Below are 112,773 nucleotides of genomic sequence, written 5' to 3'. Positions count from 1 at the left end.
TCGCTGCCGTTCACCGCCCGCCGGGACGGCGAGGCCCTGATCTCCTTCACCGCGTCCGCTCCCGGCGTCTCGTGGGTCCGCAAGGGCGCCGAGTCGGCCGTCGTGTCGATCGCCGTGGACGGACGCCACGTGACCGACCTCGTCGTCCCCTCGTCCGACCCGACGCCCCGCAGCCTCGGGCTCGGGCATGTCGGAAAGGGCCGCCACACGGTGACGCTGCGCTTCGCACAGGGCAGCGCGCCCGCCGCCCGCCGTGTCACCCTCCGGCGCCCCCAGGTCCGCATGCCGGCGGCGGACGCGCTCGCCCTGCGGCACGCGCCCGTCGTCGTGGGCCGGACCGGCTGGCCGTTCGGCGACCCGTACCAGAACGCCACGACCGACACCCCGCTGATCGCCTGGCACGAGACCCGTCCCGCCGCCACGCCCGGGCACCAGATCATCGAGTACTCGGTGGTGTGGAGCAACGAGGACGGCGGCACCGACACGCCCGCGCTGATGGCCCGCTGGGGCCGGACGACCGACATCGAATGGATCTACCGGGTCGAGGTCGACGCGGCCGGCCGACGTGTGGACGGCACCGCGGTCTACCAGGCGCCCATGCACCTGACCTTGAAGTTCACCGGCCGCTACGAGGGCGACCACCCGGTGCTGCAGACCTGCACCCAGAACAACAACATGTGCGACGTGATCTCGCCCGATCCTCCGCTGCGCTTCCTGCTCGACGCCTCCCGGACGCGTCCGGACGGGCGTGCCCGCGAGGTCGTCATGGACCGCGAGCCGTGGACGTACCGCATCGCGGCACAGGAGATGGTGCGCGAGGGGAAGATCGAGAACCCGTCCGATCCCGCGACGCGCGAGGTCGGCGACCAGCGCACGTACCTGTTCGTGGAGTTCGCCAAGACGACCGGCGCGGCGACCGGGACCGGGTCGGTACCGGGGGTGGCGCTCGGCGTCAGGCTCAAGTCCGCCCCGTCCACGCTGTACCGCTCCGACCACGACGAGCCGACCTGGTCGATCGATCGTGACGGCGCCGTCGCGACCACCGTCGAACTGCCCGAGGGGACGGCGGTCTCCGACATCGCGAGCATCGAGGCCATTCGCCGTCCGACCGGATCCGGTGACAACGGCGCGCCCGCCACGGTCACGTCCATCAACAGGGGCTTCTTCCTGGACGACTCGTACCTGCCGCAGGCTTCGTCCATCGGGTGGAACGGGTCGGTCACTCTCACCCAGGCCGCCCCATCCGCCGTCCTCTGGCACCCCTGAGCCGCCTGTAGGCCGGCCGTGGCCCGAAACGGTCACAGGCCGGTCTACAAAGGGAACCTGTGCGAACTCCGAGGGCGTCCAAGGAGTCATACACTTCGCCAATAGCTCGCACAGCGAACCCTGAGAGGACCTTCGCCATGGCCTACGGGCCTCCTCCGTCGCCCGGCCAGGGACAACAGCCCCCGTGGCAGCAGCAACCGTCACCCTGGCAGCAGCCTGGCAGCGCCTGGCAGCAGCAGCCACAGCAGCCCCAGCCCGGCCCGGGCTGGCAGCAGCAGTCTCAGGGCGGAGCCGGCGCCCCGATGCCTGAGCACTTCGGCCCCGTCACCGACGACGACAAGACGTGGTCGCTCATGGCGTACGTGGGTCAGTTCCTCGTCGGCGCCATCGCACCGGCCGTCGTCTACCTCGGCAAGGCCCGCTCGCCGTTCGTGCGCAGGCACGCCGCGCAGGGCCTCAACATGGGCATCGCCGCCATCGCCGTCTGGATCGTCTTCGGGGCGCTGTCGCTGGCCGTCGAGTTCTTCATCTGGGTGCCGCTGCTCTTCACGGCCGTGGTGATGTTCTTCCTCGTGTACGCGGGGAGGGCCGCCAACCGCGGCGAGTTCCGCCGCGTCCCGTCCGCGGTGGCCTGGCCCCTGCTGAAGTAGCGGCTACTTCTTGCCCTTGTCGGCGTCGCCGCCCCCGCCGGTGGAGAGGGCGGCGACGAACGCCTCCTGCGGGACGTCCACCCGGCCGATGGTCTTCATCCGCTTCTTGCCCTCCTTCTGCTTCTCCAGAAGCTTGCGCTTGCGGGAGATGTCGCCGCCGTAGCACTTGGCGAGGACGTCCTTGCGGATGGCGCGGATGTTCTCACGGGCGATGATGCGGGCCCCGATCGCGGCCTGGATGGGCACCTCGTACTGCTGCCGCGGGATGAGCTCCTTGAGCTTGGCCGTCATCATCAGGCCGTACTCGCGGGACTTGTCCTTGTGGACGATCTGGCTGAACGCGTCCACCGACTCGCCCTGCAGCAGGATGTCGACCTTCACCAGGTCGGCCTCCTGCTCGCCACTGGGCTCGTAGTCGAGCGAGGCGTACCCGCGGGTCCGGGACTTCAGCTGGTCGAAGAAGTCGAAGATGATCTCGGCGAGCGGCAGCGTGTAGCGGATCTCGACGCGGTCCTCCGACAGGTAGTCCATGCCGAGCAGCACGCCGCGGCGGCCCTGGCACAGCTCCATGATCGCGCCGATGTGCTCGGACGGGGACAGCAGGGTCGCCCGCACCACCGGCTCGTACACCGTGCCGATCTTGCCCTCGGGGAACTCGCTGGGGTTGGTGACGGTGTGCTCGGTACCGTCCTCCATGACCACCCGGTAGACGACGTTCGGCGCCGTCGAGATGAGCGACAGGCCGAACTCGCGCTCCAGCCGCTCACGGACGATCTCCATGTGCAGCAGGCCGAGGAACCCGCAGCGGAACCCGAAGCCGAGCGCCGCCGACGTCTCCGGCTCGTAGACCAGCGCGGCGTCGTTCAGCCGCAGCTTGTCGAGCGCGTCGCGCAGCTCGGGGTACTGGTCGCCGTCCACCGGGTACAGGCCTGAGAACACCATCGGCTTCGGGTCGCGGTAGCCGCCGAGCGCCTCGGGCGCCGGGCGGGACGCGATGGTCACGGTGTCGCCGACCCGCGCCTGCCGGACGTCCTTCACGCCGGTGATCAGGTAGCCGACCTCGCCGACGCCGAGGCCCTGCACGGGCTTCGGCTCCGGGGAGATCACGCCGACCTCCAGGGTCTCGTGCGCGGCCCCGGTCGACATCATCAGGCTCTTCTCGCGGCGCGACAGATGCCCGTCCATGATCCGGACGTAGGTGACGACGCCGCGGTAGGTGTCGTACACCGAGTCGAAGATCAGCGCCCGGGCGGGGCCGTCGGGGGCGCCGACCGGCGCCGGCACCTCCTCGACGATCTTGTCGAGCAGCTCGCGGACGCCCTCGCCCGTCTTGCCGGACACGCGCAGCACGTCCGACGGGTCGCAGCCGATGATCCCGGCGAGCTCCTCGGCGTACTTCTCCGGCTGCGCCGCCGGCAGGTCGATCTTGTTCAGGACGGGGATCAGGTGCAGGTCCGCCTCAAGGGCCAGGTACAGGTTCGCGAGCGTCTGCGCCTCGATGCCCTGCGCCGCGTCCACCAGCAGGACGGCGCCCTCGCACGCGGCGAGAGACCGCGACACCTCGTAGGAGAAGTCGACGTGCCCGGGGGTGTCGATCAGGTTGAGGACGTGGTCGGTTCCGCCGGAGTGCCACGGCAGCCGGACGGCCTGGCTCTTGATCGTGATGCCGCGCTCGCGCTCGATGTCCATGCGGTCGAGGTACTGGGCGCGCATCTGGCGCTCCTCGACCACTCCGGTCAGCTGCAGCATCCGGTCCGCGAGGGTCGACTTGCCATGGTCGATGTGCGCGATGATGCAGAAGTTGCGGATGATCGCGGGATCGGTCTTGTCGGGCTGAGGCGCTGGCACCGGGGTCCGTTCGCAAACTCACTGGTGGACATGGATGTGTGCATCCCATGGTCCCATGCCTGGCGCGATGCTCCGTTCACGGCCTGGTTTGGGACAGGGCCTGGTGATTGGTAAGCTGTGCGACTGCGTGTGGCGTAGCGTCGTGCCCCGGGGGCACCGTCCCGCCCCCGTTCAGACATTCGTCAGAGCCTGCGCGGAGCGCAGGCCCAGGATCGCGACCAAGCTGAGGCACTACGACGTGGCTAACATCAAGTCCCAGATCAAGCGCAACAAGCAGAACGAGAAGGCCCGCCTGCGCAACAAGGCCGTCAAGTCCGAGCTGAAGACGGCGATCCGCAAGTTCCGCGAGGCCGCCGACGCCGGCAACCTCGAGGACGCCGTCGCCGCGCAGCGCAACGCCGCGCGCAAGCTGGACAAGGCCGTCAGCAAGGGCGTCATCCACAAGAACCAGGCCGCCAACCGCAAGTCGGCGATCGCCAAGCGCGCCGCCGCCCTGCAGGCCGCCGAGTAGCAGCCGCACGCCCGGGGCCGGCTCTCGTGCGCCGGCCCCGACGCATGTCCGATGGACGAACGCCGGCTGGTCAAGATCTCCAAGTATCTCGCCAAGCATCTGCGGCACCGCCCGGAACGGATCGGCCTCACGCTCGATCCCGAAGGCTGGGCGGACGTCACCGAACTGCTCGCGGCCGCCGCGCGGCACGGTTTCGCGCTCACCCGTGCCGAACTCGAACACGTCGTGGCCGTGAACGACAAGAAGCGCTATGAATTGGACGGAAACCGGATCCGCGCCGTCCAGGGCCATTCGGTTTCCGTCGCACTGAATCTGCCGGTGACGCCCCCGCCGGAGCTGCTCTTCCACGGCACCGCGGCCCGATTCGTGGAGCCGATTCTGCGCGAGGGGCTGCTGCCCATGGGGCGGCATGCCGTCCATCTCTCACCCGACCGCGAGACGGCTCGGCGGGTCGGCGCCAGGCGCGGCGAGCCCGTCATCCTGGTGGTCCAGGCCGGGCGCATGGCCGCCGGCGGGCACGAGTTCCGGGTCAGCGCGAACGGCGTGTGGCTGGTCGACTCCGTCCCGCCGGAATATCTCGGCGAATGATCTCGGCGGCCTCCCAGTCGGGCACGTGCCGCACCCATTCCGGCCCTCCCTTCGGCCCGAACAGATACCGATAGGTGACGATCTCGCGAATGGCGCGGTGCACGTCCAGCCGGTCGTCGATCATGTGCGTGATCCCGAGTTCGGCGCAGTGCCGCGCCTTCTCCTCCCGCTTCCGGCAGAACCGGACGTTCGCTCTGGGCAGGCCCGTCCGTTCATAGAAGTCGTGGTGCTCCAGCCATGCCAGCGTCCTTTTCCTGATCCGGTCGCCGCATTTGGAGATGATCCAGGCCCGCCCTTCGAATGCCTCGATCAGCCCGGGCAGCACCTCGTAGACGCCTTCGGTCGCGGGCGAGGCGAGGGCCTCCTCGAAACTCCCGTCGAGGAACACGGTGTCGTCGTCTCCAGGAGCCAGCAGGCCGCCATGGATGACCCGGCCGAAATCGACGCCGAGTCGCTGTTCGTTGTCCATGCCCCCACTTTCGGGCCGATCACTCCTAAAGCAGAACTATTAACAGCACGTCAAGCTATAGTTTCTCCCTATGGATCTGAGCCGCCTCTCCACGGACGCGCTCGCCTCGTTCGCCGTCTTCGCCGACCACCTCAACTTCACCCGCGCCGCGGAGGAACTGCACATCTCCCAGCCGGCGCTCCACGTCAAGGTGCAGAAACTGGCCGAGAACCTGGGCCGTCCCCTCTACACGCGTCAGGGGCGCCGTCTGACCCTGACCTCCACCGGTGAGCAGGTCGCCCGTTTCGCCCGCGACCTCGACGCCCGCATGACGGCCTTCCTCGCCGACGTCCACGGCACGGCCTCCGATCGCGTGCCGACCCTGGCCGCCGGTGAAGGCGCCTACCTGTACCTGCTCGGCGACGCCGTCCACCCCGGCGTCCGGCTGATCAACGGCGGCCGTGCCCGCACCCTCGCCGCCGTCCGCACCGGCCGCGCCGACCTGGGCGTCGCCGTGCTGGACGTCCTGCCGCCCGACGTCGAAGCCGTCCCGCTGGCCTCCTACCCCCAGGTGCTGGTGATGCCGGACGACCATCCGCTCACCGCGCGGCCGCACCTCACGCTCGCGGACCTGGCGGGGGCCGCCCTCATCGTCCCGCCCCCTGCGGGCCCGCACCGCATCACCCTCGAACGCGCACTGCGCGCCGCCGACGTGCCCTGGTCACTCGCGGTGGAGGCCGAGGGCTGGCCGCTGATGCTGCACTTCGTGTCGCTCCACATCGGCCTCGCCGTCGTGAACGGCTGCGTCCCGCCGCCTCCCGGCCTCACCGGACGCGAGATCATCGACCTGCCCGCCGTCCCCTACTACGCTCTCCACCTGCCGGGCCGCGCCGACGACCCGCTCGTCACCGGCCTGCTGGCCGCCGTCCGCGCATCGTTGAGGAGCGCCCCGTGCACTTCGAGATCTCCGTCGACATCGACGCCGCACCCGAGACCGTCTGGAACCTCCTGACGGACGTCGAACGCTGGCCCGACATGACGGACTCGATCGACCGCGTCGAACTCCTCGACAAGCCCTTCGCCCTGTCCAGCCGGGCCCGCGTCCACCAGCCGAGACTCCGCCCCGCCGTCTGGACGGTCACGGCAATCGACGAGGACAGGGCCTTCACCTGGGAGTCCCGCCTCCCCGGCGTCACCACGACCGCCGTCCATGAGATCGCCCCCAACGCCGCCGGCACGGTCACCGCCCGCCTGACCCTCGACCAGACCGGCCCGCTGTCCCCCGTGATCGCCCTCCTGACCGGCCGCCTCACCCGCCGCTACGTGACCATGGAGGCCAACGGCCTGAAAACCAAGGCCGAAACCCCCTAACCGCCAGCCCACGGCGCACCAAGAGGTGCGCGGAGCCCCGCCAGGCCGGTCTCCCAGAGCACAGCGACGCCGGTGGGAGCGCCCGAAGAAACGTCGAGGGCGAGGTGCCCGTTGAAGGTCGTGCCGCCTTCAACGGCCCCTGGGGCACACGACAAAGGTGCGCGTCTCGCCAGGACGGCGACCGCCTGTGCAAACCGCCCAAGAAGACCGAAGGCGAGGGCTCAACCGACGTATTCGCGCCCGCCTTCGACCACCCGCGCGCCACGACAAACACGCAATGTCTCGCCAGGACGGTCTCCCAGAGCACCGCAACGCCGGTACGACGCGCGAGGAACATCAAGGGCGAGGCGCCCATTGACCGTCTTCGCGCCCGCGTTCGACCACCCGCGCAGACGCCCGCGCCACGACGAGATGCACCGAATCTCACCACGACACTCACCTGGGCACGGCAACGCCAGTGCATCCAGCCCGGACGGAGGCGGACGGCAAGGGCCCAACGGACGGGTGTGTGGCCGTCCTCGATCAGCAACGGGGGGTTGAGGTGACATGGGGACAAGGGTTCCCGGGTGTCAGCCGCGGGCGGCGACGATCTGGGCGACGGTCTTCTCCAGGGCGTAGGCGGGGTCGGCGGCGCCGCCCTTGACCTGCTCGTCGGCTTCGGCGACGGCGGTCAGCGCGCGGGCGACCCCGTCGCCCGACCAGCCGCGCAGCTGCTTCTGCACCCGGTCGATCTTCCACGGCGGCATGCCCAGCTCCTTCGCCAGCGCCGCGCCGCGCGCGCCCCGGGGCGCGCCGCCGACCTTCGCCAGCCCCCGCACGCCCTGGGCCAGCGCGCTGACGATCAGCACCGGCGCGACACCTGTCGCGAGCGCCCACCGCAGCTGCTCAAGGGCTTCGGCGAGCTGCCCCTCGATGGCCTTGTCCGCCACCATGAATCCGGTGATCTCCGCACGGCCCCGGTAGTACCGGGCGATGGCGGCGTCATCGATCTTCCCGCCGGTGTCGGCGACGAGCTGGCTGCACGCGGCGGCCAGCTCGCGCAGGTCGTTGCCGACCGCGTCGATCAGCCCGCGCGCCCCGTCCGCCGAGATCTTCCCGCCGGACCGGCGGATCTCGGCCCGGACGAAGTCGACGCGCTCCCCCATCCGGGTGACCTTCGGGCACGAGATCTTGCGCGCCTTGAGCTTGGTCAGCCCGTCGACCAGCGCCTTTCCCTTGGCACCGCCAGGGTGGACGGCGATGAGCACGACGTCCTCCGCGGGCGCCTTGGCGTAGGCGAGCACTTCGGCCGTCAGGTCCTTGCCGAGGTCCTGCGCCGCCCGGAGCACGATCACCTTCCCGCCCCCGAACAGCGACGGCGACGTCAGCTCGGAGATCCGTCCGGGCTCCAGCCCGCCCGGTGCGAGATCGATGACCTCCGCCTCCGGATCCCCCGCCCGCACGGAGGCGGCGACCTCTCCGATCGCCCTCTCCGCGAGCAGCTCTTCGTCCCCGACGACCAGAATGATGGGCTCGACCGACACCCCTGCAGCATGCCACGTCCTGCACCCGCCCCGTGCCGCCCCACGTCCTCACCGGCCCCGGTCACGACGATCCATGCCGCCGAGGGGCACCGTCCCCCCTCCGCCCGCCCCGCGTCCGAACGGCCCCAGTCACAACCCGCAGAAGACTCTCCGGGTGTCGTACCCGGGACACGTGGTGCACCGCGTGCTCGCCTCTGGCGGGCAGAAGGCTTCTTGGGGCCACGCCACGTCGACGCTTTCAGAGTGCTGGACGGCGTCCCAACCGGCAGGGTCCGCCAGAGACAACGTCAAGGCCACCGTGGCGATGGTCTGGCGGAGGAACTCCCGGACGTTGCCCGGTCGTCGGCGCGTTGGTCCGGACGTCTATCCAAGGAAATCCCGTAGCGAACACGGTTGGCGACCCAGAATGTCGGCCACGGTCGTGGTCGTGCTCGCCCAGCGCCCATCCCCGATCTGCGACATGAGTTCGGCCAGGTCACGGGCCGCGTTGGCGGGCATGCCGCGCTTTTCCAAGTGCACGGCGGCCTCCTCCACCGGCAGGTCCACGTAGCGCACGGGCCGGCCGAGTGCTCCGCTGAGCTCAGCGGTCACCTCGTCATGTGTGAGCGCCGCCGGCCCGGTGAGCTCGTAGGCGGCGTCGGCCCCGACGGGACGCGTGAGCAGCACGGCTGCGACCGCGGCGATGTCGCGTGCGTCGATGTAGCCGACCCTGCCCCTGCCGTATGAGCCGAAGATTCGCCCTTCCTCGTCGACGTCGCCCGCGAGATTCTGCATGAAGCCGACGGGCGCCAGGATCGACCACGGCACGCCGGAGGCTCGGAGATGCTCGTCGACTTGCCCGTGCATGCCGAATCCGAGCAGGCTGCTCGACATCATGCCGCGCACAGAGACGGTCACCACCTGTCCGGCGCCCGCGGCCACGGCATGATCGATGACCGCCTGGTGCGCTCGCACGAATCCCGGCCACAGCGCGCTGTTGAGGAAGAGCCTGTCACCCGGTTCCAACGGGATGGTCTCCGGCCGCTCCAGGTCGCCGACGACGTAGTCGCAACCCAGTTCCTCGCCCTGTTCCGCGCGCCGTACCACTGCCCCGGGCCGCACCGCCCAGTTCCTTGATCAGCGCACGCCCGATCGTGCCTGTCGCACCCGTCACAACGATCATCACGCAACCTCCTAGGCGGAATGTCGGCTTCCACTTCTATACTAAGCGGAAGACCGTCGTCCACTTTGGAGGATCCAATGCGCGCCGACGCCCGCCGCAATCGGGACAGAATCCTGGAGGCGGCACGCGATGCGATGGCCGAGCGCGGCACGGAAGCGCCGATGGAGCTGATCGCCCGCCGTGCCGGCGTCGGCGTCGGCACGCTCTACCGCCGATTCCCCGATCGCGGCGTGCTGCTCGCCGCCCTGGCCGAGCAGTACGTTCACGAGCTCATGGACGCCCTCGACCGCGCCGTGGCGGCCGAGCCCGACGCGTGGGCGGCCGTTCGCGCCTTCGTGTTCCACAGCGTGGAGAAGAGCCGCGGCGCCATCGCGGCCGCGCTGGCCGGGACCTCCGCGCCGCAGGCAAGGCAGGCGCTGGTGCAGCGCCTCGACGAACTGGTCCGGCAGGCGCAGGCGGACGGTGCGATGCGACCGGATGCGAGCACCGGCGACCTCATGGATCTGCTCAACGTCTTCGCCTGCCACCCGGGGGTCGTCCCGGAGCGTTTTCTCCCCCTCGTGCTCGACGGCCTGGATCGGCGCTCGTGAGGCCCGGTTCCGGCCGTGCCGCCGAGCAGCACGACCCCGGCGGCGGCCGCGGCCGGCGCCCGCGCGGCCCGGTACCGCCGGCAGCGGCAGCGCGGCAAGAAGACAGGCCATCGAAGTGATCCCGGCGCGCACCGCCAAGCTCCGTGCGACGCCGGAGACCCGGGGCGGCCGCCTGAGCCGTGCCGCGGTAGAGGCAGGGCCGACCGCGAACAGCCGAGCGTGCCGTGTGGGCACGGCATCGGGCCCTCCGGCGGCGGTCAATGGCGAGGGACGGCGGCTACGCCGGTTCTGGTGCGGACCACGGCTATGTCTCCTTCCTTGTCCGTGCGATGGATCTGGGTGCGAAGGCGGCGCAGGAGGCCGAGGGTGGTGGCGGACGGGTGGCCGTAGTCGTTGTGCTCACCGACCGAGATCAGCGCGATGGACGCGCGGGCGGCGGCCAGGAATCGGAGGTCCTGGCTACGTGAGCCGTGGTGCGGGACCTTCAGGACCTGCACGGACGGGACGCTCGACTCCAGGGCACGTTGCGCGTCCAGTTCGACGTCGCCCGCCAGGAGGGCGCTGAAGCCGGGTCTGCGGGCCACGACGACCACGCTCGCGTTGTTGATCGTGGTGCCGTCGTCCTTGGGCGAGAGGACGGAGGCGGTGGCCGGCGGAGCCAGGACGGAAAGGGTGAGGTCTCCGACCTGCCACTGCTGGCCGGGCTCGGCGCGGGCGGTGTGGAGGCCGGAGGTGAAGCGCGCCTCGCGGCCCGGCGACAGGGGCGTCGTCAGTACCCCGCGGACGGTACGGCCGTGGCGGACGCCGGACGTGCCGCTGATGTGGTCGGCGTGCGGGTGGGTCAGGACGAGCAGCGGGACGTCCCGCACGCCGAGGCGCCGCAGGCAGCGGTCGACCGGCGCCGGGTCGGGGCCCGTGTCCACGACGACCGCCTGGCCGGGGCCGGCGGACAGCGCCAGGGCGTCGCCCTGGCCGACGTCGCAGGCGACCATCTGCCAGCCGGGCGGCGGCCAGCCGGGGGCCGTCACGCGGACGGCGACGACCGCGATCAGGACACCGGTCATGGCGCCGGCCGCGACGACGCGCAGGCGGCGGCTGCGCAGGATAAGGAGGGCGACCGCACCGGCCAGCAGGAGCGTGACGGCGCCGAGTCCGCCTCTGGTCCACGGGATCGTCGCGTAGGGCAGCGCCGCGGCGGTGCGGGCGACCCAGATGATCCAGCCGACGGCGAGGCCGGCGGGCCCCACGACGGCACGGGCGAGCGGCAGCGAGACGGGAGCGGTAACCGCGGCGAGCGCGCCGAGGAGCGTGGCGGGGGCGACGGCCGGGGCCGCCAGCAGGTTCGCGAACACGGAGACGACACCGACCTCGCCGGACAGCATCACCAGGACGGGGGCGACGGCCACCTCGGCGGCGGCCGCGACGGCGAGGGCGTCGGCGAGGGGACCGGGCAGCCGGCGGGCGAGCCGTTCACGCCACGGCGGCGCCAGGACGATCAGCCCTGCGGTCGCGAGGACCGACAGCGCGAACCCGTACGAGCGCGCCAGTTCCGGGTCGATCAGGACCAGGAGGAGGACGGCCGCGGCCAGCGCGGGAAGCCCCTGCCGCTGCCGCCCGGTGAACAGCGCCAGCAGGCCGATCGAGCCCATGACGGCCGCCCGCAGGACGCTCGGCTCCGGGCGCGCGACGACGACGAACGCGAACACCGCGAGGACGGCGACGGGCGGGGCGCGCCGGCGTCCGAGTCCCGCGACGCGGCACAGCCCGAGCACGGCCCCGATGACGATCGCCAGGTTCGCACCGGAGACGACGAGCAGGTGGGTGAGCCCCGCGGTGCGGAAGTCGTCCGCGAGCGACGGGTCCAGGCGGGAGGTGTCACCGACGACCATGCCCGGCAGTACTCCGCGCCGGTCGGGCGGAAGCCGGTCCACCGCCGCCCGCAGCCGTGCCCGCACGTGCTCGGCGGCGCGCTGGATCCTGGACGGCCCGCTGAGGACCGCGGGCGGACCTCTCACGATCACGACCGCGGCGAGCAGGCCGGCGCCCTTGGGCGTCGCGAATCGCCCTCGAAGCCGCACCCGCTGGCTGGGCACCAGGCGGAGCCAGCGAGGGTCGCCCGCGATCAGCAGCACGGGCACGCGGACCCTGGACCGCGCCACCGCCTCCGCCCGCGCCCGGATGATGATCATCTGGCGGCCGTTGCCCGGTCTCGCCCGCGGGTCGCCGGTCAGCACCGCCTCGGCCGCCGCGAACCGTCCGGCGCGCGCGAGCCCCCGGACCGGGCCGCCGTCGACGGCCGTCGTCCGGAGCGCCACGCCGCCCGCCGAGGCCGCCGCGCATGCCAGCACGACCCCCACGACGACCCGCCGCCCCCGTCCCGCGTCGGGAGCGGCCTTCGGCGTATCCGCGGCGGGTGCGGGCTCGGCGGCCACGCCTCCCGGCGCGCCCCTTGACGCGGTCGCGCGCCCGGCACTCTCCCGTGGGCGCACGGGCCGGTCTCGGTGGGCGGTCAAAAGGTAGAGGGACGCGACGGCCGCGGTCGCCGCGACGGCATAGATGAGGGGCTGAGGCAGGCCGATCGTCGCGGCGGCGGTGAGCCAGGTGGCGAGGGCCGGGGCCAGGAGGCGGAGATCGTGGGTCATCTGGCACCTTCACTATGGGGACCTCCGCCCTCGGGCGGAGCAGGGAACCGTCAAACACGGACCATCGATCTCAGGTCGGCGAATCGGTGGGAGCCGATGCCGCTGACGTCCTGGAGTTGCTCGACGGAGCGGAAACCGCCGTGCTGGGTGCGGTAGGCGACGATGCGCTGGGCGAGGACGGGCCCTACACCGGGAAGGTCGTCCAGCTGGTCGGGTGTGGCCGCGTTGAGGTCCAGCGGCGTGCCCGGGCCGGCCGGTGACCCGCCGCCGGGCGGTGCCCCTCCACCGGGCGAGGCGGGCCCGGACGGTGCCGGGGCACGGATGCCGACCGGGATCTGCTCGCCGTCCACCAGCTTGCGGGCGAGGTTGAGGGCGCCGGTCTTCGCGCCCGGCCGCGCCCCGCCAGCGGCCTTGATCGCCTCGGCGACCCGCGAACCGGACGGCAGCGTGACCACGCCCGGGTGCCTGACCTTGCCGAGAACGTGCACGACCACCGAGGACGACACCGCCGCCGGGCTGACGGGCGGGGCCGGCCGGGGCTCGGCGAGCGAGGCGGTCGCGGTGGGCGCCGCGGACGGCTGCGGACGCGGGCGGGCAAGCCAGAGGTAGCCGCCGGCCACGAGCGCGGCGACCACGCCGACGAGGACGAGCATGCGGACATGCGATCTCTCGGGCGTCGCGCGTAACCGGGCCGCGGGTGGCGCGCCGGACGGCCTCAGCCGTCCTAGGAGGGTGTGCAGGCGATCCTCCGTGTCGGGTCTCATGACGCCTGACGCTAAGGAAGCCGGGAGAACGGCCGCGACGAGTTCCGAAACTGTGGATAACCCGGTCTCAGCACCCCCGGGCGGCAGCCGCGGCGGGCACGGGCAGAACCGCCGGAAACCCGGTCATCCCCGGCGCCGCCTCCCGCACGGGTGGCTCAAAGTTGCGGGGCGACCACGACGCCGAGCATGCCGGGACCGACGTGGGCGCCGATGACGGGGCCGACCTCGCCCACATAGACGTCCTGAACGTGCGGCACACGTTCGCGCAGCCGTGCGGCGAGAGCCTCCGCGCGGCCGGAGGCGGCGAGGTGCTGGACGCCCAGGTCGACGCGCCGGTCACCGGCCTCGGCGACGGCGAGCTCTTCCAGCCGGGCGAGCGCGCGCGAGGAGGTGCGGACCTTCTCCAGTGGCGCGATCCGCCCGTCCGCGATGTCGAGCAGAGGCTTCACCATCAGCGCGGAACCGAGGAGTGTCGCCGCGGCACCGATCCGGCCGCCCCGCCGCAGGTGCTCAAGGGTGTCGACATAGATGAGCGACCGTGTGAGCTCGGCCCGCCGGGTGGCGGCGGCCACGGCCTCCTCGGCGGAGCCGCCGGACATGGCGACGGCCGCCGCGGAGAGTGCGGCGAACCCGAGGCCCATGCCGATGGTTCCGCTGTCGACGACCCTCACGGGCACGGGTGCGCCATCGGCTGCGAGCCGAGCCGCCTCCACCGTCCCCGACATGGCCGACGACAGATGTACGGAGACCACGGAGCGGGCGCCGGAGGACGCCGCGGCTTCGTAGGCGTCCGCGAAGCGCCGGGGAGCCGGACGGGACGTGGTGATGGGGTGCCATTCCTTCAGCGCCTGGGCGGCCTCGGCGGTGCTGATGTCGCCTTCGTCCCGTGTGGTGCCGCCGACGGCGATCTGGAGGGGGACGACGGTCAGCCCGTGCCGTTCGGCTAGGCCCGGCGGAAGATAGGCCGTGGAATCGGTGACGACGGCGACCGCACTGCCCATGGGGCGACATTACCCATCACCGGCGGGTTCGGCGATGGCCTCACTCCCGGAATCGGCCGTGCGGAGGCGCGCGGCGCGGCCTCTGGGCGACGCGACGGGATCATCCGTGCCGCGGTGTGCCGGGTCAGGGCTGGACGGGGACGCCGCCGCGCCAGACGCGCAGGGCACGGAGCCCGAACGCCCAGGCGAAGGCACCCTCGTGGTCGGCGTCCCACAGGACGATGTCGGCGAGCATCCCCGGGGCGAGGGAGCCGCGGTCGCCGACGCGCAGCGCGGCGGCTCCGCCCAGCGTGGCGGCGCGCAGAGCCTCGGTCACGCTCAGCCCGAACATCGCGACGGACAGCCCGATGACGAGGGGCATGGACGTGATGCCGCACTGGCCCGGGTTGTGGTCGGTGCCGAGGGCGACGGTGACGCCGCGGTCGAGCATCTGCCGGACGGGTGCGGGGGCGCGGCTGCTGTTGAGGGCGCTGCCGGGGCAGACGGTAGCGGTGACGCCGGCGTGGGCCAGGGCCTTGATGTCGTCGTCGCTGGCCTGGGTGAGCAGATCGGCGGACGCGCAGCCGACCTCGGCGGCGACCTGCGCGGCGCCGATGCGCTCGTTGGCGCAGGCGTGCATGCGGGCCTTCAGACCGGCGCGCTTGCCGGTGAGCAGCAGGGCGCGTGCCTCTTCGGCGGTGAAGTGGCCCTCGTCGCAGTAGACGTCGATCGAGTCGGCGCCGGCGACCGCGGCGTCGCCGGCCCAGAGCCGGACGGCCTCGATGTAGTCGCGGCGCCGGCCGAAGAACTCCGGCGGCAGGATGTGCGCGGCGAGGAACGTGGCGTGGATGCGCGGCATGGAGGGCTCGCCCTCCAGCGACCGCAGCATCCGGATGTCGGCGAGTTCGCCGTCGCGGGTGAGGTGGTAGCCGGTCTTGGCCTCGACCGTGGTCGTCCCGGCGAGGATCCACTGGCGGAGCCGTTCGCGGACGCCGTTGCAGAGCGTCCAGGGGTCGGTGCCCCGGGTGACGGTCACCGTGGAGTTGACGCCGCCGCCCGCGGCGGTGATGGCCGAGTGGGACGAGCCGCTCGTGCGCATCGCCAGTTCGGCCCACCGGTTGCCCGCGTAGACGGGGTGGGAGTGCGCGTCGATGAGGCCCGGCGTGACGAGGCCGCCGCCGAGGTTCTCCACGTGGTCGACGTCGACGATGTCGTCGATGATGCCGGGGACGCTCTGCGGGAGGTCGGAGGCGGGCCCGGCCCAGACGACCCGGTCGTCGTGGATGAGCACCGCGGCGTTGCTGCAGACGTCGGTGCCCGTCCAGAGCCTGCCGATGTTCGTCAACAGCCGTACCGTCATAGGGTCACCGACCTGGGTGGGGCCATGCGCATGTCAGCGCGGTTCCGGGCGCCGTCCGGCGATGGGACGGGGCGCCCGCCCTCGTGCCGGCGTTCGGACCTGCCATGGTTGGGCCACCTGCTCTCGATCCGAAACGCCGACTGGATGCCGGCGACTCCACCGTTGGAGGGTCGGGTGACCGGAAGGCCACCACTGGCAACAAGACCGGAGATATCGGTTTCGTCACGGTAGTGCACTGAAGGTCCGTCGGACAACCTCTGATCACAGCACATCGACACCCATCACCCCGCCCCTGGCTCTTCGACGGTACGGATTTCAACCGTGCCGTCAAGCGGATTGGACAAGCTGTCACCGTTCGGCGACCAGGAAGCGCCTTCGGACGTTCCCGAACCCGATCCGCCGGCGGACCCAAACCCACCGGGATCCGTGAAAACCCCGGTGGGAGCGGGGTTCAGGCCGTTGGAGAGACGGTCTCGTACTGGGCCAGCTCACTCGCGAGAGCCGCCGGAACACGAGCGTGCAGGACGGTGCCCTCGGCGACGTGCTCCTGCTTGAGCACCTCGCCCCGCTCGTGCACCTGCGCGACGAGGTCGCCGCGCTCATACGGCACCAGGACGTGGAGTTCGCTCTCCAGTCCCGGCAGGTCCGCCTCGATCGCGTCGCGCAGCTCGTCGATGCCGAACCCGGTGCGGGCGGACACGACGACGCTGTGCGGCTCGCGCCGCTGCAGGCGCGCGATCGCCAGCTCGTCGGCGGCGTCCGCCTTGTTGATCACGATGATCTCGGGGATCCGGTCGGCCTCGATCTCGCGGAGCACCTCGCGGACGGCGTCGATCTGCGCCTCGGGGTCGGGATCGGAGCCGTCCACGACGTGCAGGACGAGCCCGGCGTCGGTGACCTCCTCCAGCGTCGAGCGGAACGCCTCGACGAGCTGGTGCGGAAGGTGCCGGACGAACCCGACCGTGTCGGCGAGGGTGTAGGCGCGGCCGCCGGGCGTCTCGGCGCGCCGGACGGTGGGGTCGAGGGTGGCGAACAGCGCGTTCTCGACCAGCACGCCGGCCCCGGTGAGCCGGTTGAGCAGGGACGACTTGCCGGCGTTGGTGTAGCCGGCGATGGCCACGGCCGGGACCGCGTGGCGGCGCCGCTCGCCGCGCTTGGTGTCGCGGGCCTTGGACATGTCGGCGATCTGCCGGCGCAGCTTGGCCATCCGGGTGCGGATCCGCCGCCGGTCCAGCTCGATCTTGGTCTCGCCGGGGCCGCGGCCGCCGATGCCGACGCCGCCCGCGGCGCGCCCGCCGACCTGCCGGGACAGGTTGCCGCCCCAGCCGCGCAGCCGCGGCAGCAGGTAGTTGAGCTGCGCGAGCTCCACCTGCGCCTTGCCTTCGCGGCTCTTGGCGTGCTGGGCGAAGATGTCGAGGATGAGCGCGGTCCGGTCGATCACCTTGACCTGGACGGTCTCCTCCAGGTGCCGCAGCTGGCTCGGGGCCAGCTCGCCGTCGCAGATGACGGTGTCGGCGCCGGTGGAGATCACGACGTCGCGCAGCTCGGCGGCCTTGCCGGAGCCGATGTAGGTCGCCGGGTCGGGGCGGGACCGCCGCTGGACGAGCCCTTCGAGCACCTGCGAGCCCGCGGTCTCGGCGAGCAGCGCCAGCTCGCGCAGGGAGTTCTCGGCCGCCTCGGCCGTCCCCTCCGTCCAGACGCCCACGAGGACGACCCGCTCCAGCCTCAGAGCGCGGTACTCGACCTCGGTGACGTCGGTCAGCTCGGTGGACAGGCCCGCGACGCGGCGCAGTGCCCGCCGGTCCTCAAGGTCGAGCTCGCCCGTCATGGGCTCGTACTCGATCTCTTCCGGATTCTGGGTCTGGTCTGCAGAGAAAGGTTGAGTCATATGTCCTCGGTAGAACGCCGCCTCGCGGCCATATCTTCCCGGCGATCGTCTCACGCACCGTCCCCAGAGGTCACCTGGTTATCACCCAGTTTCACCTTGGGTTGACGCAAGCGCGCGCGGGGAGGTCTGCGAGGGAACCCCGCTTTGACCGGGCTGAGTACCGGCGAGTACCGTTCTCCACGTAACAGAAGTTGAATTTCACTATACGAAAGGGCAGGGAGATGGCTGGACTGGAAGGCATCGAGGTCACCGGGCCCCTCGGCGAGCGGTACGAGGAGATCCTGACCCCCGAGGCGCTCGGCCTGCTCGCCGCCCTGCAGCGCGAGTTCGGCGCCCGGCGCAAGGAGCTGCTGGAGGCCCGCGCGGAACGTCAGCGCAGGCTCTCCGCCGGCGGGACACTGGACTTCCTGCCTGAGACCGCGGGCGTCCGGGACGACGACTCCTGGCGGGTCGCCGAGCCGGCTCCCGGCCTGGTGGACCGCCGCGTCGAGATCACCGGCCCGACCGACCGGAAGATGACGATCAACGCGCTGAACTCGGGCGCCAAGGTGTGGCTGGCCGACTTCGAGGACGCCAACACCCCGCTGTGGAACAACATGATCGAGGGGCAGCTCAACCTGCGGGACGCCCTCGACCGCACCATCGACTTCACCGACGGCAAGAGCGGCAAGTCCTACGCGCTCAAGGCCGACGAGGAGCTCGCGACCATCGTCGTCCGGCCGCGCGGCTGGCATATGGAGGAGAAGCACCTCCTGGTCGACGGCGAGCCCATGTCGGGGTCGCTGTTCGACTTCGGGCTCTACCTCTTCCACTCGGCCCGCCGGCAGCTGGCCAAGGGCAAGGGCCCGTACTTCTACCTGCCGAAGATGGAGAGCCACCTTGAGGCGCGGCTCTGGAACGACGCCTTCAACCTCGCCCAGGACGCCCTGGAGATCCCGCGCGGCACCGTCCGCGCGACCGTGCTGATCGAGACGATCCCGGCCGCGTTCGAGATGGAGGAGATCCTCTACGAGCTGCGCGACCACTCCGCCGGCCTGAACGCCGGCCGCTGGGACTACCTCTTCTCCGTGATCAAGAAGTTCCGGGACCGGGGCGCGGACTTCGTCCTGCCGGAGCGGAACGCGATCACGATGACCGCGCCGTTCATGCGGGCCTACACCGAGCTGCTCGTCCGGACGTGCCACAAGCGCGGCGCGCACGCGATCGGCGGCATGGCGGCGTTCATCCCGTCCCGCCGCGACGAGGAGGTCAACAAGGTCGCGCTGGAGAAGGTCCGGGCCGACAAGACCCGCGAGTCCGGCGACGGTTTCGACGGCTCCTGGGTCGCCCACCCCGACCTCGTCCCGGTCTGCCGGGAGGTCTTCGACGGCGTCCTCGGCGACCGGCCGAACCAGCTCGACCGGCTCCGCGAGGACGTCGGCGTCACCGCGGCCGACCTGCTCAACGTCAAGGCCACCCCCGGTGAGATCACCGAGACGGGCCTGCGCAACAACATCGACGTGGCGCTGCGCTACCTCGCCACCTGGCTGGACGGCGCCGGCGCGGTCGCGATCCACAACCTGATGGAGGACGCCGCCACCGCGGAGATCTCCCGCTCCCAGGTGTGGCAGTGGATCTACAACGGCGTCTCCACCGCCGAGGGCCGGAAGATCACCAGGGAGTGGGTCGAGGAGCTGCTGGACGAGGAGCTCGGCAAGATCCGTGCGGAGCTGGGGCAGGCGTACAACGAGCCCCGCTACGACCAGGCCGTGGCCCTCTTCAAGCAGGTCACCCTGGCCGGCGAGTACTCCGAGTTCCTCACCACGCCCGCGTACCAGCGGTTCCCGTAACCCGGAGGCCCCCGATCTTGCGGGGGGATCGGGGGCGGAGGATCGTGGAGGTGATGGACACCATGCTCGCGGCGCTCGGTTCCCGGCTGGCGGCGCTGCTCGGGACGGACCGGGTGATCACCGACCCGGTGCGGCTGCGCACCTACGAGTGCGACGGCCTCACCAACCACCGGTCGACGCCCGGGATCGTCGTGCTGCCCGACACGGCCGAGCAGATCGCGGCGATCGTCCGGGAGTGCGCGGCGGCCGGGATCCCGTACGTGGCCCGCGGGTCCGGGACCGGGCTGTCCGGCGGCGCGCTGCCCCGCACGGACGGCGTGCTGATCGTCACGTCCCGGATGCGGCGCATCCTGGAGATCGACATCCCCGGTCAGCGGGCCGTCGTGGAGCCCGGCGTGATCAACCTGGACGTGACGCGGGCCGTCCGGCCGTACGGGTACTACTTCGCGCCCGACCCGTCCAGCCAGCAGATCTGCTCCGTCGGCGGGAACGTCGCGGAGAACTCCGGCGGCGCGCACTGCCTGAAGTACGGGTTCACCGCGCACCACGTCCTGGCCTGCGAGGTCGTCACCCCGGACGGCGAACTGGCCGAGCTGTCGGCGGACGCGCCCGGCTACGACCTGCTGGGCGTGTTCGTCGGGGCGGAGGGCACGCTCGGCATCACCACCAAGATCACGGTGCGGCTGACGCGAGTGCCGGAGACCGTGCAGACGCTGCTCGCCGCGTTCGGCTCGATCGAGGCGGGCGGCGCCGCGGTGTCGGCGATCATCGGCGCGGGCGTCGTCCCGGCGGCGATCGAGATGATGGACGCGCTCGCGATCGAGGCGGCCGAGGCGGCCGTGCGCTGCGAGTACCCGGCGGGCGCCGGCGCGGTGCTGATCGTGGAGCTGGACGGCCCGGACGCCGAGGTCGCGGCCCAGTTCGCCGAGGTGGAACGGCTGTGCCGGGACTCCGGCGCGTTCGAGATCCGGATCGCCGCGGACGACGTCGAGCGGGCCCTGATCTGGAAGGGACGCAAGTCCGCGTTCGCCGCGGTGGGCCGGATCAGCCCGGCGTACCTCGTCCAGGACGGCGTCATCCCGCGGACGGTCCTCCCGGACGTCCTGGCCGGCATCGACGCCCTGTCGGCCGAGTCCGGCGTGCGGGTCGCGAACGTGTTCCACGCGGGGGACGGCAACCTGCATCCGCTGGTGCTGTTCGACGACTCCGAGCCGGGCGCCGAGGAGCGCGCCGAGAAGGTGTCGGGCGCGATCCTGGACCTGTGCATCGAGCACGGGGGCTCCATCACCGGTGAGCACGGCGTCGGCGTGGACAAGGCCCGCTACATGCCGCGCATGTTCACCGACACCGACCTGGACACGATGCAGATGGTCCGCTGCGGCTTCGATCCCGCGGGGCTGTGCAACCCGGGCAAGATCTTCCCCACTCCGCGCCTGTGCGGCGAGGTGCCCGGCAAACGCAAGGGCCCGCACCCGTTCGAGGGAAAGGCGGACATCTTCTGATGCGGCCTCTGGACGCCCTGGCGAAGGTGTGCGGCGATGTACGGCCCGGTGAGCCCGCGGAAGGCGTGCTCGGCGTGGAGCCGGTGTTCGTCGCGGCACCCGCGAGCCTCGCGGAGGCCGCCGACGTGATGCGCGTCGCCGCCGAGAAGGGGCTGGCCGTCGTCCCACGTGGCGCCGAGACCCGCCTCGACTGGGGGACGCCTCCGGAACGCTGCGATCTACTGGTCGACACCCACCGGCTGGACAAGCTCGTCGAACACACCGCCGGCGACCTGGTCGCCAAGGCGGAGGCCGGGCTGCCCATGGACCGGCTCAACGAGAAGCTGGCGGAACGGGGGCAGCGGCTCGCGCTGGACCTCCCCCTGCCGGGTTCCACGGTCGGCGGGACGATCGCCACGGGCGCGGCCGGCCCGCTCCGTTCGCTGTACGGGACGCCCAGGAGCCTGGTCATCGGGCTCACGGTCGTCAGAGCGGACGGCCAGATCGCGCGGTCGGGCGGCAAAGTCGTCAAGAACGTCGCCGGGTACGACCTGGGGCGGCTCCTCTCCGGCTCCTACGGGACACTCGGCCTGATCGTGGAGGCGACGTTCCGGCTGCACCCGATCCCCACGGCGTCCGCATATGTGACATGTGCCGTGGACGGCCCTGAGGACACGCATGACGCCGTCCAGACCGTCCTCCACTCTCCTGTCGCGCCCAGCGCGATCGAGTACATCACCCCCGGAACGGTCGCGGTCCTCCTGGAAGGTGTCCCGGACGGTGTCGCCGCGCGCGCTCGGCAGATCGCAGAACTACTCGGCGAGAAATCCGAGATCACCGAGAGCGCACCGGACGGCTGGGGCGCCTACCCGGAAGGCACCGCCCTCATCGACATCAGCGCCCCGCCCCCCGCACTTCCCGACGTCCTAACCACGCTCGGCCCGGACGTCGCCGCGACATGGAGCGGCAGCGGACACGGGTACGTGGGCCTCCCGGCCGAACTGGGACCGGACGAGGTGGCCGACGTCCTCGGTCGTCTGCGTGACGTCCTCACCCGGCACCGCGGCAACGCCGTCGTCCGCTACGCGCCGGAAGAGGTGCGCGCCGCGATCGACGTGTGGGGCCCGATTCCGGCGCTCACGCTGATGCGGAGGGTGAAGGACCAGTTCGACCCGGACAACCGCCTGTCCCCTGGCCGTTTCGTAGGAGGGATCTGATGAGCGCCCAGGATGACCTCCCGAATCTACTCAATGACTGCGTGCACTGCGGTTTCTGCTTGCCCACGTGCCCGACGTATGTGTTGTGGGGCGAGGAGATGGACTCCCCCAGAGGTCGCATCCACCTCATGCAGCAGCACGTGGAGGGCGAGCCGCTGAGTGGGCCGATGGTCGAGCACTTCGACCGCTGCCTGGGATGCATGGCGTGCGTGACGTCCTGCCCCTCAGGCGTGCAGTACGACCGCCTCATCGAGATGACTCGTGCGGACGTCGAGCGCGAACACCCGCGCTCGCTGAAGGAGCGGGCCATACGGGAACTGGTCTTCCAGTTGTTCCCGTACAAGCGGAGGCTTCGCGCCCTGCGCGGTCCCCTCCGCGCGTACCAGAGATCGGGTCTGGAGTGGCTCGTACGGCGCAGCGGCGTCCTGGAGCGTATCTCGCCGTCCATCGCCGCGATGGAACGGCTCGCACCACCTCTGGGCAAGGCGCCGAGGCTCCCCGAGCGTGTCGCCGCGCGCGGTGAACGCCGCGCCACGGTCGGGATGCTGACCGGCTGCGTCCAGAGCGAGTTCTTCCCCGGCGTCAACGCCGCCACCGCCCGTGTGCTGGCCCTGGAGGGCTGCGACGTCGTCATCCCCAGGAACCAGGGCTGCTGCGGTGCGCTGTCCATGCATTCCGGACGTGAGGAGGAGGCCCGCGCCTTCGCCCGCCGGACGGTCGAGACGTTCGAGGCCGTCGACGTCATCGTGGTCAACTCGGCCGGCTGCGGCTCCGCGATGAAGGAGTACCGTGCGTTGCTCGCGGACGACCCCGACTGGTCGGAGCGGGCGCGGGCGCTGTCGGCCAAGACCCGGGACCTCGCCGAGTACCTTGTGGAACTCGGGCCGCGCGCGGAACGGAGTCCACTTCCGGTCACCGTCGCCTATCACGACGCCTGCCACCTCGCCCATGCCCAGGGTGTGCGCCTCCAGCCCCGCGCGCTGCTCGCCGGGATACCCGAGCTCACCGTGCGCGAGATCGCCGAACCGGACATCTGCTGCGGTTCCGCCGGAACATATAACCTGTTCCAGCCGGAGGCCGCCGGCGAACTCGGCGACCGCAAGGCGGTGAACGTGGACGCCACCGGAGCCGAGCTACTGGTCGCCGCCAATCCCGGCTGCTCGATGCAGATCGCCACCGCGCTGCGCCGGCGCGGCGCCGGCATCGCGGTCGCGCACACCGCGCAGGTGCTGGACGCCTCCCTGCGGGGGCTCGGCCGCGAGGCCCTCGTCACGCACCGTTCGTAGTCCCTGACCCGGACCGCCGACGATCCGGGCGTCGGGTATCGTTTCCTGCCGCCGAAGACAGGACGCGCTGACCGAGTCTGGAGAGGGCCCGAGGGAGCACGCACGACCATGTCCAACAGCCACCAGCCGTACCGCTCGCACCGCCGGAGGAAGAAGAGCCACGCCGGGAGGCTCGGCCTCGCCGGGGCGCTCACCGGGGCCGTCGGGATCGCCGCGGTGGCCGGCGCGATCGTGTACCTGCGGCCCGGCACGGGCGGCGGCGGGGCCTCCGCCCGGCCGACGCTCGCGAGCCAGGGCGACGGGCAGGGCTCGTCCGTCCCCGCCCCGAAGGCCGGGCCGCCGGTCAACTTCACGACCCCGGAGGGCTACGGTTACAGCCTCGCCGCGGTCATGGCCGGGACGAACCGGCAGCCGCTCGGCGCCACGCAGGCCCCGCCGTCCGGGACGACGTACGCCTACGCCGACTACATCCTCACCAACAGCCAGCGGCGGCCCGTCCTGCTGGACTTCCCCGGCGACCTGTTCATGCCGAAGGCGCAGGTCCCGGCGGACGCGCGGGAGCGGTGCATGCCGCAGGCCGGAATCCCGGACGACATGTGCACCCTGCCCAACCACAGCAAGATCACCAACCGGGTGGACGGGTCGAAGGCGCCGATCGAGGAGAACGGCAGCGCGATGATGCCGGCGGGCGCCTCCTACATCGTCCGCATCGTCTCCGACCTCCCGGTCAAGGAGGACCTGTCGGCCGACGACCTCCGGCTGTACGTGTGGAACGCCCGCTTCACCAGCGACCGCAAGGGCGTCCGGCTCGCCTTCCCGTGACGCTCACCGTTTCGTGAACCCGATGTCCTGGTAGGAGGGCTCCAGGAAGCCGCAAGCGCCCAGGTTGGCCAGGTCCGCTCGGACGGCGACGAGCTGCGGACGCTGGTACAGCGGCAGGACCGACGCCTGGCGCCAGATGAGCCGGTCGGTCCTGTTGACGAGACTGTGGACTCTCACGGGGTCGACCTCTGCGATGGCCCGGTCCATACCCGCGTCAATGGCGGCGCTCCCGATCCGGGAGTAGTTCTGCTGGACGCGGTGACCGTGCGGCCGCGCGAACACCGCTTTCATCGGCGACACCGGGAATGCCGTGCCGAGCCAAGAGAACGGGACGATGTCGAAGTTCCCAGGTGTGACGTAGCGTTCGAAGACATCGTCGGCAGGGACGACCTGGATGTCCACCCGCACTCCTATGCGTTCGAGAAGCGCGCGCGTCAGTTCCCCTTCTCGCTTGCCGATCGGGACACCGGACGGCACGACGAAGCGGAGGGAGAGCGTCCGTCCGGCCTTGGTGCGGTACCTGCCGTGCGCCTTCCAGCCCGCCTCGTCCAGAAGCCGCCCGGCGCGCGCCGGATCGTAGGCGCCAAGTGATCCGGAATTGTCCCGGTAGCCGTCCTGGGTGTTGACATAGAAATGATTTCCCAGCGTCCTGACCGGCACGCCGAGCCCGGACAGGTCGGCTCTCGCGATGACGCGCCGGTCGATGCCGAACACGACCGCCTGCCGTACGCGTGGATCGGACAGGACGGGTCCTGCCGCGTTGAACGTGAAGTTCCGCCAGTCAGGCCCGCCCGCCCTCTGGACGACACCGCCGCGGACCCGGCCGACGCGCTGTAACGCACCGGCGTCGAGGCCGACGTCCATCAGGTCGATCTCATGGTTGGCGAATGCGCCGGGCATGGCACTGGTGTCCATGACGCGGAAGACGATGCGGTCGAGTTTCGCCGGCGCGCCCCACCACCCGGGATCGCGCACCAAGGTGACCGTTTTGGCCGTCCGGTCGATCCGCTGCTGTTTGAACGGCCCCGCGGTGACGGGCAGGCCGCTCATCCAGCCGGTGTTGAACGTGCGCGGGCTGGAGTAGGCGGCGGCCGGATAGAGCGGGCTGAACAGGCTGCGCCATTCCGCGTACGTCTGGTCGAACGTCACTTCGACCACGTGATCGGTGGCGCCGCGTTCGATGCGCTTGATCTGCCGGTAGCCGGTAACGGTGGAGACCTCGTACCTCGTGTCGCGTCCTGAGAGCGCATGGGCCTGGGCGACGAAGTCGGCGTATCCGATCGGCCGGCCGTCCGACCACTTGGCGCGCGGGTTGAGCCGGTAGGTGACGGTCTGGCCGTGCTCGGAGCGCTTGACGGTGGCCGATTCCAGATACTCCGGAACCGGATGCGGGACGGCCTTCTCGTCGGCGCGCATCAGATACGGCAGGACGCCCTGGATGACGCGCGCGACCGCGCCCTTGGCACCGTTGACGTGGTTGAAGTTCCACTGGGACGGAAACTCCGGCAGCGGCCAGCGCAACGTTCCGCCATTCACCACACGGCCCCTCGGAGCCGGGTTCACGTCCGACGCGGGAAGCCGATCCGACGAGTCGGCCGTGGACGCCTGAGTGCCGCTGCATCCGGCCCCGGCCATCAGGGCGAAACCCACGAGGACGAGAGCGAGTGTCAGTCTCAACGTTCGACCTCTGCCTTGAGGAGCGGATGATGGCAGGCGGCTGCCTGGTCTGCGTTCTTTTCGGATTCCACAGGGCGCTGCTCCGGATCGTTTTCTTCGCATTGGCGTTTGGCGGCGGGGCTCAGCGTCACGTAGTCCGGGCACCGGACACGGAACCGGCACCCTGAAGGCGAGACGTCCGATGGGTCGCCCCGCAGAAGGATGTGGCGGCGCCGGTTCGGCCGAAGATCTGGCGTCGGCAACGCGTCCAGCAGCGCGCGCGTGTACGGATGGGCGGGTGCGCGATACACCTTGGCCGTCGAGCCGATCTCGACGATGCGGCCCATGTGCATGACGGCGATCCGGTCGGCGATGGTGTGGACGAGGGCCAGATCATGGGCGACGAGAAGCAGCGCCAGGCCGAGCCGTGCACGGAGACTCTGCAGAAGGTCCAAGACGCGAGCTTGCACAGCGGCGTCGAGGGCGGACACAGGCTCGTCCAGCAACAGCAGCAGTGGTTCCAGGGCAAGTGCTCTGGCTATGGCCACACGCTGCCTCTGCCCGCCTGAGAGAGCCCCGGGATAGCGCCGGGCATGGCCGGGTTCCAGACCAACCAGATTCAGCAGTTCCTCGACACGATCGCCGATCGGCTGCCCATGCGTGGCCAGCGGTTCGGAGAGGATCTCGGACACCCGCATACGGGGGTTCAGCGACGCGCAGGTGTCTTGGAAGACGACCTGAACGTCCTTGCGCAGGGCTCTGCGGCGGGCGGCGCGCAGGAAGGCCGTGTCGTGACCTAGGACCATGATGCGTCCCTTCTTGGGGCGCGACATCTGGAGGATCTCCATCAAGGTCGTGGTCTTGCCGCTTCCCGACTCCCCCACGAGCGCGAGGGTCTCCCCCTCTCTGACGTCGAACGTGATGCCGTCCACAGCACGCACCGTCCCGGCTCTACGCCGCACCAGCGTCCCCTTGTGAAGCGAGTGGTGCCGGACGAGACCGTCCACACGCAGTACGACTGGACGATCCGGCCTGTCTTGAGGCGTTTCAGCAGGCTCGATTCGGGGCGGCCTCAGCAGTTCCGCCGGGCCGGTCTCCGCGACTCGTCCCGCACACATCACCATCACGCGATCGGCGAACCCCGCGGCCACCCGCAGGTCGTGGGTGATCAGCAGGATCGCCGCGCCGACCGCCTTCTGAGCGACCCGCAGCACATCCAGGACCTCCGCCTGGACGGTCGGGTCCAGGGCGGTCGTCGGCTCGTCCGCCACGATCGCGACCGGATCGTTGGCGACGGCCATGGCGATCATCACGCGCTGCCGCATGCCCCCGGAGAGCTGATGCGGATACGCACGGGCCCACCGTCCGGAGACGCCGACCAGGTGGAGCAGCTCAACGGCACGTGCACGCGCCGCCGCTCGGCTCACTCGCCTGTGGATCCGGACGGCTTCGGCGATCTGGTCGCCCACCGTGTGGACGGGCGTGAGCGCCGACAACGCGTCCTGGAACACCATCGCGATGTCCTTGCCGCGCATCCGGGACATGTCCGTATCGGAGCGTCCCAGCAGTTCCTCTCCACACAACCGCACCGAGCCGGTCACGTGGGAGCCCTCCGGTAAGAGCCCCATCAAGGCGAGAGCCAGGGCGGTCTTGCCGGCCCCCGACTCCCCGACGATTCCGAGGGTCTCGCCTGCGCCGACCGTGAAGCTCACTCCGCACACGGCACGCATGCCGGACGCATAGGCGACCGTGAGGTCGGCGGCCTGCAGAACCGTCAAGGCCCGTCCTCCCGGGCGAGGACGTCCCGCAACCCGTCGCCGAGCAGGTTCACCGCGAGCACGATCAGGACGAGCAGCCCGGCACCGGCCCCGAACGCCCACGGACACGCGGCGCCCTGGCCGTCTGCGATGAGCGTCCCGAGCGAGACGTCCGGCGGCCGCACCCCGAACCCGAGACAGGACAGCCCGCTCTCGGCGACGATCGCGACGCCGACGTTGAGGCTCGCGTCCACGGCCAGCAGCGAGGCCAGCTGCGGCAGCAGATGCCGGACGATCACCCGCGGCGTGCTCATACCGAGGAACCGCGCGGCGAGCACGTACTCGCGCTCCCGCAGCGAGACCGTCATCGCCCGAACCGTCCGCGCGGTCACCATCCACATGAACGCGGCCAGAAGCGGCACGAGCACCGGCCACCCACCGCCCAGCCGGGGCACCAGAACGAGGAAGACGAGGAAGGACGGCAGCACCAGCAGCAGGTCGGCGCCCCACATCAGCGTCCGGTCGGCCCGTCCGCCCGCGAATCCGGCCACGGTCCCGGCGACTGCGGCGAGCCCGGTCGCGAGAACGGCGGCGAAGGACCCGATCAGCAACGACTTCCCGGCTCCGCGCAGGGTGAGGGCGAGGACGTCCCGCCCGGTCTGGGTCGTCCCGAGCCAGTGCCGCACGGACGGCCCCTGCCGGAACGCCTCGAAGTCCGTCTCGTCCCACCTCCACGGGGAAACGAACGGCCCCGCGAACGCCAGCAGCACCAGCGCCCCGAAGAGAACCGCCCCGGCCGTCCCGCGCGGGCTTCCGCCCAGCCTCCGAAGCGACGCTCGTGCCGCACTCATGACGCAAGTCCCGGAACCGGCGCTCCCGTGCGGATACGAGGATCGAGGACAAGGTTCAGGGCGTCCGCGGTCAGTCCGGCCAGCAGGACCGTGCAGGCGGCGACGCAGTCGATCGCCGCCACCGCGTTGACGTCGCCGCGCGTCACGGAGTCGACGAGCCATTCGCCGAGCCCGTGCCAGCCGAAGATCTTCTCGGTGAACACGGCGCCGAGGAGCAGGAGGCCGGAGGCATAGGAGAAGTAGGTCGTCAGCGGGATCAGCGCCGTGCGGAGCCCGTGCCGCAGCAGCGCGCGGCGCCGCGGGAGGCCCTTGGCGCGTGCGGTCCGCACGAAGGCGGCGTTCAGGACGTCCAGCATCAGGCCGCGCTGGTAACGGCAGTAGAGGGCGAGTTGCGCGAGCATGATCGTGGCCGACGGGAGCAGCAGGTGACGCGCCCGGTCCGTGAGCGCGCCGAACCCGGAGACCTCCGGCGTGGACTCCCCAACCCACACGAAGACCCGGGCGCCCATGGCGTCGTTGGCCCCGGTCGCGGCGATCTGCAACAGGACGGCCAGGACGAAAACCGGGGTGGCGAGCAGCAGAAAGGAGCCGAGCGAGATGAGCCGATCGGCCGCCCGCCCGCACCGGGCGGCGGCAAAGGCGCCGAGCGCGACACCCAGGACGCCGCCGAGGACGGCCCCTGGGGCGACCAGCCGCAGGCTCACGCCGAGACGACGCCACAGCTCGCCGTTGACCGGCACGCCATCCCACGTCCGGCCGAAATCGCCGTGCAGGACACCGTCTGCCCAGGTGAGGTATCGGTCGGCCAAGGGCACCCGGTCGTTGAGGTTGAGCGCACTGAGGCGGGCGTCGATCACGGCATCTGGCGGGCGAGGCGCGCGGTCCTCGAAGCCGGCGCGCGGATCGAGTGCGGCGGCGGCGAGCAGGTAGCCGAGGCTCGCGGCCGCGGCGACCAGCACCAGGTGGTGAGCCAGGCGCCGCAGCAGGAACACCGCCAACCGTCTCCCCCTTCGCGACCACTCAAGAGTCACAGAATGCTATTGAGTGATCACGTTTCGCGCAGGGAGAATGCCGAGAGTCACCCAAGCGGCCGTCATGCAAGGGCCGGCTCACGGCTGGGCGCCGGCTCCCTGTCCCGTGCGCGCAGGCCACCGACCGCCAGGAGGAGGAGCCCCGCGACGGCCCAGGCGACCAGCACGGACAGTGCCCGGGCACCGCCCGCGCCGTCGAAGAACGCCGCCGACCGCAGGAGGGTGGCCGACGCCCCCGGCGGCAGGAACTGGCCGATGGCGCCCCACGGCTGCGGCAACAACTCCGGCGCCGACGTGGCGCCCGACAGCGGGTTGCCGAGCAGCAGCAGCGTGAGCGAGCCGACGCCGATCCCGGCGCGCCCGATGGCTGCGGCCAGTCCGGCGACCGTGCCGGTCACCGCGAGGACGGTCAGCGACATGACGCCGGCGAGCGTCAGGTAGGAGCCGGGCAGCAGCGACAGCCAGCCCTGCGCGATCCCCGCGGCGCCGAGCCCGCCCAGCGCGGCGAAGAGCACCACGCCGGCGGCCCGCCACGCGGCGGACCGGATGGCGAACGTCAGCAGCACCGCGGCGGCGATCCCGGACATGATCAGCGGCAGCGCGAGGGCGCCGAAGCCCGCCCCGCGCGGGTCGCCGGGATCGGTCGCGACCACGTCCTGGACGGGTGCCGGGGCGGCGCCGCCCGGTCCGAGCCGCGCCGCCATCGCGCCGAGCTGCTGGGCGATCACCGGCGAGGCGGCGGAGGCGGTGAGCACCTTCGGGCCGGACGGCGCGGTGACGATGGCGCCGTACGCTTCGCGATCTTCGAGCGCGGCGCGCGCGGCGGCCTCGTCGGGGCGCGTCCGGGCGTCGTAGGCGCCCGGGTGCTCCATGTCCAGCCGGTCCGCCACCGCGGCGGCACCCGGGCCGGTCACGACGATCGGCACGTCGCGAGGGGCCGTGCGCGCCGCAGGCCAGGAGAAAGCGGTGATCATGACGAGCTGGAGCAGCGCGGCGGCGACGGCGACGGCCGCCGTGCGAGCTGCGAGGGAGGACCGCATGGTCGCCTCCAAAAACGAATGTCCGTTCTCTTTTACACCTCCACCGTGGCACCGTCTCTCCGAGCTTGTCAAGAAACGAACGTTCGTTTTATATTGGCCGCATGCCAAGAGTGAGCGAGGAGCATCTGGAGCGCCGCCGCCGCCAGATCGTGGACGCGGCCCGCGCCTGCTTCATCCGCAAGGGCATCCACGACACGTCCATGCAGGACATCTTCGCCGAGGCCGGTCTCTCGGCAGGTGCCGTCTACCGGTACTTCAAGAGCAAGAACGAGATCATCGAGGCGAACATCGCGACGGTGATCGGCGATCTCCACACGTTCTTCGCCGGCCTCGTCCACGGCGATCCCCTGCTTCCGCTGGACGAGATGATCGAGCGGCTCAGCTCCAGGGTGGTCGCGCTGTCCGGCGAGAACGGCCCGATCCGGCTCGCCCCCGAGGCATGGGCGCTCGCCCTTCACGACCCGGAGCTCGCCAAATACGTCGCCGACAACGTCACGGCCCTCCGCGGCACCTGGACGTTCTACCTGCGCCGGCTCGTCGACACCGGCCTGCTGCCGCCCGACACCGACGTCGTGGCCGTCGGCAAGACGCTTTTCGCCATCCTGCCGGGGTTCCTGATACAGCGCCTCATCATCAAGGACTTCTCCCCCGAGGAGCTGCGGCGCGGGATCAAGGCACTGACCCGCGACAGCATGTTGACTCTGCGGGCCTGACCCGGCCGCCCGGCCACCGAAGGGCGCGGGAGCGTCCCCGGAGCCTGCTCCGCCGCCCCGGCCGGCGCCGGCGGCGGCCCGAGCCCGCCCCTGTCGGAGCTCGGCCACGCCGCCCGCGCCGTGCCGGCCGGGCGTCCGGCGGACGGCCGCGGCGCGCCGCGCCCCCGCCGCCAGGCGGCCCCGCCGGACAAGTCTGACCTGCGGCTTCCGTTCTCCTCGCCGGATTCCGCGGTTACCATCACGGCACGCCCCCATGCACGGTGACCGGGCCAGTCTCCGCCTAACCCGATCCCGGTGTCCTGAGGCGGACGCCCTTTTGTCTGCGGGACAGGGAGCAGGACGTTTTAACATTCCATTACTTTGGGGCGGGGAGCGGCTTCATGGAGACGGAAGAGCAGGACCGCGGGGCGGGACGCCTGGGCGTCCTGCTCGCGCTCGCCGCGCTCGCCTCCGTCACCGCGTCGCTCGTCATCGGCGGCCGGATGCCCTCCGACCTGCGCATGGTGTGGTGGCACCCGGAGATCCTGATCGCGCTCGCCTGGACGCCCGTTGGCGCCGTCCTGCTGCGGCACCGGCCGGGGCTGAGGGTCGCCTGGCTCATGGTCGGCGCCGGTTTCAGCGCCTCGGTGTACGTCCTGACGCTCAACCTCGGCCCGTGGTTCGAGCTCCACCACTGGCCCGGAACCGGGTTCGTCACGTGGCTCGGGACCTGGCTGTGGGCCATTGACACCTACGCCCTGACACTGATCCTGCCGTTGATCTTCCCGGACGGCCGGCTCGTGTCGCGCTGGTTCCGCCCGGTGCTCGTGCTCGCCTGCCTCGTCCCGGTGATCGTCTGCGTCCACCTGACGATCGACCCGGACGTGCGCCGCTGGCACAACGGCGTCTCGGTCTACTCGTTCGACCGCATCCCGGTGCCGATCAGCGCGGTCATCATCGGCACCCTGGCCGCGGGCCTGTTCTCGGTGGCGGTCCGGTTCGTGCAGTCACCGCCGGACGTCCGGCGGCAGATCGGCTGGGTGGTCTATCCGGGCATCGTCGCGGAGGCCATCATCTTCGTCGGCGAGAACAGCCCCATCGGCGACCCGGTGCGCGACATCACCATCGTCGCCGTCCCGATCTGCATCGCGATCGCGATCACCCGCTACCGGCTGTACGACATCGACCTCGTGGTCAGCCGGACGCTGGTCTACGCCGGGCTCGTCGTCGTCATCACCGGCGTCTACTTCGCGCTCGTCGGCACCGCGAGCCTGCTGGCGCACGGAAAGGGCACCCTCGCCGGGCTCGCCGGGGCCATCGTCGCGGGCGCGGTGTTCGAACCCGTCCGGCGGCGGCTGCAGCGCACGGTGGACGGGTTCATCCACGGCGAGCGCGACCCGTACCGAATCGCCGACCGCCTCAACCGGCGGCTGCAGACCGCCGCGAACCCGGGGGCCGCGCTCGCCGTCGCCGCCGAGGTGGCGCGCTCGGCCCTGCACGCGAGCGGTGTCGCGATCGAGGTGCTGGACCGCGACGGCCGGACGATCTCGGCGGAGGACGGCGTGCTCGGCGAGCGGCCGCAGCTGATCCCGCTGGTGTGGCACGGGGAGCCGGTGGGCCGGCTGCTGTTCGGCGTCACCCGCACCCCCGACACGCGGCTGTCCGGCATCCTGGCCCGGAACCTCGCCGAGCTGGCGAACGCGGCGCGGCTCGCCGCGGACGTCCAGCGGTCCCGCGAGCACATCCTGCGCACCCGGGAGGAGGAGCGGCGCCGGCTCCGCCGCGACCTGCACGACGGGCTCGGCCCGACCCTGGCCAGCCTCGCCATGACGGTGGACGCCGCCCGCATCACGCTGAAGACCGACCCCGAGGCGGTCGACGGGCTGCTGGAGGAACTGCGCGCCACCATGGGCCGCACCATCGGCGACATCCGGGAGCTCGTGTACGGCCTGCGCCCCCCGGCACTGGACGATCTCGGGCTGGAGGGCGCGATCCAGGCGCTCGGCGGCGTCGTCGCCACGGGTGACGGCCCTCAGGTGGACGTGCACGTGGAAGGCGACCTGAAACGGCTCCCCGCCGCCGCCGAGGTCGCCGCGTACCGGATCGTCCAGGAGGCGCTCACGAACGTCCACCGGCACGCCAACGCCGGCTGCGCCGAGGTGCGGCTGTACCTGAACGGCGATCTGCACGTCACGGTCGGCGACGACGGTGTGGGGCTGCCCGACCATGTGCGCTCCGGCATCGGCATGTCGTCCATGCGCGAGCGCGCGGCCGAACTGGGCGGATCCTGCACGGTGGGGCCCGGCCCGAAGGGCGGGACGCTGGTCCGCGCCAGGCTGCCGGTCAACGGCGTCCATCCCTGAGGCGCCGCCCTCCCGGTGGGAGGGCCGGTGACCGCCCCCCGCCAAGAAGGTCGCCACCGGCCCTCAGGCTCCGTACGGCTCCGGGGCTCCCATCCCGGTCCATACGGGCCATTCACCAGAGGGTGTGCAAGAGAGAAGTTATGCGGCGGAAGGTCCCGTTGGAGAGGGACCGTTGTCCCGTTCGGGCCGGGACCGCCCCGGGGAGCGCGCAGGCCCTGGTGAGAAGGGGATTCGGAACCACGCGGCCACTGCCGTACGGCCCGGCCCACGGGTTCGCGGCCTCGGTCAGCCGACCAGGGCCAGCGCGTGATCGACCAGGTCAGGATCATCGTGGGGTAGCCACCGGACGCGCGGGTCCCGGCGGAACCACGACTCCTGCCGCCGCGCGAACCGCCGGGTCGTCCGGACGGTGTCCTCCCTGGCCTCGTCCTCAGTCGACTCCCCCGCCAGGAACCGGAGCACCTGTGCGTAGCCGAGGGCGCGGCCCGCGGTCAGGCCGTCCCTGAGGCCCCGCTTCTCCAGACCCCGGACCTCGTCGACCAGGCCCGCGTCCCACATCCGCCGCACCCGCAGGGCGATGCGCTCGTCCAGTTCCGCCCGCGGGAGGCTCAGCCCGATCTGCACGACCGCGTCGTAGCGGTACCTGTGCTCGGGCAGGGTCGCGGTGAACGGGCGGCCGGATATCTCGATCACCTCCAGGGCCCGGACGATCCGGCGGCCGTTGCTCGGCAGGATCGCCTCCGCGGCCGCCGGATCCAGGCCGCGAAGCCGTTCGTGCAGCGCACCGGGCCCGGCCTCGGACAGCTCCGCCTCCAGCCGGGCCCGGACGGCCGGGTCCGTCCCCGGGAACTCCAGGTGGTCGAGGGCCGCCCGCACGTACAGCCCGGAGCCGCCCACCAGCACCGGAGTCCGCCCTCTGCCATGGATGCCGGCGATCACGTCGGCGCTCAGCCGCTGGTACTCCGCGACGCTGGCGGTCGCGGTCACGTCCCAGATGTCCAGCAGATGGTGCGGCACCCCGCGCATCTCCTCCGCGGTCAGCTTCGCCGTTCCGATGTCCATGCCGCGGTAGAGCTGCATCGAGTCGGCATTGACCGCCTCGCCGCCCAGCCGGAGGGCCAGCTCGACGGCCAGGTCGGACTTGCCGGCGGCCGTGGCGCCGACGACCGCGATCACCGGCGGAGTCGCGGGAGCGGGGACATGAGACGCATTGGGTGAGGTCACGGGCTTAATTGTGGCAACAGAACGGGTATAGCCGGGTTGTACGGGCGTCGCGCGAGCTCGCGCGGCCCACGGACGAGACGAGGGATCCGGGGGGATACCGCATGTCCATCGTCGACAAGGTCAAGCAGATGCTCGGGCAGCACCCCGACCAGGCCAAGAAGGGCACGGAGAAGGCCGGGGACACGTTCGACGAGCGAACCGGCGGCCAGCACGCCGACAGGGTCGACCAGGTCCAGGACAAGGCCGGCGACTACATCGACCGCGAGGGCGGCGAAGGCGGCCAGCCCGGCCAGCCCGGTCCGGGCCAGCCGACCTGACCCACCGGTTCCCGGCCGGTCCGCCGCGAGGCGCCCGACGCCGCACGGCCCCCTGCCGGCGAGCCGGTCGCCGCTGAACAGGCGGCACCGCCGCAGCATCTCGCCTGGGCCGGTTCCGGCCCGGCCCCGTCGAGACGGGGTAGGCCACGGCCCGATCGCGCCGGTGTTCAGGGCGCCGGTGTTCAGGGCGCCGGTGTTCAGGGGCCGGTCGAGCAGCCTGACACGGGCGCCGCGGACTGGGCGGGCCGCCCGATCGACGGCATGCCCAGCGAGACGCCCTTCTGCCCGTCGTCCCGGCCTTGGCGGGCCTCCCACGCGTCTCCCGCCCGCGTCCGGCGGACGGCCGGCGCGGGCTTGTCGGCGACCAGGTGGTGCGGCGCGGCGTAGGTGACCTCGACGGTGACCATGTCGCCGGGACGGACGGGCTCCGCGGGCGCGCCGAAGTGGACCAGGCGGTTGTCGGACGCGCGTCCCGACAGCCGGCGGGTCACCTCGTCCTTGCGGCCCTCGCCCTCCGCGACCAGGACCTCCAGCGTGCGGCCGAGCTGCTTCTTGTTCTCCGCCCAGGAGATCTCCTCCTGGAGTGCGATGAGCCGCTCGTAGCGCTCCTGGACGACCTCCTTCGGCAGCTGGCCGTCCATGGTCGCGGCCGGGGTGCCGGGACGCTTGGAGTACTGGAAGGTGAACGCCGAGGCGAACCGGGCCTCCCGCACGACGTGCAGGGTCTCCTCGAAGTCGGCCTCGGTCTCGCCGGGGAAGCCCACGATGATGTCGGTGGTGATCGCCGCGTCCGGGATCGCGGCCCGGACCTTCTCGATGATGCCGAGGTAGCGCTCCTGCCGGTACGACCGGCGCATCGCGCGCAGTACCGCGTCCGACCCGGACTGCAGCGGCATGTGCAGCGACGGCATCACGTTCGGCGTCTCCGCCATAGCGGCGATGAGGTCGTCGGTGAAGTCCTTGGGGTGCGGCGAGGTGAACCGGACCCGTTCCAGGCCCTCGACGCCACCGCACGCGCGCAGCAGCCCGGCGAAGGCGGACTGCCCTCCGGCGGTCATGGCGCGGACCTCGTCCGGCGCCGCCGACAGCGCTCCGAAGCCCGAACCGTAGGCGTTCACGTTCTGCCCCAGCAGGGTGATCTCCAGGACGCCCTCGGCGACCAGCGCCTCGACCTCGGCGAGGATCTCCCCCGGGCGGCGGTCCTTCTCCTTGCCGCGCAGGGACGGGACGATGCAGAACGTGCAGGTGTTGTTGCACCCCACGGAGATCGACACCCACGCGGCGTACGGGGACTCGCGGCGCGTCGGCAGCGTCGACGGGAAGGTCACCAGGGACTCTTCGATCTCGACCTGCGCCTCGCTCTGCACGCGCGCACGTTCCAGCAGCGCGGGCAGCGACCCGATGTTGTGGGTGCCGAACACCACGTCCACCCAGGGGGCGCGTTCGACGATGGCCTCGCGGTCCTTCTGCGCCAGGCAGCCGCCGACGGCGATCTGCATGCCCGGGTGGCCGTCCTTGACGGGCCGCAGATGGCCGAGGTTGCCGTACAGCCGGTTGTCGGCGTTCTCCCGCACCGCGCAGGTGTTGAAGACCACCACATCGGGCTCGGCGTCCTCCGCGCGGACGTACCCGGCCGACTCCAGGAGCCCGGACAGCCGCTCGGAGTCGTGGACGTTCATCTGGCACCCGTAGGTACGGATCTCGTACGTACGGTGAGCCGTCTCCATTGGCGCACTCATGACAGTCACCAAGGGTACGGCTCCGCCGTGATATGACCGAACGGGTTCCGCACCCCCGCGTCCAGCACGGATGATCACTCTCCGCCACGACGGAACCCCGTCCGACATGGGTATTCGTGATCGGATCGGTACCGCGCGGCAACTTTCGCAGTACTGCCGATGACATAGGGTCCGGGCTCATGACGGACAGCGAAAGCGGGCCCGACCTCACCAAGACCGGGCCGGAGGACTCCACCCCGGAGCCGGCCACCGATGGTGACCGGCCCCTCGTCGTGGTCGAGCACGTCAACAAGCACTTCGGCGAGCTGCACGTCCTCAAGGACATCAACCTCACCGTGGACTCGGGCGAGGTCGTCGTCGTGATCGGCCCGTCCGGGGGCGGCAAGTCGACCCTGTGCCGGTCGATCAACCGGCTGGAGCCGATCGACGACGGCAAGATCCTCGTGGACGGCAAGGAACTGCCCAAGGAGGGCAAGGACCTGGCGAGGCTCCGCGCCGACGTCGGCATGGTCTTCCAGTCGTTCAACCTGTTCGCCCACAAGACGATCCTGGACAACGTCACGCTCGGGCCGGTGAAGGTCCGCAGGCAGGGCAGGCAGGAGTCGCAGAAGCACGCGATGGAACTGCTCGACCGGGTCGGCATCGCGAACCAGGCGAACAAGTACCCGGCGCAACTGTCCGGCGGGCAGCAGCAGCGAGCGGCCATCGCGCGCTCCCTCGCGATGAAGCCCAAGGTGATGCTCTTCGACGAGCCGACCTCGGCACTGGACCCGGAGATGGTCAACGAGGTCCTGGACGTCATGACCGGCCTGGCCCGCGAGGGCATGACGATGATCGTCGTCACGCACGAGATGGGGTTCGCGCGCAGGGCCGCGCAGAAGGTCGTGTTCATGGCGGACGGCCAGATCGTGGAGGAGAACACTCCCGACGAATTCTTCACCAACGCGCGGACCGAGCGCGCGAAGGACTTCCTTTCCAAGATCCTCACGCACTGAGCCGCGGGGCTCCGGCAGAGAGCAGAGGTAGGACGAGAAATGCGAGTACGTCGTTTCGGCGCCCTGATCGGGGCGGGGATGGCGCTGTCACTGGCGCTCAGCGCGTGTGGCAGCGACACCGAGAAGACCGAGGCCAAGACGGTCGTCCAGAAGGCCAAGGACGACAAGAAGCTGACCATCGGCATCAAGTTCGACCAGCCGGCGCTCGGCCTGAAGAAGCCGGACGGCACCTTCGACGGCTTCGACGTGGACGTCGCCAAGTACGTCGCCAAGTCGCTCGGCGTTCCCGAGAGCGGCATCACGTTCAAGGAGACGACGTCCGCGAACCGCGAGTCGTTCCTCGGCGGAGGCCAGGTCGACCTGATCTTCGCGACCTACTCCATCACCGACGCGCGCAAGTCGCAGGTGACGTTCGGCGGCCCGTACTACGTCGCCCACCAGGACACCATGGTCCGCGCTGACGACACCAGCATCAAGAAGGCCCAGGACCTCAAGGGCAAGAAGCTGTGCAAGGCGGCCGGATCCAACTCCTTCCGCCGCGTCACCGAGGGCCCGCCGGACGGCAAGCTCAACATCAAGGGCGTCACGCTGGTCGACGCCAGCAGCTACTCCGAATGCGTGAGCAAGCTGAAGTCCAAGGCGCTGGACGCGGTCAGCACCGACGACCTGATCCTCGCCGGGTTCGCCAACCAGCAGAAGGGCGCCTTCAAGGTCATCAACGACCCCTTCACCGACGAGAAGTACGGCGTCGGCATCAAGAAGGGCGACACCGAGACCTGTGAGGCCGTCAACAAGGCCATCACCACGATGTACTCCGACGGCACCGCCAAGACCCTGCTGGAGAAGCACTTCGCCGGCACCGGGCTGAAGCTCGTCACGACCGTCCCGCAGATGGAAGGCTGCGCCTGATCTCAGGCCGCGCATGACGCCCGTCACGCCGGTGCGCCCCGCGAATCGCCGGGGCGCACCGGCAGGCCCTGACCCTGCAGGAACGCAATGAAACAGCTGAGCAATGTTTGACTTCAGCCCGTTCTTCGACAACTTCAACGAGATCATGCAGGGCTTCTGGGCGACCCTCCGCCTGGCGGCGGCGTCCGCCGTGCTCTCGCTGATCATCGGAACGCTGCTGGCGAGCTTCCGCGTCGCACCCGTCCCCGTGCTGCGCGCCTTCGGCACGGGCTACGTCAACATCGTCCGGAACACGCCGCTGACCCTGGTGCTGCTGATGTGCAGCCTGGGCCTCAACGACATCCTCGCGCTGAAGTTCTCCGAGAACTCCTCGACCACCTACTACTGGTGGGCGGTCTTCGGGCTCTCCGCCTACACCGGGGCCTTCGTCTGCGAGACCCTGCGCGCGGGGATCAACACCGTCCCGCTGGGGCAGGCCGAGGCGGCGCGCTCGATCGGGCTGACCTTCACCCAGTCGCTCCGGATGATCATCCTGCCGCAGGCGTTCCGCGCGATCATCGCCCCGCTGGGCAGCGTCTTCATCGCGATGATCAAGAACACGACGGTGGCCGCGGCGGCGAGCTACGCGGAGGTGGCGCTGGTCACCAAGACCATCGTCGACAAGCCCACGTTCGCCAACGGGGTGATCCCGCTGTTCCTCGGCGTGGCCGTCGGCTTCCTGATCCTCACCCTGCCGACCGGATACTTCTTCGGCTGGCTGGCCAAGCGGATGGCGGTGGCGCGATGAGCAAGGAAGCGACCGTTCTCTTCGACGTCCCCGGGCCGCGGGCGCGCGCGCGGAACACGCTGCTGTCCGTCATCGTGTCCGTGGTGCTCGCCGCCGTCCTCGCCGCGCTCGTCTGGCGCCTGAACGACAAGGGCCAGTTCGAGGAGAAGCTGTGGACGCCGTTCACCGAGTGGACCGTCTGGCGGCACCTGCTCCTGCCCGGCCTGATGAACACCCTGAAGGCCGCCGCCGTCGCGACCGTGCTGGCCCTGCTGTTCGGCATCGTGTTCGGCCTCGCGCGGCTCTCGGACCACTGGTGGATCCGGATCCCCGCCGGGGCGGTGGTCGAGTTCTTCCGCGGCATCCCGCTGCTGATCCTGATCTTCCTGGCGTTCTTCGTCCCGAACAAGATCAGCCCGTCCATCGCCGAGTCTCCGTTCGGCCAGCTCCAGCGCATGTCGGTGGACTACTTCTTCTCGATCTTCGGGGTGGAGAGCAACGCCGGGACGGTCACAGTGCCGGCCTTCGCCGCGGTGGTGTTCGGCCTGACGATGTACAACGGCTCGGTGCTCGCCGAAGTGGTGCGGGCCGGCGTCCTGTCGATCCCGAAGGGCCAGTCGGAGGCCGCCTACTCCATCGGCCTCCGCAAGAACGGCGTGATGCGGCTGGTCCTGCTGCCGCAGGCGATCACGGTGATGATGCCGGCGATCGTGAGCCAGATCGTCGTCCTGCTCAAGGACACCGCGCTCGGGTTCATCATCGCCTACGGCGAGTTCCTGCAGGCCGGCTTCAAGCAGGTGCCGGCGAACTACAGCAACAACGTCCTGCAGGCCGGCGTCATCGTCGCGATCATCTACATCGCGATCAACATGTCGCTGAGCCGGGTGGCGACGTGGCTGGAGGCCCGCAGCCGCCGCAGCCGCAAGACCGAGGCCAAGACCATGACCACGGGCGGGCCGCCTCCCGTCCCCGGGGTCGGGGTCACCCAGCAGACCGTCTAGCCGGTCTGAGGACCCGTTCCGCCGCGAAGGGCGCCGCCGGTTCCGGCGGCGCCCTTCGCCGTCCCTGCTACCGGACGAGGCGACCCTCGGCGTCACCGGCGGGTTTCCGGACGGCCTGCGTGTATCTTTCCGACGTCAAACAGACCGTCATGGCCCCAACCGATCCCCGTATGCGGGACGATTCCTGTTATGACCGCTCGTGCGACCCTCCCCTACGGCTCATGGCCTTCACCCATCTCTGCGGCCGATGTCGCCCGCGCCCGGCTGCGCCTCAGTTTCCCTACCGTCGCGGGCGATGACGTGTGGTGGCAGGAGACCCGGCCCGAGGAGGGCGGCCGGACCACGGTCGTCCACCTGAACGGCGGTCGGCGCACGGAGCTGCTGCAGGCGCCGTGGGACGCCCGTACCCGTGTCCACGAGTACGGCGGGCGGTCGTACCTGCCCATCCGCACCGGCAAGAGCTGGTCGATCGTGTTCTCCAACTACGAGGACCAGCGGCTCCACCGGCTCGACGAGGGCGACCCGAAGCCGTACCCGCTGACGCCGGAACCGGCCGTCCCGGCGGGGCTGCGGTTCGCCGACTACGTCCTGTCCCCCGACAGGACTGAGATCTGGTGCGTGTGCGAGGGTCACATCGCGGAACCGGCGCGGGACGGGGAGGAGCCGGCCGCGGGCGAGCAGGCCGCCGCGGGCATCCGGCGCGCGATTGTCGCCGTCCCGCTGGACGGCAGCGCGGGCGGGGACGCCGGCGCCATCCGCGAGCTCGTCACCGGTGCCCAGTTCTACGCGAACCCGGCGCCGTCCCCCGGTGGCGGGCACCTGGCATGGGTGCAGTGGAACCACCCCCGTATGCCGTGGGACGGCACGGAGCTGCGCGTGGCGGCGATCGAGGACGGCGCGGCGGTCGCGCCCCGGACCGTCAAGGGCGGCCTCACCGAGTCGGCGGTGTCGCCGCTGTGGCGCGACGACGAGTCCCTGTACGTGATCTCCGACTGGCCCGGCTGGTGGAACATCTACCAGGTCGGCCTGCACGGCGAGTCCCCGCAGGCGCTGTACCCGGCCGAGGAGGAGTTCACCGGGCCGCTGTGGCAGCTCGGCGGCATGCCGTACGCGCTGCTCGGCGACGGGCGCCTCGCCGTCCTGCACGGTGAGGGCGACATGCGGCTCGGCATCTACGACCCCGAGACGCTCGACCTCATCGACCTGGAGGTCCCGTACGAGCACTGGGCGGCGCAGCTGTCCACGGACGGCACGACGATCGTGGGCATCGCGGGCGGCCCCGACCTGCCGGCCTCGGTCGTGCGGGTCGACACCACCACGGGGCGCGTCGAGGGGCTGCGCCGGGAACTGCCCGAACTGCCGGATGTCGCGTACCTGTCCAGGCCGCGGGCCGAACGCCTGGAAGGGCCGTTCGGGCGGCCCGTCCACGCCTACGTGTTCCCGCCGACCAACCCCGAGGCGGCCGGGCCGGAGAAGGAACTGCCCCCGTACGTGGTCTTCGTGCACGGCGGGCCCACGGGGCGGGTGTCCACGGTGCTCGATTTGGAACGTGCGTATTTCACCAGCCGCGGCATCGGCGTGATCGACGTCAACTACGGCGGATCGGCCGGCTACGGCCGCGCCTACCGGGAGCGGCTGCGCCGCCAGTGGGGCGTCGTCGACGTGGAGGACGCCATCGCCGCCGCGCAGGCCCTCGTGGACGGCGGCATCGCCGACCCCGCCCGGCTGGCCATCCGCGGCGGCTCCGCCGGCGGCTGGACGACGCTCGCGTCGATCACGCAGACCGACGTGTTCAAGGCCGCCACGTCCTACTTCGGGATCAGCGACCTGCAGAGCTTCGCCGAGGCCACGCACGACTTCGAGTCGCACTACCTGTTCGGCCTGATCGGGCCGCTGCCCGGCTTCGAGCGCGCCTACGAGGAGCGTTCGCCGCTCAACCGGGCGGGCGAGACGGCCTGCCCCGTCCTGCTCCTCCAGGGCCTCAACGACCCGGTGGTGCCGCCGGACCAGTCCGAACGGTTCGCGCATGCGCTGGCCGAGAAGAAGATGCCGTACGCCTACCTCACGTTCGAGGGCGAGTCCCACGGCTTCCGGAAGGCGGCGACCGTCGTCCGATGCCTGGAGGCGGAGCTGGCGTTCTACGGCCAGACCCTCGGATTCGAGCCGCGCGGCGTCGAGCCGATCAACCTGACGGTCGGCTGACCGCCGGATCAGGGGACGATGTAGGAGTGGATGTCGATCAGCGAGTGGCCGGCCCCGAAGAACGACACCGTGTCGCCTGACGTGTTGTTCAGGAAACCGGCCGTCAGGCCGTTGTAGTAGGCGTCCGGGCGGTTCGTGCCGGGGCCGACGTGGACGCGCAGCAGGCTCCCGGGCCCGATCACGTACCCGGGGCCGATCTTCATCAGGTTGCTCGCCTGGTCGCGCAGGTAGCCGCCGCTCACCTCGATCGGCCGGGACGTGGTGTTGCGCAGCACCACGTGCTCGCTGTTCTCCGGCTGGGCGTCGTCGCCGCCCGGGTCGGGGAAGACGCTGTCGACCACGACGCCGTTCGCCGCGGCGAACGGCGTCCTGCCGTCCAGGATCCGGCGGGCCGTGGCCGGGAAGTTCGACGTGACCCAGTCGTAGCCCTGGTTCGCGGCCATCGAGACCTCGGCCGGGCCGTCCACCGGGTCGCTGAACACCTTCAGCCCCTTGGCGTGCGCGCGCCGGACGTCGGCCGCGCCGGTCACCCGCGGGTGCGCGTACACCCCGACCGTCCAGCCCGCCAGTGCGGCCAGGTCCTCGTCGCCGAGCATCCGCCCGCCGGTCAGGTAGGAGAGCTGCACCTTGGGCGCGGACGCGTGGAACTCCCTGAGCACCTCCTGGTCCCGCGAATGGACCTGCACGCGGTAGGCGCCGGACCGCAGCGTCGCCCCGTCGGTGAGCCCGGCCGCGTTCAGCTCCCCGGCGAGCAGCGTGGCCACGCCCGGACTGCTGGCCGGCGACTTGAGCTCCAGGCTGAGACCGGTCCGCCTGTCCACGACCGACAGCAACTCCTTCAGGGTCGGCACTCGTTGGCCCGCGTACCGCGAGCCGAACCACGATCCGGCGTCCAGGCGCTTGATCTCGGCCAGCGTGAACTGCCCGACTCGCCACGGCGTCCGGTCGGGGTAGACCTCCTCCACGTCGGTCGTCCTGGCGAGCGTGTCGTCGTGCAGGAGCACGATCTGCCGGTCGGACGTGAGCTGGACGTCGCCCTCCAGCACGTCCGCCTTGTCGCGGAGCGCGTCGCGGTAGGAGGCGAGCGTCTCCTCGGGCGCCTGCCCCGGCGACCCGCGGTGCCCGACGACCACCGGGTGCGTCCGCTTCCCGGCCGCGCGGTCGGGCGCGGCCTGGGCGATGCCTGTGATGGTGAGCGCCGCACCCATGACGACCGCGCACCCGAGCATGGAAACCTTGTTCACGACGCTCCTCCCGCCGGCGAGTGCCTTGATCATCACGGCGGGGGGTGGCGAATGCCAGTCCTGTCCCTGAACTTCAGCGGGCGAACTCGATCGCCCGGGATTCGCGGACGACGGTGACGCGGATCTGGCCCGGGTAGGTCAGCTCGTCCTCGACCTGCTTGGCGATGTCGCGGGCGATCACCTGCGCCTGGATGTCGTCGACCGCTTCGGGCTTGACCATGACGCGGATCTCGCGTCCGGCCTGCATCGCGAAGACCTTCTCCACGCCCTCGTGCTTGGCGCGGGCGATCTCCTCAAGCCGTTCGAGCCGCTTGACGTAGGCCTCCAGGGACTCCCTGCGCGCGCCCGGCCGGCTGCCGCTCACGGCGTCCGCGGCCTGAGTGAGGACGGCCTCGACCGTCCGGACCTCGACCTCGTTGTGATGCGCCTCGATCGCGTGGACGACGTCCTCGTCCTCGCCGTAGCGGCGGGCGATCTCGGCGCCGATCAGCGCGTGGCTGCCCTCCACCTCGTGGGTGAGCGCCTTGCCGATGTCGTGCAGGAGCGTGCACCGCTTGGCGACCTCCACCGGAAGCCGCAGCTCGCTCGCCATGACCCCCGCGATGTGCGCGGACTCGATCAGGTGCTTCAGCACGTTCTGCCCGTAGGACGTCCGGTACCGCAGCTGCCCGAGCAGCGCGATCAGCTCCGGGTGCATGTCGGCGATGCCCACCTCGACCAGGGCGTCCTCACCGGCCCGGACGCACAGCTGCTCCACGTCGCTCTTGCTGCGCTCGTAGATCTCCTCGATGCGCTGCGGATGGATGCGGCCGTCGAGGACGAGCTTCTCCAGCGTGAGCCGCCCGACCTCCCGCCGCACCGGGTCGAAACAGCTCAGCAGCACCGCCTCGGGCGTGTCGTCGATGATCAGGTTGACGCCGGTCGTCGTCTCGAACGCGCGGATGTTGCGCCCCTCGCGGCCGATGATGCGGCCCTTCATCTCATCGCTCGGCAGATGCAGCACCGACACGACCGACTCGGCCGTCTGCTCGCTCGCGACCCGCTGGATCGCCAGCGTCACGATCTTGCGGGCGCGCTTCTCGCCCTCCGCCCGCGCCGTGTTCTCGATCTCGCGGACGATCGGGATGGACTCCCGCTTGGCCTGGTTCTCGATCGCCGCGACCAGCTCGCCCTTGGCCTGCTCCGCGGTGAGCCCGGCCGCCTGCTCCAGGACCTTGCGCCGCTCGTCCGCGACGCCGGCCAGCTCCTCCTTGCGGGTTTCGAGCGACTTCTTGGTCTCGGCGAGCCGCCCCTGCCATTCCTCCAGGCGCCGCACCTCGCCGTCCAGCCGCTGCTCCCGCTCCGCGAGCCGCGCCTCCCGGCGCTCCAGGTCCTCCCGGACGGTCCGGAGATCGTCGCGGAGGAGGCGGCCCTCGGCGTCGAGTTCCGCGCGGGCGGTGGCGGCGATCCGCTGCGCCTCCCGCTCGGCGTCCTCCAGGACGTCCTGCGCCTCCTGCCCGGCCTTCGCCCTGATCTCGTCGGCCTCGCTCTGCGCGCGGGCGATCTCCGCCGCGGCCTTGCCGGGCATGCCGGGACGCCACAGGATGACGATCACGAGAGCGACCAGGGTCACCAGCAGCGCTGCACCCAGCAGGACGCTCTCCATGAGGCAGATCCTTCCTCGCCGCAGGCCCGTCCGGAGTGCGGGGCCCTGCCTAGCGAGGATTTACTCGCGCTCGGATGCACGACATCACGGGGCCGCGCGTGGCGCGCCCCCGGCGATCCGGCCGAATCCGGTCGACGAACCTGTCCTTTATGCCTCTCAGCTGCTGGAACGTGCTCGGTCGTATGGCAATCCGCGAGACGCGGAGTAACTCCTCACTGCCGTAACGGTAAGCGGCATAGAGGTAATGAGCAAGCAAACGACGGGCATTCCGGACTAACCGAACGTCGACGTGAGTCCTTCCTTACCACCCGCCCTGACCGTCCGCCCCCGCCGCGACCTGCGACATCGCGCCCGCGTCAGAGTCCGGAAAAAAATCACCACCCGGTCACCCGGCTCGCAACCCCGGCGTGTCGCGCCCCGGGCGCGTGGGTCGCGGGGTCAGTCAAGGGGGTCCGCGGGGTCAGGGACGGCTTCGAGATCGGCGCCCTCTTCTGCGAGGGCCTCCTTGACGACCCGGTAGGCGAGGCCGGGCGGGTAGCCCTTGCGGGCGAGCATGCCCACCAGGCGGCGCATGCGCTTGGCGGGGTCGGCACCCCGTGTGGCGGGGAGCTTGCGGGTCACCAGAGCGCGGGCGGTGCGTTCCTCTTGAGCGGGGTCGAGGGACTCCACGGCGTCGTTGACGGTGTCGTCGGCCACGCCGCGGCGGCGGAGTTCGGCGGCGAGGGCGCGCTTGGCGAGGCCGCGCCCGGTGTGCCGGGACTGGACCCATGCCTGGGCGAACGCCTCGTCGTCGATGAGGCCGACGTCGGTGAAACGACCGAGGACCCGTTCGGCGACCTCGTCGGGGATGTTCCTGCGGCGCAGCGCGCCCGCCAGTTGCGCGCGTGTGCGCGGCGACGCGGACAGCAGGCGCAGGCAGGTCTCCCGAGCCTTCGCCTCGGGGTCGGGGAGGGTGCCCTCATCGCCGCCGTCGCGTGCGGCCCTCGTCATGGGCCCCCGCTTCGTTCAGCGCCCGCGGGGCGAGCGGGCGGCGGCCTCTGCCCGGCACAGGCGGGTGAGGCCGTGGGAGCGGCGGCGCCATCGGGGAAGGTCCGTGCACCGATCGTGCGGTGCCGGGTAAGGCGCCGCCACCCTGCATACGAGATCATCGCTTACTCTTCGTCAAGAGTCACCCTTATCGGGGGATTCTCGGTCAGGAATCACCCGGCTTGGCCTTGGCGGTCTTCCTGGCGGCGCTCTTGGCTGGGGCTGGGGCGGGGGCGGCCGCGGGAGGCTCGGGCGCGGCGTCCGGGGCGGCGGGCTCGGCCTCCTTGTCGACCTTCGGGCCGATGCCCAGCTTCTCCTTGATCTTCTTCTCGATGCCGTCGGCCATGTCGGGGTTGGCCTTGAGGAAGTTGCGGGCGTTCTCCTTGCCCTGGCCGAGCTGGTCGCCGTCGTAGGTGTACCAGGCGCCGGACTTGCGGACGAAGCCGTGCTCCACGCCGAGGTCGATCAGGCCGCCCTCGCGGCTGATGCCCTGGCCGTAGAGCAGGTCGAAGTCGGCGACGCGGAACGGCGGGGCCATCTTGTTCTTGACGACCTTGACGCGGACGCGGTTGCCGACGGCCTCGGTGCCGTCCTTGAGGGTCTCGATCCGGCGGACGTCGAGGCGGACGGAGGCGTAGAACTTCAGCGCCCGGCCGCCGGTGGTCGTCTCCGGGGAGCCGAACATGACGCCGACCTTCTCGCGGAGCTGGTTGATGAAGATGGCGGTGGTCTTGGTCTGGTTGATCGCGCCGGTGAGCTTGCGCAGGGCCTGCGACATGAGGCGGGCCTGGAGGCCGACGTGGCTGTCGCCCATCTCGCCCTCGATCTCGGCGCGCGGAACGAGCGCGGCGACGGAGTCGATGACGACGATGTCGATCGCGCCGGAGCGGATCAGCATGTCGGTGATCTCCAGGGCCTGCTCGCCGGTGTCGGGCTGGGAGACCAGCAGGGCGTCGATGTCGACGCCGAGCTTGGCGGCGTACTCGGGGTCGAGCGCGTGCTCGGCGTCGACGAACGCGGCGATGCCGCCCTTCTTCTGCACGCTCGCCACGGCGTGGAGTGCGACGGTGGTCTTGCCGGAGCCCTCGGGGCCGTACACCTCGACGACGCGGCCGCGGGGCAGACCGCCGATGCCGAGCGCGATGTCGAGGGCGATCGCGCCGGTGGGGATCACCTCGACGGGCGCCCGCGCCTCCTCGCCCATCCGCATGACCGATCCCTTGCCGAACTGGCGCTCGATCTGGGCGAGTGCGGTCTCGAGAGCCTTCTCCCGGTCGTTCGCTGCCATTGAGATGTCCTTACGGTCGTGATGTCGGCTCTCGGCCGCTGTTTGCGATGTCGAGGGCGACGTTACGGCGGGCCACCGACACTTTTCGAGCCCGGCGCGGATTGTGGATGACGCCGCCGGCCGCGACCAGCTTACCGAACATCCGTTCGATCATCGTCTCGTACCTCGATTTGGGGTGGAATCTCCGTGCGCTCCCTGGTCCCGACCCCGTACGCTGGCGACGTCGACGGAGGGTTCCAATCATGACGCTGACCGTCCTCTTCTGCGTCGATCCGATCCATCCCCGGCGCGTTGACCCGCACTTCGCCCGTGAAGCCGCGGCCGTGCGGGACCATTACGGCGAGATCGCCCTGATCGACCACGACGCGCTGCGGCGCGGCGACGTGGGCGACGCCGTGGAGGCGGTGCCCTCCGGCCTGGGTCCCGTCTGGTATCGCGGCTGGATGGTCTCGGCGGACGAGTACGGCGCGATGGCCGCCGCCCTGAAGCAGCGCGGGACGATCCTGCTCACGCATCCGGACGACTACCGCCGCGCGCATGAGCTGCCCGGCTGGCACGACACGTTCGCGGGGTTGACCCCGCACAGCGTGTGGCGTCCCCTCGGCACCGGGCAGGACCCCGGGGACCTCAACGAGCTGGGGGAACTTGTCAAGCCTCTGCGCAGCGGGCCCGGCGTGGTCAAGGACTACGTGAAGTCGTGCAAGCACGAGTGGGAGGAGGCGTGCTTCGTCCCCGACGTGAAGAACCTCCCACGCCTGCACGACGTCGCGGCGAAGATGGTGGCGCTGCGGGACGACCACCTGGCGGGCGGTCTCGTAGTCCGCGAGTTCGAGCAGTACGACGGTGAGGGCGAAGCACGCGTGTGGTGGGTGGACGGCGAGCCCGTGCTGGTGGGCCCGCACCCGGACAGCCCTGGCGTGGAACCCGATCCGGACCTGGACGCGGTGGCCCCGGCCGTCCGCGTGCTGGGCTGCAGGTTCATCACCACCGATCTGGCACGCCGCACGGACGGCGCCTGGCGTGTCGTGGAGGTCGGCGACGGCCAGGTCAGCGACCTGCCATCGTCCGTGGACGCGATGGACCTCTATGCGCATCTCCCCGTGCCGGACTGAACGCCCCCGCGCGATGTGGCGTGCGACCGAACCGGATTAGGGTTTTCGTCGTCTTATGAGCGATGGCCCTGGGCCGTTGCTCGCCCCCCACATGAGAAGGACGAATTCCCTTGCCCCCACAGGAGCCCACTCGCCGGCTCAGCTCTCGCGCCGTGAAGGTGGGGATGGTGAGCGCGCTGTCGTTGACACTCGTCGCCTGCGGTTCCGGTTCGACCACGGCAAGGTGCGTCGACCGGAACGAGCCGGCCAAGGGCAAGAGCGGCTACAAGGTCGTCCCGGACGGCAACTGCGACACCGGCGACATCGACAGCGGCTCCCCCTCCTACGGGCGCTACTTCTGGTACTACGGCGGGAAGAACAGCTCTGGCTTCGTGTCGGGCGGCAGCCGGTACCGTCCCGACGGAAAGATCAAGTCCAGTGGCGGGCGGACGCTGAGCCGGGGCGGGTTCGGCGGCGGCGGCCGGGGCGGGAGCTGACCGATGCGCCGAGTCCGTTCCACCCCGCGTGACGGCTGGGCGGAGAAGGTCGAGGCGCATGGCCTGGCCTTCCACCGCACCGCGCACCCCGAGCATCTGACCCGGCCGTACTGGGACGAGTCCGTGCACTACGTCTTCGAAATGGACGAGGTCCTTGCCCTGGAAGGGGTCGTCGAGGAACTGCACCGGATGTGCCTGGAGGTGGTGGAGCACGTCGTCTCCACTGGCCGCTACCACGTCCTCGGCATCCCCGACTGGGTAGCGCCTCTCATCGAGGCGTCGTGGCGGCGCGGTGACCCGCACCTCTACGGCCGGTTCGACCTCCGCTATGACGGCCACGGCAACGCCAAGCTCCTGGAGTACAACGCCGATACACCGACCGCTCTGGTCGAGAGTTCCGTGGTCCAGTGGTACTGGCTGCAGGACACCCATCCTGGGGACGACCAGTGGAACTCCATCCACGAACGGCTCGTGACCCGCTGGAAGGAGATCGTCCCCGCCGTGAACGGCGGGCCGGTTCACTTCGCCTGGACGACCGGTGACGAGACCGGCGAGGAGGTCATGACGATCGCCTACATGCAGGAGACCGCTGAAGAGGCGGGCCTGCCGGGCGTGGCGATAGCCATGGAGGACATCGGCTGGGACTCCGCCGTCGGCCGGTTCGTCGACCTGGACGAGCGCGAGATCGGGACGCTGTGCAAGCTCTACCCGTGGGAGTGGATCGTCGCGGAGCCGTTCGGGCGCAGCATCCCGAACACGTCCACATCGTGGATCGAGCCGATCTGGAAGATGGTGCTGTCCAACAAGGCGCTCCTCGTCCTGCTGTGGGAGCTGTTCCCCGGGCACCCCAATCTGCTGCCCACGTACCTGAACACGCCGTCGAACCTGACCTCCTACGTCCAGAAGCCGCTGCTCGGACGGGAGGGGGCGAGCATGCGCATCGTCACGCCGGACGGCTCCGAGCAGCGGACCCAGGGCGACTACGGCGCGGAGGGGTTCGTCTTCCAGGAGTTCTGCGCGCTGCCCGACTTCGACGGCGAGCATCCCGTCCTGGGGGCGTGGGTGGTCCACGATGGGGCCGCCGGGATCGGCATCAGGGAGACCTCCGGGCTCATCACCGACGACACGTCGTCGTTCGTCCCGCACCGGATCCCGCTGTAGCGGACGCGCCTACTGCAAGGTGGAGGGGACGTCGAAGGTGTGAACGACGGCCTGCCAGACCTTCTTGGCGGATTCGCCGTCGGCGAGGGCCTGCTCGATGGTGCGGCCGTCCAACTCGGCCATGACGTAGTCCTTGGCCACGCTCTCGGCGTAGCGCTCGCCGAACTGCTGATTCATCCGATCCCAGAAAACTGTGAGCCGCACACGTCCACGCTATCCGACGGACGGTTCTCCCAAGGACTGTGTGACCTCGCCGGGGACTGCAGGGGCGGCCCCCTGACGGTACTGGCGGTGCAGACCCGTCAAGTAGCGCTCGACGCCTTCGATGACGCGGGCCGTCCGGTAGGAGGGGAAGACGTCGAATGCGTGCTGGGCACCCTTCATCTCGGCGTAGATGACCGGCGATGTGGAGACGTCGCGTAGGCCTGCCACGAATCGGCGTGCCTCCGCCACTGGGATGAGCGAGTCGCGGCTCCCGTGAATGACGAAGAAGGGCGGCGCGTCCTCGCGGATGTACGTGACAGGGGACGCCTTGGCGTACGCCTCCGGGTTCTCCGCGAAGGGCTGCTTCACCACCATCCGTTCCAGGAGATGCGTGGCACCCATGGGGCGAGGCCAAGGTCCCGCCTCGAAGAGGTTGTACACGCCGTAGAACGGAACGGCCCCTTGCACGCTGGTGTCGGCGTCTTCGAAGCCGGGCTGGAATTCCGGCAGGTTCGCGGTGAGCGCCACCATCGCCGTGAGGTGCCCGCCGGCCGAGCCGCCTGTCACGCACAGGAAGTCGGGGTCGGCCCCGTACTCCTCGGCGTGCTCCTTGTACCAGGCGACGAAATGCTTGAGGTCGATCAAGTGTTCCGGCCAGGTGGCGCGGGGACTGAGCCGGTAGTTGACGTTGAAGCCGACCCATCCCTGGACGGCCATGTGGTTGAGGAGCGGCAGCCCCTGCTCGCGTTTGTCGCCGATGACCCAGGCGCCACCGTGGATCTGCATGAGCCCGGGACGCAGGTCGCCGGAGCGCTCGCCCGCCGGACGGAAGACGTCCAGCTTCAGGCGCAGCCGGCCGTCCTCCCGGTACACGATGTTGCGTTCGACCCGCACGCCCTTGCGCGGTATCAGGCACAGCTGCGGTACGACCAGGTGTGAGCGCGGATAGCGTGGTCCGCCCTCCGGGTCCAGGTCGAGAGGGGCACCACTGTCCCGCAAGGTGACGACCGTACGGTGCGACGCGGCGAGAGTGGCCGCGACACCAGCCATGCCGAGGATCGCCAAGGCGAGCCCGGTCCAGCCGGCCCAGCCGTCCAGTCCTCCGAAGGAGGCGACGGTCGCCGTGGCGGCGGCCCAGAGGACGAGCACATGCGGCGCCATCTCGATCGTCAGCCAGCCGAGGAAGAAGCTCGGAGCGACGAGCACGGCATCGTGCCGGGGAGCGTGCGCGTTGGCGGCGACCAGGACGAGGAGGATTCCGAGGGCGAGGAGGGCGTAGGGCATCGGGGACTCCCTTGGCGGAGCGTGTCCTACCCGTAGACCCTGCCCGGACAAGCGCTTGCTTACAATGTGACGCGCGCCACCCCGCGACATTCTGTCGGACCCGCGAGGCACTATGGCGCCATGGGCGGTGACGTGCTCGAACGATTCTCCCCGGCGACCCGCGCCTGGTTCACCGGGGCCTTCGCCGCGCCCACCCCCGCCCAGGCCGGGGCATGGGAGTCGATCGCCGGCGGTGAGAACACGCTCGTCGTGGCGCCGACCGGGTCCGGCAAGACCTTGGCGGCGTTCCTGTGGTCCCTCGACCGGCTCGCCACCGAGACCGCGCCCGAAGAGCCGCTGCGCCGCTGCCGCGTCCTGTACGTGTCACCGCTGAAGGCCCTCGCGGTGGACGTCGAGCGCAACCTTCGCGCTCCGCTGACCGGCATCCGCCATGCGGCGCGCCGCCTCGGCCTGCCCGAGCCTGGCGTCCGCGTCGGGATGCGCTCGGGCGACACCCCGGCCGACGAGCGCCGCCGGCTCGCCGTCAAACCGCCGGACATCTTGATCACGACGCCGGAGTCGCTGTTCCTGATCCTTACCTCGCGGGCGCGCGAGTCGCTGCGCGGCGTGGAGACCGTCATCGTGGACGAGGTGCACGCGGTGGCGGGCACGAAGCGCGGCGCGCACCTGGCGCTCTCCCTCGAACGGCTGGACGCGCTCCTCGACCGGCCCGCCCAGCGCATCGGCCTGTCGGCGACGGTCCGTCCCACCGGCGAGGTGGCGGCGTTCCTGGGCGGGCCGAGACCGGCCGCGGTCGTCCAGCCGCCTTCCGAGAAGGTCTTCGACCTCGACATCGTCGTCCCGGTGGAGGACATGGGCGAGGTCGGGCAGTTCGTGGACGACTCCGGGGCGCCCGATCCCCGCCAGCGCAGCATCTGGCCGCACGTCGAGGACCGCCTGCTCGACCTCATCCAGGCGCACCGTTCGACGCTGGTGTTCGCCAACTCCCGGCGCCTGGCCGAGAGACTGTGCGGACGGCTGAACGAACTCGCCTACGAACGCGCCACTGGTGATCCTCTGCCCGAAGACCACTCCCCCGCGGCGACGATGGCCCAGGCGGGTGCGGCCAGAGGCGCGCCTCTGGAAATCGCCAGGGCGCACCACGGTTCCGTCTCCAAGGAGGAACGGGCCGGCATCGAGAACGCTCTGAAGGAGGGCCGTCTCCCCGCGGTCGTGGCGACGTCCAGCCTGGAGCTGGGCATCGACATGGGCGCGGTCGACCTGGTCGTCCAGGTGGAGTCGCCGCCCTCCGTCGCCAACGGCCTCCAGCGTGTGGGGCGTGCCGGTCACCAGGTCGGCGCCGTGTCCAAGGGCGTCATCTTCCCCAAGTACCGGGGCGATCTCGTCCAGACGGCCGTGGTGGCCGAACGCATGCGCGGCGGCGAGATCGAGGAACTGCGGTACCCGCGCAATCCCCTCGACGTCCTCGCGCAGCAGATCGTCGCGATGGTCTCGATGGACGAGTGGACGGTCGACGACCTCGAATCCCTCGTCAAGCGCGCCGCCCCCTACGCCACGCTTCCCCGGTCCGCGCTGGAGGCGTCCCTCGACATGCTCGCCGGACGCTACCCCAGCGACGAGTTCGGCGAACTCCGCCCCCGCCTGGTCTGGGACCGCGTCACCGGCGTCCTGCGCGACCGTCCGGGAGCGCAACGCCTCGCCGTGACCAGCGGTGGGACGATCCCGGACCGCGGCCTGTTCGGCGTGTTCCTCGTCGGGGAGAAGGCGTCCCGTGTAGGAGAACTCGACGAGGAGATGGTCTACGAGTCCCGTGTGGGCGACGTGTTCGTCCTCGGCGCGAGCTCATGGCGCATCGAGGACATCACGCCGGACAGGGTGCTCGTCTCCCCCGCGCCCGGCCAGCCAGGCAAGCTGCCGTTCTGGCACGGCGACACCCTGGGGCGTCCGGCGGAGCTGGGACGCGCGCTCGGCTCGTTCACCCGCGAGCTGGCAAGCCTCCCCACGGAAGAGGCACAGCAACGCGTCACCACCGCCGGGCTGGACGCCTGGGCCTCCGTCAACCTGGTCTCGTACCTCAGCGAACAGAGGGAGGCCACCGGGCACGTCCCGGACGACCGCACGATGGTCATCGAACGGTTCCGCGACGAACTCGGTGACTGGCGCATGGTCGTCCACTCGCCGCTGGGCGCGCGCGTGCACGCGCCTTGGGCGCTCGCCATCGCGGGCCGCCTGCGCGAACGGTACGGCGTCGACGCGCAGGCCATGCACGCCGACGACGGCATCGTCATACGCATCCCCGACATGGACGAGCCGCCCGGCATCGACCTCGCCGTCTTCGACGCCGACGACATCGAGCGCATCGTCGTGGACGAGCTGGGCGGTTCGGCCCTGTTCGCCGCCCGGTTCCGCGAGTGCGCCGCACGCTCGCTGCTGCTCCCCCGTCGCCGCCCCGACAAGCGCATGCCGCTGTGGCAGCAACGCCAGCGCGCGGCACAACTCCTGGCCGTCGCGAGCAAGTACCCGTCGTTCCCGATCGTGCTGGAGACGATGCGCGAGTGCCTCCAGGACGTGTTCGACGTCCCCGGCCTGGTGCAGCTCATGCGCGACATGTCGGGACGCAAGGTTCGCATGGTCGAGGTGGAGACGCCCGAGCCGTCCCCCTACGCGCGTTCCCTGCTGTTCCACTACATCGGCGCGTTCATGTACGAGGGCGACTCCCCCATCGCCGAACGCCGCGCCCAGGCCCTCGCGCTCGACTCGGCGCTTCTCGCCGAACTGCTCGGCCAGGCCGACCTCCGCGAGCTGCTCGACCCGGACGCCGTCGCCGAGACCGAGCGCGAACTCCAGCGTCTCGCCGCCGACCGCCGCGCACGCGACATGGAAGGCGCCGCCGACCTCCTCCGCGCCCTGGGTCCCCTGACGACGGCGGAGGTGGCCGAACGCACCCTCCCCACCGACACCGAACCGCCCGGCCGTCCTGACGCCGCCGACCGCGGCCTTGCCGAGCCGGACGCCGCAGTCGACGCGCAGGCGGGGACTCCTGTTCCCGGCGGGCTGCTCGTGCGGGTTTCGCGGTGGCTGGCGGAGTTGGAGGCGACCCGGCGGGCGATCCGGGTGCGGATCGCCGGGGAGGAGCGGTGGGCCGCGATCGAAGACGCCGGGCGGCTCCGCGACGCACTCGGCGCACCGCTGCCCGTCGGCGTCCCGGAGGCGTTCCTGGAGCCCGTGGACGACCCGCTCGGCGACCTGGTCTCCCGGTACGCGCGCACGCACGGGCCGTTCCGGGCCGGCGAGCCGGCCGCCCGGTTCGGGCTGGGCGTCGCCGTGGTGGTCGAGACCCTGCGCCGGCTGGCCGGCGCGGGGCGGGTGGTCGAGGGCGAGTTCCTGCCCGTCGAGGCCGTGGCGGGACCGCTGACGACCGAATGGTGCGACACCGGAGTGCTGCGGACGCTGCGGCGCCGTTCTCTCGCGCGCCTCCGCGCCGAGGTGGAACCGTCGCCGCCCGAGTCGCTCGGCCGTTTCCTGCCGGTCTGGCACGGCATCTCGGGCGGGTCGCGGCTGCGGGGCATCGACGCGCTCGTCCAGGCGATCGAGCAGCTCCAGGGCGCGGCCGTCCCGGCGTCGGCGCTGGAGTCGCTGGTCCTGCCGTCGCGGGTGCACGGCTACACCCCGGCCATGCTGGACGAGCTGACGTCCGCGGGCGAGGTCGTGTGGGCGGGCCAGGGCGGGCTTCCAGGCGGTGACGGCTGGGTGGCGCTGTTCCTGGCCGACACCGCGCCGCTCCTCATGCCGGAACCCGCGGAGATCACGCTGACGCCCGTCCACCAGGCCGTCCTGGATTCCCTCGGCGACGGCGGCGCGCTGTTCTTCCGGACGCTGTCCGACCGCGTGAACAAGACCGTCACCGCCAATGACGCCGACCTCGTCACCGCCGTGTGGGACCTCGTCTGGGCCGGGCACCTCACCAACGACACGATGGCTCCGCTGAGGGCCGCGCTGGGTTCCGGCCGTCCGACGCACCGTTCCCGGACGACACGCCGCGGGCGTCCCGTCCTGCCGTCCCGGACGGGTCCGCCCACGGTCGCCGGACGATGGTGGCCGCTCCCGGAACGGGAATCCACGGCGACCCTGCGTTCACACGCTCTCGCAGAGGCGCTTCTGGAGCGGTACGGCATCGTCATACGCGGCGCCGTCGCGGCCGAACGCACCCCGGGCGGTTTCTCCGCCGTGTACCCGGTCCTGCGCGCGTTCGAGGAGACCGGCCGGTGCAGACGCGGCTACTTCGTCGAGGGTCTGGGGGCGGCGCAGTTCGCGCTACCGGGCGCCGTCGACCGGCTCCGCGCGCTCCGTCCGGCCCCGGCCACGGTCCCTGACGACATCTCGGCGCTCTGGGAGGCGCCGCGCAAGCCCGACGTCCGCGCACTCGTCCTGGCGGCCGCCGACCCGGCCAACCCGTACGGCGCGGCCCTGCCCTGGCCGGAACGCGATGACGAGGTGGCCAGCGGCCACAAACCCGGCCGCAAGGCGGGCGCGCTCGTGGTGCTGGTCGAGGGGCGCCTCGTCCTCTACGTCGAGCGCGGCGGCCGAACGCTCCTGACCTGGGACGACGACAGCGACGTCCTGCGTCCGGCCGTGGACGCGCTGGCCCTCGCCGTCCGCGAGGGCGCACTCGGCAAGCTGACCGTCGAACGCGCCGACGGCGCGGCGATCAACGACTCCCCGCTGGCGGCGGCGCTGGAGGCGGCCGGCTTCCACCCGACCCCCCGCGGCCTCCGCCTCCGCTCCTGACCGCCCGGGGTACGGAGGGCCACCGTCACGGCGACTGCGCACACCACGACGCCCAGCAGCGAGGGCGGGGTGAGCGTGCTGCCGAACATCAGCCAGCCCCACAGCATCGTCGCGGGCGGCGTGAGGTACAGCAGGGCCGACACCCGGGCGACACCCGTCCGCCGGACGTTAAGCCAGTACAGCCCGTATCCGCCGAACATCGCCGGCACGATCAGGATGCCGATGGCCGTCCAGAACACGAGGTCACCGGGCGGGACGAGGGAGCCGTCCACACCGGCGAGGCCCGAGAACAGCACGGCGCTGACACCCGCCTGGACGGCCAGGGCCTCCGGAAGATCCGCCGAGGGCCGGGTGCGCCGTTCCAGCAGCGTCGCCCCGACGAGCGAGAGCATCGCGGCGAACGGCAGCGCGTACGCCCAGGCCGGGGCGCCTCCGTCCAGGTCGCCGCCGACGACGAGCGCGACCCCGCCGAGCCCGGCGACGAACCCGGCGAACTGCCGGCGGCCGACCGACTCCCCCAGCACGGGCACGGCGAGCGTGACCGCGACGAGCGGCTGCAACGCGGTGATGAGGCTGTTGATCCCCTCGACGACGCCGTACTCGGCGGCGAGGAACACACCGTAGAGGTAGCCGACCTGGCCGAGCGTCCCGATGAGGGCGTGCAGGGCAAGGTCGCGCGGCGGGATCCGGCGCCGCCGCCAGGCCAGCCACACGCCGAGCGCGGCCGCGCCGATGATGAACCGCCAGGCGAGCAGCGCGCTCGCGGGCGCGGCCCGGGTACCGAGTTCCGCACCGATGAATCCCGAACTCCAGGTGAGGACGAACGCGGCGCCCAGCAGGGCGTCCGAAGGGCGGGTCCGCAAGGCAGCTCCCTAACTATACATACCGGTATAGCAACAGACTATCTATACCGGTATGTATACTGGCGGTCTACCTGCGAGAGGAGGCCTCGATGTCCGTCAAGGACCGTCCGCTGACGCCCGCCGCACGGCGGGTGCTCCAGGTCGCGAGCGAGCTGTTCTACGAGCGCGGCGTCGGCTCCGTCGGCATGGAGCTGATCGCCGCCGAGGCCGGGGTCACCAAGAAGACCGTCTACGACCGGTTCGGCTCCAAGGACGCCCTGATCCTGGCCTACCTGCGTGCCCGCGACGAACGCTGGCGCGACTTCATGACCGACGGGATCGCCGAGGTCGCCGACCCGCGCGAGTGCGTGCTCGCCACGTTCGACGTTCTCGGCGAATGGCTGGCCACCGAGTCGGGGCGCGGCTGCTCGATGGTGAACGCCTGCGCCGAACTGCCCGACCCGTCCCACCCGGTCCACAAGGTCGCCGCCGAACAGAAGGGGTGGGTGAGGGCCCTCTACGCGGACCTGGTGGACGACGGCACGCTGGCCGACCAGCTCCTCATCCTGCACGAGGGCGCGGTCGTCGCCTTCAGCGTGGGCGGTATCGGCGACGCCACCGCGAAGGCCCGCGCCGCCGCCGACGCGATCCTGCCCAAGCCGGTCAGCGCCGGCGGCCCTTGAACATGTTGATCAGGCCGCGCAGGGCCCGTTCGTCCAGGGACCCGAACGGGTTGTCGTGGACGAGGTAGGTCCAGGTCGCCGACGGGCGCTTCAGTCCGGCGGAATCGAGGTCGATGCCGTCCTCGGACGCCGTGAGCGCCTCGAACGCGGCCACCGACCGTTTCCGCACGTCCGCGAGGAGGCGCTTGCCCGCCGGGACCGCCTCCCGGTGGAACTCGGTCAGCGGGTCGAGGCCCCGGCCGAGCGACCGCAGGTGGATGCCCTCCCGCAGGTCGGCGAGATAGGCGAGGTGCTCGGCCCAGCAGCGGTCCAGCTGGTACAGGACGATCTGGCGCGCCGCGCCGGCCACCGCCTCAGCCCCGGCGATCTTGGTCAGCTCGGCATGCCGGTCCGGGGCCGAGGCCGTCATGGCCCGGTCGGCGGCGTCGCCCCGCAGGACGGCGTCGCGCTCGGCGAGCAGTTCCCGCCGCTGCAGCCCGATGAGGTGGTTGTACCGCCACGTGTTGCGGTGCAGTTCGAAGTCGACGCCCTCCGCGACGCGCTGGGCGTGACCGACGATCCAGTGCGCGCCCTTGTCGGTGACGCGCCCGTCGTCGTCCGACGACGTCTTGCCCTTTTCCTGCAAGGAGTTCTCGTCCGGGGCGTAACGGGTGACGAGGTCGTCCTGGAGGCTCGTGAAGAAGACCGAGCCGCCGGGGTCTCCCTGGCGGCCCGCGCGCCCTCTGAGCTGGTCGTCCAGGCGGCTGCTGTGATAGCGGCCCGTCCCGATGACCAGCAGGCCGCCGGCGGCCGCCACCCGGTCGTGGTCGGTGCCCTCCGCCTCGGCCGGGGCGGTGCCCGGCGCGGCGGAGGGGCTGCCGCCGAGGCGGATGTCCGTCCCGCGCCCGGCCATCTGCGTGGAGACGGTGATCGCGCCGAGCGCCCCCGCCTCAGCGATGATCGCTGCCTCCTCGGCGTCGTTCTTGGCGTTGAGGACGACCGGCTCCAGCCCGGTGCGGGCGAGGCGCCGCGCGAGCCGCTCGGACTCGGCGACGTCGCCGGTTCCGACCAGCACCGGCCGCCCGGCGGCGTGCGCGGCGGCGATCTCCTCGACGATCGCGACCTCCTTGTCGACGGTGGTCGCGAACAGGCGGTCGGGCTCGTCCTCGCGCACGCGCGGCCGGTTCGGCGGGACGACGGCGATCTCCAGCGAGTAGAACTTCGTGAGCTGTGCCGCGACGGCCATCGCCGTGCCGGTCATGCCGCACCGGACGGGATAGCGCCCGATCAGCTCCTGGACCGTGATCGAGTCGAGGATCTCGCCGCTCGGGGACGCGTCGAGGGCCTCCTTCGCCTCGACCGCCGCCTGCAGGCCGTCCGGCCAGCGCTGCAGCATGGCGACCCGGCCCCGCGACCCGCTGATCAGCTTCACCGCGCCGTCCCGGACGATGTAGTCGACGTCGCGGTGCAGCAGGACCTCGGCGTGCAGGGCGACGTTCACCGCCGTGAGGACGCCGAGCCGTTCGGGCGCGTACAGGTCGACCCCGAGGACGCGTTCGACCTCCCGGGATCCGGCGGAGGTGAGCTGGACGTTCCGTGCCTCGTCGTCGGTGGTGTAGTGCAGCCCGGGGCGCAGCCGCCGCACCAGGTCGGCGTACTGGGGATCGGCGGCGTCGAGGTCGGCGGCGCCCGCGAGGACGAGCGGGACCATGGCCTCGTCCACCAGCACCGAGTCGGCCTCGTCGATCAACGCGACGGACGGCTCGGGCAGCACGAGATCGGCGGCGTCGGTGACGAGCCGGTCCCGGAGCAGGTCGAAGCCGACCTCGCTGACCGGCGCGTACGTCACGTCTGCGCGGTAGGCGGAGCGCCGCTCATCGGGCGTGGACGACTGGCCGACCCAGCCGGCCGAGACCCCGAGCATCGCGTACAGCGGGCCCATCCACTCGGCGTCGCGGCGCGCCAGGTAGTCGTTGACCGACATCACGTGGACCCGGCGGCCGCGCAGCGCGTATCCGGCCGCCGCCAGGGCCCCGGACAGGGTCTTGCCCTCGCCGGTGGCCATCTCCGCGACGTGCCCGGACAGCAGCGCGAGCGTCCCGACGAGCTGGACGTCGAAGGGCCGCTCCCCCAGCGTCCGCCGGGCGGCCTCCCGGCCGAGCGCGCACAGCTCCGCCAGGTCCTCCGTCTCGCGGAGGGCGGACGCGGCCTCGGTCAGCTCCGTGTCCGGCAGCTGCCGGACACGGGACTCGCGCGCCCCCGCCTCGTCCACCACGGCACGGAACTGCGCCAGGTCGACGCTGCCCGGCTTCTGGACGAGGCGGCGCAGCCGGTCACGCAGCGCCATGGCGTCCCCTCGTTTCGTCGCTCACGGTATCCCCCAACGGGCTGATACGAGACTGCGTTCCCCATGATCCCAGCGCGCACCCCAGGGGACCTCAGGGACGGCCTCCGCTGTTGGTCTGACCTCGATCTCATTCCTCGGACGGATCCCCTCGCCCCCCTTCCTTTGAGAGCATGAGTGCCTCACGGGGTTTGCGGTGACCAAAGGGGAAAGCGTCACCGCGGAACGGGGTTTCGCCATGACACCTACGGCACGGAAGGCCGCCGCACTCCGGCGCAAGCGCCAGATCATCAGCCAGACCGTCATCGACCGCGCGCTCAACGACCCGCGGCGCCGCCCACAGCAGGTCGCCGTCGCGGTTTCCGCCGCGAAGTGACACGCACGAGGAACGCGCCGCCAGGCGAACACTGAGCGCCCCCGCCGCCAGGCGGGGGCGCTCGGTGTTTCTGCGGACGCGCCTTCCTACAACGCCCCCGCGGCCGAGAAGACGTCGTCGCGGGCCTGCTCCAGCGCCGCGTACAGGGCGCCGCGCAGGACGGGGTTGCCCGTCACCCCGGTCACGGCGACGGAGGGACGGGTCGGGCTGATCCGGCCGACGATCTCCTCGATGCGAGTGGCGAGGGGCAGCCCGCCGGCCCGGCCGAGATTGCCCGACAGGACCACGAGCCCGGGGTCCAGGACGATGTTGACCGAGGTGACGCCGTAGGAGATCCGGTTGGCGAGTTCGTCGAGGAACGCGCCGCCGCGGGTCTCGTCGGCGGCGGCCGCGCGGACGCAGTCCACGGCGGTCGGCTCGGCGACGCCGTACTCGTGCGCGAGCGCGCGGACGGCGTCCGCGCCCACGAGGGCCCCGTAGCCGCCGGCGAGGGTGGGCGTCCCCCAGGTCATCGAGTCGGTCACGCCCTCGTCCGCCGGCCCGCGGCGGGCGGCTCCGAGCGGCAGCGGCGCGCCCGGGACGGGCAGGTAGCCGATCTCGCCGGCGCCGCCCCAGCGGCCGCGGTGCAGCCGGCCGCCCAGCATCACCGACAGGCCCATGCCGCGGTCCAGCCACATCAGGGCGAAGTCGTCGGCGTCGCGCGCGGCCCCGTACGCCCGTTCGGCGATGGCGGCGAGGTTGACGTCGTTCTCGATGGTGACGGGACGGCGCAGGTCCGTGCGCAGCGCGGCGAGGACGCCCTCGTGCCAGGCGGGCAGGTCGAAGGAGAACTGGACGTCGCCGGAGCGGGGGTCGACCACACCGGGCGTCCCGATGACGAACGCGCTCAGCCTCGACACGGCGACCTTGGCCGAGCGGCACGCCTTGGCGACGGCGCTGTGCACCATCTTCACGGGGTCGTCGGCGCCGTTCGGGTCCACCGTGACCTGGGCGACGATGTGCCCGGTGATGTCGGCGACGCCGGCCGTGACCCCGTCCGGCCCGACCTCCAGGCCGGCGACGTAGGCGCTGGACGGGACGACCGCATAGAGTGCGGCGTTCGGGCCTCGTCCACCCGCCTGTTCCCCGACGACCGACACGAGCCCGCGTTCCTCCAGCCTGGACAGCAACTGGGACGCGGTCACCTTCGACAACCCGGTGTGCTCGCCGATCTGGGCGCGGGTCAGCGGACCCTGCTCGACGAGCAGGTCCAGTGCCGCGCGGTCGTTGAGCTCACGCAGCAGCCTCGGCGTTCCCGGGCGTCTTGCCATCCTGGCACCCCTGATGTCTCAATCCGCTAACGAGCAGTTTTGTTTAGGAAAGTTTCTTGTTAGTTTACGCCCAAGCGCCGACCGGTCCGGTACCCCGGGCCGGGGGCGCGCGCAGAGCGCGGACTGGCGAGCAGGGCGCCCGCGATCGATGCGAACGCGAGTGGGGCATGGCCAGGACCTTAAAGGGTCCCACCGGCTCCACTCGCATCGCAGGCCACAAGGCCGCGCGAGGCGATGCCGGAAAGGATCCCCAGTGAGGTACATCAAGATTGCGGCCGCCGCGGCCGCGATCGCCCTGGCCGCCACGGCCTGCGGCGGCGACAAGAAGGACGACGCGGGCGCCGGAAAGGACCCGGCGCAGCTCAAGGTCTGGATGATGGGCGACGGGACACCGGAGCAGACGAAGTTCCTCGACGGCGTCGAGACCGAGTTCAAGCAGAAGCACCCGAACACCGACGTCCAGATCAAGTACGTGCCCTGGCCGCAGGTCGCCACCACGTTCCAGAAGGCCGCGGCCGGCGGCGAGGGCCCCGACGTCACCGAGCTCGGCAACACCGACGTCCAGTCGCACATCGAGCAGGGCAGCCTGGCCGACATCACCGGAGAGTTCGGGGGCTGGGCCGACGGCAAGACCCTGAACAAGACGGCGCTCGCCAACGACCAGGCGGACGGGAAGACCTACGCGGTGCCGTGGTACGGCGGCGTCCGCGGCGTCTGGTACCGGACGGACTGGTTCCAGGACCTCGGCATCCAGCAGCCGAAGACGTGGGCCGACCTCACCGCCGCGGCGAAGAAGGTGCAGGACGCCAAGAAGGTGCCGGGCATCGGCATCCCGAGCGACCAGACCAACGCGCTGCTCAGCTTCATCTGGGGCAACGGCGGCGACGTGGCCTCCAAGCAGGGCGACGAGTGGAAGGGTTCACTCGACCAGCCGCAGGCGATCGAGGCGGTCAAGTACTACGCGGGCCTCGTCACCACGGACAAGGTCGCGCCCGAGAAGTACGTCGGCAAGAACGAACTGGAGGGCCCGCAGCGCGACTTCGCCCTCGGCAAGCTCGGCATGTACATCGACGGCAGCTGGGCGCTCAAGGAGATGAAGAAGGTCTCGGAGAAGAACGCCGGCAAGTGGGGCGTCTTCCCGATCCCGAGCAAGACCGGCGGCAACGCCCCGGTCATGGCGGGCGGCTCCGACCTCGCCGTCTGGAACGACAGCAAGGCCAAGGACGCGGCCTTCGACTACATCACCGTCCTGAACAACGCCAAGAACGCCAAGGGCTGGGCCGACTACAGCGGCTTCTCGTCCATGCGGTCGGACGTGACGTTCTCCGACCCGAAGCTGGAGATCTTCACCCAGATCGCCGGCAATACCAAGTTCCCGCCGATCAGCGCCGGCTGGGGCGAGTTCGAGCAGGCCAAGAAGGTGCTGCCGAACACGGTCAAGGCGATCATGCAGGGCAAGTCCGCCGAGGAGGAGATGAAGAAGGCGAACGGCCAGGCCAACACCCTGCTGAACCCGTAGTACCCGGCTGATCGGAACGCCCATGCTCGACACCGCCCCCGCGGTGCGGAAAGCGCCCGGCCGGAGGTCCTCCGGCCGGGCGCGGCCCCGCCGCCGGCCCCGCCTCGGGCCCTACCTGCTGATCGCGCCGACCGTGCTCGTGATCGCCGTCCTGATGTTCTGGCCGATGATCCAGATCGGGATCATGTCGTTCCAGAAGGTCGGCAACCGCCAGCTGCGCGGCGAGCCGGCCGAGTCGGTCGGGACCGAGAACTTCGACAAGATCTTCAACGACCCGTTCTTCTGGCAGACCCTCCGGCACACGGTGCTGTTCGCCGTCGTCGCGGTGACCCTGACCCTGGTCCTCGGGACGCTGGTGGGGCTGCTGCTCAACAAGCTCGGCAAGAAGATGTCGGGCTTCGTCGCCGGCGGCGTGATGGTCGCCTGGGCGACCCCGCCCGTCACCGCCGCGATCATCTTCAGCTGGCTGTTCGGCACCACGGGCGGGCTCGTCAACTGGTGCCTGGACCTGCTGCCCGACTTCCTCGTGGGGGGCGGCTGGAGCGACTACAACTGGTTCGCGACGCCGCTGTCCACCTACACCGTCCTCACCGTGTGCGTCGTCTGGCAGGCGTGCCCGTTCGTCGCCGTGTCCGTGCTGGCCGGGCTGAAGAGCGTCCCGGGCGAGCTGTACGAGGCGGCCCGCGTGGACGGCTCGGGCGCGTGGCGGACCTTCTGGAGCCTCACCTACCCGATGCTCAAGCCGATCTTCCTGGTGCTGATCGTCATGTCGATCATCTGGGACTTCAAGGTCTTCACGCAGCTGTTCATCATGGCCGGGATGGCCAACCGCGACGCGTTCAACCTGTCGCTCTACGGCTACTCCGAGGCGTTCGGCTCGCTGAATCCGAAGCTCGGCATGGGCTCGGCCATCGCGCTCGTGCTGACCCTCATCCTGCTCGTCGTCACCGCCCTGTACGTGCGGGTCATGGTCCGGCAGGGGGAAACGAGATGAAGCGCTCACTGCCGCGCAGGCTGCTGCTGAACGGGACGGGGCTGCTCGTCTTCGTGATCGCGGTCTTCCCCGTCTTCTGGATGGCGTCCACCGCGTTCAAGCCCAACAACGAGATCTTCAGCACGACGCCGAAGCCGCTGCCCTCGCATCCGACGCTGGCGCACTTCGACCTGGTGCTGAACGGCGGCATCGCCGAGGTCTCCTTCTGGGAGTACTTCCGCAACAGCGCGATCCTGGCGCTCGTCACCGTGCTGGCGTCCGGGCTGCTCGCGCTGATGGCCGCGACCGCCGTGGCCCGCTTCCGGTTCCGGTTCCGCACCACGTTCCTGATCATGCTGCTGGTGGTGCAGATGGTGCCGTGCGAGGCGCTGGTCATCCCGCTGTTCCTCGACCTGAAGAAGCTCGACCTGCTGAACAGCATGGCCGGTCTCGCGATCGTCTACATCGGCTTCGCGGTGCCGTTCGCCATCTGGATGCTGCGCGGGTTCGTCGCCGCGGTGCCGCGCGAGCTGGAGGAGGCCGCCGCCATCGACGGCGCCGGCCCGGTCCGGACGTTCTTCCGGGTCATGCTCCCGCTCGTCGCGCCCGGACTGGTGGCGACCAGCATCTTCTCCTTCATCACCGCCTGGAACGAGTTCATCTTCGCGTTCACGTTCCTCGACGACCAGAACAAGTACACCCTGCCGATCATGCTGCAGTTCTTCTTCGGCCGCAGCGGCAACGCCTGGGGGCCCATCATGGCAGCGTCCACGCTGCTCACCATTCCCGTCATCGCCTTCTTCCTGCTGGTCCAGCGCCGCATGGTGTCCGGCCTCACCGCCGGGGCGGTGAAGGGGTGACGACCAACGACATCGCGACCACGGCGGAGATCGCCCGGCTGGCGCGCGGCACGCTGCTCCCGTCCTTCCCGGGGGCGACCGCGCCGCGCTGGCTGCTGGACGAACTGGAGGCCGGCCTCGGCGGCGTCACGCTGTTCGCCCTCACCGGCAACGTGCCGAGCGCGGAGGCGCTGGCCGCGCTCACCGCGCAGATGCGCAAGGCCGGCGACCCGTTCGTCGCGATCGACGAGGAGGGCGGCGACGTCACCCGGCTCGGCGGCCACCGGGCCGGCAGCCCCTACCCGGGCAACGCCGCGCTCGGCGCCGTGGACGACCCGGAGCTGACCCGGCGGATCTACCGGTCGCTCGGCGCCGAGCTGGCCGAGGTCGGGGTGAACGTCAACTTCGCGCCGTCGGTGGACGTCAACACCGCCGACGACAACCCGGTCATCGGGACCCGCTCGTTCGGCTCCGACCCCGGGCTCGTCGCGCGGCACGCCGCCGCGTCCGTCACCGGCACGCAGGAGGCGGGCGTCGCCGCCTGCGCGAAGCACTTCCCCGGCCACGGCGCGACGGTGGAGGACTCCCATCTGGCCATCCCGCTCGTCGACGCCGACCTGGGCCTGCTCGACCGCCGCGAGCTGGTCCCGTTCCGGGCGGCGATCGAGGCCGGCACCCGGGCGGTGATGACCGGGCACCTCAACCTGCCCGCGATCACCCGCGGGGTGCCCGCCACCCTGTCCCCCGACGCGATCACCGGCCTGCTCCGCGAACGGCTCGGCTACCGGGGCGTGGTCGTCACCGACGCGCTCGACATGGAGGGGGCGAGCGGCGCGATCGGCATCCCGGAGGCGTCCGTGCGGGCCCTCATCGCGGGCGCCGACCTGCTGTGCCTCGGCCCCCGCGAGCACGCCGAGACCGTGGCGGCGACGCTCGCCGCGATCGACGAGGCCGTCCGGACCGGGCGGCTCCCGCTCGCCCGGCTGGCGGCCGCGGCGGAGCGCACCGCGCGGCTCCGGGAGTGGCTCGCCGGACGCAGCCCCGGCGTCGTCGACCGTGCCGCCGGCCTGGCGGCGGCCCGCCGCGCCGTCCGGGTCACGGGAGCGCTCCCAGGTTGGGACCGGCCGCCGCTGGTCGTCGAGACCGAGTCGCCCGGCAACATCGCGGTCGGCCCGACGCCGTGGGGTCTGCACCCGTGGGCGCCGGACACCGTCCGGACCGACGGCGCGGACGGGACGGCGGACGGTGTCCTGGACCGTGCCAAGGGACGCGGCCTGATCGTCGTCCTGCGGGACGCGCACCGCCACGCCGGCCAGCGCGCCCTCACCACGGCGCTGCTCACGGCCCGTCCCGACACCGTCGTGGTGGAGATGGGCCTGCCCGTCTGGCGCCCCGGCTCGGCCGTCTACCTGGCCACCTATGGCGCCGCCGCCGCCAACGCCCAGGCCGCCGCGGAGATCCTGGGGCTCACCTCCGCCGGCTGACCGGCCCGCGGCGCGCCCGCCGGATTCAGAGCCCGGTTCCGGCGGGCGCGCCGCGCTCACGTGCGAAGAACCCGAGTGGTCCGATCGGCAAGGGATAATGCTTACATGCGATTGTCCGCCCGGGTCGACTACGCGCTACGTGCCGCCGCCGAACTGGCTGTCGCCGGGAATCATCCGGTGACCGCGGTGCAGCTCGCCGAGGCGCAACAGATTCCGCCCAAATTCCTCGAGAACATCCTCGGCCAGCTGCGCCGGTCCGGGCTCGTCCGGAGCCAGCGGGGACCCGAGGGCGGCTACTGGCTGGCGCGTCCGGCCGAGAAGATCTCGCTGGCCGACATCATCCGCGCCATCGACGGTCCGCTGCTCGGCGTGCGGGGCGAACGGCCCGAGCACGTGGGGTACGAGGGGCCGGCGCGTTCGCTGCAGGAGGTGTGGATCGCGCTGCGCGCCAGTGAGCGCTCGATCCTGGAGCAGGTCACGCTCGCGCACATCTCCGCCGGGGAGCTGCCCGAGCCCGTCCGCAAGCTGACCGAGGACCCGTCCGCCTGGGAGAGCCCCTCGTTCATCTGAGCCTTTCGGGCGGTCGCCCGGCTTGCGGGGGCCGCCCCCGGAGGAGACGGACCTCATGCCGGAAGGGGATGTCGTCTGGCTGACCGCGCGGCGCCTTCGTGAGGCGCTCGCGGGGCGGACGCTGACGCGTTCCGACTTCCGCGTCCCGCGGCTCGCCACCGCCGACCTTCGCGGGCGGACCGTCCTGGACGTGGTATCGCGCGGCAAGCACCTCCTTGTGCGCGTCGAGGGCGGCCTGACCATCCACACGCATCTCCTGATGGAGGGGCGCTGGCAGGTCGGCCGGGCGGGGCCCGTGCCTCGCGACCATCGGGTGCGGCTCGTCCTGGCCAACGCGGAGTGGCAGGCGGTCGGTCATTCGCTCGGCCTGGTCGAACTGTTGCGCACCGCCGAGGAGGAGAAGGCCGTCGGGCATCTCGGGCCCGATCTGCTGTCGCCGTCGTGGGGCGGCGAACTGGCGGCCGAGGCCGTCGCGCGGCTGGGCGAGGAGCCGGGGCGGGCGATCGGCGAGGCGCTGCTCGACCAGACGCGGCTCGCGGGGATCGGCAACGTCTACAAGGCCGAGGTTCTCTTCCTGCGGGGCGTGAACCCGTGGACGCCAGTCCGGGACGTCCCCGACCTGCGCGGACTCGTGGAGCTTTCTCACCGGCTCCTGGACGCCAACAAGGCGAGGCACGGCCACATCACCACCGGCGAGCCGGGGCGCGGCCGGGAGCACTGGGTGTACGGGCGGGCGGGCCACCCCTGCCGCCGCTGCGGAACTCGGATAGAACGAGCAGGCCAGGCGTCCCGAGCCGGAGAGCGCAGCACCTACTGGTGCCCCCACTGCCAGCCCGCCCGTGGGGAGACGACTCCCACACCGCCCGCTGGAGCATGACCGGTCGGCGCCCGCCCGGCTCCCCCGGGTCGCCGGGCGGGTCGCCGCCTTGCCGGGTCGCCGGATCCTGCGCCCGCACGACGATTCTCGATCCGCGACCATCCCAAGTCAATTCTCGGGTTTCCTTACCGATCTCCCAGCTCTAGCTTGGGTACATGACCCTGGACGACCTCCGCGTCTTCGTGGCCGTCTGCGCCGCCGGCAACCTGAGCGCCGTCGCCCGTGACCTGTCGTGCAGCCAGTCGGCCGTCAGCCAGCATGTGAAGCGGCTCGAACGGGAGACCGGGCTCGTGCTGCTGGAACGGCGACCGCGCGGTGTCGTGCCGACCGGGGCGGGGCGCATCCTGCACGAGGCCGTGACGGAGGGGATCGCGGGGCTGGACGCGGCGCTACGCCGTCTCGACGACCTGCGCCGCGGGGTCGGCGGCACGGTCCGGATCGCGACCGGCGCGACGACCGTGCGGCACTTCATGGCGGCGGGGGTGGCGGCCTTCCGCGCGCGGCATCCCGATACCGCGCTCCAGTTCGAGACCGCCGGGTCGAGCCGCCGGTGTCTGGAGGCCGTCCGCTCGCACGCGGCGGATCTCGCCTGGGTGACGATCGGGCCTCCGCTGGAGGGCGTCGAGCAGCGGGCGTCCCGGGAACTGCCGTGGATGCTGGCCGTCCACGCCGGGGACCCTCTCGCGCAACGGGCGTCGATCGCGCTGGACGACCTCGCCGGGATCCGGTACATCGAACTTCCCGCGCACTCCACATCCCGCGTCCACCTGGAGATGCATCTGGAGCGGCACGGGGTGCGGCTGACGTCCACGACGAGCGTCGCCGACTGGGACACCGCGCTGCTGCTGGCCGAACTCGGCCTGGGTCACGCGATCCTGCCCGCGCTGCCGGGGTGGGGGCGCGGGGCGGGAGACGTCCGGCTGATCCCGGTCCCCGGCCTGCCGCCGCTCACCGCCGGCTGGGCGGCGCGCCGCTGGGACGCACTGAGCCCGCTCGCCGTCGAGTTCGCGGGGACCGTCCTGGAACACCTGCGCACGTGATCAGCGCGGGGTGATCTGGCCGTTCGCCACGGTCAGGACGGCCTGCGGTTCGCCTTCGCCGCAGTGCGGGCCGTTCGGGAACGTGGTCTTGGGGGTGACGTCGACGCGTTTGCCGAGATACTTCCGGCCCTGGGCGTCGCGCAGCGTGAGCGTGACCTTCACCGACGTCTTCGGCAGGCCCTCGACGTGAGCGAAGCCGGACATGCCGCCGTCGGGAGAGGCGGACGCCCCGCAGGCGTCGTCCGGTTCGTCACCGTCGCAGCCGGTGGAGACCGTCTTCGAGGTCGGCCTCAGCTCCAGCCGCGGCTCCTGGCACGTCCCGCCCCAGCACACCCGCAGGTGCGCGGACGCGACGCGCGCCCCTTCCGGGGCCGGGACGACCACGCTCAGACCCGGCATGGAGCCGATCAGGGTGCACTCGCGTCCGGCGCCGCCGCCTCCGGTGCCGCAGGCGGCGAGGGCGAGCAGCGCGGTGCCGAGTGTCACGGCCGTGCGGAGGCGACGCATCCCCAAAGATCACCACATTCCGCGGCGGGTTCGCATCCGAACCCGGAAATGCCCAGGCCCCCGCCGGAACGCGGGGGCCTGGGCATCTATCGCGCTCGGGTCCGCTCGGGACCGGTCGCGCGGGTCAGGTCTGCGCCTGGAACATCCAGTGCTGTTTCTCCAGTTCGCGGGTGATGCCGATGAGCAGGTCCTGGGTGATCGGATCCGGCTCGTCGGTCGCCGCGACACGCTCGCGGAACCGGCCGATGATCTGCGCCAGGGTGTCGGTGATCGCCGCGACGACCTTGTCGTCGGCGAGATAGCCGGCCTCCGGCTGCGGAACCGCGGTGCGGTCGGCGACCGTGCGGACACGGCCGTCGGGGTTCACCCCGATCGCCACGGCCCGCTCCGCGACATCGTCCTGCCCCGCGCGGGCGAGGGCGACGATCTCGTCAAGGTGCTCGTGGACGACCTTGAAGTTGCGTCCGGTCAGATTCCAGTGCGCCTGCTTGGCCACGAGTGAAAGATCGATGAGGTCGACGAGAGCGCCCTGCAAGGCGTCCCCCGTGGCCTTCAGGGCCGCATCACCGAGCGGGCTCTTGATCGCCGCCATGATCGGGCTCCTTCCGCGTCGTTACGGTTATCCGTCACAACACGTACAGGTCCCCGGAAATGCCGAGCCCATGCGTGAGGCCGCGCACACCCGCGGCCCGGGTCGCGCATGAACCCGGCCTGTGCGGCCCTGCCCGTCCGGTGACGGGTCAGGCCGCGACCATGTCGGCGCGGAGCTCGCCGGTGATCTCCTCTGGGGTCTCCGGGATGCTCTCGGTGGAGATCCGCTCGTGCTCGGGCGCGCCCGCCATGACGGGCTCGTGCTGCAGCTCGGCGAGGGCCAGCTGATCCGCTACTTCCCTCAGCACGTGCGACAGCGGGACGCCCAGGGCCTTGCAGATAGAGGACAGCAATTCCGAAGATGCCTCTTTCTGCCCCCGCTCGACCTCGGAGAGGTAGCCGAGTGACACCCGCGCGGCCGCGGACACCTCACGGAGGGTGCGTCCCTGGCGCAGCCGCAGCTGCCGCAGTACGTCACCGAGCAGCTGGCGAAGCAGGACCATCGTCTCGCTCCCTCCCTCAGTTCGGACCATCTGCCGGTTCCACCGTACCCGCCTTGACGGTGACCATGGCAGACCGTTGATTTCGTGTTCGCTCGGAACGTAACGCTGTAATCAGCCCCGATCTTCCCGATCTGCCTGAGCCTCCCCGTCGCCGTCCGCCACGTCAAGCCCCAGCAGGCGACGTCTCAGCAGCTCAAGGGCATGGACGACGGTCATCCGCCGGATCACGGCGCGGACCTCCGGACCCGTCCCCGGCACGGGGAGTTTCGGGCCGGCCACGGTGCGCGAGTTCCCGGGACCGGCCAGGCCGATATAGACCGTTCCGACGGGATGCCCGTCCTGGCTGTCAGGGCCGGCGACACCCGTCACGGCGAGCCCGTAGGTCGTGCCGAGAGCGTCGCGGACGCCCGCGGCCATCGCGGCGGCCACGTCCGGGTGCACCGCGCCGTGCTCGGCGAGCAGATCGTCCGGGACGCCCAGCAGCCGCCCCTTCACCTCTGTGGCATAGGTCACCATGCCGCCCGCGTAGGTGACGGACGAACCTGGCGCCCCTGTCAGCTCCGCGCCGATGAGCCCGCCCGTCAGCGACTCCGCGGTGGCGACGGTCTCGCCGCGGTCGGCCAGCAGCCCGTGCACCACGTAGGCCAGCGACTCGTCCTCGATGCCGTAGACGGCCGGGCCCAGCAGCTCCCGGACGCGCGCCTCCACGTCCGCCAGGCGTGCGGCGGCGTTCCCGCCTGCCACCGTGATGCGCACCTTCACCTCGGCCGGGCCGGGCAGGTAGGCGAGCTTCACCCCGTCCATCGCCTCGACCTCGGCGAGCCGTGTCGCGATGACCGACTCCCACATCCGCGCGGTGCGCAGCGTGCGGCGCGCCACCGCGGGCAGCCCGGCGATCCGCGCCAGCTCCGGCAGGACGACCTCGTCCATGATCGTGCGCATCTCGAACGGGACGCCGGGCAGCGCGTACGCGACCCCGCCGGGCAGCTCGACGCGCAGGCCCGGCGCCGAGCCCGCCGAGTTGGCCAGCACCCGCGCACCCTCCGGGACGTCCGCCATGCGCAGCGCCATCGGCTGCAGCTCGCGGCCGGCCCTCGCGACCCGCTCGCGCAGGCGCCGCTCCAGCGCCGCGTCCCGGACGAGGGCGACGCCCGCCGCCTTGGCGAGCGCGTCCCGCGTCACGTCGTCGTAGGTGGGGCCGAGCCCGCCGGTCGTGATGACCGCGTCGGCCCGGTCGAGCGCGGACGCCACCGCCGCGACGATCACGTCGAGCTCGTCGCCGACGACGACACTGCGGGTGACGTCGACGCCGTGGTCGGCGAGCCTGCGGCCGAGCCACGCCGCGTTGCCGTTGATCGTGTCGCCGAGGAGCAGCTCGTCCCCGACGGTGAGCAGTTCGACCCGCATCGCGCCCCCATCTCCCCACTTCGCAAGGGACTCGAATCTACCGGCGCGGGCCGGCTACGGACCCTCCGGACTGCCGGTTCACCGGGAGTGGCGACCGATTGAGGACGGCGCGGATCGGGATCCGCCGCGCTTTCCATTACCGCATGTCATTGCCTTATGCGAATTCGACAATGATCAGACGCCCAGGTCACCGTGTGAGTCAAAACTCATTCCGCCGATTCGTCCGAGTGGACGGCGAGAGGGATAATCGATCACGCAGCACCCGCGAAAACCGGGCCGCGGGACCACGACCGGGGTGGGCGTGGTTCCGCGGTCCGCCCCGGTTCCCAGAGCGGAGTGCCAGCGGAGCGGAGGGGGCAGCGGACCGCCCTCCGGGGGGCGCGGGGGTCGTCCCCCCGCAGGAGACCGCCCCGGGTTCAGGGGCGCGCCAGCCGGCGCAGTACCGCGCCGCAGCGGCGGGCGTAGGCGCGCTGGAACACCGGCCCGAGCGGGCCCGCCGCCCTCCCCGCGGCCGTCGCCGGCCGGCTGAACGCGGTGACCGTCAGCCACACGTCGTCCTCGTCGTCCAGATGCACGACGAACGACTCCTCGCCCGACTGCGGATGGCCCGGAAGCGTCCCGTACGCCCACCCGGTGTAGCGCTCCTCCTCGCGGGTCCACACGATCCGGCAGGGCGCGTTCAGGCGCAGCGGCCCGGCGCCCAGCCCGATCACGACGCTGACGCCGGGCGCGGCGCGCGGAGCCGACGTCTCCACCCGGACGGGAAGCGCCCGGTGCATCCAGAACTCCATGACCGCGTCCGCCGCGTTCCGGTACGCCGCGTCCCCCCGCCCGACGAGCATGCGGTGGCGCAGATGCCGGTAACCGTCCGGCCGCTCCGCCTCCCGCGTCGCGCCCACCTCGGCGTAGGTGAAGTCCTGTGCGGTCATCCGGTCCGGCCTCCAAAGTGACGAATCGACGTCAAGTATCGCCCGTTTCCCTGGTCACCTGGCGGGCCTCTCCGTAACGTCCGTCGCATGATCGCCGTCATCGCGGAGCTGAACGTCTTCCCGATCAAAAGCGCCGGGGCCGTCCCGCTCACCGAGGCCGAACTGACCCCGAATGGGCTGCGCCACGATCGGGCGTTCATGCTCGTCCGCCCAGAGGGCCGCCACCTGTCGCAGCGGGAGGTCCCCGAGCTCGCCCTGCTGCGTCCCCACTACGACGGCGTGAAGCTGACCGTCCGCACACCGCTCGCGCCCTCGCCCCTGGTGTGCGAGGCGGTGGACGGCCCGGCCCTCGACGTGACCGTGCACAAACGCCCTTGCCAAGGCATCGACCAGGGCGACGAGGCGGCCGAATGGTTCTCCACCACCCTGGGACTCTCCTGCCGCCTCGTCCGCTTCACCGGGACGCGTCCCACCATGCTCGGCGGCGGGACGCTGACCTACGCCGACGGCTACCCCGTCTCGGTGCTGTCCGCCGAGTCTCTGGACGACCTGAACCGGCGGGTGGAGGCCCGGCTGCCGATGGTCCGGTTCCGACCCAACATCGTCCTGCGCGGCCTCGGCCCCTACGGCGAGGACGCCGTCACCCTGCTGCGCGGCGACCACGCGGAGATCGAGCTCATCAGGCCCTGCGGCCGCTGCGTCATCATCAACACCGACCAGGACACCGCCCGGCGCGCACCGGAGCCGCTCCGCGCCCTCGCCCGCTACCGCACGGAACGTTTCGCCGGACGTCGCGAGATCATGTTCGGCCGCCTCGGCATCCCCCGCACGCTGGGCACACTGCGCGTGGGCGAGAGGCTGAGCGCTCTCACATCGCTTGGCGATTGCTAGCAATCGATATACGATCACGAACGTGGAGGAACCGATCGACCGCGCCCGGCTGCAAGCCGGCCTGCGGCTCATCGCGCGCGGTCTGGAGGAGCTCGCCGCCGCCCTCGACGGCCCGGACGAGGCCGGGGAACCGGAACGCACCGCCCGCGTCATCCGCGACTGGGGGCGCAGGGGCCTCCGCAAGGACGAGGCGTCCGCGCTGTTCAAGCGGCACGGCTTCGCGCCGCAGACGACCGGCGGCTGGACGCGCGGCGACTGGGTCGAGATCGGCGACGACAGCCTGCGCTACCTGACCGCGAAGTCCCACGAGTGGCTCGCGGGATACGACGAGGAGGAGGGAACATGACGCCGCCGTTCACCGTGCGGGTCACCGTCCGCGCCTACGAACTGGACACCCAGGGCCACCTCAACGGCGCCGTCTACCACCAGTACGGCGACCACGCGCGGTGGGAGTGCCTGCGCGCCGCCGGCATCTCCGTCGACGAGCTCATCGCCACCGGCGTCGGACCGGTCACGCTGGAGAACACCATCCGCTACCACCGCGAGCTGCATGCGGGCGACGACGTCGACATCACGTGCGCGTTCGACTGGGGTGAGGGCAAGACGTTCCGGATGAGGCAGGAGCTGCGGCGCACGGACGGCGCCCTGGCAGCCGAGATCACCAGCCTCGGCGGCCTGCTCGACCTCAAGGAGCGGCGGCTCGTCCCCGACCCGGGAAGCCACTGGCGCGCCCTGGCCGAGACCCCCGCGCTGCTCGGCCTCTGAGCGCCCTCAGGAGGCGGCGGGCTTGCGGCGCATGCGCCACGCCTGGACGACGTAGTCGACGCCGGTGACGACCGTGACGACGAGGGCGGCGCCCATCGTGGCCCAGCGCAGGTAGTCCAGCGGGCCGGGCAGGATGTAGAAGCCGATCGCGAAGACCTGCAGCATCGTCTTCAGCTTGCCGCCCTTGCTGGCCGGGATCACGCCGCGCCGGATGACGACGAACCGCATCACCGTGATGCCGATCTCGCGGACCATGATGACGATGGTCACCCACCACCACAGCTCCCCCATCACCGACAGGCTGACCAGCGCGGCGCCGGTGAGCGCCTTGTCGGCGATCGGGTCGGCGATCTTGCCGAAGTCGGTGACCAGGCCGCGGGCCCGCGCGATGTCGCCGTCGATCTTGTCGGTGATCGAGGCGACCGCGAACACCGCGAACGCGGCGAGCCGCCATCCGTCGCCGTCCTTGAAGAACAGCCAGACGAAGACGGGCACCAGCGCGATCCGGGCGAGCGTCAGGGCGTTGGCGACGTTCCAGACACCGGCCTGCGGCGGGTCCTGGGAGCCCGCGACCGGATCCGGGGTGCCCGCGATCATGACACGTCCGCGACGAGGTCCACCCCGTCGCTGCCCACGACCCGGGCCGCGACGATGTCGCCGAGGGCGAGACCCTCGCCGCGGACCAGGACCGTCCCGTCCACCTCGGGCGCCTGGTGCTCGGCGCGGCCCTCGAAGCCGCCGTCCTCCGCCTTGTCCTCCAGCAGGACGCGGAGCGGCGAGCCGACCCGGTCCTCGGCGCGCTGCGCGGTCAGCTCCTCGGCGAGGCCGGACAGCTCCTCCACCCGGGCGGCGACCTCGGCGGGGTCGAGCTTGCCGTCCAGGTTCGCGGCCTCGGTGCCGTCCTCGTCCGAGTAGCCGAACACGCCGACCGCGTCGAGCCGCGCCGCCGACAGGAACTCCGCGAGTTCCTCGAAGTCGTCCTCGCTCTCGCCGGGGAAGCCGACGATGAAGTTCGAGCGCACGCCGGCCTCCGGCGCCAGCGCGCGGATCTGGTCCAGCAGCCCGAGGAACCGCTCCCGGTCCCCGAACCTCCGCATCGAGCGCAGCACCGGGCCGCTCGCGTGCTGGAACGACATGTCGAAGTACGGCGCGACGCCCGGGGTGCCGCAGATCGCCTCGATGAGCCCCGGCCGCGTCTCCGCGGGCTGCAGGTAGCTCACCCGGACGCGCTCGATGCCGTCCACCGCGGCGAGGTCCGGCAGCAGCTTCTCCAGCGCGCGGAGGTCTCCGAGGTCCTTGCCGTAGGACGTGGAGTTCTCGCTGACGAGGACCAGCTCCCGGACGCCGTGCCCGGCCAGCCAGTGCGCCTCCTCCAGCACCTCCGCCGGCGGACGCGACACGTACGCGCCGCGGAACGCCGGGATCGCGCAGAACGTGCAGCGCCGGTCGCAGCCCGACGCCAGCTTCAGCGGAGCGACCGGGCCGCCGCCGAGACGCCGCCGCAGCACCCGCGGACCGGACGCCGGGGCCACCCCGTCCGGCAGGTCGTCCTGCCCGCCGTGCCCCGGAATCGCCGCCCGGGAGGAGTGCCGCTCGACCGGGCTGATCGGCAGGAGGGTGCGGCGGTCACGCGGGGTGTGCGCGGCGTGCCCGCGTCCCGCCATGACGTCGTCGAGCCGGTCGCCGATCGCGGTGTAGTCGTCGAAGCCGATCACCGCGTCCGCCTCCGGCAGCGCCTCCGCCAGCTCCTTGCCGTACCGCTCGGCCATGCAGCCGGCCGCCACGACCTTGGCCCCGGAGTCGTGCGCGGCCAGCAGCGTGTCGACGGAGTCCTTCTTGGCGGCCTCGATGAACCCGCAGGTGTTGACGACCACCACGTCGGCGCCGTCCGCGCCGTCCGCCAGGTCCCAGCCCGCGTCCTCGATGCGCGCGGCGAGCTCCTCGGAATCGACCTCGTTGCGGGCGCAGCCGAGCGTGATGAGCGAGACCTTGCGGCGAGTGGACATGCCCCTAAGGTAATGGCCCCGCACGCCCCAGGGGACCAGCGGGGCCCACACCCTCCCGTCAGGCGGACTCGGGGTCGTTGCGGTCGAAGCTCAGCCGCTGGACGCCCTTGCCCTTGCCGGGCGACCCCAGTTCCTTGCCGTTGACGGTCAGGTCGACGCTCCCGCCCACGCCGATCACCATCCGCACCTTCTTCTTGGCGGTGAAGCTCTTCTGGTCGCCCTCTCGGAGCATGCCGCTGAACAGCGTCTTGCCCTTGTCCCCGCGGACGTTCAGCCACGTCGCCCGCTTCGCCTCGACCTGCACCTCGACCTTGGTGCGGGGCGCCTCCGCGACCGGGCTGTTCGGCTGCGCCGGCGCGGACGTGGTGGGCGCGGGGGCCGGCCCCGCGGGCGTCCCGGCGACCTGCTGCGCGGTGCGCCGCTCGCCGCCGCCGTGCCCGACCACCTGCACGACCCCGTAGATCACCACGAGGGCGAGGGCGAGCGCCATCGCGGCGCTCCAGTTCGGCGACCTGCGCTCGCGGAACGCGACGGGCTGCTCCGGCTCGAACGCCGACAGCGCCGAGACGGGCTGCGGGGCGCCGCCGTGCGCCGCGTCGAACTCGGCGACGAGCGGTTCCGGATCGATGCCGATGACCCGCGAGATGCTGCGGATGTGTCCGCGGGCGTAGAAGTTGCCACCGCACGTCGAGAAGTCGTCGGCCTCCATGCCGCGGATGACGGTCTCGCGTATCCGCGTTTGGAGACTCACCTGTGTCACCGAGAGACCGGCCCGCTGACGCTCCTCCGCCAAGGTCTCACCGATGCTCACGCCGGGCCTCCTCTGAGGAGCTCGTGGCCGATTCCGCTTGACTGCGACACCAGTCTAGGAACGGCAATGCCCACTGGGCGACAGCCAACACGTTCGAAACAGGGCAAGATTTCGCATCATTCCGCAATGCCCCCGCAGCCCGTGCTCAGCCGCCGCCGCGCAGCTCCGCGAGCACCCCGGGGAGATCGTCCGGTTTGGTCAGCACGTCCCGCGCCTTGGAGCCCTCGCTCGGCCCGACGATGTCGCGGCTCTCCATCAGGTCCATCAGCCGGCCGGCCTTGGCGAACCCGACCCGGAGCTTGCGCTGCAGCATCGACGTCGACCCGAACTGGGTGGACACGACCAGCTCGATCGCCTGGACGAGCAGGTCCATGTCGTCGCCGATCTCCTCGTCGATCTCCTTCTTCGGCGCGCCGGACGCGGCGACGTCCTCCCGGTAGTTCGCCTCCATCTGCGCCTTGCAGTGGTCGACGACCCCGTGGATCTCCTTCTCCGCGACGTAGGCGTTCTGGAGGCGCATGGGCTTGCTCGCGCCCATCGGCAGGAACAGCGCGTCGCCCTGCCCGACGAGCTTCTCCGCGCCCGGCTGGTCGAGGATGACACGGCTGTCGGCCAGCGACGACGTCGCGAACGCCAGCCGGGACGGCACGTTCGCCTTGATGAGCCCTGTCACGACGTCCACCGACGGACGCTGCGTCGCGAGCACGAGGTGGATGCCGGCGGCGCGCGCGAGCTGGGTGATGCGGACGACGGAGTCCTCCACGTCGCGCGGCGCGACCATCATCAGGTCGGCCAGCTCGTCCACGATGACGAGCATGTACGGGTACGGCGTGTAGACGCGTTCGCTGCCGGGCGGCGGCTTGAGCTTGCCCGCCTTCACCGCCTTGTTGAAGTCGTCGATGTGCCGGTACCCGGACGCGGCCAGGTCGTCGTAGCGGCGGTCCATCTCGCCGACGACCCAGTCGAGGGCCTCCGCGGCCTTCTTCGGGTTGGTGATGATCGGCGTGATGAGGTGCGGGATGCCCTGGTACATCGTCAGCTCGACCCGCTTGGGGTCGACGAGGATCATCCGTACCTCGTCCGGCGTCGCGCGCATCAGGACCGAGGTGATGAGCCCGTTGATGCACGTCGACTTGCCCGCGCCGGTGGCGCCGGCGATGAGGATGTGCGGCATCTTCGCGAGGTTCGCCACGACCGTGCGCCCCTCGACGTCCTTGCCGAGCCCGACGACCATCGGGTGGTGCTCGTTCGTCGCGGCGGGCGAGCGGAGCACGTCGCCGAGGCTGACGATGTCCTTGTCGGTGTTCGGGATCTCCACGCCGATCGCGGACTTGCCGGGGATCGGGGAGATGATGCGCACGTCCGCGCTCTTCACCGCGTAGGCGATGTTCTTCGTCAGCGCGGTGACCTTCTCGACCTTCACCGCCGGGCCGAGCTCGATCTCGTACCGGGTGATCGTCGGGCCGCGGGTGAACCCCGTGACCTGCGCGTCGATGTCGAACTGCTCCAGCACGCCGGACAGCGCGTTCACCACCGTGTCGTTGGCCTTCGTGCGCGGCTTGGAGACGCTGCCGGGACGCAGCGCCGACGGGTCCGGCAGGGCGTAGATCTCGCCGGACGACGACAGCGGCAGCTGCTCGGAGCGGCGCGGCGCCGGGGTCGGGTCGGGCACCTCCGGCGGCGCCGGCGGCTCGGTCATGGACTCGCCGGCCACGTGCACGTCCATCGGCTCGTGCACGTCCATCGGCTCGTCGTCGGCGGGCGGCGCGGGCGGCGGGACGTCCACGCCGAACGGGTCGGGCTCGAACAGCTCGTCGGCGAGGTCGCGCTTCGGCCGGTCGGCCTTCTTCGGCCCGTCCTCCAGCAGCGGCGTGTCGTACGGCCTGGAGTGCTCGCCGACCTCCACCTCGCCGTCGTCCTCGGGCTTCTTCTTGCGGCGGCGCTTCTTCGGCGTGTCCTCGCCCTCGGCCGCGTCGGCGGACGGGCGTTCCGGGCGGCCCTGCAGCGTCGCCATCGCCCACAGGTCGGTGACCCGCTCGGGCACCTTCGCGATCGGCGTCGCGGTCACCACCAGCAACCCGAAGCCGGACAGGAGCAGCAGCAGCGGGACAGCCACCCACCCGCTCAGCGCCGCGTCCAGCGGGGCCGACACCAGCCAGCCGACCAGGCCGCCCGACTCGCGGACGGCGTCCATGTCCTTCGCGGGGGACGGGACGCCGGCGGCGATGTGCAGGATGCCGAGCACGCCGACGCCGAGCGCGGTGATGCCGATGACGACGCGCCCGGTGTCCTCGTGGTTCTCGGGGTGGCGCAGCGTCCGCCACGCCAGCAGGGCCAGCAGCACGGGCAGCACCATCGCCATGATGCCGAGGCCGCCGCGCACGACCTTCTCCAGCGCGATGGTGACGACGCCGTCCGGCCGGAACCAGGTCACGGAGGCCAGCACGATGGAGGAGCCGAGCAGCGCCAGCCCGAGCCCGTCGCGCCGGTGCTCGGGGTCGAGGTTGCGGGCGCCGTGCCCGTAGGCGCGGAAGACGGACCCGACCGCGACCGCGGCGAGCAGATACAGCTTGAACAGCAGCTTGAAGAACCCGAGGACCGCCTGGGAGATCGGGTCGGGCTTCTGCGGGGGGCGCCCACGGCCCGAGCCGCGGCCCCCCTTGGAGGTGCCGCTCGGTCGCTTCCGGGGGGACGAACCTGCGGACTTGCGTGCCGCCGTGCCCCCCGCACGCGAGGAGGTCTTCGCACCCCCAGACGCACGTGTGGCCATGATTATGAGAGTAACCAAGGACCACTTCGGTTCCGGGTATGGCGAACGGCGTGTTGGACGACGGACGGCCGCGGGGCGCCCCCGCGGCCGTCCGGACCGGGCGTCAGACCTCGACGACCACCGGGACGATCATCGGGCGGCGGCGGTAGTTGTCGCTCACCCACTTGCCGACCGTGCGCCGGATGAGCTGGCCGAGCTGGTGCAGGTCGTTCACGCCGTCGCCGGCCGCGTCCCGCAGCACGGCCTCGATCCGCGCGATGATCTCGTCGAAGTCCTCGTTGACGATGCCGGCGCCGCGGGCGTGCACCTCGGGCCCGGCGACGAGCTTGCCGGACGTGGAGTCGATGCCGACGACGATGGAGACGAACCCCTCCTCGCCGAGGATGCGCCGGTCCTTCAGCGAGGTCTCGGTGACCTCGCCGACCGACAGGCCGTCCACGTACACGTACCCGGCGGGGACGGCGCCGACGATCTTGGCGCGCCCGTCCACGAGGTCGACGACGACGCCGTCCTCGGCGATGACGATGCCCTCGTCGGGGACGCCCGTGAGCGCGGCGAGCTTCGCGTGCGCGCGCAGGTGCCGCCATTCCCCGTGGATCGGCATGAAGTTCGCCGGTTTCGTCACGTTGAGCACGTAGAGCAGCTCACCGGCCGACGCGTGCCCGGACACGTGCACGAGCGCGTTGCCCTTGTGGACGATGCGGGCGCCCCACCGGGTGAGCCCGTTGATGACGCGGTTGACCGCGTTCTCGTTGCCGGGGATCAGCGACGACGCCAGCATCACGGTGTCGCGGTCGGTGATGCGGATCGAGTGGTCGCGGTTCGCCATCCGCGACAGCGCCGACATCGGCTCGCCCTGCGAACCGGTGCACACCAGCACGAGCCGGTCGCCGGGGATGTCGTCGATCACCTTCTGGTCGACCATGATGCCCTCGGGGACGTTCAGGTACCCGAGCTCGCGTGCGACGCCCATGTTGCGCACCATCGACCGTCCGACGAAGCAGACCTTGCGGCCGTTGGCGACGGCGGCGTCCAGGACCTGCTGGACGCGGTGGATGTGCGAGGCGAAGCAGGCGACGATCAGCCGCTCCTGCGCGGTGCGGAACACCTCGTCGACGACCGGGCCGATGTTGCGCTCGCTGGTGACGAAGCCGGGCACCTCTGCGTTGGTCGAGTCGGCCATCAGCAGGTCGATGCCGTCGGCGCCGAGCCGGGCGAACCCGGGCAGGTCGGTGAGCCGGCCGTCCAGCGGGAGCTGGTCCATCTTGAAGTCGCCGGTGTGCAGGACGAGCCCGGCGGGCGTGCGGACGGCGACGGCGAGCGCGTCCGGGATGGAGTGGTTGACGGCGAGGAAGTCGCAGTCGAACGGCCCGAAGCTCCGCCGCTCGCCCTCCGCGACCACGTCGGTCACCGGTCTGATGCGGTGCTCGGCGAGCTTGGCCTCCAGCAGCGCGAGCGTGAGCCGCGACCCGACCAGGGGGATGTCGCGGCGCTCGCGCAGCAGGTACGGGACGGCGCCGATGTGGTCTTCGTGGCCGTGCGTGAGGACGACGGCCTCGATGTCGTCCAGGCGGTCCCTGATGTACTCGAAGTCGGGCAGGATCAGGTCGACTCCGGGCTGCTCGGTCTCGGGGAACAGGACGCCGCAGTCGACGACGAGCAGGCGGCCGCCGTACTCGAACACCGTCATGTTGCGGCCGATCTCCCCGAGCCCGCCGAGCGCGACGATGCGCAGACCGCCCTCGGGCGGGGCGGGCGGGTCCGAGAGCTCCGGGTGAGGATGACTCACCGGGCGACCTCCGGGATGGCAACCTCCGGCACTTTGACTCCCCCTATCGTGAGGTCTTCTCGCAGGCGCGCCGCGAACTCCGGCGAGGCCTCCACGAGCGGCGCGCGGAGCGGGCCGCCTCCGGGGAGGCCGAGCAGGTTCAGCGCTGCCTTGACGGCGATGGCGCCCTGCGTTCGGGTCATGATGGCGGTGACCACGGGCAGCAGCCGCCGGTGGATCTCCAGCGCCCGCCCGTGCTCACCGGCGCGGTATACGTCGATCATCTCATGAAGCTCGGCGCCCACGACATGGCCTACCACGCTGACGAACCCCGCCGCGCCGACCGACAGCCAGGGCAGGTTGAGGTTGTCGTCGCCGGAGTACCAGACGAGGTCGGTCTCGGCCATGACCCTGGACGCGCCGAACAGGTCGCCCTTGGCGTCCTTGACGGCGACGATGCGCGGATGGTCGGCGAGCTGCACGAGCGTGTCGTTCTGGATCGGCACCCCGGCGCGTCCCGGGATGTCGTACAGCATGCTGGGCAGCGCCGTCGCGTCGGCCACCGCCGTGAAATGGCGGACGAGGCCCTCCTGCGGCGGCTTGTTGTAGTACGGCGTGACCACGAGCAGGCCGTGCGCGCCGACGGCCTCGGCCTGCCGCGCGAGTTTCAGGCTGTGCTCGGTGTGGTTCGTCCCGGCACCGGCGACGATCACCGCGCGGTCGCCGACCGCCTCGATGACCGCGCGCAGAAGCGTGCTCTTCTCGTCGTCGCTCGTCGTGGGCGACTCGCCCGTGGTCCCGTTGACGACGAGACCGTCATGGCGCCGCTCGTCGACCAGGTGGGTCGCGAGGCGCGCGGCGCCGTCGTAGTCGACGCCGCCGTCCGGGAGGAACGGAGTGACCATGGCGGTCAGCATCCGCCCGAACGGGGCGTCAGTCGTTGTGCTGGGTGCCATGCAACGAACGGTACCGTTCCGGCCGATCGACTTGGACCCGCAGGTCGAAGCCGACCTATCCGAAAACGGGAGGAAGCCGCCGCCACACGCTCGGGGGTACGCGTGGCGGCGGCTCCCACACCCCACATCGTGGCACGCAAATGCCGCGTTACGGGGTCAGTCCGGCCACTTCCCGGACTCGGTTGGATAACGTGACCCCGCGGTCATCTCATGCAGGCGGACACGGAGCTCCTCGACGTCGGGGGTGCGCACGAGGTCGTTCCCGCGGACGGCCCACCAGTGGCCGGAGCCGCCCCGTCCGATCCGCCAGCCGGCGAACTCGGCTGACAGCCGGCTGATCCGGTCGGCGTCGTGCCGCGCGGACTGCTGAGTGCCCATCGACCTCGTCCCCACTTCCTTTGCCATCCGCCTGTCGAACCTTGACCTTCCGCACCGACCCTTACCCTCGCGCATGCGCGGGTATCCACCCCTTTTTACCTGGGCATACCGGGATCCGGAACGTGACGGGGCGGGTTCTTCAGCCGCCGAGACTTTCCGTCGTCCGGGGCAGCCAGGCGGTGCGGTATCGGGCCCATTCGGCCGGATCGGTGGTCCAGTCCGCGTAGACGCCGACGCCGTACGGACGCTTCGGCGGCCGCTTCAGGTCATCGATCCCGCGCCGGATGCCACGGAGCGCGACGGGCAGGTCCTCCGCCCAGTGCACGAGGGGCCGGTAGGTGGGGACGCCCATGAAGACGGTCGTGCGGTCGCCGATGAGCTCCAGCGTCGTGCGGGTGTGCCGGGCGAAGTGCCATCCGGCGAGGGAGCGGGTCGGCAGCGAGACGTCGTACGTCATGATCGCCACCTGGTCGGCCCGGTCGGCGACGGCGCGCAGGAACTTCTCGGTGGGCCGCGGCGGGTAGTGGATCGTCCCTGCGCGCGGGATGAGCGCCTTGTAGAGGGGCTGGACGGCGTCCAGGAGCGTCGGCTGCTCCAGCGCGACCGACAGCAGCCTGCCTCTGGATCGGGTCAGCTGACGGGTCCGGTCCATGAGGGCGAGGAACGCGTGGTCGTCCGGATAGATGGGTTCGAAGTCGTAGTGGATGCCGTCGAACCCGAGATCGAGGAACGCAGCGTCCGTCTTTAGGACCCGTTCCCGGACGGCCGGATCGTCGAGATCGATGATCCCCTTGCCGTCCACCACCCGGATCTGGCCCAGATACGCCTGCGCACGGACGCCCGGCGCGTACTTGTGCACGGCGGCGATGAGCCGCCGCGCGTAGCGGTACTTGGATTCGGGGACCGTCCCGTCCGCCTCGAACGGTCCCGCGTGGAAGAACACGTCGGTGATGCGGTTCTCCTGAAGCAGCCTTCCGAGTGCGCGGTACTCGGCGTCGCTGTGCGGCTCCCCCACCCACTGGTGCCGGGCCCAGAGCGCGTTCGCCTCGGTGCCGCGCGCCTCCGGCTCGGGCTGCCACCACGCCCACGCTCCGGCGGGCAGGAGCGCCGCGAGACCGAGAACGTACGCCGCCGCCCACGCCGTGCAGCGCAGAACACGTCCAACCCGCCCCTTTTGCCTCATCACGCAATGATCGCGGATCGTCCGGGTGCACCGGACGCGCCGCGCACCGCGTGCTTCACGCCCCGGCCATGAAATGATCATGGTTGGGGCGTGATCGCGCGCCGTGCGCGGCGACCGTTGACATACGGGGAATTCTCTGATGACGAGGCGGCTCGGCAGTGTCGGCCCGTGGTCTCGATGGGAGAGCCGCCCGGTCCTTACCGTCCACGCGGATGGAGGTCGATCCGGCATGCGAGTCCCGCCCGACCGGCGCGAACCGCGCCCCCTGATCAGTACCCGCGCGCTGGTGATCGGCCTGGCGGCGGTCGCCGCCGCCGCGCTGACCGCCGCCGCCCCGAACCTCGCCGTCCCGATAGGCGTGGGCGTGGCGGTCGTCACCCTCCTCGCCCAGATAGTCAAGGACTGACGCCCACGCGTGTCAGAACACGGGGATGATGTCCTCGGGATCGATGCCGGTCACGTCCACGCCGGAGATGTCGAGCTCGGGGATGGCGGGGAACTCGATGCCCCAGCGTTCGACGATGGCGCGCACACGGGCGATGGCGACCTTCCAGTTCTCGGCCTGCTCCTCGAAGGACAGGACGCCGAGGCCGGCGTCGCGGGCGTGGCCCATCAGGACGCGGTGGTTGGTGAGGAAGTAGGGCGGCAGGTCCCAGAAGCCCTCCGGCGGCTCCCAGAGGATCATCGACAGGAAGACGAACCCGGCGCGGAGCTGCTTGGTGATCTGGCCCTTGACGTCGTCGGTGAGGCCCGGCCACTCGTTCTCCAGGATGGTCATGCAGATCTGCAGATGGCGCGACTCGTCCCGGCCGATCTTCTGGAACATCTCGCCGAAGACGGGATGCCGCGTGCCGGTGGCCATACCGCGGAACAGGGTGGACGCCGCCATCTCGCCCATCATGAAGCTGGTGAACAGGACGGCGAGCGAGTACTTGCGGACGGCGGTGTTGTAGCCCTGCCAGTAGCGGCCGCCGTTGTGGTACAGCCAGCCGATGTTGTTGTGGGCGGCCTTCTCCAGGTCGGTCCCGGGGCGCCAGTCGAGCGGCCCGCCGGGCCATATCCGGGCGATGGCGCGCTGGCAGCACTCCTCGTGGTTCATCTCGTCCCGCGTGATCGAGAAGAAGCACTTGCGGACGGGGTCCTCCTCGTGCTGCTCGAACGCGTGGATGGTCGCGCGGGCGAACACGGCGGGGCCGGAGGCGTCGAAGTTGGCCAGGACCGCGAACCAGTACATGATCCCGAGCCGCTGCTCGGGGCTGAAGTCCTCGGGACGCAGGTCGTCCCAGGGCAGGTCGGCGGGGTTCCAGACCATGCGCTTGGACCTCTGGTAGATGGCGGCGAGCTTGTCGGTCTCGACGCGCCACTCCATCGGGTAGATGTTCGGCTGGGGGACCTCCGGGGCGGGCCAGAACCCGCCCTCAGGAACGATCAGCTCGTCGGCCATGCACGACCCCCTGGAAGTCACCGCGTTGTGACGTCTTCACCTCCATCGTGCGCGGCCCTGTCAGGTCCCGCAAGGTGTGCCGGACGCGGGTGCGCTGGGTGAGGGCCACGCAGACCAGCACGGCGACGGCCGCCAGCGCGGTCGTGGCGTCGATCGGCTCGGCGAGGAAGATGCCGGACCAGAGCAGGGTCAGCACGGGCTGGGCGAGCTGGACCTGGCTGGCGCGGGCGATCCCGGCCCGCGCGAGCCCCTCGTACCAGGCGAAGAAGCCGAGGTAGGCGGAGAAGGCGGCGACGTAGCCGAAGCCGAGCGCGGTACGGCCCGTCCAGACGGGGTGGGTCGTCGCGAGGAGCCACCCGGTGGCGGGCACGGTCAGGGGCGCGGCCAGCACGAGGGCCCAGGAGATGACCCGCCAGCCCGGCATGTCGCGGGCCAGGCGGCCGCCCTCGGTGTAGCCGGCCGCGGCCGCGAGCAGCGCGGCGAACAGGAACAGGTCGGCGGCCGTGACGTGGCCGGCGCCGCGGATCAGGGCGAACCCGGTCACGCAGGTCGTGCCGGCCGCGCTCGCGAGCCAGAACGCGCGGGACGGGCGCTCCCCCGCGCGCAGCACGCCGAACACGGCGGTGGCGGCGGGCAGCAGCCCGACGACGACGGCCGAGTGGGCGGACGAGGCGCCGTGGTCGAGCGCGAGCGTGCTGAGGACGGGGAACCCGAAGATCACCCCTGCCACGACGACCGCGAAACCCGGCCACTGGCCGCGGCGCGGCGGGCGGGCCCGGACCGACAGCAGTGCGACGGCGGCGAGGACGGTCGCGGCCGCCGAACGGCCGACGCCGATCAGGTACGGGTCGAGCCCTTCGAGCCCGACGACCGTCGCGGGGAGGGTGAAGGAGTAGATCAGGACGCCGAGCGCGGCGAGCCACAGACCGGACCCGAGGGTGGGAGGCGCTATCGCCCTGGTATCAGTAGCGCTATCCTCATTCTTCATGAAACACGATAGCAGTGTGGCGGCGCTGGCCGGCATCCTGCGTGCGGACGTCCGCCGGATGAGCCCCGGCGAGCGGCTGCCGTCCAGCCGTGCGCTGGTCGAGCGGCACCGGGTCAGCCCGGTGACGGTGTCGCGCGCGCTCGGCGTGCTCGCCGCCGAGGGCCTCGTCGTGACGCGTCCGGGGAGCGGTGCGTTCGCGGCGGAGCGTGCCGGCGCCGCCCGGGAACCGGCCGACTTCGGCTGGCAGGCGGTGACGCTCGGCGACCGGTCCGTCGACCCGTCCGAGGTGTCGTGGCTGCTCACCCCGGCGCCGGAAGGCGTCGCCGTGCTCAGCGGCGGCTACCTTCACCCCGTTCTCCAGCCGGCGCGGGCGCTCGCGACGGCGGCGGCGCGGGCCGCCCGGCGCCCGGACGCGTGGGAGATGCCGCAGCTCGGCGGGATGCCCGGGCTGCGGGCCTGGTTCGCCCGCACGGTCGGCGGCGCCGTCTCCCCCGCCGACGTGGTGATCACCAGCGGCGGGCAGCAGTCGCTGACGACTGTCCTGCGGGCGCTGCTCCCGCCGGGCGCACCCGTGCTGGTCGAGTCGCCGACGTATTCGGGCCTCCTCGCGGTGGCGCGGGCGAGCCGGCTGCACCCGGTGCCGGTTCCCGTGGACGCGGACGGCGTCCGCCCGGACCTGCTCGCCGAGGCGTTCGCGATGAGCGGTGCGCGGGTCCTCTACACCCAGCCCACCTTCCACAACCCGACCGGCACGGTGCTGAGCCCCGAGCGGCGCGAGCAGGTGCTGGACGTGGCGCGCGCGGCGGGCGCGTTCGTGGTCGAGGACGACTTCGCGCGGCACCTCGGCGTCGACGCGCCTCCGCCGCCGCTGATCGCGCAGGACGCCGAGGGGCGGGTCGTGCACATCGCGTCCCTGACCAAGGCGACCGCGCCGAGCCTGCGGGTGGCCGCGGTGATCGCCCGCGGGCCCGTCGCCGAGCGGATCCGCGCGACGCAGCTCGTCGAGGAGTTCTTCCCTGCCAGGCCGTTGCAGGAGACGCTGCTGGAACTGGTCAGCTCACCCGGCTGGCCGAGGCACCTGCGGGCCGTCCGCGACGCCCTGCGGTCCCGCCGGGACGCGCTCCTCGCCGCGCTCGCCCGCGACCTGCCGGAGCTGCGCGTGAACCGTCCGGCCGGCGGATTCCACCTGTGGGCCCGCCTGCCGGACGGCGTGGACGACACCGCGCTCGCGGAGGCCGCCCTGCGCGCCGGTGTCCTGGTCAGCGCGGGGCGGCCGTTCTTCCCCGCCGAGGCCCCCGCACCGCACCTGCGGATCAGCTACGGGAGGGCGGCCTCGGAGCCGGAGCTGGCCGAGGGCGTCCGCCGCCTCGCCGCCGTCCTGCGGTCATGACGCGGTGACGAAGCAGAACTCGTTGCCCTCCGGATCGCGCCACACCCGGAAGGGCGACTTCGGGTCGCCCATGGGACCGCCGGCCGGGGTCGCGCCGAGGCTCTCCGCCCGCTCACCGGCGGCGTGGACGTCGGGCACGTCCAGGTCCAGGTGAAGCCGGTTCTTCCCCTTCTTCCCCTCGGGGACGCGCTGGAACGACAGGATCGGCCCGCCGGCTCCGAGCGGCTCCAGGTCGAGCCAGTCGCCGCTCGCCGCCGTCGTCTTCATGCCGAGCAGGCGTCCCCAGAAGGCCGCCATGGCGTCCAGGTCGGCGCAGTCGATGACGATGTTGCCCACCTTCGGGGTCATCGCACGCCTCCTACCGGCCGGAGGGCGTGGGCCGATCGTGCGGCCGCGCGGGCGCAGTAAGGCTCGGGCCGACGCCGGCGGGCCAGTCCGCCGATCCGGTCGAGGACCCAGGCCCGTCGCTCGGCCGCGCGCTCCACCGACCGTGCACGGGCGATGAGCCGCGCCTCCGCGATGTCCGCGTGAAGCCGCGCGTACTCGCGCTCGGCCCAGACATGGCGCGTGGCGAGCGCCGCCAGGTACGGCAGCTCGTTCATGACGTCCTCCCGTTCGTTGACACCATCTAAACCGTAACGCTGGTGTCGGCATGATGCAACCAGTAAAACCTATATGCCGGTGTCGCACCTTGGTAGAGTGCCCAGTGGACGAGCAGGAGGGGTCATGACCGAGACGCACCCGGACGGGGACCCCGCGCTGCTGCTCACGGACTTCGTCAACACGCTCAACATCGAGCCCGGCACCGATGCGATCGCGACACCCGCCGAGCTCGCCGGATGGCTGGCCGAACGGGGGCTCGTCCCGGGAGGAACGCCGGCCGGCGACGCCGATCTGCACACGGCGATCACGTTGCGCGAGGGGCTCCGCGAGGCCATGTCCGCCCACCACGGCCCGCGAGGGGCGGACTACCCCGACGACCTGGAGGACGCACTCGCCGCCCTGCCGCTGCGGATCGCCCTCACCGGCCCGCGCCCCGCGCTCGTCCCGCTCGATCCGCCCGGCTCGGCCGCCGCCGGGCTGGCACGCATCGCCGCCGCGATCACGGACTCGGTGGCCGCCGGGACGTGGCCGCGCCTGAAGGTCTGCCAGGAGGACACCTGCCGCTGGGCGTTCCTGGACACGTCCAAGAACCGGTCCCGCTCCTGGTGCTCGATGAGCGTCTGCGGGAACCGCACCAAGACCCGCGCCTACCGCGCCAGGCGGCGGAGCGGCTGATCGCGGTCCGGGGCGGTCGCTAAGCCCGGGGCGCCGCCGTGCCGGGTGCCGTGGAGGGCTCTAGGGTGTCGTTTGTTCCGGGAAGAAAGGGCGTGGGGGCATGGCGGACGTGGGGGTGCGGGCCGCACGGCGTGCGGACGCGGGCGCCATCGCCGAAATCCAGGTGCGGGCCTGGCGGCACGGATACCGCGACCTGCTTCCGGCGGGTGTCCTCGACCAGGTGACCGGGGAGGACGCGGCCGAGTTGTGGCGGGAGAAGTGGGCGGAGGCGGCGACGGCGCCGCCGAGCCCGCGGCACCGGCTGCTGGTGGCGGTGGCGTCCGACCTGGTCGTGGGGTTCGCCGCGCACGGTCCGTCCGAGGACGCCGACCTCGACCCGGCGGGCGCCGCCGAGCTCATCACCCTGCTGGTCGATCCGCTGCACACCCGCGCCGGGCACGGCAGCCGGCTGCTCGCCGCGACCGCGGACCTCCTCCGCGAGGACGGCTTCGCCACCCTGATCTCATGGGTCTTCGAGGACGACGAGGTGACGCGGACGTTCCTCGGCTCGGCCGGATGGGCACCCGACGGAACGGCCCGGACGCTGGACATGGGCGAGCCCGTCAGGCAGATCCGGCTGCACACCGACATCAGCGCATAGCCAGGGGTCGGTGAACCGCATGGGCGACCCGGCCATATCTTTGAAGTCGTGCCCGAGTCCACCTCTCTGACGCCGCCGCGCGCCCCGGCGCCGCCGCCCGCCGTCCGGCACCGCCGCCTCGGCGTCGTCGTCATGAGCCTCGGCGTGTCGCTGATCGTCGTGGACGCCACCATCGTCGGGGTGCTGCTGCCGCGGATCGTCTCCGACCTCGGCATGACGACCACGGACGCCGAGTGGGTCACCTCGGTGTACTCGCTGGTGTTCGCCGCGCTGCTCATCCCGTTCGGGCGGGCGGGCGACCTGTTCGGCCGCCGCAGGATGTTCGTGCTCGGCGTGACGGTGTTCGCGGCGGCGAGCCTCGCCGCCGCGCTGGCCGGGAGCGGCTCGGCGCTGATCGGCGCGCGGGCGCTGCAGGGCGTCGGCGCCTCGATGATCATGCCGGCGACGCTGTCCACGGTGAACGCCGTGTTCACCGGGCGGGACCGGGCGGTCGCGTTCGGCATCTGGGGCTCGTTGATCAGCGGTATGGCGGCGCTCGGGCCGCTCGCGGGCGGGGCGCTCGCCACCGGAGGCGGCTGGCGCTGGGCGTTCGGGATCAACCTGCCGCTCGGCACCGCGCTGATCGCCGGCGCGCTCCGCCTCATGCCCGAGACCCGGGCTCCCGGCGTCGCGGACGCGCGCCGCGAGATCGACTGGACGGGCGGCGTCCTGTCCGCGCTCGGGCTCGGCGCTCTGGTGTGCGGGATCATCGAGGGACAGACCTACGGCTGGTGGGCGGCGACGCGCCCGTTCTCGACGGCGGGGTTCGACTGGCCGGAGACGGGCCTGTCGCCGGTCCCGGTCGTCCTGGCGCTCGGCATCGTGCTGATCGCCGCGCTCGTCGTCGTGGAGCGGTCCCGGGCGGCCGCCGGACGTCCGGTGATGCTCGACCTGGAGCTGTTCCGCATCCCGAACTTCCGGCGCGGGAACCTGGCCTCGGCCCTCATCAACGTCGGCGAACTGGGGCTGCTGTTCGTCCTTCCGCTGTTCCTGCTGGGCGTGCACGGGACGAACCCGCTGCAGATCAGCCTGGCGATCCTGCCGCTCGCCCTCGGCGCGTTCCTGTCCGGCGGGTACGCGGGCAGGCTCGCCAACAGGCGCGGCGCCCACCAGGTCGTCCAGCTCGGGATGGTGCTGGAGGTCGCCGCGGTCGCCGCGCTGGGCCTGACCGTCTCCGCGACGACCGGCGGGCTCGGGCTCGCGCCGTGGATGCTGCTGTACGGGACCGGCCTCGGCCTGACGTCGGCGCAGCTCACGAACGTGTCGCTGGCGGACGTCCCGGCGGCGCGGTCCGGGCAGGCGTCCGGGACCCAGTCGACGGCCCGGCAGGTCGGCGCGGCGCTCGGCATCGCCGCGATCGGCACGGTTTTCGCGACGAGCCTCGGGCACGCGATGACCGACCGGCTGTCCGGCTCCGGCCTGCCGCCCGGACGGCAGGCCGCGATCGCCCACGACCTGCGCGAGAGCGCCGGGACGTCCGGACGTGATCTTCACGACACGCCGGGAATGGCCACCGCGGCGCGCGCCGCGGACGCGAGCCTCGCCGCCGCGACCAGGCACGCCGCGCTCACCACCGCGGCGATCCTCGCGCTCGGGCTCGGGCTTTCGCTGCGGCTGCGCCCGAGCACTGATCATCATCGGGAAGAATCGAAGCGTTAGTCCCCCTGTCGTCCCACGAGAACATGCGGTAACTGTGGCCACGCTCTCCCAATGGGTCGCCGGATCCCGGCCCCGCACCCTGCCCGCGTCCCTCGTTCCCGTCGTCGTCGGCACCGGCGTCGCCGCCGGCGAGGGCGATCCCGTCTGGTGGCGCGCCGTGCTCGCCGCGTTCGTCGCCCTCGTCCTGCAGATCGGGGTGAACTACTCCAACGACTACAGCGACGGCATCCGCGGCACCGACGAGGTCCGCGTCGGGCCGCTCCGGCTCGTCGGGTCGAAGGTCGCGCCGCCGAAACAGGTGCTCGCCGCCGCGCTCGGCTGCTTCCTCGCCGCCGCCGTGGCCGGGCTCGTCCTCGCCGCCGTGACGACCTGGTGGCTGGTGCTCGTCGGCGCGTTCGCGATCCTCGCCGCCTGGTTCTACACGGGCGGGAAGACCCCGTACGGCTACCGTGCGCTGGGCGAGGTCTCGGTGTTCGTCTTCTTCGGCCTCGTCGCCGTCGTCGGCACGGTGTACGTCCAGGTCGAAGGGCTGCCGTGGGAGGCCTGGGCGGCGGCGGTGCCGATCGGGCTGCTGGCGTGCGGGCTGCTCGTCGCCAACAACCTGCGCGACATCCCCACCGACCGCGAGTCGGGCAAGCGGACCCTCGCCGTGCTGCTCGGCGACCGCTGGACACGGATCATGTACGCGGCCTGCACCGCACTGCCGTTCATGATCGTCCTGGCGCTGGGCGCCGTGCACCCGTGGGCGCTGATCGCGCTGCTCGCGGCTCCGCTGTCGCTGCCGCCGACACGGAAGGTGCTGAACGGCGCGGCCGGTCCCGCCCTGATCCCGGTGCTGGGCGAGACCGGCCGGCTCCAGATCGCCTACGGCGTGTTGCTGGCGGTGGGCCTGGCGCTCTGATCCTCGGCCAGCAGGAACGCGCCGGTCAGCCCCATGACGAGCCCGGCGAGCAGCCCGGCGAGCGCGGTCAGGGCGGCCGCGGCCGTGACGTCCGACGCGAGGAAGCCCGGCCGGGCGAGCATCACGAGGAGCCCGTAGAGGGACCACGCGAACGTGGCCGAGGCGCCGACCCAGGCGACCGCGAGCGGCGCCACGAACCGGCCCGGGCGTTCCACGCGCTGGACGATCAGTACGAGCGCGGTCGCGCCGGCGAGCGCCAGCAGCCCCCACACGCCGTCGGCCAGCTGCTGGCCCAGGTTCCGGTTTTCGAGTTCGTCGGCGCGGAGACCCGCCGTCCCCCCGAACGCCCAGTAGAGGTGCATCGCCGCGAAGGCCGCGGCCGGGACGACCGCCCCGCGCGCCAGGAGCACCTGCAGCGGGTTGGTCGCGCCCTTGGGGACGTCGCTGGTGCGAACGGTGAAGACCCGGGGCCACCGGTCGCGCGCATAGAGGACGAACGCCGTCAGCAGCCCGAGACCCTGCAATGTGAAGCCCGAGTAGACGACGGCGTACACCCAGCCCTGGATCGCGTTGTCGTCCGCTGTGAGCGGCTCCGAGGAGAAGAGCACCTGCAGCAGGCTGCCCAGCGGGACGGCGAGGACGATCGGCGCGAGCAGCCCGACCGCGACCCAGATCGGCGTCAGTACCAGCCAGGCCGGGACGCGCCGGCCCCACCGGAACGTGAAGGTCATCGCGACGAGCACGGCCACCGCGTCCATCGCCATGGTGATCGCGTTGCCCGCGTAGAGCGCGGAGTCCCCGGCCGCGGACGGGTCGTTCCACCCGGCCGTGCTGCCGGACAGCCACGCGATCTTGATCGTGAGGTAGGGGACGCACGCGGCGATCGTCGCCGCGCAGACGGCCAGGCGCAGGCGTCCGGGCGGGGGGTGCGCGGCGCGCGTCCGTTCCGGGAGCAGGTGAGCTGAAACGGTCATGACCCGACGATCCACCGGGCCGCCCGTCCGCCGCCTCCCGCCGCCGGGTGACGTCCGTCCCCCGCGGGGGTGAACCCGGGCCGCTAGCCCCAGCTGATCTCGGGGAGACCCGCGTCGACGAGGGCCTTGTTGACGGCGCTGAACGGGCGGGTGCCGAAGAACTTCTTCGCGCTGAGCGGGCTCGGGTGCGCCGACTCGATCACGGTGTGCTGCGGGCCCGTGATCAGCCGGGCCTTCTTGCGGGCGTAGGCGCCCCAGAGCACGAACACGACCCGCTCGGACTTGTCGTTCAGCGCGCGGATCGCGGCGTCGGTGAAGTCCTCCCAGCCCTTCCCGGCGTGCGAGCCCGCCTCGCCGCCGCGGACGGTCAGCACGGCGTTCAGCAGCAGGACGCCCTGGTCGGCCCAGCGGGTGAGGTCGCCGGACGCCGCCGCCGGGACGTCGAGGTCGGTGCCGAGCTCCTTGTAGATGTTGCGCAGCGACGGGGGCAGCCGCACGCCGTCGCGGACGCTGAAGCTGAGCCCGTGCGCCTGGCCGGGGCCGTGGTAGGGGTCCTGGCCGAGGATCAGGACGCGGGCGCGGTCGAACGGGCAGTGCCGGAACGCGTTGAACAGGTCGTCGCGCGGCGGGTAGACGGTCTGCCCGGCGTACTCCCCCGCGACGAACGCGCCCAGTGCGGCGGTGGCGATCGGGTCGAGCAGCGGGTCGAGCCGCTGCCGCCAGTCGCCGGGCAGCAGTTCCATCAGGTCGAGGGACATCGTCGAGCCTCCGAGAACGTGATCTCCAGTTGCGGAAACCCTAGTGCGGGCCACTGACACGCCAGGCCGAATCCGGGGAGCGCGACGGGCACGACCCTAGGATGAGGCCATATGCCCGAATCCCCCCGTCGGCGGCGTCTCCGCGCGTCCGCGCTGCTCGCCGCGCTCATCCTCCCCGGTCTCGGTGCGGGCTGCGGCGGCTCGTCCGGGCCGACGACCCTGACCGTCCTCGCCGGCTCGTCGCTGACGGAGGTGTTCGGTGAGATCGGGACGGCCTACCACCAGGACAATCCGGGCGTCCGGCTGCGGTTCGTGTTCGGCGCCGCACCGGAGATCGCCGACCGGCTGTCCGAGCACGATCCGGGCGACGTCCTGGTGACCGCGGACAGGACGAGCATGAACGAGGCCGGAGAGTATCTGACCGGACGCCGCCGGATCATCGCGCAGGACTCGCTCACGATCGCGGTCGGGCCGGGCAACCCGCGGCGCATCCGGGGCCTGCGGGACCTGACCCGGCCGGGCCTGCGGGTGGTGGTCGGCGCCGGGTCGGTTCCGGTGGGCCGGTACACCAGGCAGGTCCTCGCCAAGGCGGGTCTGACGGTCCGATGGAGCAGCGAGGAGATCGGCGCGCGGGCCGTCCTGGACCGGATCCGCTCGGGGGAGGCCGACGCGGGCCTCGTGTACATCACCGACCTGCGCTCGGCCGGGATCGCGGCGAGCAGCGTCCCCATCCCTGCCGACCAGAACGTCACCGTGGCCTTCCCCGCCGCCGCCCTCCGTGACGGAGACCACAAGGACGCCGCGAACGCCTTCCTGTCGTGGTTGCTCACACCCGCAGCGCAGAAGCTGTTCAACAAGTACGGCTTCGTCACTCCGAGCGCCCCTCAGTAGGCCGCACCCGGGGCCGCCCATGGCAGGGGGAACGGATGGGGACCGAACGCCGTTTATCTCCCCGGGACCCGCCGGGGTTCCGGGCCGGCCGTCGCGGCGGCGGGCGCCAGCGGGAACACCTTGATCATTCGGGGAGATGCCAGACGTGCCGGACCAGCGACCCGCGCCGCGGCCGAACGAGGCGCCACAGCCCAGCAGGACGTCGCCGCCGGACACCGGTGCGCGCCGCTCCGGCTCCGCGGAGCCCGGCAGGCGCCAGTCGGTGCCGCCCCGCAGCGACCCCGACCAGCCGTGGCGCGCCGAAGGCGTCCCGGACCGGCGGAACCGGCCGGCGCGCGGTCTGGGCGGAGGCGGGTGGAGGCCGGGCCGCAACACCGCTCTCTTCTGGGGGCTGCTGCTGGCCGTCTTCGCGCTGAGCTACATGTCCATGCACGTCACCGGCCAGAAGGAACGGGTGACGATCCCCTACACGGCGTTCACCCAGCAGGTCGCCGCCGGGAACGTCAAGGACGTCTACACCAAGGGCTACGAGATCCAGGGCCAGCTGAAGAGCAAGCAGCAGGTCCCGGGGCACGGGGAGAAGACCTACACCTCCTTCGAGACGCTGCGCCCGGCGTTCGCCGACGACAAGATCTACACGCAGATGGTGCAGAAGGGTGTCGAGGTCGAGGCCAAGCCGGTCAACGAGGACCGCGGCCTGCTCGCCAACCTGCTGCTGTCGCTGCTGCCGACCCTGCTGTTCGTCGGCCTGTGGGTCGGCGTGATGGTGTGGCTGCAGCGCCGCATGACCGGCGGCGGTGGCGGCGGGCTCATGGGCGGCTTCGGCCGCTCCCCCAAGCCCGTCGCGCCGGACGAGAAGCGCGCCACGTTCGCCGACGTCGCCGGCATCGACGAGGTCGAGGCCGAGCTGAGCGAGGTCGTCGACTTCCTCAAGGACCCGGGCAAGTACCGCAGGATGGGCGCCCGCGTCCCGCGCGGCGTGCTGCTGACCGGCTCGCCCGGCACCGGCAAGACGCTGCTGGCCCGCGCCGTCGCCGGGGAGGCCGACGTCCCGTTCTACTCAGCGGCCGCATCGGAGTTCATCGAGATGGTCGTCGGCGTCGGCGCGGCCCGCGTCCGCGAGCTGTTCACCGAGGCCCGCAAGACCGCCCCGTCCATCATCTTCATCGACGAGATCGACACGATCGGCCGGACGCGCGGCGGCGGCGCCAGCATGGGCGGGCACGACGAGCGCGAGCAGACGCTCAACCAGATCCTCACCGAGATGGACGGCTTCTCCGGCTCCGAGGGCGTCGTCGTGATCGCCGCGACGAACCGCCCCGACATCCTCGACCCGGCGCTGCTGCGTCCCGGGCGCTTCGACCGGCAGGTCGCGGTCTCCCCGCCCGACCTGGACGGACGTGTCGCGATCCTCGGCGTCCACACCCGCGACGTCCCGCTCGACGCCGACGCCGACATCGTCTCGATCGCGAAGATGACGCCCGGCATGACCGGCGCCGAACTGGCCAACCTCGTCAACGAGGCCGCCCTGCTCGCCGTCAAGCGCGAGAAGGACGCCGTCGACATGGACGACTTCCAGAGCGCGCTGGAGAAGGTGCAGCTCGGCACGCGCCGCTCCCTGGTCATGCCGTTCGAGGAGCGGCGCCGCACGTCGTACCACGAGTCCGGGCACGGGCTGCTCGGCATGCTGCAGCCGGGCGCCGACCCGGTCCGGAAGATCACGATCGTGCCGCACGGCCGCGCGCTCGGCGTCACCGTGTCCACCCCGGACGACGACCGGTACGCCTACGACGAGCGCTACCTGCGCGGCCGCATCATCGGCGCCCTCGGCGGCATGGCGGCCGAGGAACTGGTGTTCGGCGTGATCACCACCGGCTCGGAGAGCGACCTGGAGCAGGTCACCAAGATCGCTCGTGGGATGGTCGGCCGCTGGGGCATGTCGCAGAAGATCGGCCCCCTGTCGATCCTCCCGGCCGACGGCGACGGCCCGGTGAGCCATTACGCCGCCCAGGGCACCCTGGACGCGGTCGACCTGGAGGCCCGCCGCATCGTCGACGAGTGCTACGCCGAAGCCCTGGAGACCCTCCGCGCCAACCGGGGCAGGCTGGACTCCCTCGCCGCCGCACTCCTGGAGAACGAGACCCTCGACGAGACCGCCGCCTACGCCGCCGCGGGCATCGACCGCACCATCCGCGAACCCGACCTGTCGAAGACCTGACCTCACGGCCGCGATCACCGATCCTGGGTACGCTGGTCACACACGGTCTCTACACTGACGGGAGCCGAGCGTGATGGAAGAGTCACCCAAAGTGAGCATTGTTGCCACGATTCACCACCACCGCGAGCTCCCCGACACCCCCTACAACCTCTGGATGCGGGACGAGCTCGCCGACGTACTCGATCTTCCCCACGACGGCACCCGAGTCGAAATCATCGGTGGGGAGATCGTCGTGTCACCAGGGCCGGACTACGCGCACAATGCCATTGTCCGCAGAGGATCTCGCCCTGGCGCTCGAAGTCACTTCGCCGAGCACCGCGCCCGAAGACCGTCGTCCTGGGCTGCGCCGGGCCAACCCGACCAAGTGGAACGGGTACGCGCGGGTCGGCATCCCCTTCTACCTCCTGGTCGACCGCGATCCCGGCGAAGCTCAGACGACGCTGTTCAGTGAACCGGACACCGCATCCGGCTCATACAAGGAGTCGATGACCTGGGCCTTCGGCGAGGCCATCAAGTTGCCCGAGCCGTTCGGCATCGAGATCCCCACCAGCGAGTGGGAGCCCTGGCAGCGCGGGCAGGGGTAGGGCCGGTCAGCCGGCCCGGGGAACGCCGATCGGGTTGGGATACGGGATCTCGTCGCCCAGCGCCCTCGCCGCTGGGAAGAGTGACTCGTAGACCGCGGTGGGGTCGTCCAGGACGTCGTAAGGGGGCGCCGCCAGTTCGTCGGTACTCTGTTCGATGCGCGCCTTGAGGGCTCGTCCCTTCTCGGTGGCCCGCCCGTCCGCCATGAGTCCGCGGCGGGTGAAGGCGTCGACCGCCTCGGCCCATTCCTCCGGTGACCAGCCGCGGCTCTCTTGGAGGCGCTCGGCGGGGACGACACCCACGGCGGACGCAAGCACGTTCGCCTCCAGTCCGTTCAGCCCCTCCCCGGTCAGGAGAGCGACGTGCCCGTCCCCCCGGTGCTCCCTCAAGGCGGTGGTCGCCTGCCAGAGCGCCTCCACAGGGTCCTCGGGGACGGGCAGGTCCCGGTTCGCCGCGAACAGGGGACGCCCTGCCCCGTCCGCCGCCGTCACCACCTCGTGGAGAAGCGGTGCCGCCGTCACCGCCACGCCCTCGATTCCCGGAAAGGCCCGGCGCAGCGCGCGGGCCGCGGCCGCGCCCCGTAGCCGGAGGATGCTCTCGGGCGAAGCGAAGGCCCACGCGTCCGGTACGGCCCGTCGTACCCGCGCCGGATGGAACCCGAAGAAAGTCGCCTCGACGGTCCCGGCGGACACCGGCCCGAGCGGCGCGGCGCGGCTCCCGAAGTACCCCATCCAGAAGCCCTTGAGACCGGCCTCCCTGTTGGCCGTCCGGCACTCTTCGGCGAAGTACGTCACCGCGTGCAGCGGCTCGATGATCTTCCAGATCTCCCGGGCGAACGTCGCATCCATCAAGCGAACGCTAAGGCCGTTCCCGGTCCCCGGACAAGCCCCGGTCACATCCGCCGGGCCGGCTTCGTCAGTGCTATGAAGGAGCCGACCGAGGGAGACGCATGGACGAGCGGGAGTTTCTGGCCGAGCGGTTCGAGGGGCACCGCACGCATCTGAAGGCGGTCGCCTACCGGATGCTCGGGTCTCTCGCGGAGGCCGATGACGCCGTCCAGGAGGCCTGGTTGCGGCTCAGCCGCTCCGACGCCGACGACATCGATAATCTGGGCGGCTGGCTGACCACGGTCGTGGGGCGGGTGTGCCTGGACATGCTGCGCTCCCGCACGTCCCGCCGCGAGGACCCGCTGGAGGAACGTCTCCCCGACCCGGTCATCGGCCCCGCCGACGGCGCCGACCCTGAACACGAGGCGCTGATGGCCGACTCGGTCGGGCTCGCCCTCCTCGTGGTGCTGCAGTCCCTCACCCCCGCCGAGCGGCTGGCGTTCGTCCTGCACGACACGTTCGCGGTCCCGTTCGAGGACATCGCGCCCATCGTGGGGCGGACCCCGGCTGCGGCCCGGCAGCTCGCCAGCCGCGCCCGCCGCCGGGTGCGGGGCACGACGCCGTCCCCCGAGCGGAATCCGGCACGCCAGCGCGCCGTCGTGGAGGCGTTTCACGCCGCCGCCCGCGACGGCGACTTCGACGCGCTCGTCTCGGTCCTCGACCCGGACGTGGTGCTGCGCGCCGACGTCGGCGCCGTGCCCGGCGGCTGGACGGAGATCCACGGTTCGGCGGAGGTCGCCGGGCAGGCGCTCATGTTCCGGGAGGCGCCCGGCACGACCGTGCCCGCGATGGTCAACGGGACCGCCGGCGTGGTCAACGTCAGGGACGGGCGCCCATGGTCCGTGCTGTCCTTCACCGTCGCGGACGGCCGGATCGTCGCGATCGACATCCTCGCCGACCCGGACCGGCTGGCCGGCCTCGACCTCGACATCCTCGGCTGAGCCGCAGGCGTTCCCGCCCGCCCGCCGGCACGCGGCGGAGCCGCTGAAGGCGGGCGGTCAGGCGAACAGGAGGGAGGCCCACACGGCGGCGTTGCCGGCGACCACCATCGCCATGGAGTACTGCAGGAACGCGTGTTTGCGCCAGACGATTTTCGAGAGCGCGATCAATTGCGTGCTGAGCACGAGTTTGCTCCGGCGATCGCCGCCGTTCTCCAGGGCGCCGACGAGTTCTGCGGGCGTCCAGCGCCGCAGGTGGCCGAAGTAGACATAGTTCTGCGCCCAGTTCCGGCGCGCATCGCGGCGATTGAGCTGCGGGAACACCGCCGAGCCGGCCAGCGCGATCGCGGCCACCAGCAGCGCCACGCCGATCCGGAAGCCCCAGGTCTCCCATTCGGAGAGTCGGTCGAGCCGTTTTCCATGTCCGGCGAACACGATGATCATGCTGAGGATCGCCGTCTCCAGCGTGAGGATCACCGACGCCTTGGCGTCCACCTTGGCGGTCCAGTCGTGCAGCGCCTGATGCACCCGCCACGCGTACGACTCGAACGGCTCGTTGGCGAGCCCTTGCGGTCGATACTCCCTGTTCGCTGTGTCTGCCACGCACTTTGGACGGCCTTTCGCCGCGCCCCGGTTCTGCGAGTAGCGGATATATGTCCGTCAGGTAATGGCACGGTGGAAGAGGACTTTGTCCTTGCCGGGGCCATCGTGGGCGGACGCCGGGGTGACGGTGAAGCCCGTGGATCGGTGGAAGGCGATAGAGGGGGTGTTCTGGGGAGAGGTCAGGGCGTGGACGGTCGTACGGCCGTCGGCCCGGGCAAGGGCGAAAAAGGTCTCGTAGAGGCGGCGCGCCAAGCCGGTTCCACGGAAGGTGGGTTTCACCCCGGCGAAGTGGATGTAGGCCGTGTCGGGAATGGACGGGGAGAGGAACCCGACGAGGAAACCCGCCAGATCATCGCCGGCCTCGGCGACGAGACTGGTGCGGTGGAAATGGTCGAGGAACAGGCGGGGCAGGGCACCGTGGACCTCGCGGCCCCACCAGTCGTCCACGACGGCGATGATGCGGTCGTAGTCGTCAGGTGTGGCGGGACGAAGGTTCATGGGAGGAGCGCCGGAAGGGCCGCCGGCCTGGACATGGCCTTGAGGCCGTCCAGGACGGACGTGGGCGGCGCGGCGTAGACCGTGGGGTGGACGGGGTCGCCGGGATAGGCGAGACGGTCCTCGGACGCGGAGAACCTGACGTCGACGCCCGGCTTGTTGCCTCGCGGATCGAGCAGGACCCAGCGGTCGTCTACAAGGGCGGCCGTGAGCCCGTGCAGAACCCCGGACGACTTCTGATAGCACAGCCCCGCCTGGATGCCGCCCGCGCGCAGCAGGGCGACATAGGCGTGGGCCTTGGCGTAGCAGAGTCCGGTGCGCTGGTCGAGGACGTCGGAGGCGCGCCAGGGGACGCGGGTGTCACCGGTGTCCATGGAGTGCGGGATCCGGTCCCGGACGTGGTCGAACGCCGCGTGCGCGTAGGCGACGTCGTCGCCGGTGCGCAGCTCCGAGGCGATCGACTGGACGAGCGGGTGCTCGATGTCGATCGCCTCGGACGCGGCCAGGTAGTCCCAGGGGGCGGCGGCGAAGTCCATCACAGCCCGAGAAGCGCCTCGATGCCGAGCGTGAGGCGGTCGAGCTCGGGGACCCTGCGGACGGCCAGCAGGACCCCGGGCATGAACGACTCCCGGTTCATCGAGTCGTGCCGGATGGTGAACAGCTCGCCGTGCCCGCCGAGGACGACCTCCTGGTGGGCGATGGCCCCGGACATCCGGACGGCGTGCACGCGGACGCCGTCCACGTCGGCCCCCCGGGCCCCCTCGACCTCGGAGGTCGTGGCGTCCGGGGACGCGGGCACCCCGGCCTCGGCGCGGGCCGCGGCGACCAGTTCGGCGGTGCGGTAGGCGGTGCCGGACGGGGCGTCGGCCTTGTTCGGGTGGTGCGTCTCGACGATCTCGACGGACTCGAAGAACGGGGCGGCCTTCTGCGCGAAGTGCATCATCAGCACCGCGCCGATTCCGAAGTTCGGGGCGATGACCACGTTGCCCGCCGAGTCGTCGGTGAGCCAGGACCGGACGGTGTCGAGCCGGGACGGGTCGAACCCGGTGGTGCCGACGACCGCGTGCAGGCCGTGCTCGACGCACCATCGGAGGTTGTCCATGACGACGCCGGGGTGGGTGAAGTCGACCACGACCTCGGCGGCGGTCAGCTCGTCGAGCGCGTCGCCCTGGTCGACGGCGGCGACGAGTTCCATGTCGCCGGCCCCCCGCACGGCACGGCACACCTCGGCGCCCATGCGGCCCCGCGCGCCCAGCACCCCGACCTTGATCACGTGTTCCTCCCGGTTGGCCTCCCGCCCGAGCCTATCGTCAGAAGCGCTTGCCCAGCTCGCGCGCCTCCGCGTGCGCGGTGCGGCGGCCGGTCTCGGCGTCGGCGGTGGCCAGGTTCGGGCGGAACTCGACCGTGCGGATGTCGGTGACGCCCGTCCAGCGCAGCCAGCCCTCCAGGAACGGGGCCTGGTGGTCGCGGCCGAACGCGGGCGGACGACCCTGCCCGTAGACGGCGCTGGAGTAGACGACGGCGGCCTTCTTGTCCTGGAGCAGGCCGCTGTACCCCTTCTCCGGGTCGAAGCGGAACACCCAGCCGGGCTGCGAGACGACGTCGATGAACTGCTTCATGATGTACGGGACGCCGGAGTTCCACATCGGGACGCTGAACAGGTAGCGGTCATAGGAGTCGTAGCGCTCGAAGACCTCGCGGGCGGCCCGCCATGCGGCGGCCTGGTCATCGGCCGGCTCCTCCCCCGCGAACACCGTCATCTTGGCGCCGGCGCCGGCGGGCCCGAACGCGGGAAGAACGCCGTCCCACAGGTCGAAGTGGTCGACGACGTCGCCGTGCGTCTCGCGGTAGGCGTCCAGGAACGTCTCGGCGATCGCCAGCGACTCGGACGCGCCGCCCCGGGGAGAGGCGGAGATGTGCAGCAGACGGGACATGAGGGATCCTCTCAGACAGACATGCGGACCAGAGTCCGTTTACCCTGGAAAGGGTAACGGACCCTGGTCCGCTTAACAAGCCGGTCTGCGTCCGGGTCTCAGGCCGCGAACTCGCGACCTCCTACCGGGCCGATCACGGTGAGGGCCTGGGGGACGGCCAGGACCTCGCGGGCGATGGCGCGGACGTCGTCCAGGGTGACGGCCTCGATACGGGCCAGGACCTCGTCCACCCGCAGCAGCGACTCGTAGACCAGTTCGCTCTTGCCGATGCGGCTCATGCGGGAGCCGGTGTCCTCCAGGCCGAGGACCATGGCGCCGCGCAGCTGCCCCTTGCCGCGCTCAAGCTCCTCGGCGGTGAGGCTGTCCTCGGCGGCCTTGGCGAGTTCGTCCCGGCAGATCGACAGGACCTCTTCGGCCTTGGCCGGCTGGCAGCCCGCGTAGACGCCGAAGATGCCCGAGTCGGCGTACTGGGCGGTGTAGCTGTAGACCGAGTAGGCGAGCCCGCGCTTCTCGCGGATCTCCTGGAAGAGGCGGGACGACATGCCGCCGCCGAGCGCCGCGTTCAGCACGCCGAGCGCGAACCGGCGGTCGTCGGTGCGGGACGTGCCGGCGCCGCCGAGGATGATGTGCGCCTGCTCGGTGTCCTTGTCGATCACGACGGTGCGCGGGTCGAGGGGCGCGGGCGTCCCGTCGATGCGTGGCGCGGCGGGCGCGGCGCCGCCGGTGAGGTGCCCGGCGAACGCGCGGGACACCAGCCGGACGACCTCCTCGTGGTCGATGTTGCCCGCGACCGACACCACCAGGTTGGACGGGACGTAGTGGTCCCGGTAGTAGCCGTGGATCCGGTCCCGGGACAGCGCGTTGATCGAGTCCTCGGTGCCGAGGATAGGGCGTCCGAGCGGGGTGTCGCCGTACAGCGCGGTGGCGAACTCGTCGTGGATCAGGTCGCCGGGGTCGTCGTCGCGCATGTGGATCTCTTCGAGGATCACGCCGCGCTCGGCCTCGACGTCCTCGGGCCGGTTGACGGACTCGGCGACCATGTCGGAGACGACGTCCACGGCGAGCGGGAGGTCGGAGTCCAGGACCCGCGCGTAGTAGCAGGTGTACTCCTTGGCGGTGAACGCGTTGAGGTCGCCGCCGACCGCGTCGATCGCCGCGGAGATCTCCAGCGCCGACCGCCGTTTCGTGCCCTTGAACAGCACGTGCTCCAGGTAGTGGCTGGCGCCGGCGTCGGCCGGGGCCTCGTCGCGGGAGCCGACCGCCGACCAGATGCCGAACGCGGCGGACCGCACGGTCGGCATCGTCTCGGTGATGACGCGCAGGCCGCCGGGCAGCACGGTGCGGCGCACCGCGCCGGCGCCGTCGGTGTGGATCGTGGTGGTGGTGCCGGGCTCCTGCGCCCTCGCCGGCAGGGTCACGTGTCGCTCACATTCCGAGTCGTGGGAAAACGGTCGGCCGGCCGCCCCGCGAAGGGGACGGCCGGCCGCTCATAGCCGAGGTCAGGAGTTGCGCTGGCCGGCGTCGTCGGAGCCGCGGCGGGTGCGGCGCCGGCGCGGGCCGCGCCGCTCGCCGTCGTCGCGGCGCTCCCGGCGCTCGCCGGAGTCACCGTCGCCGTCGCCGTCGCCGGACGCCTCGGGGGCGTCGCCGTCGTCGGGCTTCTCGGCGGACTCCCGCTCGACCACCTCGACCGGCACCAGCGACAGCTTGCCGCGCTGGTCGATCTCGGTGACCTCGACCTGGATCTTCTCACCGACGCCCATCACGTCGTCGACGTTCTCGATCCGCGCGCCGCCGTGCAGCTTGCGGATCTGCGAGACGTGCAGCAGGCCGTCCTTGCCGGGCAGCAGCGACACGAACGCGCCGAACGTGGTGGTCTTGACGACGGTGCCGAGGAACCGCTCGCCGACCTCCGGCATGTGCGGGTTCGCGATCGAGTTGATCGCCTGCCGCGCGGCCTCCGCGGACGGACCGTCGGTGGCGCCGACGTAGATCGTGCCGTCGTCCTCGATCGTGATGTCGGCGCCGGTGTCGTCCTGGATCGAGTTGATCATCTTGCCCTTGGGGCCGATGACCTCGCCGATCTTGTCGACCGGGACCTTGATGGTGATGATCCGCGGCGCGTTCGGGCTCATCTCGGCGGGCGCCTCGATGGCCTCCTGCATCACGTCCAGGATCGCCAGGCGGGCGCCCTTGGCCTGCTTCAGCGCGGCGGCCAGCACCGAGGCGGGGATGCCGTCGAGCTTGGTGTCCAGCTGCAGCGCGGTGATCACGTCACGGGTGCCGGCGACCTTGAAGTCCATGTCGCCGAACGCGTCCTCGGCGCCGAGGATGTCGGTGAGGGTGACGTACTCGTCGCCCTCGTTGATCAGGCCCATCGCGATGCCCGCCACCATCTGCCTGAGCGGGACGCCCGCGTCCAGCAGCGACATGGTGGACGCGCAGACCGAGCCCATCGAGGTGGAGCCGTTGGACCCGAGCGCCTCCGACACCTGCCGGATCGCGTACGGGAACTCCTCGCGGGTCGGCAGCACCGGGATCAGGGCGCGCTCGGCGAGGGCGCCGTGCCCGATCTCGCGCCGCTTCGGCGAGCCGACCCGGCCGGTCTCCCCGGTGGAGTACGGCGGGAAGTTGTAGTTGTGCATGTAGCGCTTGGTGCGCTCGGGGTTCAGCGTGTCGATCGTCTGCTCCATGCGGAGCATGTTCAGCGTCGTCACACCGAGGATCTGCGTCTCGCCGCGCTCGAACAGCGCCGAGCCGTGCACCCGCGGCACGACGTGCGCCTCGGCGGTCAGCTGGCGGATGTCCTTCAGTCCGCGGCCGTCCATGCGCAGCCCGTCGCGGATGACCCGCTCGCGGACCAGCTTCTTGGTGACGGCGCGGTAGGCGGCGGAGATCTCCTTCTCGCGCCCCTCGAACTGCTCGGCGAGCTTCTCGGCGGTGGCCGCCTTGATCTCGTCCAGCCGGGTCTCGCGCTCCTGCTTGGCGGCGATGGTCAGCGCCTGCGCCAGGTCGCCGCTGACCGCGTCGGTGACGGCGGCGAGCACGTCGTCCTGGTAGTCCAGGAAGATCGGGTACTCGGCGGTCTCCTTGGCGGCGATGGCGGCGAGATCGCTCTGCGCCTTGCACAGCACCTTGATGAACGGCTTGGCCGCCTCGAGGCCCTCGGCAACGGTCTCCTCGGTCGGGGCGGTCGCGCCCTCGCCGACGAGCTTGAGGGTGTCGCGGGTGGACTCCGCCTCCACCATCATGATCGCGACATCGCCGTCCGCCAGCACGCGGCCGGCGACGACCATGTCGAAGGTGGCGTTCTCCAGTTCGGGATGGGTCGGGAAGCCGACCCACTGGCCCTCGATCAGCGCGACGCGGACGCCGCCGATCGGCCCGGAGAACGGCAGGCCCGCCAACTGCGTGGACATCGAGGCGGCGTTGATCGCCACGACGTCGTACAGGTGGTCGGGGTGCAGCGCCATGATCGTCTCGACGACCTGGATCTCGTTGCGCAGGCCCTTGGTGAACGACGGGCGCAGCGGCCGGTCGATCAGCCGGCAGGTGAGGATCGCGTCCTCGGACGGCCGGCCCTCGCGGCGGAAGAACGAGCCGGGGATGCGCCCGGCCGCGTACATCCGCTCCTCGACGTCCACGGTCAGCGGGAAGAAGTCCAGGTTGTCCTTGGGCTTCTTGGACGCGGTCGTCGCCGACAGCACCATCGTCTCGTCGTCGAGGTAGGCGACGGCGGACCCGGCCGCCTGCCGGGCCAGCCGGCCGGTCTCGAACCGGATGGTGCGGGTGCCGAACGTGCCGTTGTCGATCACGGCCTCGGTGGTCTGCGCACCGTCGATGCGCACGGCTTCTGTCACGGGAAACCTCCTCAGGGTTCCATGTCGGTCCTCGCGGCCGTTTCCCGTTGGCTTGTCACGCTGCCGGTCTTCGATCGAAGCACCCGGATCGACAGGCCCGCCGATGCGGCGGAACGGATCCGGAAGCCACTACCGAGGACCGGCCCGCACCAGCGGTGTCCGCGAGGCTTGTCTGCAGTTGTACGGCCGGCCGCGGCCTTTCGGCCGGGCGCGGCCAGGGCGCCGGCGGCCGGCACGTCCGGCCGGGCCACCGGCACGGCCGGGCGGGACTCTCCGGCCCGCCGGCCGTAAAGGAAGGGAGTGGCCCGGCGGACCACTCCCTCACCCTGCTAGCGGCGCAGCCCGAGTCGCTCGATCAGCTGCCGGTAGCGGTTGATGTCCTTGTTCGAGAGATACTTCAGGAGGCGGCGGCGACGGCCGACCAGCAGCAGCAGTCCACGGCGGCTGTGGTGGTCGTGCTTGTGCTCCTTGAGGTGCTCGGTCAGATCGTTGATGCGGCGCGTCAGCAGCGCGACCTGGACCTCCGGCGATCCGGTGTCACCCTCAGTGGTCGCGTACTCGGCGATGATCTGGTTCTTCGTGGCGGTGTCGAGCGACACGTGGCTCCTTCGATGAATTCGTCACCCGCAGATCCGGGGCCCGGTGGGCGCGCGGGTCCGCATGGTGCGTGTTAAGAGAGTGGCGGGCCGCATGAGGGTGCAGCCAGCCGCGCCGGGGCCCTTCCCGGCGACTATTCACCGTACCATGTCGTGTTGATTGCAAGCCCGGCTGTGTTTGCTGCAAGCCCGGCCCAAGGTGCTCGCCTGGCGGCTCGCACCTTGACCGTTCTTGGGGCGAGCGCGACCTCGCTTCGCGAGCTTCCCGGTGGGGCTCGCCTTCGGCTTTGCCCCACCGGTCAGGTCGCGCGCTCGCGTGACGGTCGGGGCCTCCCCTTGCAATGGCTCGGCGGTCTGGGATGGGCCTTAGGACGTGATCTCGCGGGCTCGGGCCACGTCGCGGTGCATTTCCTCGATCAGGGCCTCGATCGAGTCGAACTTCAGGGTGTCGCGGATACGGGCTGTGAAGTCGGCGGCCATGTGTTCGCCGTACAGGTCCAGGTCGTCGCGGTCCAGTGCGTACGCCTCGACCGTGCGCTCTCCGGCGCCCTCGAACGTCGGGTTGGTGCCTATGGAGATCGCGGCGGGCCAGCGGAAGCCGGGGTAGCGGTCGGAGTCGCAGATCAGCCAGCCGCCGTAGACGCCGTCGGCGGGGATCGCCGTGTGCGGCATCGTCTCCAGGTTGGCCGTCGGGAACCCGAGCGCGCGGCCCCGCTGGTGGCCGCGGACGACGACGCCCTCGACGCGGTGCGGACGGCCGAGCGCCCGCACGGCCGCCTCGACGTCCCCCGCGTCGAGCCGCCCCCGGATGTAGCTGGACGAGATCGTGTCACCGTTGGCCACGAGCGGCATGCCCTCGGCCGTGAAGTCGTACTTCTCGCCGAGCTCCCGCAGCAGCGCGACGTCTCCCTTGGCCTTGTGGCCGAACCGGAAGTCCTCGCCCACGATGACGTGAACCGCGTGGAGACGGTCGACCAGCACCTGCCGGACGAACTCGTCCGGCGGCGTCTTCGACAGCTCCAGGGTGAACGGCACGACCACGACCGCGTCCGTGCCGAGCCCCTCCAGCAGCTCGACCCGGCGCCGGGTGGTGGCGAGCAGCGGCGGATGCGTGCCCGGACGCACGACCTCGTCCGGGTGCGGATCGAACGTGATCACCACCGACCGGACGCCGCGGCGCCGCGCCTCCTCGGCGGCGGCCCCGACGATCCGCTGATGGCCGCGGTGCACGCCGTCGAACACCCCGATGGTGACGACCGAACGGCCCCAGTCCTCGGGGACCTCGTCGAGGCCATTCCAGCGCCGCACCATTGTCTCCCTGCGTAGCACGTGCCTGTCCGGTATCTCTTGCCGTCCTTAAGAGTGCCATGCGGGGGCGGGGGCGGTCGCACCCAGGGGGCGTGGTGCGCGGCACCCGGCGTCAGCCGGACTGGTAGACGACCAGGGAGACCGCGATGTACTGCAGGACGTAGGCCGCCAGCGTGCAGGCGTGGAAGACCTCGTGGAACCCGAACCAGCGCGGCGACGGGTTGGGCCGGCGCAGCCCGTACACCACCCCGCCGACGCTGTAGCAGACGCCGCCGATCGCGACGAGCAGGCAGGCGGCCAGACCCGCGCCGTCCAGGAACTGCGGCATGAAGAACACCGCCACCCAGCCCAGCACGATGTAGAGCGTCACGTACAGGGAGCGGGGGGCGCCGATCCAGGTCGTCCGGAAGACGACGCCGGCGACGGCCCCGATCCACACGGTGAGGAGGACGGCGATGCGGACGCCGCCGTCCAGCGCCAGGACGGCGAACGGCGTGTACGTCCCGGCGATGATCAGATAGATGTTGGCGTGGTCGAACCGGCGCAGCACCTCGATCAGCCGGTGCGAACGCTGCCGGTGGTAGGTTCCCGAGATTCCGAAGAGCATCCCCGACGCCGCCACGTACAGCGCCGACGCGAGCCGCGCCTCCACGCTCGGGCCGAGCGCCACCAGCACCAGCCCGGCGACCAGCACCGCGGGGAACGCGCCGAGGTGCAGCCAGCCGCGCAGCCGGGGCCGAGTGGGGGACGCCACCGGGCGGTGGTCCTTCAGAGTGGTCACGGACACCTCCTCACCAACCTACGCTTACGTAGGTTACGCGAGCGTAGGTTATGTCGCACCCATTTCGTCCGGTGATGCTCGCCACGCGCGGAGGCGGGCGCCCTCCGGTCAGGGGACGAACACGGCGACGGGCTTGGCGACCTTTCCCTGCTCCTCGACGAGCGCGAGAAGCGTCCCATCTGGCGCGAAGACCCCGACGGGTCCCGGCCCCAGTCCGGCCGCCGCGAGCCGTCCCCCGTGCGCGACCTTGCGGGCGTCGTCGTCCGACACGTCGCGGCGCGGGAACACCGCCGCGACCGCCTCCCCCATCGGGAGGATCTCCAGTTCCCCGGCGAGCTGGTCCAGCGTCCGCGCCATGGACAGGTCGTAGGGCCCGACGCGGGTGCGGCGAAGCGCGGTCAGATGGCCGCCGCAGCCGAGGGACGCGCCGAGGTCGCGGGCCAGCGCCCGGATGTAGGTGCCCGACGAGCAGGCGATGGAGGCGTCCACATCGATCAGGTCGCCGTGCCGCCGGACGTCCAGGACGGTGAAGTCGCCCACCGTCACGGTGCGGGCGGCGAGTTCGACCTCCTCGCCCTTGCGGGCCATCTTGTAGGCCCGCTCCCCGTTCACCTTGATCGCACTGACCTGTGGCGGAACCTGCTGGATCGTCCCGGTCAGCTCGGCGATGCCCGCCCGCAGGGCCTCATCGGTGACGGACCCGGCCGGCGCGGTCGCGGTGGTCTCCCCCTCGGCGTCGTCGGTGTTGGTCGACTCGCCCAGCCGGAACGTGGCGTCGTAGCCCTTCTCCGTCAGCGCGAGATGCCCGAGGAGGCGGGTGGCCTTGCCGACCCCGAGGACGAGGACACCGGTCGCCATCGGGTCCAGCGTGCCCGCGTGCCCGACCCGCCGGGTCTTCGCCAGCCGCCGCATCTTGCCGACGACGTCGTGCGACGTCCATTCGGCGGGCTTGTCCACGATGACGAGTCCCGAGTTCTCCACGCGCGCTCCGCTTTCAGTCGTCGGGTTCGCCGGGGACGCGCAGCGCGGCGCGCAGCCGGTCGATGATCCAGGCGGGCTCCCCGCCCATGGTGAACGCGGCGGCGGTGCGGTGCCCGCCCCCGCCGAGCTCGACGCAGGCGCGACCGACGTCGACCGAGCCCTTGGAGCGGGTGGACACGTACCACTCGCCCCGGTCGTTCTCCTTGCACACGACCGCGACCTCAGCCTCGTCGGCACGCCTGAGCTGGTCGATGACCCCTTCGAGCTGGTCGTAGGTGACGTCCCGGGCGTCCCGGTCGGCACGCGCGATCGTCGTCCAGACCAGGCCCCGGCCGCCGGCGGCGTCGCGCTCCAGCCGGGCCCGCGCGAGCGCCCCGGCGAGAACCTGCAGGTAGCCGAAGGGTGCGCGGTCCCACAGCTCGCGGCTGACCGCCTCCGGCCGGACGCCGGCGGTCAGCAGCCGTCCAGCCAGGTCATGCACCTCCGGGGTCGTGCAGGGGTACCGGAACGAGCCGGTGTCGCTGGCGAGCCCGGCGTACAGGCCCTGGGCGATGTCGCGGTCCAACGGGACGCCGAGCCTGCGGATCAGCTCCTCGACGAGCACCGCCGTGGCCGCGGCGTCCGGATCCACCAGCCGCACCCCGCCGAACTCGGTGTTGGACGCGTGGTGGTCGATGACGATCAGGGCGCCGGCCCGGTCGGCAGGATCCGCGAGCGAGCCGAGCCGGGCCCGGCCGGCCGCGTCCAGCGAGATCATCAGGTCCGGGGCGGCCGGCACCCGGGCCGGCTCGACCAGCATCTCCTGGCCGGGCAGGAAGCGCAGGCTCGCCGGAACCCGGAACGGCTCCCCGAAGGACGCGAGGCAACGCTTGCCCAGTGCGCGCAGCGCCTGCGCGAGCGCCAGCATCGAGCCCAGCGCGTCACCGTCGGGCGCGACATGGCAGGCGAGGCAGACCTCGCCGGCCCCGTGGATCAGCTCGACCGCCCGGTCCCATTCGAGATCGGCGGACACCGCGACGGGGGCGGCGGTCTCGGCCGGGCCGCTCACGATGACGGGCGTCCGGAACGGCCGTCCTCACCGTCCCCCGCGGCGTCATGCCCGTCGAAGTCGGGGTCGTCCTCGTCCTCGTCGTCCTCGTCGAGGTCCGCGTCATCGTCGGAATCGGGCTCGCGATAGGGGTTCGCGTCGCCCGCGTGAGCCGCGCCCTGGGCGGCCCGCGCCACTTCGGCGTCCTTCGCGCGGGCCTTGGCCAGCAGGTCGTCGATGTGCGCCGCGTTCTCCATCAGGGAGTCCATGACGAAGGTGATGCTGGGCGTGTGGCGGACGCCCGTC

Annotated in this window: 103 protein-coding genes and 1 pseudogene (2 of these 104 running past the window's edge); 46 read left to right on the top strand and 58 right to left on the bottom strand. The window is 71.5% G+C overall.

Annotated elements, in window-relative coordinates; all coding sequences use genetic code 11:
• Positions 1 to 1,266, top strand: partial view of a hypothetical protein gene (locus ACQPXG_RS14705; protein ID WP_433468226.1) — the 3' portion only. Its footprint begins 141 nt before the window's first position; only the last 1,266 of its 1,407 coding nucleotides appear in the window; its start codon lies off the left edge, out of view; its stop codon occupies positions 1,264 to 1,266.
• Positions 1,267 to 1,568: 302 nt separating this feature from the next.
• Positions 1,569 to 1,916, top strand: coding sequence for a DUF4870 domain-containing protein (locus ACQPXG_RS14700; protein WP_433468225.1), 348 nt, complete (start codon positions 1,569 to 1,571; stop codon positions 1,914 to 1,916).
• Positions 1,917 to 1,919: 3 nt separating this feature from the next.
• Here ACQPXG_RS14700 and lepA read toward each other — a convergent pair whose 3' ends face one another.
• On the bottom strand, positions 1,920 to 3,764 hold the full coding sequence (lepA, locus tag ACQPXG_RS14695; protein WP_433468224.1) for a translation elongation factor 4: 1,845 nt from the start codon (positions 3,762 to 3,764) through the stop codon (positions 1,920 to 1,922).
• A gap of 238 nt (positions 3,765 to 4,002) precedes the next feature.
• Here lepA and rpsT point away from each other — a divergent pair, with 238 nt between their 5' ends.
• Positions 4,003 to 4,275, top strand: a complete 273-nt coding sequence (gene rpsT / locus ACQPXG_RS14690; protein ID WP_433468223.1) for a 30S ribosomal protein S20 — start codon at positions 4,003 to 4,005, stop codon at positions 4,273 to 4,275.
• Positions 4,276 to 4,326: 51 nt separating this feature from the next.
• Positions 4,327 to 4,863, top strand: a complete 537-nt coding sequence (locus ACQPXG_RS14685) for an RNA 2'-phosphotransferase (RefSeq protein ID WP_433468222.1) — start codon at positions 4,327 to 4,329, stop codon at positions 4,861 to 4,863.
• On the opposite strand, the gene ACQPXG_RS14680 is transcribed toward ACQPXG_RS14685, so the two are convergent.
• A complete protein-coding gene (locus ACQPXG_RS14680) occupies positions 4,805 to 5,332 on the bottom strand; it encodes a hypothetical protein (RefSeq protein WP_433468221.1) in 528 nt (175 codons plus the stop codon). The two genes, ACQPXG_RS14685 and ACQPXG_RS14680, sit on opposite strands and share 59 nt — an antisense overlap.
• Positions 5,333 to 5,402: 70 nt before the next feature.
• Between ACQPXG_RS14680 and ACQPXG_RS14675 the strand changes: the two genes are divergently transcribed.
• Entirely contained in the window at positions 5,403 to 6,323 is a 921-nt protein-coding gene (locus ACQPXG_RS14675; protein WP_433468220.1) for a LysR family transcriptional regulator, read from the top strand.
• Positions 6,263 to 6,682 carry an SRPBCC family protein gene (locus ACQPXG_RS14670; RefSeq protein WP_433468219.1) on the top strand — a complete coding sequence of 140 codons (420 nt, stop codon included), beginning with the start codon at positions 6,263 to 6,265 and terminating at the stop codon, positions 6,680 to 6,682. Before ACQPXG_RS14675 ends, ACQPXG_RS14670 begins: the two co-directional genes overlap by 61 nt.
• A gap of 569 nt (positions 6,683 to 7,251) precedes the next feature.
• Here the strand turns inward: ACQPXG_RS14670 and holA are convergent.
• Positions 7,252 to 8,205, bottom strand: coding sequence for a DNA polymerase III subunit delta (gene holA / locus ACQPXG_RS14665; RefSeq protein WP_433468218.1), 954 nt, complete (start codon positions 8,203 to 8,205; stop codon positions 7,252 to 7,254).
• Positions 8,206 to 8,568: 363 nt separating this feature from the next.
• Positions 8,569 to 9,306: an NmrA family NAD(P)-binding protein gene (locus tag ACQPXG_RS14660; protein WP_433468217.1), complete on the bottom strand. Its 738-nt coding sequence runs from the start codon at positions 9,304 to 9,306 to the stop codon at positions 8,569 to 8,571.
• A 138-nt stretch (positions 9,307 to 9,444) separates the two neighbouring features.
• Here ACQPXG_RS14660 and ACQPXG_RS14655 point away from each other — a divergent pair, with 138 nt between their 5' ends.
• Positions 9,445 to 9,957: a TetR/AcrR family transcriptional regulator gene (locus ACQPXG_RS14655; RefSeq protein WP_433468216.1), complete on the top strand. Its 513-nt coding sequence runs from the start codon at positions 9,445 to 9,447 to the stop codon at positions 9,955 to 9,957.
• A gap of 257 nt (positions 9,958 to 10,214) precedes the next feature.
• Here the strand turns inward: ACQPXG_RS14655 and ACQPXG_RS14650 are convergent, their stop codons facing one another.
• From ACQPXG_RS14650 to hflX, 5 genes are all read right to left on the bottom strand, one after another.
• Positions 10,215 to 12,599 (bottom strand): ComEC/Rec2 family competence protein, encoded by a 2,385-nt coding sequence (locus ACQPXG_RS14650; protein ID WP_433468215.1) that lies wholly within the window; start codon positions 12,597 to 12,599, stop codon positions 10,215 to 10,217.
• Between the two features lie 50 nt (positions 12,600 to 12,649).
• Positions 12,650 to 13,363 carry a helix-hairpin-helix domain-containing protein gene (locus tag ACQPXG_RS14645; protein WP_433468214.1) on the bottom strand — a complete coding sequence of 238 codons (714 nt, stop codon included), beginning with the start codon at positions 13,361 to 13,363 and terminating at the stop codon, positions 12,650 to 12,652.
• Between the two features lie 155 nt (positions 13,364 to 13,518).
• A complete protein-coding gene (locus ACQPXG_RS14640) occupies positions 13,519 to 14,364 on the bottom strand; it encodes a DegV family protein (protein WP_433468213.1) in 846 nt (281 codons plus the stop codon).
• 124 nt (positions 14,365 to 14,488) lie between these two features.
• Complete coding sequence (hutI, locus tag ACQPXG_RS14635; protein WP_433468212.1) at positions 14,489 to 15,703, bottom strand: imidazolonepropionase; 1,215 nt, start codon at positions 15,701 to 15,703, stop codon at positions 14,489 to 14,491.
• 451 nt (positions 15,704 to 16,154) lie between these two features.
• On the bottom strand, positions 16,155 to 17,591 hold the full coding sequence (gene hflX / locus ACQPXG_RS14630; RefSeq protein ID WP_433468211.1) for a GTPase HflX: 1,437 nt from the start codon (positions 17,589 to 17,591) through the stop codon (positions 16,155 to 16,157).
• 221 nt (positions 17,592 to 17,812) lie between these two features.
• On the opposite strand from hflX, the gene aceB reads away from it, so the two are divergent.
• From aceB to ACQPXG_RS14605, 5 genes are all read left to right on the top strand, one after another.
• Entirely contained in the window at positions 17,813 to 19,420 is a 1,608-nt protein-coding gene (gene aceB / locus ACQPXG_RS14625; protein ID WP_433468210.1) for a malate synthase A, read from the top strand.
• A 53-nt stretch (positions 19,421 to 19,473) separates the two neighbouring features.
• Positions 19,474 to 20,922: an FAD-linked oxidase C-terminal domain-containing protein gene (locus tag ACQPXG_RS14620; RefSeq protein WP_433468209.1), complete on the top strand. Its 1,449-nt coding sequence runs from the start codon at positions 19,474 to 19,476 to the stop codon at positions 20,920 to 20,922.
• Positions 20,922 to 22,118 (top strand): FAD-binding oxidoreductase, encoded by a 1,197-nt coding sequence (locus ACQPXG_RS14615; protein ID WP_433468208.1) that lies wholly within the window; start codon positions 20,922 to 20,924, stop codon positions 22,116 to 22,118. Before ACQPXG_RS14620 ends, ACQPXG_RS14615 begins: the two co-directional genes overlap by 1 nt.
• The gene (locus ACQPXG_RS14610) at positions 22,118 to 23,404 is read left to right on the top strand and encodes a (Fe-S)-binding protein (protein ID WP_433468207.1); all 1,287 of its coding nucleotides are present in this window, start codon (positions 22,118 to 22,120) and stop codon (positions 23,402 to 23,404) included. Before ACQPXG_RS14615 ends, ACQPXG_RS14610 begins: the two co-directional genes overlap by 1 nt.
• Positions 23,405 to 23,512: 108 nt before the next feature.
• Entirely contained in the window at positions 23,513 to 24,226 is a 714-nt protein-coding gene (locus tag ACQPXG_RS14605; RefSeq protein ID WP_433468206.1) for a hypothetical protein, read from the top strand.
• A gap of 3 nt (positions 24,227 to 24,229) precedes the next feature.
• On the opposite strand, the gene ACQPXG_RS14600 is transcribed toward ACQPXG_RS14605, so the two are convergent.
• The 5 genes from ACQPXG_RS14600 to ACQPXG_RS14580 form a co-directional block, all read right to left on the bottom strand.
• Positions 24,230 to 25,762 (bottom strand): ABC transporter family substrate-binding protein, encoded by a 1,533-nt coding sequence (locus ACQPXG_RS14600; protein WP_433468205.1) that lies wholly within the window; start codon positions 25,760 to 25,762, stop codon positions 24,230 to 24,232.
• Positions 25,763 to 25,899: 137 nt separating this feature from the next.
• Positions 25,900 to 27,612, bottom strand: coding sequence for a dipeptide ABC transporter ATP-binding protein (locus ACQPXG_RS14595; RefSeq protein WP_433469969.1), 1,713 nt, complete (start codon positions 27,610 to 27,612; stop codon positions 25,900 to 25,902).
• Between the two features lie 44 nt (positions 27,613 to 27,656).
• Positions 27,657 to 28,490 carry an ABC transporter permease gene (locus ACQPXG_RS14590; RefSeq protein ID WP_433468204.1) on the bottom strand — a complete coding sequence of 278 codons (834 nt, stop codon included), beginning with the start codon at positions 28,488 to 28,490 and terminating at the stop codon, positions 27,657 to 27,659.
• Positions 28,487 to 29,482, bottom strand: coding sequence for an ABC transporter permease (locus ACQPXG_RS14585; RefSeq protein WP_433469968.1), 996 nt, complete (start codon positions 29,480 to 29,482; stop codon positions 28,487 to 28,489). Before ACQPXG_RS14585 ends, ACQPXG_RS14590 begins: the two co-directional genes overlap by 4 nt.
• Positions 29,483 to 29,583: 101 nt before the next feature.
• Positions 29,584 to 30,561, bottom strand: a complete 978-nt coding sequence (locus tag ACQPXG_RS14580; RefSeq protein ID WP_433468203.1) for a hypothetical protein — start codon at positions 30,559 to 30,561, stop codon at positions 29,584 to 29,586.
• 101 nt (positions 30,562 to 30,662) lie between these two features.
• On the opposite strand from ACQPXG_RS14580, the gene ACQPXG_RS14575 reads away from it, so the two are divergent.
• Both ACQPXG_RS14575 and ACQPXG_RS14570 read left to right on the top strand, forming a co-directional pair.
• Positions 30,663 to 31,274 carry a TetR/AcrR family transcriptional regulator gene (locus tag ACQPXG_RS14575; protein ID WP_433468202.1) on the top strand — a complete coding sequence of 204 codons (612 nt, stop codon included), beginning with the start codon at positions 30,663 to 30,665 and terminating at the stop codon, positions 31,272 to 31,274.
• Between the two features lie 380 nt (positions 31,275 to 31,654).
• Positions 31,655 to 33,616: a histidine kinase gene (locus tag ACQPXG_RS14570; RefSeq protein WP_433468201.1), complete on the top strand. Its 1,962-nt coding sequence runs from the start codon at positions 31,655 to 31,657 to the stop codon at positions 33,614 to 33,616.
• A gap of 285 nt (positions 33,617 to 33,901) precedes the next feature.
• Here the strand turns inward: ACQPXG_RS14570 and miaA are convergent, their stop codons facing one another.
• Complete coding sequence (gene miaA / locus ACQPXG_RS14565) at positions 33,902 to 34,792, bottom strand: tRNA (adenosine(37)-N6)-dimethylallyltransferase MiaA (RefSeq protein WP_433469967.1); 891 nt, start codon at positions 34,790 to 34,792, stop codon at positions 33,902 to 33,904.
• Positions 34,793 to 34,941: 149 nt separating this feature from the next.
• Between miaA and ACQPXG_RS14560 the strand changes: the two genes are divergently transcribed.
• A complete protein-coding gene (locus ACQPXG_RS14560) occupies positions 34,942 to 35,157 on the top strand; it encodes an antitoxin (protein WP_433468200.1) in 216 nt (71 codons plus the stop codon).
• 197 nt (positions 35,158 to 35,354) lie between these two features.
• Here ACQPXG_RS14560 and miaB read toward each other — a convergent pair whose 3' ends face one another.
• Positions 35,355 to 36,884 carry a tRNA (N6-isopentenyl adenosine(37)-C2)-methylthiotransferase MiaB gene (miaB, locus tag ACQPXG_RS14555; protein ID WP_433468199.1) on the bottom strand — a complete coding sequence of 510 codons (1,530 nt, stop codon included), beginning with the start codon at positions 36,882 to 36,884 and terminating at the stop codon, positions 35,355 to 35,357.
• Between the two features lie 191 nt (positions 36,885 to 37,075).
• Here miaB and ACQPXG_RS14550 point away from each other — a divergent pair, with 191 nt between their 5' ends.
• The 5 genes from ACQPXG_RS14550 (at position 37,076) to ACQPXG_RS14530 (ending at position 42,769) form a co-directional block, all read left to right on the top strand.
• On the top strand, positions 37,076 to 37,891 hold the full coding sequence (locus ACQPXG_RS14550; RefSeq protein WP_433468198.1) for an amino acid ABC transporter ATP-binding protein: 816 nt from the start codon (positions 37,076 to 37,078) through the stop codon (positions 37,889 to 37,891).
• Positions 37,892 to 37,930: 39 nt separating this feature from the next.
• Complete coding sequence (locus ACQPXG_RS14545; protein WP_433468197.1) at positions 37,931 to 38,800, top strand: glutamate ABC transporter substrate-binding protein; 870 nt, start codon at positions 37,931 to 37,933, stop codon at positions 38,798 to 38,800.
• 103 nt (positions 38,801 to 38,903) lie between these two features.
• A complete protein-coding gene (locus ACQPXG_RS14540) occupies positions 38,904 to 39,587 on the top strand; it encodes an amino acid ABC transporter permease (protein ID WP_433468196.1) in 684 nt (227 codons plus the stop codon).
• Positions 39,584 to 40,567 (top strand): amino acid ABC transporter permease, encoded by a 984-nt coding sequence (locus ACQPXG_RS14535; RefSeq protein WP_433468195.1) that lies wholly within the window; start codon positions 39,584 to 39,586, stop codon positions 40,565 to 40,567. The genes ACQPXG_RS14540 and ACQPXG_RS14535 overlap by 4 nt, the downstream gene beginning before the upstream one ends.
• A gap of 189 nt (positions 40,568 to 40,756) precedes the next feature.
• On the top strand, positions 40,757 to 42,769 hold the full coding sequence (locus tag ACQPXG_RS14530; RefSeq protein WP_433468194.1) for a prolyl oligopeptidase family serine peptidase: 2,013 nt from the start codon (positions 40,757 to 40,759) through the stop codon (positions 42,767 to 42,769).
• A gap of 8 nt (positions 42,770 to 42,777) precedes the next feature.
• On the opposite strand, the gene ACQPXG_RS14525 is transcribed toward ACQPXG_RS14530, so the two are convergent.
• The 4 genes from ACQPXG_RS14525 to recA all read right to left on the bottom strand — a co-directional run bounded on the left by ACQPXG_RS14525 (position 42,778) and on the right by recA (position 47,972).
• Complete coding sequence (locus ACQPXG_RS14525) at positions 42,778 to 44,013, bottom strand: glycerophosphodiester phosphodiesterase family protein (RefSeq protein ID WP_433468193.1); 1,236 nt, start codon at positions 44,011 to 44,013, stop codon at positions 42,778 to 42,780.
• 73 nt (positions 44,014 to 44,086) lie between these two features.
• Complete coding sequence (gene rny, locus ACQPXG_RS14520) at positions 44,087 to 45,646, bottom strand: ribonuclease Y (RefSeq protein WP_433469966.1); 1,560 nt, start codon at positions 45,644 to 45,646, stop codon at positions 44,087 to 44,089.
• 450 nt (positions 45,647 to 46,096) lie between these two features.
• Positions 46,097 to 46,648, bottom strand: a complete 552-nt coding sequence (locus ACQPXG_RS14515) for a regulatory protein RecX (RefSeq protein WP_433468192.1) — start codon at positions 46,646 to 46,648, stop codon at positions 46,097 to 46,099.
• A 202-nt stretch (positions 46,649 to 46,850) separates the two neighbouring features.
• A complete protein-coding gene (gene recA, locus ACQPXG_RS14510; protein WP_433468191.1) occupies positions 46,851 to 47,972 on the bottom strand; it encodes a recombinase RecA in 1,122 nt (373 codons plus the stop codon).
• Between the two features lie 242 nt (positions 47,973 to 48,214).
• On the opposite strand from recA, the gene ACQPXG_RS14505 reads away from it, so the two are divergent.
• From ACQPXG_RS14505 to ACQPXG_RS14495, 3 genes are all read left to right on the top strand, one after another.
• A complete protein-coding gene (locus ACQPXG_RS14505; RefSeq protein ID WP_433468190.1) occupies positions 48,215 to 49,084 on the top strand; it encodes an ATP-grasp domain-containing protein in 870 nt (289 codons plus the stop codon).
• 164 nt (positions 49,085 to 49,248) lie between these two features.
• Positions 49,249 to 49,560, top strand: a complete 312-nt coding sequence (locus ACQPXG_RS14500) for a hypothetical protein (RefSeq protein WP_433468189.1) — start codon at positions 49,249 to 49,251, stop codon at positions 49,558 to 49,560.
• A 3-nt stretch (positions 49,561 to 49,563) separates the two neighbouring features.
• The gene (locus ACQPXG_RS14495) at positions 49,564 to 50,721 is read left to right on the top strand and encodes a glutathionylspermidine synthase family protein (protein WP_433468188.1); all 1,158 of its coding nucleotides are present in this window, start codon (positions 49,564 to 49,566) and stop codon (positions 50,719 to 50,721) included.
• Between the two features lie 9 nt (positions 50,722 to 50,730).
• Here ACQPXG_RS14495 and ACQPXG_RS14490 read toward each other — a convergent pair whose 3' ends face one another.
• Both ACQPXG_RS14490 and ACQPXG_RS14485 read right to left on the bottom strand, forming a co-directional pair.
• Positions 50,731 to 50,925, bottom strand: coding sequence for a DUF3046 domain-containing protein (locus ACQPXG_RS14490; RefSeq protein ID WP_433468187.1), 195 nt, complete (start codon positions 50,923 to 50,925; stop codon positions 50,731 to 50,733).
• 9 nt (positions 50,926 to 50,934) lie between these two features.
• The gene (locus ACQPXG_RS14485) at positions 50,935 to 52,209 is read right to left on the bottom strand and encodes an alpha/beta hydrolase fold domain-containing protein (RefSeq protein ID WP_433468186.1); all 1,275 of its coding nucleotides are present in this window, start codon (positions 52,207 to 52,209) and stop codon (positions 50,935 to 50,937) included.
• A 120-nt stretch (positions 52,210 to 52,329) separates the two neighbouring features.
• On the opposite strand from ACQPXG_RS14485, the gene ACQPXG_RS14480 reads away from it, so the two are divergent.
• Complete coding sequence (locus ACQPXG_RS14480) at positions 52,330 to 56,997, top strand: Lhr family helicase (protein ID WP_433468185.1); 4,668 nt, start codon at positions 52,330 to 52,332, stop codon at positions 56,995 to 56,997.
• Between the two features lie 77 nt (positions 56,998 to 57,074).
• Here the strand turns inward: ACQPXG_RS14480 and ACQPXG_RS14475 are convergent.
• A pseudogene (locus ACQPXG_RS14475) lies at positions 57,075 to 57,860 on the bottom strand (DMT family transporter); the annotation flags it as partial.
• Between the two features lie 89 nt (positions 57,861 to 57,949).
• Here ACQPXG_RS14475 and ACQPXG_RS14470 point away from each other — a divergent pair.
• Positions 57,950 to 58,522: a TetR/AcrR family transcriptional regulator gene (locus tag ACQPXG_RS14470; protein WP_433468184.1), complete on the top strand. Its 573-nt coding sequence runs from the start codon at positions 57,950 to 57,952 to the stop codon at positions 58,520 to 58,522.
• On the opposite strand, the gene secA2 is transcribed toward ACQPXG_RS14470, so the two are convergent.
• A complete protein-coding gene (gene secA2 / locus ACQPXG_RS14465; protein WP_433468183.1) occupies positions 58,503 to 60,848 on the bottom strand; it encodes an accessory Sec system translocase SecA2 in 2,346 nt (781 codons plus the stop codon). The genes ACQPXG_RS14470 and secA2 overlap by 20 nt on opposite strands.
• 193 nt (positions 60,849 to 61,041) lie before the next feature.
• On the opposite strand from secA2, the gene ACQPXG_RS14460 reads away from it, so the two are divergent.
• The gene (locus ACQPXG_RS14460; RefSeq protein ID WP_433468182.1) at positions 61,042 to 61,221 is read left to right on the top strand and encodes a hypothetical protein; all 180 of its coding nucleotides are present in this window, start codon (positions 61,042 to 61,044) and stop codon (positions 61,219 to 61,221) included.
• Between the two features lie 86 nt (positions 61,222 to 61,307).
• On the opposite strand, the gene ACQPXG_RS14455 is transcribed toward ACQPXG_RS14460, so the two are convergent.
• Positions 61,308 to 62,531, bottom strand: coding sequence for an ROK family transcriptional regulator (locus ACQPXG_RS14455; RefSeq protein WP_433468181.1), 1,224 nt, complete (start codon positions 62,529 to 62,531; stop codon positions 61,308 to 61,310).
• Between the two features lie 253 nt (positions 62,532 to 62,784).
• Here ACQPXG_RS14455 and ACQPXG_RS14450 point away from each other — a divergent pair, with 253 nt between their 5' ends.
• From ACQPXG_RS14450 to ACQPXG_RS14420, 7 genes are all read left to right on the top strand, one after another.
• Positions 62,785 to 64,050 (top strand): extracellular solute-binding protein, encoded by a 1,266-nt coding sequence (locus tag ACQPXG_RS14450; RefSeq protein WP_433468180.1) that lies wholly within the window; start codon positions 62,785 to 62,787, stop codon positions 64,048 to 64,050.
• Positions 64,051 to 64,072: 22 nt separating this feature from the next.
• A complete protein-coding gene (locus ACQPXG_RS14445) occupies positions 64,073 to 65,044 on the top strand; it encodes a carbohydrate ABC transporter permease (protein ID WP_433468179.1) in 972 nt (323 codons plus the stop codon).
• A complete protein-coding gene (locus ACQPXG_RS14440; protein WP_433468178.1) occupies positions 65,041 to 65,883 on the top strand; it encodes a carbohydrate ABC transporter permease in 843 nt (280 codons plus the stop codon). Before ACQPXG_RS14445 ends, ACQPXG_RS14440 begins: the two co-directional genes overlap by 4 nt.
• Positions 65,880 to 67,346 carry a glycoside hydrolase family 3 protein gene (locus tag ACQPXG_RS14435; protein WP_433468177.1) on the top strand — a complete coding sequence of 489 codons (1,467 nt, stop codon included), beginning with the start codon at positions 65,880 to 65,882 and terminating at the stop codon, positions 67,344 to 67,346. Before ACQPXG_RS14440 ends, ACQPXG_RS14435 begins: the two co-directional genes overlap by 4 nt.
• A gap of 105 nt (positions 67,347 to 67,451) precedes the next feature.
• Entirely contained in the window at positions 67,452 to 67,916 is a 465-nt protein-coding gene (locus tag ACQPXG_RS14430) for an RrF2 family transcriptional regulator (RefSeq protein ID WP_433468176.1), read from the top strand.
• A 55-nt stretch (positions 67,917 to 67,971) separates the two neighbouring features.
• On the top strand, positions 67,972 to 68,793 hold the full coding sequence (locus ACQPXG_RS14425; RefSeq protein ID WP_433468175.1) for a DNA-formamidopyrimidine glycosylase family protein: 822 nt from the start codon (positions 67,972 to 67,974) through the stop codon (positions 68,791 to 68,793).
• Between the two features lie 155 nt (positions 68,794 to 68,948).
• The gene (locus ACQPXG_RS14420; protein ID WP_433468174.1) at positions 68,949 to 69,833 is read left to right on the top strand and encodes a LysR family transcriptional regulator; all 885 of its coding nucleotides are present in this window, start codon (positions 68,949 to 68,951) and stop codon (positions 69,831 to 69,833) included.
• Here the strand turns inward: ACQPXG_RS14420 and ACQPXG_RS14415 are convergent, their stop codons facing one another.
• The 5 genes from ACQPXG_RS14415 to ACQPXG_RS14395 form a co-directional block, all read right to left on the bottom strand.
• A complete protein-coding gene (locus tag ACQPXG_RS14415; protein ID WP_433468173.1) occupies positions 69,834 to 70,340 on the bottom strand; it encodes a hypothetical protein in 507 nt (168 codons plus the stop codon).
• Positions 70,341 to 70,464: 124 nt separating this feature from the next.
• Positions 70,465 to 70,932 carry a Dps family protein gene (locus ACQPXG_RS14410; protein ID WP_433468172.1) on the bottom strand — a complete coding sequence of 156 codons (468 nt, stop codon included), beginning with the start codon at positions 70,930 to 70,932 and terminating at the stop codon, positions 70,465 to 70,467.
• Between the two features lie 148 nt (positions 70,933 to 71,080).
• Positions 71,081 to 71,434, bottom strand: coding sequence for a helix-turn-helix domain-containing protein (locus ACQPXG_RS14405; RefSeq protein WP_358450696.1), 354 nt, complete (start codon positions 71,432 to 71,434; stop codon positions 71,081 to 71,083).
• A 111-nt stretch (positions 71,435 to 71,545) separates the two neighbouring features.
• Positions 71,546 to 72,841, bottom strand: coding sequence for a CinA family nicotinamide mononucleotide deamidase-related protein (locus tag ACQPXG_RS14400; RefSeq protein ID WP_433468171.1), 1,296 nt, complete (start codon positions 72,839 to 72,841; stop codon positions 71,546 to 71,548).
• A 416-nt stretch (positions 72,842 to 73,257) separates the two neighbouring features.
• The gene (locus ACQPXG_RS14395; RefSeq protein WP_433468170.1) at positions 73,258 to 73,770 is read right to left on the bottom strand and encodes a DUF1990 family protein; all 513 of its coding nucleotides are present in this window, start codon (positions 73,768 to 73,770) and stop codon (positions 73,258 to 73,260) included.
• Positions 73,771 to 73,857: 87 nt separating this feature from the next.
• Between ACQPXG_RS14395 and ACQPXG_RS14390 the strand changes: the two genes are divergently transcribed.
• Genes ACQPXG_RS14390 through ACQPXG_RS14380 form a run of 3 tightly spaced genes read left to right on the top strand, consistent with a single transcriptional unit; the run spans position 73,858 to position 75,426 of the window.
• The gene (locus ACQPXG_RS14390) at positions 73,858 to 74,661 is read left to right on the top strand and encodes an MOSC domain-containing protein (protein WP_433468169.1); all 804 of its coding nucleotides are present in this window, start codon (positions 73,858 to 73,860) and stop codon (positions 74,659 to 74,661) included.
• Between the two features lie 22 nt (positions 74,662 to 74,683).
• Positions 74,684 to 75,007 (top strand): hypothetical protein, encoded by a 324-nt coding sequence (locus ACQPXG_RS14385; protein ID WP_433468168.1) that lies wholly within the window; start codon positions 74,684 to 74,686, stop codon positions 75,005 to 75,007.
• Positions 75,004 to 75,426, top strand: coding sequence for an acyl-CoA thioesterase (locus tag ACQPXG_RS14380; protein ID WP_433468167.1), 423 nt, complete (start codon positions 75,004 to 75,006; stop codon positions 75,424 to 75,426). Before ACQPXG_RS14385 ends, ACQPXG_RS14380 begins: the two co-directional genes overlap by 4 nt.
• A 6-nt stretch (positions 75,427 to 75,432) precedes the next feature.
• On the opposite strand, the gene ACQPXG_RS14375 is transcribed toward ACQPXG_RS14380, so the two are convergent.
• From ACQPXG_RS14375 to ACQPXG_RS14340, 8 genes are all read right to left on the bottom strand, one after another.
• Positions 75,433 to 76,023 (bottom strand): CDP-alcohol phosphatidyltransferase family protein, encoded by a 591-nt coding sequence (locus ACQPXG_RS14375; RefSeq protein ID WP_433468166.1) that lies wholly within the window; start codon positions 76,021 to 76,023, stop codon positions 75,433 to 75,435.
• Positions 76,020 to 77,432: a 30S ribosomal protein S12 methylthiotransferase RimO gene (gene rimO / locus ACQPXG_RS14370; RefSeq protein WP_433468165.1), complete on the bottom strand. Its 1,413-nt coding sequence runs from the start codon at positions 77,430 to 77,432 to the stop codon at positions 76,020 to 76,022. Before rimO ends, ACQPXG_RS14375 begins: the two co-directional genes overlap by 4 nt.
• A 58-nt stretch (positions 77,433 to 77,490) precedes the next feature.
• Positions 77,491 to 78,243, bottom strand: coding sequence for a helix-turn-helix domain-containing protein (locus ACQPXG_RS14365; RefSeq protein ID WP_433468164.1), 753 nt, complete (start codon positions 78,241 to 78,243; stop codon positions 77,491 to 77,493).
• 145 nt (positions 78,244 to 78,388) lie between these two features.
• Positions 78,389 to 81,013 (bottom strand): DNA translocase FtsK, encoded by a 2,625-nt coding sequence (locus ACQPXG_RS14360; RefSeq protein WP_433468163.1) that lies wholly within the window; start codon positions 81,011 to 81,013, stop codon positions 78,389 to 78,391.
• Between the two features lie 103 nt (positions 81,014 to 81,116).
• Entirely contained in the window at positions 81,117 to 82,802 is a 1,686-nt protein-coding gene (locus ACQPXG_RS14355) for a ribonuclease J (protein ID WP_433468162.1), read from the bottom strand.
• Complete coding sequence (gene dapA, locus ACQPXG_RS14350) at positions 82,799 to 83,737, bottom strand: 4-hydroxy-tetrahydrodipicolinate synthase (RefSeq protein ID WP_433468161.1); 939 nt, start codon at positions 83,735 to 83,737, stop codon at positions 82,799 to 82,801. The genes ACQPXG_RS14355 and dapA overlap by 4 nt, the downstream gene beginning before the upstream one ends.
• A 156-nt stretch (positions 83,738 to 83,893) precedes the next feature.
• Positions 83,894 to 84,115: a hypothetical protein gene (locus ACQPXG_RS14345; protein ID WP_433468160.1), complete on the bottom strand. Its 222-nt coding sequence runs from the start codon at positions 84,113 to 84,115 to the stop codon at positions 83,894 to 83,896.
• A gap of 139 nt (positions 84,116 to 84,254) precedes the next feature.
• On the bottom strand, positions 84,255 to 85,298 hold the full coding sequence (locus ACQPXG_RS14340; RefSeq protein ID WP_433468159.1) for a hypothetical protein: 1,044 nt from the start codon (positions 85,296 to 85,298) through the stop codon (positions 84,255 to 84,257).
• A 229-nt stretch (positions 85,299 to 85,527) separates the two neighbouring features.
• Here ACQPXG_RS14340 and ACQPXG_RS14335 point away from each other — a divergent pair, with 229 nt between their 5' ends.
• Positions 85,528 to 85,704, top strand: a complete 177-nt coding sequence (locus ACQPXG_RS14335; protein ID WP_433468158.1) for a hypothetical protein — start codon at positions 85,528 to 85,530, stop codon at positions 85,702 to 85,704.
• A 12-nt stretch (positions 85,705 to 85,716) separates the two neighbouring features.
• Here the strand turns inward: ACQPXG_RS14335 and ACQPXG_RS14330 are convergent, their stop codons facing one another.
• Both ACQPXG_RS14330 and ACQPXG_RS14325 read right to left on the bottom strand, forming a co-directional pair.
• Positions 85,717 to 86,742 carry a hypothetical protein gene (locus ACQPXG_RS14330; protein ID WP_433468157.1) on the bottom strand — a complete coding sequence of 342 codons (1,026 nt, stop codon included), beginning with the start codon at positions 86,740 to 86,742 and terminating at the stop codon, positions 85,717 to 85,719.
• Positions 86,717 to 87,730, bottom strand: a complete 1,014-nt coding sequence (locus ACQPXG_RS14325) for a DMT family transporter (RefSeq protein ID WP_433468156.1) — start codon at positions 87,728 to 87,730, stop codon at positions 86,717 to 86,719. The genes ACQPXG_RS14330 and ACQPXG_RS14325 overlap by 26 nt, the downstream gene beginning before the upstream one ends.
• On the opposite strand from ACQPXG_RS14325, the gene ACQPXG_RS14320 reads away from it, so the two are divergent.
• Entirely contained in the window at positions 87,729 to 89,120 is a 1,392-nt protein-coding gene (locus ACQPXG_RS14320) for a PLP-dependent aminotransferase family protein (RefSeq protein WP_433468155.1), read from the top strand. The genes ACQPXG_RS14325 and ACQPXG_RS14320 overlap by 2 nt on opposite strands.
• On the opposite strand, the gene ACQPXG_RS14315 is transcribed toward ACQPXG_RS14320, so the two are convergent.
• Both ACQPXG_RS14315 and ACQPXG_RS14310 read right to left on the bottom strand, forming a co-directional pair.
• Complete coding sequence (locus tag ACQPXG_RS14315; RefSeq protein ID WP_433468154.1) at positions 89,115 to 89,468, bottom strand: VOC family protein; 354 nt, start codon at positions 89,466 to 89,468, stop codon at positions 89,115 to 89,117. The genes ACQPXG_RS14320 and ACQPXG_RS14315 overlap by 6 nt on opposite strands.
• Positions 89,465 to 89,722, bottom strand: a complete 258-nt coding sequence (locus ACQPXG_RS14310; RefSeq protein WP_433468153.1) for a hypothetical protein — start codon at positions 89,720 to 89,722, stop codon at positions 89,465 to 89,467. Before ACQPXG_RS14310 ends, ACQPXG_RS14315 begins: the two co-directional genes overlap by 4 nt.
• Positions 89,723 to 89,846: 124 nt before the next feature.
• Here ACQPXG_RS14310 and ACQPXG_RS14305 point away from each other — a divergent pair, with 124 nt between their 5' ends.
• The 4 genes from ACQPXG_RS14305 (at position 89,847) to ACQPXG_RS14290 (ending at position 93,637) form a co-directional block, all read left to right on the top strand.
• A complete protein-coding gene (locus ACQPXG_RS14305; protein WP_433468152.1) occupies positions 89,847 to 90,398 on the top strand; it encodes a CGNR zinc finger domain-containing protein in 552 nt (183 codons plus the stop codon).
• A 100-nt stretch (positions 90,399 to 90,498) separates the two neighbouring features.
• Positions 90,499 to 91,038, top strand: coding sequence for an N-acetyltransferase family protein (locus tag ACQPXG_RS14300; RefSeq protein WP_433468151.1), 540 nt, complete (start codon positions 90,499 to 90,501; stop codon positions 91,036 to 91,038).
• 48 nt (positions 91,039 to 91,086) lie between these two features.
• Positions 91,087 to 92,736, top strand: coding sequence for an MFS transporter (locus ACQPXG_RS14295; protein WP_433468150.1), 1,650 nt, complete (start codon positions 91,087 to 91,089; stop codon positions 92,734 to 92,736).
• A 34-nt stretch (positions 92,737 to 92,770) separates the two neighbouring features.
• On the top strand, positions 92,771 to 93,637 hold the full coding sequence (locus ACQPXG_RS14290) for a 1,4-dihydroxy-2-naphthoate polyprenyltransferase (protein ID WP_433468149.1): 867 nt from the start codon (positions 92,771 to 92,773) through the stop codon (positions 93,635 to 93,637).
• Here the strand turns inward: ACQPXG_RS14290 and ACQPXG_RS14285 are convergent.
• Together ACQPXG_RS14285 and ACQPXG_RS14280 are read right to left on the bottom strand one after the other, a co-directional pair.
• The gene (locus tag ACQPXG_RS14285) at positions 93,601 to 94,611 is read right to left on the bottom strand and encodes a hypothetical protein (RefSeq protein WP_433468148.1); all 1,011 of its coding nucleotides are present in this window, start codon (positions 94,609 to 94,611) and stop codon (positions 93,601 to 93,603) included. The genes ACQPXG_RS14290 and ACQPXG_RS14285 overlap by 37 nt on opposite strands.
• 83 nt (positions 94,612 to 94,694) lie before the next feature.
• Entirely contained in the window at positions 94,695 to 95,369 is a 675-nt protein-coding gene (locus ACQPXG_RS14280) for a uracil-DNA glycosylase (protein WP_433468147.1), read from the bottom strand.
• A 111-nt stretch (positions 95,370 to 95,480) separates the two neighbouring features.
• Here ACQPXG_RS14280 and modA point away from each other — a divergent pair, with 111 nt between their 5' ends.
• From modA to ACQPXG_RS14265, 3 genes are all read left to right on the top strand, one after another.
• Complete coding sequence (gene modA / locus ACQPXG_RS14275; protein ID WP_433468146.1) at positions 95,481 to 96,260, top strand: molybdate ABC transporter substrate-binding protein; 780 nt, start codon at positions 95,481 to 95,483, stop codon at positions 96,258 to 96,260.
• Positions 96,261 to 96,396: 136 nt separating this feature from the next.
• The gene (ftsH, locus tag ACQPXG_RS14270) at positions 96,397 to 98,478 is read left to right on the top strand and encodes an ATP-dependent zinc metalloprotease FtsH (RefSeq protein ID WP_433468145.1); all 2,082 of its coding nucleotides are present in this window, start codon (positions 96,397 to 96,399) and stop codon (positions 98,476 to 98,478) included.
• Between the two features lie 260 nt (positions 98,479 to 98,738).
• Positions 98,739 to 99,062, top strand: a complete 324-nt coding sequence (locus ACQPXG_RS14265) for a Uma2 family endonuclease (RefSeq protein WP_433468144.1) — start codon at positions 98,739 to 98,741, stop codon at positions 99,060 to 99,062.
• 6 nt (positions 99,063 to 99,068) lie between these two features.
• On the opposite strand, the gene ACQPXG_RS14260 is transcribed toward ACQPXG_RS14265, so the two are convergent.
• Positions 99,069 to 99,908, bottom strand: coding sequence for an SCO6745 family protein (locus ACQPXG_RS14260; RefSeq protein ID WP_433468143.1), 840 nt, complete (start codon positions 99,906 to 99,908; stop codon positions 99,069 to 99,071).
• A 101-nt stretch (positions 99,909 to 100,009) separates the two neighbouring features.
• Here ACQPXG_RS14260 and sigJ point away from each other — a divergent pair, with 101 nt between their 5' ends.
• Positions 100,010 to 100,888 (top strand): RNA polymerase sigma factor SigJ, encoded by an 879-nt coding sequence (sigJ, locus tag ACQPXG_RS14255; protein WP_433468142.1) that lies wholly within the window; start codon positions 100,010 to 100,012, stop codon positions 100,886 to 100,888.
• A 57-nt stretch (positions 100,889 to 100,945) separates the two neighbouring features.
• Here the strand turns inward: sigJ and ACQPXG_RS14250 are convergent, their stop codons facing one another.
• From ACQPXG_RS14250 to rbfA, 13 genes are all read right to left on the bottom strand, one after another.
• Entirely contained in the window at positions 100,946 to 101,413 is a 468-nt protein-coding gene (locus ACQPXG_RS14250; RefSeq protein WP_433468141.1) for a Pycsar system effector family protein, read from the bottom strand.
• A gap of 132 nt (positions 101,414 to 101,545) precedes the next feature.
• Complete coding sequence (locus ACQPXG_RS14245) at positions 101,546 to 101,986, bottom strand: N-acetyltransferase family protein (protein WP_433468140.1); 441 nt, start codon at positions 101,984 to 101,986, stop codon at positions 101,546 to 101,548.
• Positions 101,983 to 102,519 (bottom strand): transglutaminase-like domain-containing protein, encoded by a 537-nt coding sequence (locus ACQPXG_RS14240; RefSeq protein WP_433468139.1) that lies wholly within the window; start codon positions 102,517 to 102,519, stop codon positions 101,983 to 101,985. The genes ACQPXG_RS14245 and ACQPXG_RS14240 overlap by 4 nt, the downstream gene beginning before the upstream one ends.
• Entirely contained in the window at positions 102,519 to 103,256 is a 738-nt protein-coding gene (dapB, locus tag ACQPXG_RS14235; RefSeq protein ID WP_433468138.1) for a 4-hydroxy-tetrahydrodipicolinate reductase, read from the bottom strand. Before dapB ends, ACQPXG_RS14240 begins: the two co-directional genes overlap by 1 nt.
• Positions 103,257 to 103,293: 37 nt before the next feature.
• Positions 103,294 to 103,917: an FMN-dependent NADH-azoreductase gene (locus ACQPXG_RS14230; protein WP_433468137.1), complete on the bottom strand. Its 624-nt coding sequence runs from the start codon at positions 103,915 to 103,917 to the stop codon at positions 103,294 to 103,296.
• 98 nt (positions 103,918 to 104,015) lie between these two features.
• Complete coding sequence (locus ACQPXG_RS14225; RefSeq protein ID WP_433468136.1) at positions 104,016 to 105,335, bottom strand: M16 family metallopeptidase; 1,320 nt, start codon at positions 105,333 to 105,335, stop codon at positions 104,016 to 104,018.
• A gap of 81 nt (positions 105,336 to 105,416) precedes the next feature.
• Positions 105,417 to 107,774: a polyribonucleotide nucleotidyltransferase gene (locus tag ACQPXG_RS14220; RefSeq protein ID WP_433468135.1), complete on the bottom strand. Its 2,358-nt coding sequence runs from the start codon at positions 107,772 to 107,774 to the stop codon at positions 105,417 to 105,419.
• Between the two features lie 329 nt (positions 107,775 to 108,103).
• Complete coding sequence (rpsO, locus tag ACQPXG_RS14215; RefSeq protein ID WP_021599383.1) at positions 108,104 to 108,373, bottom strand: 30S ribosomal protein S15; 270 nt, start codon at positions 108,371 to 108,373, stop codon at positions 108,104 to 108,106.
• 363 nt (positions 108,374 to 108,736) lie between these two features.
• A complete protein-coding gene (locus tag ACQPXG_RS14210; RefSeq protein WP_433469965.1) occupies positions 108,737 to 109,678 on the bottom strand; it encodes a bifunctional riboflavin kinase/FAD synthetase in 942 nt (313 codons plus the stop codon).
• 112 nt (positions 109,679 to 109,790) lie between these two features.
• A complete protein-coding gene (gene trhA / locus ACQPXG_RS14205) occupies positions 109,791 to 110,459 on the bottom strand; it encodes a PAQR family membrane homeostasis protein TrhA (RefSeq protein ID WP_433468134.1) in 669 nt (222 codons plus the stop codon).
• Between the two features lie 108 nt (positions 110,460 to 110,567).
• Entirely contained in the window at positions 110,568 to 111,440 is an 873-nt protein-coding gene (truB, locus tag ACQPXG_RS14200; protein ID WP_433468133.1) for a tRNA pseudouridine(55) synthase TruB, read from the bottom strand.
• A 13-nt stretch (positions 111,441 to 111,453) separates the two neighbouring features.
• Positions 111,454 to 112,488, bottom strand: coding sequence for a DHH family phosphoesterase (locus ACQPXG_RS14195; protein ID WP_433468132.1), 1,035 nt, complete (start codon positions 112,486 to 112,488; stop codon positions 111,454 to 111,456).
• Positions 112,485 to 112,773, bottom strand: partial view of a 30S ribosome-binding factor RbfA gene (gene rbfA / locus ACQPXG_RS14190; RefSeq protein ID WP_433468131.1) — the 3' portion only. Its footprint extends 245 nt past the window's final position; 289 of the gene's 534 nt are visible here — the last part of the coding sequence; its start codon lies beyond the right edge, outside the window; the stop codon is at positions 112,485 to 112,487. The genes ACQPXG_RS14195 and rbfA overlap by 4 nt, the downstream gene beginning before the upstream one ends.

Source organism: Spirillospora sp. CA-128828 (assembly GCF_050945415.1).
GTDB lineage: Bacteria > Actinomycetota > Actinomycetes > Streptosporangiales > Streptosporangiaceae > Spirillospora.
This window is presented reverse-complemented; position numbering and strand designations above follow the sequence as displayed.

What these genes read in the sequence shown, in the direction of transcription:
- ACQPXG_RS14700 (WP_433468225.1), top strand. Translation starts at nt 1,569, where the DNA reads ATGCCTGAGCACTTCGGCCCCGTCACCGACGACGACAAGACGTGGTCG.
- ACQPXG_RS14685 (WP_433468222.1), top strand. Translation starts at nt 4,327, where the DNA reads ATGGACGAACGCCGGCTGGTCAAGATCTCCAAGTATCTCGCCAAGCAT.
- ACQPXG_RS14680 (WP_433468221.1), bottom strand. Translation starts at nt 5,332, where the DNA reads ATGGACAACGAACAGCGACTCGGCGTCGATTTCGGCCGGGTCATCCAT.
- ACQPXG_RS14675 (WP_433468220.1), top strand. Translation starts at nt 5,403, where the DNA reads ATGGATCTGAGCCGCCTCTCCACGGACGCGCTCGCCTCGTTCGCCGTC.
- ACQPXG_RS14655 (WP_433468216.1), top strand. Translation starts at nt 9,445, where the DNA reads ATGCGCGCCGACGCCCGCCGCAATCGGGACAGAATCCTGGAGGCGGCA.
- ACQPXG_RS14650 (WP_433468215.1), bottom strand. Translation starts at nt 12,599, where the DNA reads ATGACCCACGATCTCCGCCTCCTGGCCCCGGCCCTCGCCACCTGGCTC.
- ACQPXG_RS14645 (WP_433468214.1), bottom strand. Translation starts at nt 13,363, where the DNA reads ATGAGACCCGACACGGAGGATCGCCTGCACACCCTCCTAGGACGGCTG.
- ACQPXG_RS14640 (WP_433468213.1), bottom strand. Translation starts at nt 14,364, where the DNA reads ATGGGCAGTGCGGTCGCCGTCGTCACCGATTCCACGGCCTATCTTCCG.
- hutI (WP_433468212.1), bottom strand. Translation starts at nt 15,703, where the DNA reads ATGACGGTACGGCTGTTGACGAACATCGGCAGGCTCTGGACGGGCACC.
- hflX (WP_433468211.1), bottom strand. Translation starts at nt 17,591, where the DNA reads ATGACTCAACCTTTCTCTGCAGACCAGACCCAGAATCCGGAAGAGATC.
- aceB (WP_433468210.1), top strand. Translation starts at nt 17,813, where the DNA reads ATGGCTGGACTGGAAGGCATCGAGGTCACCGGGCCCCTCGGCGAGCGG.
- ACQPXG_RS14620 (WP_433468209.1), top strand. Translation starts at nt 19,474, where the DNA reads ATGGACACCATGCTCGCGGCGCTCGGTTCCCGGCTGGCGGCGCTGCTC.
- ACQPXG_RS14615 (WP_433468208.1), top strand. Translation starts at nt 20,922, where the DNA reads ATGCGGCCTCTGGACGCCCTGGCGAAGGTGTGCGGCGATGTACGGCCC.
- ACQPXG_RS14610 (WP_433468207.1), top strand. Translation starts at nt 22,118, where the DNA reads ATGAGCGCCCAGGATGACCTCCCGAATCTACTCAATGACTGCGTGCAC.
- ACQPXG_RS14605 (WP_433468206.1), top strand. Translation starts at nt 23,513, where the DNA reads ATGTCCAACAGCCACCAGCCGTACCGCTCGCACCGCCGGAGGAAGAAG.
- ACQPXG_RS14595 (WP_433469969.1), bottom strand. Translation starts at nt 27,612, where the DNA reads ATGCGTGCCGTGTGCGGAGTGAGCTTCACGGTCGGCGCAGGCGAGACC.
- ACQPXG_RS14590 (WP_433468204.1), bottom strand. Translation starts at nt 28,490, where the DNA reads ATGAGTGCGGCACGAGCGTCGCTTCGGAGGCTGGGCGGAAGCCCGCGC.
- ACQPXG_RS14580 (WP_433468203.1), bottom strand. Translation starts at nt 30,561, where the DNA reads ATGCGGTCCTCCCTCGCAGCTCGCACGGCGGCCGTCGCCGTCGCCGCC.
- ACQPXG_RS14575 (WP_433468202.1), top strand. Translation starts at nt 30,663, where the DNA reads ATGCCAAGAGTGAGCGAGGAGCATCTGGAGCGCCGCCGCCGCCAGATC.
- ACQPXG_RS14570 (WP_433468201.1), top strand. Translation starts at nt 31,655, where the DNA reads ATGGAGACGGAAGAGCAGGACCGCGGGGCGGGACGCCTGGGCGTCCTG.
- ACQPXG_RS14560 (WP_433468200.1), top strand. Translation starts at nt 34,942, where the DNA reads ATGTCCATCGTCGACAAGGTCAAGCAGATGCTCGGGCAGCACCCCGAC.
- miaB (WP_433468199.1), bottom strand. Translation starts at nt 36,884, where the DNA reads ATGGAGACGGCTCACCGTACGTACGAGATCCGTACCTACGGGTGCCAG.
- ACQPXG_RS14550 (WP_433468198.1), top strand. Translation starts at nt 37,076, where the DNA reads ATGACGGACAGCGAAAGCGGGCCCGACCTCACCAAGACCGGGCCGGAG.
- ACQPXG_RS14545 (WP_433468197.1), top strand. Translation starts at nt 37,931, where the DNA reads ATGCGAGTACGTCGTTTCGGCGCCCTGATCGGGGCGGGGATGGCGCTG.
- ACQPXG_RS14540 (WP_433468196.1), top strand. Translation starts at nt 38,904, where the DNA reads ATGTTTGACTTCAGCCCGTTCTTCGACAACTTCAACGAGATCATGCAG.
- ACQPXG_RS14535 (WP_433468195.1), top strand. Translation starts at nt 39,584, where the DNA reads ATGAGCAAGGAAGCGACCGTTCTCTTCGACGTCCCCGGGCCGCGGGCG.
- ACQPXG_RS14530 (WP_433468194.1), top strand. Translation starts at nt 40,757, where the DNA reads ATGACCGCTCGTGCGACCCTCCCCTACGGCTCATGGCCTTCACCCATC.
- ACQPXG_RS14515 (WP_433468192.1), bottom strand. Translation starts at nt 46,648, where the DNA reads ATGACGAGGGCCGCACGCGACGGCGGCGATGAGGGCACCCTCCCCGAC.
- recA (WP_433468191.1), bottom strand. Translation starts at nt 47,972, where the DNA reads ATGGCAGCGAACGACCGGGAGAAGGCTCTCGAGACCGCACTCGCCCAG.
- ACQPXG_RS14505 (WP_433468190.1), top strand. Translation starts at nt 48,215, where the DNA reads ATGACGCTGACCGTCCTCTTCTGCGTCGATCCGATCCATCCCCGGCGC.
- ACQPXG_RS14500 (WP_433468189.1), top strand. Translation starts at nt 49,249, where the DNA reads ATGGTGAGCGCGCTGTCGTTGACACTCGTCGCCTGCGGTTCCGGTTCG.
- ACQPXG_RS14495 (WP_433468188.1), top strand. Translation starts at nt 49,564, where the DNA reads ATGCGCCGAGTCCGTTCCACCCCGCGTGACGGCTGGGCGGAGAAGGTC.
- ACQPXG_RS14485 (WP_433468186.1), bottom strand. Translation starts at nt 52,209, where the DNA reads ATGCCCTACGCCCTCCTCGCCCTCGGAATCCTCCTCGTCCTGGTCGCC.
- ACQPXG_RS14480 (WP_433468185.1), top strand. Translation starts at nt 52,330, where the DNA reads ATGGGCGGTGACGTGCTCGAACGATTCTCCCCGGCGACCCGCGCCTGG.
- ACQPXG_RS14470 (WP_433468184.1), top strand. Translation starts at nt 57,950, where the DNA reads ATGTCCGTCAAGGACCGTCCGCTGACGCCCGCCGCACGGCGGGTGCTC.
- secA2 (WP_433468183.1), bottom strand. Translation starts at nt 60,848, where the DNA reads ATGGCGCTGCGTGACCGGCTGCGCCGCCTCGTCCAGAAGCCGGGCAGC.
- ACQPXG_RS14455 (WP_433468181.1), bottom strand. Translation starts at nt 62,531, where the DNA reads ATGGCAAGACGCCCGGGAACGCCGAGGCTGCTGCGTGAGCTCAACGAC.
- ACQPXG_RS14445 (WP_433468179.1), top strand. Translation starts at nt 64,073, where the DNA reads ATGCTCGACACCGCCCCCGCGGTGCGGAAAGCGCCCGGCCGGAGGTCC.
- ACQPXG_RS14440 (WP_433468178.1), top strand. Translation starts at nt 65,041, where the DNA reads ATGAAGCGCTCACTGCCGCGCAGGCTGCTGCTGAACGGGACGGGGCTG.
- ACQPXG_RS14430 (WP_433468176.1), top strand. Translation starts at nt 67,452, where the DNA reads ATGCGATTGTCCGCCCGGGTCGACTACGCGCTACGTGCCGCCGCCGAA.
- ACQPXG_RS14425 (WP_433468175.1), top strand. Translation starts at nt 67,972, where the DNA reads ATGCCGGAAGGGGATGTCGTCTGGCTGACCGCGCGGCGCCTTCGTGAG.
- ACQPXG_RS14420 (WP_433468174.1), top strand. Translation starts at nt 68,949, where the DNA reads ATGACCCTGGACGACCTCCGCGTCTTCGTGGCCGTCTGCGCCGCCGGC.
- ACQPXG_RS14415 (WP_433468173.1), bottom strand. Translation starts at nt 70,340, where the DNA reads ATGCGTCGCCTCCGCACGGCCGTGACACTCGGCACCGCGCTGCTCGCC.
- ACQPXG_RS14410 (WP_433468172.1), bottom strand. Translation starts at nt 70,932, where the DNA reads ATGGCGGCGATCAAGAGCCCGCTCGGTGATGCGGCCCTGAAGGCCACG.
- ACQPXG_RS14405 (WP_358450696.1), bottom strand. Translation starts at nt 71,434, where the DNA reads ATGGTCCTGCTTCGCCAGCTGCTCGGTGACGTACTGCGGCAGCTGCGG.
- ACQPXG_RS14400 (WP_433468171.1), bottom strand. Translation starts at nt 72,841, where the DNA reads ATGCGGGTCGAACTGCTCACCGTCGGGGACGAGCTGCTCCTCGGCGAC.
- ACQPXG_RS14395 (WP_433468170.1), bottom strand. Translation starts at nt 73,770, where the DNA reads ATGACCGCACAGGACTTCACCTACGCCGAGGTGGGCGCGACGCGGGAG.
- ACQPXG_RS14390 (WP_433468169.1), top strand. Translation starts at nt 73,858, where the DNA reads ATGATCGCCGTCATCGCGGAGCTGAACGTCTTCCCGATCAAAAGCGCC.
- ACQPXG_RS14380 (WP_433468167.1), top strand. Translation starts at nt 75,004, where the DNA reads ATGACGCCGCCGTTCACCGTGCGGGTCACCGTCCGCGCCTACGAACTG.
- ACQPXG_RS14375 (WP_433468166.1), bottom strand. Translation starts at nt 76,023, where the DNA reads ATGATCGCGGGCACCCCGGATCCGGTCGCGGGCTCCCAGGACCCGCCG.
- rimO (WP_433468165.1), bottom strand. Translation starts at nt 77,432, where the DNA reads ATGTCCACTCGCCGCAAGGTCTCGCTCATCACGCTCGGCTGCGCCCGC.
- ACQPXG_RS14360 (WP_433468163.1), bottom strand. Translation starts at nt 81,013, where the DNA reads ATGGCCACACGTGCGTCTGGGGGTGCGAAGACCTCCTCGCGTGCGGGG.
- dapA (WP_433468161.1), bottom strand. Translation starts at nt 83,737, where the DNA reads ATGGCACCCAGCACAACGACTGACGCCCCGTTCGGGCGGATGCTGACC.
- ACQPXG_RS14345 (WP_433468160.1), bottom strand. Translation starts at nt 84,115, where the DNA reads ATGGGCACTCAGCAGTCCGCGCGGCACGACGCCGACCGGATCAGCCGG.
- ACQPXG_RS14340 (WP_433468159.1), bottom strand. Translation starts at nt 85,298, where the DNA reads ATGAGGCAAAAGGGGCGGGTTGGACGTGTTCTGCGCTGCACGGCGTGG.
- ACQPXG_RS14335 (WP_433468158.1), top strand. Translation starts at nt 85,528, where the DNA reads ATGCGAGTCCCGCCCGACCGGCGCGAACCGCGCCCCCTGATCAGTACC.
- ACQPXG_RS14330 (WP_433468157.1), bottom strand. Translation starts at nt 86,742, where the DNA reads ATGGCCGACGAGCTGATCGTTCCTGAGGGCGGGTTCTGGCCCGCCCCG.
- ACQPXG_RS14320 (WP_433468155.1), top strand. Translation starts at nt 87,729, where the DNA reads ATGAAACACGATAGCAGTGTGGCGGCGCTGGCCGGCATCCTGCGTGCG.
- ACQPXG_RS14325 (WP_433468156.1), bottom strand. Translation starts at nt 87,730, where the DNA reads ATGAAGAATGAGGATAGCGCTACTGATACCAGGGCGATAGCGCCTCCC.
- ACQPXG_RS14315 (WP_433468154.1), bottom strand. Translation starts at nt 89,468, where the DNA reads ATGACCCCGAAGGTGGGCAACATCGTCATCGACTGCGCCGACCTGGAC.
- ACQPXG_RS14310 (WP_433468153.1), bottom strand. Translation starts at nt 89,722, where the DNA reads ATGAACGAGCTGCCGTACCTGGCGGCGCTCGCCACGCGCCATGTCTGG.
- ACQPXG_RS14305 (WP_433468152.1), top strand. Translation starts at nt 89,847, where the DNA reads ATGACCGAGACGCACCCGGACGGGGACCCCGCGCTGCTGCTCACGGAC.
- ACQPXG_RS14300 (WP_433468151.1), top strand. Translation starts at nt 90,499, where the DNA reads ATGGCGGACGTGGGGGTGCGGGCCGCACGGCGTGCGGACGCGGGCGCC.
- ACQPXG_RS14285 (WP_433468148.1), bottom strand. Translation starts at nt 94,611, where the DNA reads ATGACCGTTTCAGCTCACCTGCTCCCGGAACGGACGCGCGCCGCGCAC.
- ACQPXG_RS14280 (WP_433468147.1), bottom strand. Translation starts at nt 95,369, where the DNA reads ATGTCCCTCGACCTGATGGAACTGCTGCCCGGCGACTGGCGGCAGCGG.
- modA (WP_433468146.1), top strand. Translation starts at nt 95,481, where the DNA reads ATGCCCGAATCCCCCCGTCGGCGGCGTCTCCGCGCGTCCGCGCTGCTC.
- ftsH (WP_433468145.1), top strand. Translation starts at nt 96,397, where the DNA reads ATGCCAGACGTGCCGGACCAGCGACCCGCGCCGCGGCCGAACGAGGCG.
- ACQPXG_RS14265 (WP_433468144.1), top strand. Translation starts at nt 98,739, where the DNA reads ATGCCATTGTCCGCAGAGGATCTCGCCCTGGCGCTCGAAGTCACTTCG.
- ACQPXG_RS14260 (WP_433468143.1), bottom strand. Translation starts at nt 99,908, where the DNA reads ATGGATGCGACGTTCGCCCGGGAGATCTGGAAGATCATCGAGCCGCTG.
- sigJ (WP_433468142.1), top strand. Translation starts at nt 100,010, where the DNA reads ATGGACGAGCGGGAGTTTCTGGCCGAGCGGTTCGAGGGGCACCGCACG.
- ACQPXG_RS14245 (WP_433468140.1), bottom strand. Translation starts at nt 101,986, where the DNA reads ATGAACCTTCGTCCCGCCACACCTGACGACTACGACCGCATCATCGCC.
- ACQPXG_RS14240 (WP_433468139.1), bottom strand. Translation starts at nt 102,519, where the DNA reads ATGGACTTCGCCGCCGCCCCCTGGGACTACCTGGCCGCGTCCGAGGCG.
- ACQPXG_RS14230 (WP_433468137.1), bottom strand. Translation starts at nt 103,917, where the DNA reads ATGTCCCGTCTGCTGCACATCTCCGCCTCTCCCCGGGGCGGCGCGTCC.